The following is a 115,343-nucleotide window of genomic DNA, read 5'->3' as shown; positions in this document are numbered from 1 at the left end:
AACAGGCTTCAAGAGGTTCACCGCAGAAATCCCTCCCTCAGAGGCACCTGCATGGATTAGAGTATGAATTTCATCAAAAAAGATAGTAGACTTCTCTTGCTGGGCTTTCTTAATCATGAGCTGCATACGTTGTTCAAATTCACCACGATATTTAGTGCCAGACAGCATTTCTGCCGCCGATATGGAGATTAATGGCAGCGATCTACTACGAAAATAGTAAAGGACCAGGGCCGTTTTCCCTACACCTGGTGCTCCAACTAGGATTACATTGTTCTTGTATAAACGGTTAAGGTAAATGTCCAGAAGCCTGAGTTCACCGTCACGTCCAGTCAGCTCTCTAACTTCTGCGGTAGGAACATCACCATCAGGAACATCTATTGTCCTGATTATCCTCGCAGCGTCAGATTCTACTGACTGCAGATATTTGAGGACATCCACAGGTGCAGGGTTCGGGTGACTTTCATAGTACTTATCGAGTTTGTGGTCTAGGTATGGGGATTCATGAAGAAGTTCCACAGGAACTTGAGACCGTAGTCGTGAATCGAGCGCGCCCTCATTCATTGCTTTCATGAGTTCGAGAAAGTTGTGTGTCATGCTATCCGTGGTACTTACTGAGCAAACTGCCCGCTATGTACTGACCAGTCAGTAGTGTCAACAGCAATCTGACGTTCCACAACAGAGGGCTCTTGAAGCATGCCTAAGTACTTAATTGCTTCCGTCTCCATCATCTTTGCAGCTAAAGCGTTGTCTGTGTCAACAATGGCAGACACACGATGTGCATTGTTGATTCTGTCTATTCTGTTGTCGCTGGTACTAATACTCTGAAGAGGAACCAAATCAGAGTATGACCTCGTCTTGCCAGGCAATAGCAGGGGCCCCAGGAAGATTTTCCCGTTGGCATATGGACCACCATAGAGGATAGCGGTTTTTGTTGCTTCGCTGAATTCATCAACAATGTGCGCCAATTTGCCTAAAGGCTTGTCTGCACATACCAGGATCAGATCAAGACTCACGTTTTCAAATTCTCGGTTAAGAGTGTCTGCGCTTAGTACCTCACAGTTATGTGCAACTATTGTCGCATCTGGCGCGACTTGTTGCAGTTCTCTCAACGCTACATCGGTCTTCAACTGTCCTACATCTTTCTCACGGTACAAGACCTGCCTGCTGGTATTTGATAGTTCAATCTCATCAAAGTCAACTATGTGAATAGTGCCAATACCAATTTGAGCAAGCCCAAGTGAGAGATATGATCCAATTCCACCAACACCGATAACCAGTACCGACGATTCACTGAATCTCTCCTGTTGACGAACGGCATCCTCTATCGTGTTGCCTGGAAGCGCAGCAAAATTTAGAAGCTGACGATCATATTTCGCAAGTTGTTTAGGGGTGAGACTGGTTGAAAGGCAAGCTGGATCTGAGTACTCCTTGAGCACGTTTCGACTGACAAGCTCATCAACCAGGAAATCCACATCATCCACAGAGTAACGAGTCTTCTCTAGCTCTTTAGAGAGCTCGCCTACCGTGTGTGGCCTGCACATGATATCCAGAATTGTCAGTATCACATCACCGTTGACGCCGGGAAACTTCACATTTTCTTCTCTGGGTAAGAAGATACATACCTCACCAGCCGCATTATGATGGACATAGGCTACTTCATTAAGTACATATTGTTTTGTTGCGTTGCTCATATATATCCCTCAGCTTTCTATGTATGAACAAGGAAGGAGGTGCTATGCGAAAAGCGCAGACACCCCCCTCCTTTTTAGCTTAGGCAAAAACCGTGGCCGCGCGGGCCGCGGTATCCTCGGCCTCAGACGTGTTTTGTGCCTGAACAGTCTTGGCAGAAATCAGTGTCTTTTCCATGGTCAACTCCTTTCTTCATTGATAGGTTGCCACCCGATAGTCAGCGGTGACTTTGCTATTTTATTATAAAATTTTGCCAGATAGCAAGAAACATCTGCCCATTAATCGGGCATCTTTAGTTCTTGTGACCAGTCCGTTTATATTCTTTGACTCAACAATCTAAACTTGTCACTTACTACTGCAATACTTGTGAACAGTCCGGCTGCATGTTCCGTCTTTTACTCGTAGCAGAGTAATCTTTGGGACTCTTGATATACTGGAAGGGGCTATATTGAAGATACTACGAATTCGGGAAAAGTGGGATAAAGCCGAGCTTTCCTACTATGCAAGTCTAGCACTCCTGACTATTTCCAAGTCACAGCCCCATGCTATACTTACGGTACTTCTTTTGCGTAAAGGCCTGAACCTTGCTGACATCATGTTCGTACAGGCAATCTTCAATGTTGCGGTCTTCGTTTTTGAGCTCCCAAGCGGGGTGATATCAGATCTCTATGATCGAAAGATAATCTATGAGTGTTCTATCGTGGCTTGGATTCTGACCTGCCTTATCATTTTCTTTGGGAACGGTTTCCTCGCCATGTCAGTAGCATGGGCTTTTTACGGTATCGCTGAAGCACTATCTTCAGGAACTGTAGAGGCCTCGACGATCAACATTTTCAAAGCGAATTTAACCAATCCGGAAGAGCGGATAAAGCGCTTCAAGCGAATCTCTAGTCAATTGTCGTTAGTCGCAATGATAGTAGGCGCCTCTCTCGGGGCTGTACTTTACTTTTCTGTCGGCTTTAATATGTACTTATTCGGCATTGCCTTCGCTTGTCTGTCAGCTCTGCCGATCGCTCTCTTTTTCCCGAAAGATGAGCATTCTTCAAGGAGTGACGGATCATCCATATTGAAGCAGGTGAAAACTGGCTTAGGCGAACTAAAAGGTAATCGCACTCTGACTCTCTTGATAATGCTTACAGCGGTTGGGCAAATCTTCTTCCAAACACATTTCAATTTATGGCAGGCATACATGTTGTCAGTTGGAATAAGAGAAAAATACCTAATTGCATTTTATTTTGTTTTCCAGGTAATCGGAATACTCTCGTACTCTATCCGTATCGATTACCACTTAAAACGTGTCATTCTCTTTGCCACTCCATTTGCTGTCGCTTTGCCGCTCCTTATTTTGCTCCCTAGCACGGTAGCAGGCATATTCGCATATTGTGCAGCGACATTTGCCTTTATGTTCTTGCAGTATTTATATGATGTGCTATTTTCCTTAAGGGTATCTCAGGAGCGAATCAGTACGTTAATAACGCTCAACTCAACAATAAGCCGAATATCCGGATTCCTGGTTCTAGGGGTGAATGGTCTATTGCTTAAAATAATAGACCTTAAGCAATTAATAGTTGGAAACTTCGAGATCTCGCTACTTCTATCTATCTTGATAGTTGTGCTCTTCTTGAAAAAGTCAGACAAAGCTCTCTTGTGAAGCCGAATTCCAAGCTTCATATAGGAAAAATAGTCCGCTATTCCCTTCGATTGAGCCCTATTTGATCAGGACTACATTGCTCCTGCTGCCGCGAACAGCAGTACCATAACTGTCTTCAGAGTACAACCCAATATCATTTTTACGATTCCCTTCCAATCAAGCACATGGAAATCGATACTCGTACGATTGCTGAAAATCATGACGTTCAAAGCCTGCTTCTCTGGACCGGGATTCCGCCAGCTATGACAAAACGCCCTTTCTTAGCGGCGAAAAGGCGGGGTTATAAGGTATGGGCATAGAGCTTAGTTCGCCTCGGGCTTTGATTCGAACCAATCGGTCTCCTGGTCCTGGTGGTTCCGTTCGAGGGTCATGTATCGACCTCGTCGTATAAGTCGCCGGTCGCAGGGAAGCTTGTAGTCTTCGGCTCAGCTGGTGAGCCTGCCAGCAGCGAGGGTCGGATATGAGAAGGAACCCTGCTGTTGCAGGGCATACTGCCTCACGACATCGCCTGACTGCCGAATCGCCTCAATCGTCCGGGCGGAAGAACGGTGCCGGCTGCATCCGTCAGCGTATGCAGCCGGTTATGGTCGGCTCAGAGAATCTGACAGAATTCGATGGTCTCCCTGTTGGGTCCGTAAACGTTGAAGTAGCGGATGCCGCGATCCCAGAAGGTGGGGATGGACTGGATGCCGTCTTCCTTGATCTCCAACCCCAGATCCCTGGCATTCTGATAGGCGGCTTCGATATCCGGGGTATCCAGGGCCCAGTGATTGATGGCTCCAGTGGTCAAAGGGGCCTCTTCGCCTTCCCAGGTCTCGATGGTCAGGTGACCATAACGCATGAAGGCGCAACGGTTCTCTCCGTTGGGGAAGACTCCCACCAGCTCGAAACCGAGCTTGGCGGTATAGAAGTCAACGGTCTCATCCAGGTTATGGGCAATCATGCCTGAGTGCTGGAGGTCTGTGGTGAATGCCGACATTGGCTGCATGGATAACTCCTTTGTTGTGGCGAGCACCGTATTCTGACGTATGGCCGATACGTGCTGCTGGAACCATGGTATGCGCTGCTCGGTACGGAACCTCTGGTGCCGGTTGCCGCTGCTTTAGGGATTCCGATTCCCGGTTGCGCTTGCGCGGTCCTCAGTCCCCGAAGGCGACCACCGCCTTGATGACACCGCCGATCGATCCGGACATCAGGTCGGGCACTTGTTCGAGGCTCAATGTGTGGGTGACCAGACCTGCGATATCCAGGCGAGCGGAGGCAAGGAGGCTGATGGCGTCGTCGAATGAACACGGGTTGCTGAAGGATCCCTTGATGGTCAGCTCCTTGCGGTAGATGTCATAGGCGTTCATCGTGAATCGGGCATCAGGGCGGCCAACGCCGAACATGAGCACCTGGGCCCCATGGCGGCATGCCTTGATGGCCATGGTCTCGGCGGCGGGAACCCCGACGGCTTCGATCACCAGGTCATAGTGGTCCCGGGGCGGTGTCTGTCTCCGCTTGTCCGACCTGTAGACGGCATGAAGGTTGTTCAGCGCCTTCCCCCTGGCCAGTTTCGTCTCGCTCAATCCGACCATGTCGATCTGAAAGATGCCCTGAATCCTGAGGAGCTGGGCAAAGAGCTGTGCCATGAATCCATCCCCAACAATCAGGGCCCGCTGATTGGGCCGCAAGTCCAGGCATCGGATGCCATGCAAGGCGCAGGATAGGGGACCGATGGCAGTGGACTCCAGAAACTCCAATCGATCGGGCAGCCGGTAGACCACCTCGGCCGGGGCGGAGAAGTACTCGGCCATCCCACCTCCGCGGGTCACGCCGATGACCACCGGGTGTCGGCAGAGTTCGGGTCTGCCATTTCGGCAGTAATCACAACGATGACAGGTGATGTTAGGGTCCACGGCCACCCTGTCCCCCTCGGCCGCCTGGCCTCCGTCAGCCAGGGTGACCGACCGGGTGCCGATGGCCGCCACGGTTCCGCAGTTCTCGTGCCCCAGGATAATCGGGAGATTGGCCTCAATCGAACCCTGTGCTCCCTGGTAGATGCCGCGATCTGTGCTGGATACGCCTGTAAAGGCGGTGCGGATGAGAACCTCTCCCGCCTTGGGCCGAGGAACCGGGACCTGCCTCATGTGCAGGCCGCGTGTTCTGTCCAATACCAGTGCCCTCATGATGGTTTCCCTCCGCCGGCTGCGGTGCAGGTTTGCTCGTCGCTGTGCTTACTGCTCTTCCGGTATTTCGGCTTGGACCTTGTGCATACCTATAGGGTGAATCGTCTTCGGACTGATACCCCTCATCTGATTGAGGAGTTGGGTGCCGAAGTTCTCAACTGCCTGGTTTCATCCTAGGGTCGCCAGGATTTGGAATCCGGTGCTTTTCTGCCGGATATCGGTATTATTTTGCCTTTTCCTTGGATAGGATGGGTAGTCTCGCCCTGGCAGTGACAGGGTTGGCAAAGGTGCCGTTGAGGCTCTCCCCCTGTGTGCGATCAGTTGTGCTGAGCGCGACCGATTGGGTCAAGAGCAACAGGCCGTTTCCCCGCACATATCGGAGGTGGGTGAGCATGGGCAGTCATGTCGATGGGCGGGCGGATTTGGAGGTGGTCCTGCCTCGGAGCGGCGAGAGCATCCGCTGGGTGGAGCACGGGTACCCTTCGGCCCTGGCCCGGTGGCATCACCACATCGAAATTGAGATCCATCTGATCCGCAAGGGTAGGGGAATGATGATGGCCGGGGATGGGATGGTGCCTTTTGATTCGGGGCAGGTTTCCCTCCTGGGGAGCGATGTTCCCCATAATTGGATTTCGGAATTGGACCCGGGTGAGGTGTCCATTCCCAAACGGGATGTGGCCTGCCAGGTTCATCCCGAGCGCATCCGAGCCTTGGCGCGGATTTTCCCCGAGGCCGGGAGGATACTGACCCTGTTGAGACGGAGTGGGCAGGCCCTTGTCCTGTCAGGCGCATCCGCGCGCCGAGCGGCCACCATCCTGATTGGTATGGGGGCGCATCATGATCTTGACCGGCTGATTGACCTCCTGGCGATTTTCCGTATCTTCATCCAGGCCCCTCGCCGGGAGTGGATGACAGTGGTTACGCCGGGTTACGTGGCGGAGGCGCCCGACGGCATGACGGAACGGGTCAACCAGGTCCTGGCGTATATCACGGCACATATCGCAGACCGGATTACCTTGGAGGAGGTCGCTGCCCAGGTGGTGATGAGTCCCTCTGCGTTCTCCCGCTTCTTCAAGGAGGCGGCGGGAATCAACTTTTCCGCACTGGTCTGCCGCTTGCGGACTGCACGCGCCTCCCTCCTCCTGGTCACCACCGATCTGCCCATCGCCCGGATTCAGTCCTTGAGCGGGTTCGGTAATGCCGCCAATTTCAACCGTCGCTTCAAGATGGAGACCGGCACGACCCCGCGTGCCTACCGCCGGGCGTATCGACACTGAGGCTGTTGATTTCTCTTCGCGTACTGGAGTGGGTCAAAACGTACTGGAGTGGGTCAAATGGACGAACTACGTCCGAATGGTGGATGCTGCTTGGGAGGATGCACACGGGTGCTCTAGCATCGTGCCCATGAGGAAAATGACATCACGGCAGGCCTGGTTGCCCATGGGTGTCTTTTTCTATGTCGATGCCCGATGGCGTTAATGTCCTTCGCCTGATGGGCCAGAACCGGCTCGGTTCTTCTTCTGATTCATATATCCGCCTCGGTGTTTGAGGTCTCTTTTTCCATTGCTGACGGGTGTGGGGCCATCGGATGGTTTGGATTCATACCGTATTGGATACCCGCCTCAACCCGGGCGCACTCGCACCATGAGAGGTTCATCCCCCGTCTTTCCAATCGCAGCATCCGACCAAGGGAGTGCCGGTATGACCATCAATGCAACCATGGAATCCCACCAATTCGTCAGCGACCTTGACGCCCTGTCCATATACAGGCGCTTGCGCACCAGGTATCGGGAGGATCAGCTCTTCCTCCTGGAGTCCCTGAGCGGTCCCGATACGGACAGGAACCGTTCGGTGATTGGATTCGAGCCCATGTTGACCCTGAGTGTGACGGACCACGTTATGACCATTGATCCGCTGGGTAACGTACAGCTGGCAGGTCTGTTGGAGGTCTTCGGCCGGATTGAGCAGGGGGTGGTTCACCATCCGGTCTCCGACATCCAGGAGGTGTTCGCGGTACTGAGGGGGATTGAGTCCTCCTTCGCCATCAGCGGCGGCCATGAAGGCCCCTTCGGGATGGGATGGTTCGGCTACTTCGGGTATGACACCATTTTCATGATTGAAGACCTGGAAGAGCGCATTCCCAGGGATGCGGCCCTACCGGTCATCTCGCTGACCCTCTACCGGGGAATCATCACCCTGGACCTGAAGGCTGGCGGCCACTGCGCCACGCTGATCCATCTGAGCGGCGACCCTGGCGGGTACGACATCCGGGATGGTCGGGGAAGCAGGGAAAGCGACAGTCCGGTAGGGCAGGAAGACGCGGGTGGCATTGAGTACAGCAGGCTTGACGGGCAGCCGGATGGGAAGAGCGTTGGGCATGAGTCCGACCGGTTTGCGGAAATGCTGGGCCTGCTGCAATCTGACGCACCCCTTGCGGAAGACCTTGCCCGGACCGGTGCAGGGTCTGAGGATGCCGGATCGGACTTCCCTTACAGCGCCCATGACACGATTGACCGGGACCTCTTCTATCGGTGGTTTGCCAAGGGCAAGGAGCACATAGCCCAGGGAGATGTGTACCAGCTCCAGCTCGGGCATGAGATTCAGGTGGACTCCAGGATTCCGCCCTTCCAGGTCTACCAACGGCTGCGTCGGCAGGACCCGTCCCCCTATATGTACTATTTTGTGACTCCCCAAGGGGTGCATGTCATCGGCGCCAGCCCCGAGCTCTTCATCGGACTGACCCCTGATGGTGACATAACCCTGAGGCCCATCGCAGGAACTGTCGGCAATCCCGGAGATGATGAGGCCCGCCAGGCGGCCATCAGGCAGCTGACCGGCGACCCCAAGGAACGGGCCGAACACCTGATGCTGGTGGATTTGGGGCGCAACGACGTAGCCAGGTGCTGCACACCCGAATCCTTGGAGGTGGACCGGCTGATGACCACCGAGGTTTACTCCCACGTCATTCATATGGTCTCGGATGTGGTCGGTCGAATCCGGCCTGGCCTGGACAAGTACGACGTCTTCTCGGCCGCCTTCCCCGCCGGCACCATGACAGGAACCCCCAAGGTGCGCGCCGTGGAAATCATCGAGGAGACCGAGGTCAGTTCGCGCGGGGTATATGCCGGGGCGGTGGGCTTCCTCGGATTTGACGGCCAGGTCCTGACGGCGCTGTGCATAAGGACGGCCTCCTACCATTCGGGCAGGTACCACCTGCGCGCCTCGGCCGGAATCGTCGAGGATTCTCAGCCGGAAAGCGAATGGCAGGAAACCATGAAGAAGATGAGTTCGGCCTATCTGGCCATCACCGGAAAGGAGCTGGCCCATGAGAGTCTTGCTGGTTGATGCCTTCGACAGTTTCGTCTATGTGGTCAAGAACTACGTGGACCTGTTGGGCGCCGATACGACCATTGTCCGGGTGAACCACCTTGCCGAGGTGGATCCACTCACCTTTGATGCGGTCATCCTGGGCCCTGGACCGGGCCATCCGGAGGACTGCGGATACCTGGAGCTCCTTGACCGGGTTGCGGGACGGAAGCCGGTATTCGGCATCTGCCTGGGCATGCAGGCCATCGCAGTACATGCCGGAGCCCAGGTGGTCAGGGCCTCCAGCCGCCAGCACGGTAAGGTGAGCCGGATAAGAAACGACGGGAGGGGCTGCTTCACAGGGTTACCCGACACCTTTGAGGTGACCAGGTACCATTCCCTGGTTGCCGATGAGACCTCGGTCGGGCAGGTCGCCGATCTGGAGATCAGTGCGCGCTCGCTTCTGGACGGGTATGTGATGGGCCTGAGACGTGGTCGATCGCTCATGGAGGGTGTCCAATTCCACCCCGAGAGCATCGGCAGCCAGTATGGTCACCAGGTGATTGGCAACTTCTTCCGGGAGTACTGCGGCTCGCCTGCTGGGAACTGACCCGTTGCGGTCGGCTGTCGGTAATGGGGGCCGACCGCACCCGAAGTCCGTATCAGGACATCTCGCTACGGCCCTGTCGCCAGTATCCCATGAAGGAGACACTGCGTCGGTCCATTCCGTGGTCTCTGACCAGCATGCGCCTCAGGTCACGGACGGTGGCTGCCTCGCCGGCAATCCAGGCATACAGGTCATCGGTTTGGATGACGGTATCCGCCTCGGCGGAATCGGATGTCTCCCAGAGCAGCTCGCGGTCGATATCGATTTCCTTGAATTCCTTGGAGGATTGAGCGGCCTCGTCCGAGTCGGAATGGACCGGCAGGTCATCCAGGAGGTTGTGCATGGCCTCGGTAAGGGCATGACCGTGGCCGGACTCGTCGCGCACAGTCCAGATGACGCGAATGCCCTCGGGTGTTTGGAGGGGGAGGCGGTCCTCTTCGGTCGGGACTTCAATCACCACCACCCCGTCACCCTGCCACTGGTCGCGAACCAGGCTTTCCATTATGGCGGCGATGGCCGGGAGCGCCGTTTCATCACCCGCCAGGAGGATATGCCTGGATTGGCCCGGGTGAAAATCAAGTCCTGGAACCTGTCCTCCGACCCTTCCATCGGGGCCGATGATGACGGCTTTGTCGCCTGGCTTGGCCTGCTCCGCGAAGGTTCCGGCAGGTCCGGAAGGATCGTGGATGACGAAGTCCACATCCATTTCCCCGATCTCGGGCCTGAGAGCGCGAACCGTGTAGGTACGCATCGGGTTGCGGCGCTCCGTAGGGAGAGCTCTCCATTCCTGTAGCCAGCCAAGCGGAACTTCTGGGGCAACCTCAAAGAAGGAGGGGTCAGGCACTGATCCGTCCGGAAGGGGAAGGATGATTTTGATTCGCTCGTCGTATCCCGCATCGGCGAAGATCTTCAGATCGGGACTCTGGAAGACGATGCGGCGGAAGTGGGGCGAGAGTGTTTCCGTTCTGGCCACGGTGACGTGGAAGGGAATCAGGGATACCGGGTGGTTGGCGGGAAGTTTCATGGTCATTGCTCTTTCTGTTGGGGTGTATGGCCTGACCTTGGACTCAGGCCTGTTGTGTGGGTGTCTGGGTTGCCGAGAATCAGGACACCGGGTTTGGTGTCATAGGGCTGGATTGCTGTGTTTCGGATATCGGATGCGAATCATGGGGATGTACATTACCGGGGCCTCACGGAGTGGGCTCCGAGGCTATGGAGGGGAGCAGGTGTCATCAGTGGAGTGCCGGTGGACCCATCCTTCGCCACGGTGGACGCGATGTCGAACACCTCCGTGACCAGGTTCTCGGTCATGACCTCGTCGGGAGCGCCCAGGGCGACCCTCCTGCCATCCTTGATGGCCAGGATCCAATCCGAGTATCTGGCGGCCATGTTCAGGTCGTGGAGAACCATGACCACCGTGACGCCCTCCTGCCTGTTCAGGGTGCTCAGCAGGTCAAGCACCTCAAGCTGGTAGGCGATGTCCAGGTAAGTGGTCGGCTCGTCAAGAAGGAGTATGTCGGTCTGCTGGGCGAGGGTCAGGGCAATCCAGGCGCGCTGGCGTTGGCCTCCGGACAGGCGGTCGATTGGGCACCCCGCCATATCGGTCAGTCCGGTCAGGGCAAGGGCCCGTTCCACCGCCTTTTCGTCCTTGTCCGTCCACCGCTCGACGAAGTGGTGGTGGGGGTATCGGCCGCGAGCGACCAGGTCGGCGATGGTGATGCCGGCGGGGGCTGACGGGTTCTGCGGCAGTAACCCCAGAATCGTTGCAACCTTGCGGGTGGGCATGCTGGTGATGGGCTCTCCGTCCAGCATGACGGCCCCCGAGGCAGGTTTCAGTATCCTGGCCATGGCCTTGAGGAAGGTTGATTTTCCGCACCCGTTGGGTCCGATGATGGACCCCATCGTGTGTGGGGGTATATCCAGACTCAGGTCCTCGATGACCGTACGCCCGCCATAGGTGAGGCGAAGGTGCGAGGCGGTCAGCTTATGCGCGCTGCTCCAGGAGTCGTGTGCCGGGGGTGACGTCATGATGTTCAGAGCTCCTGTCTGCGGGTCATGAGGACCATGATCAGGATGAGGACGGGGCCGCCCACAATGCTGGTGATGATGCCGACCGGCACCTGGGTTGTGGGCAGATGTTGAGCGACGATGTCCGACCCCAGAACCAGGCAACCTCCCACCAGGCCCGACTGGATGAGGGCCGATGTTCCCCGACCAACCAGGACTGCGGCGATGGGGCCGGAGAGGAACGAAACAAAGGAGATGGGACCGGTGGTCGCCGTTGCGACAGCCAGGAGCAGCACACCCACGATAATCACCTCGAACTGGACACGGCTTACCCTGACTCCCAGTCCGGCGGCCATCTCCGGTCCCAGCTGCAGTGTGCTGACATTCCTGTCGAGTGCCAGCAGGAGCATGGCGCCGACGAGGGTTGTTGTTGCCAGTATGGGTAGATCGGACCACTGGGCATCGGCCAGGCTGCCCGTCAGCCACCGGGTTGCTGCCTGGATGTCCCATTGGTTGCTGCGAACCATGAGCCAGGAACCCAGAGCATTGAACCCTGCGGCCACTCCGATTCCGATCAGTATCAGCCGGGTCGGGTCGAACGAACCGCGCCAGGCCAGGGCCATGACCAGGAGGGCTGTCAGGAGACCGCCCATGACCGCCAGGCAGGCCAAGGGCATGCCCGACAGACCCAATACGACAATGCCGAAGATGGCGGCCGTGTTGGCTCCTGCCGTGATGCCGATGATATCCGGGCTGGCCATCATGTTGCGCAGGAGGTGTTGGAAACCAATTCCGGCCATGCCGAATGCGATGCCGGCGGCGCAGCCGATCAGTGCCCTGGGCATGCGGAGTTGGAGAATCACGAATCTGGTCCCTTCGTCTCCCTGCCCCAGAAGCGCTCCAATCAGGTCGCTCATGGAGTATGTTCGGTGTCCCAGAACCAGGTCCGACAGCGCGAGAGCAACCAGGAGTACCACAAGCAGGATGGTGACCGCCAGTGAACGAACGGTATGGGTCCGTCGTATCCGTTGCAGGTCGGTCATCGCATCGGGTCTATGCGATTTCTGAAGGGCGGGGTTATCGCCACGAACGGGAGGAGCGACCATGCCTATACCTCCGCGCTTCTTCTGCGCCCGGCCAGAATCACGAATACGGGAGCCCCAATCAGTGCCGTGACGATGCCGACCTCCACGTCGGATGGGCGGGTGATCATCCTGCCCACCACGTCGGCGCCAACCACCAGAAGGGGGCCGATGAGGATGCTCAGAGCCATGATTCGTCTGTAGTCGGGTCCTATAAGCAGTCGTGCCACATGGGGGACCACCAATCCGACGAAGCCAATCGGACCCGCCAGTGCCGTACAGGAGGCGCAGAGGAGTATCGCCGCAAGCCAGGCCAGGCTGCGGACACGCCCGACGTGCATACCCAGTCCTTCGGCCATCTGATCACCCAGGGTCAAGGCGTTGATTCCGGGTGTCAGACAGAAGGCGAGTATCAGGCCAAGAGCGAGAAGAGGCAGGACCGGCATCATGAGATCGAACCGGGCGCCGGAGATTCCGCCCACCTGCCAGAAGCGATATGAGCTGATGACATTGATGCGCGGCAGAAGGATGGCGGAGGTAAGAGATCCCAGTACTGAACTGATCACGACACCGGCCAGGGTCAGCCGTAGCGGAGATGGACCGGATGGTCCCAGGGAGCCTATGGCCCAGACGGCCAGTGCGGTCGTCGCACTGCCCAGCAGTCCGACCCAGACATACTGGGCCGGGGTCGATAGGGAGAAGAAGGCTATGGAGCAGACGATCGCCAGGGCCGCCCCCGTATTGAAACCCAGAATCGACGGGTCCGCCAGTGGATTGCGTGATATGCCCTGCATCAGGGTCCCGGCCACCCCGAGCCCGGCACCGACCAGGAGGCCGAGGACGGTGCGAGGGATTCTCAGGCGGATGGCCGAGACCGCGATGTCATCCGAGGAGGCGGACAGGGCGTGGAGGATGTCGGAAGGGCTGACGGAACGGGATCCGAAAACCAGGGACAGGGCGCAGACCATGACCAGGCAGACCGCCAGAATCAGCCCGGACAAGACCATGGGTCCGTTTCCATTGCGATGCATGGTTGCTCGCCGGGTGCCTGGGCGCGGAGTCACTCCCGACCGCATATATGCGCCACCTCTCCCTCTTTCATCCCCTCACCTGCGGCCTGATTAGACCTTGGCGGCAGCCTCGCCCAGAAGTTGGGCGTATGCGTCGGTCGTCTTCTGGATGGACAGGGCCGAGGGGTCAAGGGCATTGGCCATCTCGCTGTCATTGTCGATGACCACGACGGATCCTCGCTCAACTGCAGGAATCTTGGAGAGGAGGGGGTCCTTGCGCATCGCTTCAAGCAGGTCCGGGGTGCCGTAGGTAACGATGATGTCGACATCCTTGTACCTGTCGGCATGCTCGGAGGAGATCTCCTTGTAGAAGTTCTTGGTGCTCTTGGAGTCCTCCTTGATGGACTCCGGAGTCTCCATACCGAGGTCGTTCAGGAACTGAGGCCGGGCGTCGGAGGTGGTGTAGACGCTGAACTTAGAGAGCTTGGAAGCATCGAAATACATCACTGCCGCGGTCTTGCCCTTGATGGCCGGTTGGGTCTCTCCGGCCTTTGAGATGCGCTCCTCCAGGTCGGATATCAGCTGCTTGCCCTTTTCGGGTTCTCCGATGGCTTTGGCTGTGGACGTGATGACCTTGCGCCAGGGGTCGCCCCAGGCAACCTCTTGATAGGCGATTGTCGGCGCAATCTTGCTCAAGGTGTCATACTGCTTCTTGGTCATGCCGGAGAGCAGGCCGATGATTAGATCGGGCTTGGACGCGGCGATGGCCTCGACATCGATGCCGTCCGATTCGTCATGCAGCTTGGGCATATCCGCCTTGGCCACACGCATCTCATCTAGGGCATCCTTGGTCCAGGTCAGATACCCTCCATCCACGGTCTTGCCGAAGGAGTTCTTCTGGATGCTGACCGGCACGACCCCCAAGGCGATGAGGTTGTCGGGAGTGGCCCATCCGACGGTGGCGATGCGCTTGGGCTTGGAAGGGATCGAGGTGGTGCCGTAAACATGATCGATCTTGACGGGGAAGGAATCCTGCTGCCCGGAGGTTGTGGTCTCGCTGGACGTGGCTGTCTGCGAATTCTGCCCGCAGGCGCCTAGAAAGAGCGTGGAGCTTGCCAGTACAGTGACGATCGCGATGGCGCGTTTGAGCCTAGTCAGGGGAAGGGATGTTCGAGTATGCATGTGTTTCCTTTGATTGTGCTGTGAAACTGGCATGGCGCACCAGAGCCAGATACCAGATTTAGCATCGGCGCGACAGGAAGAAAAGAGTTGATTTCCTTAGCCGCTTGTGTTACAAAGCGCGCTTGCAAGGTAATGAAGGATTCACAGAGCCTTAAGTGGAATCCCGGACCTGGGTCTCGGCACCGGAAGTCTGTTTTTGGACTCATGGACGGCGTCATCGTGTATCTGCCCCGGAGTGCGCCAGAAGCAACCGAGCATAAAGCACTGCACGGTATTTCGGAAGACAGCCATCCGCTTTGCCGGATTTGCTTCACTCTCCTTGTAGATGTGACAGTTGAGATCTCGTTGTTTCCCCGTCATAACTTTGATGTCGCCGTCACCTCCATGTCACGCTTCTTCGAATATCTTTCTGAAGATAAGCTGCGTCATCACTTCATTGAGTTGTTTTGCTGTGCGTTCTGACTCAATCAGGGTTCCGAGTTCGATGTTTCCCTGTTGTCCGTGGTATGACAGATTCACTGATGTTATTTCATATCCGCAGAGATGATCTTGGCGTGCAGAGCGGCCATCTTGTCTTCCTTGTTGTTGTAACGTATAGTTTGAGAAAGCAACCCTTGTGTGAAGCAATTTGCCTGCTTCTGGCTGGTTCGAGATGTTGTTGAAGGGAAATTTGACAACCCCCTTTCCGGCTTTTGCCGATGATGGTGTCTGTAAGTTCTGAGAAATATGAGGACAGCGAGTATCCGGTCATTAGAATGCTGCTTTCCGCGCCCTCGATCATTGATCGAACAACAGCCATTGTCGGCTTTGCATTAATTCTGAACGACGGCGGTGCTGTCACGACAAGTGAGACTTTGTCGGTGCTTTCTATATTCAGAGCAGACTGGATTGTCTTAGCTATTTCCTCGCAATCTGTCGATGACAAACCCGGATACTGTCTGCGCAAGATGTCTGCGGCAATGTCGGTACCATTGGCAGCATCTGCCCTTATGGTATTCAGAAGTATCTCTCTTCTTACATCTCCACCTGACAGAGCTCATTCACCAACTCTCGGAAATACGAAGTCTCCTCACGTTCCGAAAGAGGAACCACAAGTCCCCGATCAAGCATGCGGTTCCCGTTCTCGCATGCAGTTTCTGAAACCATACAGCACGAATGGCAGGTGGCACCGTTAGAGTTCTTTCCGGCTGGGAGCGTGTTCATGCATTCCGGATCGTTTGTGCAGATCAAGGCTTCCTGGAATGTGTCCCGCATGAGGTCTGTCATCTGGACTGCCGTACCGAGTTCTACAAGACCTCCGAGAGAGCCCTCCTTGTCGGAGCTTCCCGTGTAGAGCAGGACGCCTGCCATATTGTCGCCGAAGTAGATTCTTTCCCTGATTGCCGAAGAGGAGTAGCCCGACGACATGGCCATTTGCTTGATGAGAAGATGGGAAAAGGTATGCATAAGGGCGTAAACGGCATTACGTTCTGCCGTTATCGTCCATCCCTTTGACTTACAGTACTCCTCATAGGAAGCAGCATATTTCCCCGAAATTTCTGCGACTTTGGGCTCATTTAGCCAATCTGCAAGCGTTTGTCTGTTGAATTCGATAAAAATTCCTTCCCCGTTTACCTCTACAGCAGGAAGCCATCGTTCGTCCCCTCCTTTTGTCAGGTAGACGACATCCGGCTGTTCATCCGCGTCAGGTTCGGGAGCATCAACACGCGTGAAGCCAAGAAGCACCTGCACCTCACGCAGTCTTGTTATGCGGATGATTCGCTTGAAGTAGCGTTTAAAGTAATCGGGCAGAGCATCTTCTTCGGTCTTGAAGTGTTTCTTGTTGGACTGATAGGACGGATCATCGTGATGCGTTATGGCTTCATACTCCATTCGCTTGATTTCCGTAAATTCCTTGATGTTTTTCATGCGTCGCTCATAGGCTGCATCAAATTCCTCGCGTGTATACCCGGAAAAGTAATTTTCATAAACACCTTGAAGGACTGATTCCTTGTCGGCTCCGTATTTTACAGCCGCCTCGATACCGCGGAGATGCTCGTCTATCAGGTTGTATAGGGGATTAATCCACGGTGGGATAGATATGGCACTTTTCGACACGGCAAAGTATGCGTTTGATGCGCCTCGTTGTGACGGGATGACCGGTTTCTCGCACTTTTCGCTCTTGCAGCGCGGCCGGAACGGGTGCATGCCGCTACACGACAGGCCTTCGAAGTTCTGAGCCTGCGTCGCTCCGCTCATGCTTCCTTTCATGCCGCATGAGCACTCTAACCGCATATCCGACAGCGTGGATGTACTTCCGGTGGAGTACATTCGCATTTTGCCTCCACAATCTGTTTCTCCGCGATGAACCCACCATTTCCAAGGAAAATCTGACATGTGCCCTTTTTCGCAGATTGTTATGAAACGGGCTGGATAAGCGCGCCATCCGCAGTCGGGGCAATTAACGCCATATTGCAGGTACGTGTCAAAATCACTGTCAATCGTCTTCCTTGCATCAAAGAGCCTCCCACATTTGGAGCAAACATGCCAGTAAGGAAAAGTAACGACGGGTATGTCATACGCAAAGGTGGTCCTCGGCATATAGAAGGCATCAACGTTCAGGTAGGATGCAAGCCGACCGTCTAGTATCTTCTTCCCTTTGACCTTCCAGTACGGGATATCAAGAATAGTCACTGAGTCTTTTACCGCGTCTACAACCGATCCCGGTCCGAAGGTTGTAATGATTTGGTTTGGTCGCAACTCGCCAAGTTTATTATTATAGTGCTCAGCCATATTAGTCCTCCTGGTAGTAGTACATATTTGCTGCGCTCTCCACATCACGCATTGATCGCAAAGTGGGTTTCTCGCTCTCGATATGAGGCTGCTCATATCCGTTCATAAGCCTGCTGTATTTTTCTGTTCCTACAACGTAATAGCGAAGAGGTCTCGTGGCCTGCACTGCCGCTGACTTTGATTTCCACCAATCAATGAACTGGCTGATCTCTTCACTTGCATCAGCTCTTGCAGATGGTTTGACAATCCCTATCCGGTCAAGGATCATTTCTTTCACAGTATTGATATGGCTCTGTGGCAGAGCGCTAATTGCCGCAGCATCCTTGTTGTTGGCCATTTCCGGGTACAGAAGTCTTATAGCTGAAATAACAAGTGCGTGTAGAACACGATCCCGTGCTCTTGCAGAGAATGGAGTGGCAGTTGTCCCCTCCACGAACCGGTATAGCTGCGCATGGTAGCCAGTGAAGTTCTCGTAATGCGAAAGGTCACGTGGACGGTAAGCGTTATACAGCGTCACTACAAGTCCAGGATGAGCACGCCCTATGCGGCTTGTCGCCTGGATGTATTCGGAGTTCTGTTTCGGCTGGCCCGTCACGACCATAAGTCCAAGCCGATCGACATCCATACCAGTTGCAATCATATTCGTTGCAAGGGCTGTGTCTATGTGGTTTTTTGCCGTATAAGGCAGCTCAAGCTGATTGAGTTTTTCCGGTATTCTCCATGACGACATTCGGGATGTTATCTCGTCGGTCTTATCCAGAAACCTGCGCTTCTTGGAATCATAGTGTTTCTGGATACGTTTAATTCTAGCGGGAATATCATCCTGCAGAAGGCGGACTGCACCTCCAAGTTCTCGGATACTGTTAAAATATCCGATCAAACTGTAGTACGGATCAATGACGTCCTTGTACTCATCTTGTAGGGAGAGTGTGTAGGCTGCCTGCAGAATGATGGCGTAAGTTCTCAGCAAGGCTGTTTTCATGGACTGCCCAGGAGCACAAATTCCGACATATTTCCGGAACGGATCTTCCTCGATCGGGATTTCGCGTATAAAGAAGCTGTCGCCAATCTCGAAGCCATTAGGAGGGAATTGCTTCGTTGCGTTCCTGGCATACAAGCTCTTCGCCTGGTTGCCCGCATTTTTGATTGTTGCCGTGGAGACTACGTACTTTGGTTTAATTCCATCATGCGTACACATGTCCTCGATAATTGTCTCATACGCACCGTAGACAGTTCCAAGAGGCCCCGTGATCAGATGAAGCTCGTCCTGGATAATCAGCTCTGGAGGGAGGAACGGTTTCACCTTCGTAATTTCTGCAGCAGGAAGGTTTGCCGTCTTCCTGTGTTTCGGATGTTCTTCCGATCCGATTGCAATATACCCGTCGCGGCTGCACTTGTGGTCAACTCTTCCGAACAGCGCATTCGTGTTTACGTCCCACGGCAGTTTTGCGAACTTGTCGACCGTTGACAAAATAATGGTGGGACACTTTGCGTATATTTCTTCATCTACCAGATATACCGGGATTGGGGTGCGTGTCCCGCTCTGTGGGTATTTATAGAATATGCAGTGCTTATCTGAGCAGTAGATTTCTACGGACTTCTTTTCCGGTACGATATAAAAATCCTTTTCTGTGAGAGACTTGCCGCAGAGCGGACACGTAAGAAGCTGCTTATAGAGCAGGTTCTCCTTGCTGCCCGGCTTTTCTTTCACTTCGGCGAACCCGTTCGGAGTCACTGCACCTCCGACCCAGAAGCCGATGCTGATCGGCTCTGATCCGTAGCGGGGTTTTTTCTGCCTGACGAGTTCAGCAGCGACAACCATCCTCGTGATACGGTCACGTTGCTGCGTCGTCAGCAGCCTAAGCGTGTAACGCAGGATGATGGTTACGCCGCCGTCATGATTGTATTTGTCGCCTTCAGAAGATCTCAGACGTCTGTTGGCGATGGTGAAGGCCATGAGTCCAAGGTAAGCCTCCGTCTTTCCGCCGCCAGTCGGGAAGTAAAGCAGGTCGACGAATTCACGCTCAGTATCTTCCGGATGCACAATGCCCTTGAGATTCATCAGAATAAAAGCGATCTGGAACGGCCTCCAGGAGAAGTCGTTCCTCGGGTTGTTCGGATCGAGAAACTCTTTGAAACTGCACTCGATGCCTTTTCCGTGTTTCTTTGCGTAGTTCTTGATGCTGTTCTGCATGAAGATTACGCTGTTCATGAAGCTGAATGCCTCAAAGGAGATATCATCGGTCGTGATGATGCGGATGCCGTCCCGAATTCTGCGCAGGGCCTCTGAGCAGTGGCCTATAACCGTATCTCCGACTTGCTCTCGGAATTCTGGATCGCTCATTCTTGAGCTGTTGGTCAGAGTTTCATTAATCCAAGCCTCGTATGAGTCGGCAAGCGCGTTCAGCTTCTGTATAGTTTCCGACTTTTTATCTTTTGCTGCCATCTGACAGGTAGAAAGCTTGGATGAGAAATGCTCAAGTGCAGCACTAACGCCGGGATGCTCATATTCTGGGATGAACGTGGATTCAACATAATCAGTCCGGCCGTTTTCGGTCTTTCCCCATACGGCAGCGCAGCCTCTGCCGCGTCCCATAATCGGCCGTTGCTCAAAGTAGAACTCCTCGGTCGTGGGAACATCCCTGCAGACATGCTCTGCGATGAACACCGTCGATTGGTTTTCTCCTCGAGCCTTGATTCCTACCTGGAAAACCAGTCCCTCGACGTCACTGGACGGATTGCTCCGCTTGTTCACAACATAGGCAGTAACGAGAGAGTATCCGGTCTTTAATGGAATGCGCGACACATGGACATGAATATTTGAATCGCGGACAAGCGTGTAGTCCTTTGTGTGCCTGAAGTCGCTGAATTTGACTTGAACGGTTTCCTTCTCCGGGGTCCTCTTGTAAACCGTGCGGCTGTGTTCCTTCCCATCCTTACCAACGCTCTTCTCGGTTGACTTTGTGTAGTCTCCCCAAGTCACATCCAGGAAGATGTAGTCGAGACTGCTTTCCACGTAGAAGCTGATACCGATGGATGACGGCAGCTCGAATTTCGTGGTAGATATCGACTCGTTATCATCATCCTTGCCGGGTGTGAAGTCCTTATTATCCCCGTAATCAATGTCGGCTTCGACTTCCTGCTCGTTCTTGTCCGGTGCATTCTCATCGCGCTGCGGCTCGAGCTTGCCGACGAGATAGGCGTAGCGCGGATTCTCGTCCAGCTTTTCCTCCGGAGAGCACGGGCCGATCAGGTCGGTTCGTATTGCTTTTATGATTTCCTGTCGCACTTTGGCATACTTGAATCTGTCAGCCATTAGTCCTCCTCCTTTATGGATGCGCTATTCGAGGGTATATTTGCAGGCATTTTCGGGATGGACTTTGTCATCGGAATAAGCCTATGCTTTTGTGTCATGTGGTATGAGTCGGTTATCGTGGTGGAAAACCTCGCCAACCATGAGCCTTCACGTGCAGCTGAAGAGCCCACGTGCTATTGACTTAAATCTATGCATAGTCGCGGTTTCCACGAAGAGAACAAGGGTTGCGCTATAGACTGTTTTCCTGGAATAGCCGCACTGATTCAGTAGCAGATTAATCCAACTGACCACATCTGGCTCTTCCTTGAGGATGATGGAGAACAATCTCCCCGTATCACTGTCGAATGCGCTTGCTGGGTAATATGAACTTCATGGTCGGTGGGAAGCTCATGCCTTATGTCGCTCTTTTTTGAGAACGGTCCGTTCATAATGAAGGGGACGGTAATCTCTTCTGGGCGTACAAGTAGGTTCTTTGTTTATGTTCTTGCCAGTTCGTTGCATCGAATTTCCCCCTGTGGCCATTCTCTTTACGGGTTTCTTCTGACCAGTGCCAGCCCTACTTTGGTGGCTTCATTATTTTATCACTAGTTACAACAATGGCATAGCAAGGATATAGTTACGGATTAGAAGAAGAACTGCCGACCTAGGTCAGTTCGAATTTTCCTTTTCTTGCGCAGCTGTTCTTCTAAAATTTCAGTACTATTTTGATCAGAAGCATAGGATTGTCAGTTTCAAGGTTTTTATTGAATTCCGCGATTTCCCGCTCCCCCTCGGTTCTGAACCGGTTGTTTCGTTCGGGGAACGACGCCTGGAACACTTCGAGCTCCTTCTCCTTCTGTGCTGTCTTTTTCCGGAGATCCATCTTTTCGTAGAAACTGCTCGAGGTGCGTTCTTCGTTATGGAGAGCTTCGACTTCTGCAAGCATTTCCTGTCGCTGCGCCTCGATCTGCTCGCTCTGGATGCGAATCCAGTTTTCGATTTTGCGTCTGTTGTATTCCCGTACAGGCTCTGTCTGTTTTTCGAGCCTGTCCAGCATCTCAGATCCGAGGTTTATGTTTATCTCCTGGAACAGCGTGCTTTCCTCGGCGGTTGGTTTGAAATAGCGGATGGCGGAATCATCAATTTTCTCCAGTTCCGGCACGAGATCGTCTTCATCAAAATCGATGTATCTTCCTTCGTGGTCGCACAGGAGCAACGCAGGGAAGAGTAAGTCTACGTTATTGTACATAGCGCCTAGGAACAGGTAGCCATGGGCGCCGACGGTTTGTTCGCCCCAATCGTCGACCTCCCAATACTGAAGGTCGTTGACCGGGTCCATTGATGGAACCTTGTCCCAGTATGTGACTTCCTGAAGATAACGGTCGATATTCTCTTTCGTTCTTTCGAGCGCCTGCTTCTTTGCCCCGCTGCTTTCCGTAATTAGGATGTCGCGTAGTTTGCGCACGTTCTTGTAGCCTTTTGCGTTCAGCTTCCTGTCAAGCTTATCGAACTCTCTCTCGAATTCATCTGGTGTGTTGCAATTCTGGTAGATGTCCAACACCATTTTTTCAAAGCTCGTGCCAGATTCCAATACTCCGAGCGCAATGTCAGAGGCGCCGAACACTCCCTCGAACAGTTCGAACTTTTTTGACAGTATTTCATAGACGCGCTTGTCCGCCTCGTTCTGTGTGTTTAGAAGGTTAATGGCGACCACGTCGTTCTGTTGTCCGTAGCGGTGACATCGTCCGATTCGTTGCTCGATCTTCATCGGATTCCAAGGCAGGTCGTAGTTGATGACCATATTACAGAACTGCAAATTCAGACCTTCTGATCCGGCGTCGGTGCTAATCAGTATCTTCGCATTCTCTTTGAAATAGTCAACGATGGCGTGCTTATATTCGACATTTCTCCCATAGTCCGTGTTCCCTGGGTTCTTCACCTGCCATGCCCGGTAGATTCCCTTTGTCATGGTGTCGTCGAAGTCGCCGTTGAACTGGAGTATGTCCTCCTCGCTATACCCGGATTTGCGAAGCTCAGCAGCAATGTAATTCTGCGTCCGCTTTGACTCCGTGAATACGACAGCCTTCTGAGCTATGCCATTATTCTTCTGATGCGAGAATCCGTTCTCAAGCGCCTGCTTCAGAGCGACGACCTTGGAATTTGTCTTTACGCGCATCGCCGCATCGATGATCGCATTGACCTCATCCAGCTCATCCTGGATGCATGTCTTCTGTGCGGCGGTGTCCGCATCTTCGATTTCTTCAAAGCCGGATTCGTCGATTTCGTCTTCGACAAAGCTCCAGAAGAGATTGAAGCCTTCCTGCGCATCAGCCGATCTCGTGCCCTCATGCAGCTTTTCGAGCCGCTTCTTCAGTACTTCGAGTGTTTCGACCAGGGCGAAGCTGGATGAAGCCATGAGTTTCCGGATAACCAGGATGACCAGGCCGCGGTTGGAAGTCGGTATGGAATACAGGTTATCCCTCTTGAGGAACTGATTTACTCGTTTATAAAGCTCGATTTCGTCCTGTGACAGTTCGAAATCCGCAGTCTTACAAATTCTCTTCGCAAAATGCATATAGTCTGCAGTGTCTTTTCGGAGAGTTCTATACAGCACCGGCGTGAGTTCACGCTTGAGGTCGTCGTAATTCTCGTCTTTCATGTACAGATGCCGAAACATCTGCTCTGAACCGAAGATTCTCGGATCGATAAAAGAGACCAGCCCGTACAGATCCATGAGTGAGTTCTGCAACGGTGTTGCAGTAAGGAGAATTTTTGGAATCCCTCCCGACAGCTCATGTAGTCTCTTTGCACGTTTCGTGCCATTCAGGTTGCGTAGATTGTGTGCCTCATCGATAATGAGGAAATCCCATTTCACGTCGGGGAACCGCTTCATCAGCTTTGACGAGTAGTCGTAAGAGGTAATCACAATCAGGAACGATTCGTCAGTAAGTTTCTTGTACCAGCCCTCCGCGTCATGTTCTACCGTAAGTCTGTCAAGAATCACGGACTTCAGATTGAATTTGTCATCAAGTTCCAACTCCCACTGCTTGCGGAGCGAAGCGGGGAGTGCTATCAACACCTTTTTCGCTCCGGATTTCCGCATGTAGCTCAGAACGAGTCCCGCCTCGATTGTCTTCCCGAGCCCGACCTCGTCGGCAAGCACTATGCCACCTGTCTTTATCGCGTCGACGGCAGTGCAGAACGCGTTGATCTGGTGAGGTTTCGGATCAAGATGGGACTCGCTTGCAAATAGAAAATGGAAAGGAGATTTCTTCAGTTCTTCGCACTTGAACCAGCGGTACTGTCTGAGGAGTCGGTTTCTGTTTTCACTGCTTTCCATCTGCGTCCTCCCCATGAAGTTGTGCAAGAATGCCATCTGCGATGCCTCTTGCCATCAGAGGAGGCACGGCATTGCCAATCTGCACGAACTGCGATGTGCGTGACCCTTCGAAGTAGTAACTGTCTGGAAACGACTGTATGCGTGCCGCTTCCCGCACAGTGATGGACCTATGCTGATTAATATCCGGGTGGATAAAGTAGTGTCCGTCCTTGGAGAGGTGCGCCAGTATCGTGTGGCAGAAGTGTTCGTCTCCCTCGACGATTTTGAAACGGTCGATGAAGGAATGCCGGTTTTTGTGCGTCTTCAATTCTTCGGGCAGATCGTTGTAGTTGAGACGCTTATGCCCGTCGCCCCACAGCGCTATAACTTTCTCGTATATCTTTATGTCCCGCTCTATGTTCGGTCGGCAGTTCTGCAGGGTCAAGACATCATCTTTCGTCCGGATGCCGGTCTCGGTCACGTATCTGCTCGGCTTTTCCTTCGAATAGGTGTTATTGCTTTCGCCAGGAAGGAGTTTTGGAAGGTCTGTGAATAGGTCGTTTACCACGGCATCCGACTTTTTCTCCACAAAGTCCGGGTACGCCAGGTCGCTGTTCTTGAGCCATCCGACGATGATAATTCTCCGTCTGCTCTGAAGCACGCCGAAGTTTTGCGCGTTCTGCTCCCGGCATTCAATTTCGTATCCCACGTTCTTGAGGCACATCTGCAGGTCCTTCCAGATGGTGCCGCCCTGGGCTGACTCGATGCCAGTTACATTCTCGAATGCGAACATACGCGGCTGGTATTTCTCGAGGAATCGTGCGTATAACTTATACAAGTAGTTGCGCGGGTCGTCTTTCATCGGAGTCTCCATATGGCTGCTCTGTGCTCTGCCGACGAATGAGTAAGCTTGGCATGGTGGACCGCCAACAATCACGTCTATCTTTCCGAAGCCGCGCATCTTCATGATATCGTCGATGGTCTTGAAGACGGACGGAAGTGTTTCGTCCGACAGCGTCTCGTTGATGACCGTCTTTGTAATGGTTGTAGGGAGCCGCTTTATAAACTCATCCCGGACGATTTTCCCGGACAGGTACTCTTTGTAAAGAGTGAGATCACCCGTGTTCTTCAGATAGTGGTATGCACTGCGGGTTTCGAGCGTCTCTGCGGCGTGCTTATTCATCTCGACATGCGCAACAGGCCTGAAGCCTGCCTGAAGGAAGCCCTCGGACAGCCCCCCGGCTCCTGCGAAGAGGTCTATGAAATTGTAGCTGCTTCGATTATCCGCCTGTGGCATACATCTTCCTCGCATTCTTTATTTCATGTAATACGGTATGGCAGGGCTGGCATGTTCAACCGGCGTTACCGATCACGTCCTCTTGGATCTCGCCTGCCTCGCAAGGTTCTTCCTCATCGGGGATGGCTTCTCCTGTGTCGTCCTGCTCAACGTCCGGAGCAGCGAGTCAGTTATGACACCCATCCTTGCTGAGTTTGGCGAGGGATGGTGGGCCAATCCCCGTGTCACTCCGTAAAATTGTGCGCTTCGAGTTCCTGTCTATCGGCAACTTCCACGGTTTTTGCAGCTCATTCTCTTTTTCATTGGTTTTCCCCCTTGTTCCATAACCCACCGTACAGCTCCGGATTGTCTCCGGAAAGTTATGGCGCCGTTTGCTTAACAGTATCCTGCGTGTCCCCTCGCGGTAAGTGTCCTGCTTGCCGAAGGAGATGAGCAGCTGCTTCTCTATTCCTGAGTATATCTTCATGACATCGTTGGTGTCTCACCGCTTATGTTCTTTGGGATCATGGAATTGTGTGCAATAGTCGTGAGCGCCGTCAAATTGAGAGGACGCGAGGCCGTAAAGCGTCTTGCTTCTGTAACTCGTTCCTGTTTCCGTATAGCTAGGCATTCCGAATGCGTGACAGCCAAGTTGCTGAATACGGCCCTAGGGTGTCACAGGCGTCTGTGCATAAAGAGTCGTTCAGCTACTTCATCTTCACGCTACGTTCCGTTCTATATCCATAAGGATGCTTGCTGCCCCGGATTCTTTTGGGCATATCGCCAGATTCAGAAGCGTCGAATACGACTTCGCTCTGCGGTTCAAGGTCGGTTCTTTCAACGGAGTAATGAGGGGAATCGCTATTAGAGCTCACCTCGGGTCCTCCCCAGAGAGCGGTCAACCGTTTTGTTTGCGGCACATGTCGTGCACTATCCCCAATGGCCCGCCTTCCCCCTTGGTTGGCGGTTTACTTTACCTTTGCCTTAATTTCTCTTATCTCTATAATATAGAAGATAGTCCAATCGACAATGGCGTATCGAAAAGACAGGATATCTGTATATGGATGAAACTCCGCTGACCCTCGATAGTGTTTCTTTTCACTATGCCTCGGGCGGTCTTGGCATTAACGATGTGTCTCTGGCCTGCGGGACCGGTTCGTGGACGGCTTTGATGGGTCCATCAGGGGCAGGCAAATCAACTTTTCTTTACTGCGCTTCCGGCCTGTTGCCGATAGAAAGTGGAGTGGTTTCAATTGCTGGCAGGAATCTGTCCGGCATGCGTGAATCCGATCTGACGCGGATGCGGCGGGACCATATCGGATTCGTGTTCCAGGACTACAACCTGGTTGATGCCTTTACCTGCTTGCAGAATGTCATGTTGACAGCACTGTTTGGTGGCCCGTCCATTAAGAAGGAGAATGCTCTTCGAGCCTTATCGCTGGTAGGGCTGGGTGATTTTGCTGACTCGTATCCCGCAGACATTTCGGGTGGGCAGCGTCAGCGTGTGGCAATTGCCCGGGCTTTGGCTTCACAGCCGGACATTATTTTTGCTGACGAACCTACTGGAGCCCTGGACAGTCGAAGCGCCTCATTGGTCCTCGACTCTTTCGAGGCCGTGGTGGAACAAGGGCGTACCGTCCTGATGGTTACGCATGACCCTAACGTGGCGGCCAGGGCCCACCGTGTCGTCTTTTTAAAAGACGGCCACGTGGATTCTATCTGCGAGGGGTACGATGCCGAGCGTCTGGCCATGCACTTGGCTGATATGGCATCCACAACGGCCGGAAGGCAAGTGCAATGAAGCGACATGGTCCCAACGGTCCGGCTCATCAAGCCTCCTCGCACCTCTCGTCGAAGAGGGTCTCACTCGCAGCGCTTGTCTGGTCTCTGGTCAAGGCTCATAGCGCCTCGTATATCGTCATGTCCGTGACAGTGTGCGTGACCTCTCTTCTGTTCTGTTCGACCTTGCAGGTTTACATGGCTGGCAGAATGCAGGACGGCATCGGGAAAATGGGATCCATGCATACCTTGCGCCGTCTCATGGCAGAAACGCCATATCGGAATGTCGTTATGATATCCACGGTGTCTGTGCTGTGCATAGGATTGATTTCCATCTTCCTCGTTCTTGCCTCAGTCTCCTTCCTGGTGCAGGACCGTAGGCGAGAGTTCGGAATGATGCGGCTTAATGGAGCCAGTCGGACAAGAATCATGGTGATGGAGCTGTGTGAATTCGCCTTGCCTTTGGCCCTTGCGAACATCGTAGGTTCCTTGCTCGGGTCTGTCCTGGCTGTTCCTATGGGAAGGGCGTTTTCGGGCCCTTCGGAGTTTCCTGGTTCGGGAGTGAGCTTTGATTTGAGGATCCGTCCGTCAGTTACTGTTCTGTCCTTTGCTTTCATGATGGTCGTCTGTCTGCTGGGAGTGTGGCTGGCAATACGAAAGTTGAATAAAGTGCCACCGCTGGGGCTGATGGCGCAAGAGTCTGTCAAGGGCGCCAAAAAGATGGGCAAGCTCCGAATTGCCATTTCCTGCCTTCTGGTTCTGCTTTCCTTGTTCGTCGGTTTCGCTCCGATCTCCTTGCCTCTTGATATGCGCTGTATGCTGCTGGTCATCTTGGTAATCTGCACTGTTTATGCAGCTTCCCCTCTTCTTGTGGCTGGTTCGGTTTCGCTGCTCGGTTTGATTCCGGAAAAGCTGGCCAGTGGGCCGGGGATTTTGGCTCGTCAGCGGGCCAGAAGGGAGACGGCCGGTTCTACGGCAGTCGCCTTGCCTGTCATGATGGTTTTGACGATTGTGATTTCTTTCCTGGCGGTCTTCCAGGCCGGTTCCATAGGAGGAAACATGTTAAACCTGCAGCCGCTTAAAGCGGATGTGATCGTAAGCTCTGACACCGAAGAAAGCTTCGACGAGCTGTCATCGACCATACGGGACCTGGGTGATGAAGTCCGTGGAGCCGATATCTATACAACCCAAACCTGGGCCGTGGAGAATCCCTCAGGAACATTCCAGGTGGCCTGGCAGAACGGTACGGATGGGCTGGTCGGAGACGGTGCGAGGAGGGCTACCGCCCCCGAGGCGGTCGAAGGAAGCCTGTCTGACCTGGGCCCCGGAAAAATTGCCGTGTCGAACCAAAACACCGATTACCGGCTGGGTGACAAGGTTACCTTGATTGATCGCAGTGATAAACGTTATCAATTGACCGTGGCTGCCATCGTCAGGCCGCCCGAGGGTACGCCCCCTCTGCCTATGGACTTCCTGTCCTCAGCTGACGGACTACCTCATGCCGGCGAGGAGGAGCAGGTCTTAGCGCTTATCTCCGCGTCCTCGCCATCGGCAATCAGTGATATAACCAAAGCAATTCGTGGTGCCGGAATCAAGGGAATGTCGGTGGAAACCCGATCTGCTTTTATAGATCGGTTCTTACAGCGTGGCGTCTCAGGTCAGCACGCGCTGTCCGTTATGATTGTCGGCGGTACAGCACTCGCAATCATCTTCCTGCTTCAGTCGATAGCCATAGCCCTCTCCGAGCGGCAGGGGCAAAATCGGAGACTCTATCAAATTGGGGTATCACGGCAGTCCATCGTTTGGTCGGCTGTCCTGGAGACAGGCGTGAACATACTTGCCGGTGCCTTAATCGCTGTGGTTGCTATATGCGTGGTTGTGGCGGCGGTAGCCTTGGCCTTTAGCGGTATAGGCCTGTCTGTTGCTTATACGCCAATTCCTCTAGGGCCGTTCTGCCTGGTCGGATTCCTGCTGCTGGTCATCGGCGTCGCCGCGACTCTCATGGTCTCATATGGCACCTTGAAGTCCGTTGGATCAAATTAGTGGAGTACAAGAGCATGCTCCGATTGCTTGACTAGCCGCACTCCTCGGAGCGGCAGCCTTGACGGTTTTGACAGAGCCTGTGTATATTGTGATATCTACTTGGTAAACAACCACGCAGCGTTTTGGTCTGGCCGTTTTTTGATTTCCTTCAATGGGCCCCTGAGGCGTTGACTACTCCGTGGCATAAGCAGGAGAGTGGCATGACTGGGTTGACCAGCGGCTCCAAGCAAGAACAATCAACTGATACCGGGATGGCTCCGACTGCAGGGCAGGACTCTGAGCTGAGGCGCACCGCGAATGACACCATTCTCAAGGATCCCTCCACGGCGGATGCCGAACAGGTGGCCCTTGCGCTGAATGTGGATCCTGACCGGGGCCTGGACGAGGCTGAGGCGGCACGTCGGTTGGAGGCGTTCGGCCCAAATGAACTGGCTGGGGCGCCTCCTGTACCCGCATGGAGGAAGTTCCTTCAGCAGTTCAAGGATCCCCTGGTCTACCTGCTGCTGGTGGCCACGGCCATTTCGCTGGTGGCCTGGATGGTGGAGCGTTCTCATCCGGCGGCCGGTGGGGGCGAGCCCCTCCCGTTTGACGCCATCGTCATCATGATCATCCTCATCCTCAACGCCGCCCTGGGATACGCCCAGGAAGCCAAGGCCGAACGGGCGGTGGATGCCCTGGCGAGCATGACGGCTCCGCGTGCCTCGGTGTTGCGCGACGGTCAGGTGGTCAGCCTGGAGACCAGCAGGATTGTGCCCGGTGATGTCGTGGTCCTATCCGAGGGAGACTCGGTCGGTGCTGACGGGAGACTGTTCCAGGCCGCGGGACTGCGCGTGGCCGAGGCATCGCTGACCGGCGAGTCACTGCCGGTGGGCAAGAGGCCCGGTCGGCTTGACCGGCCCAAGGCTTTGGGCGACAGGGCCAACATGGTCTTCAACGGCACCGCAGTGACCCAGGGCACAGGTCGCATGATTGTCACCTCCACCGGCATGGACACCCAGGTCGGAAGGATTGCCGGCATGTTGGCCGATACCCAGGAGGAGCCCACGCCCCTCCAAAAGGAGATGGCAAGGGTCTCCAAGCTCCTTGGACTGGCCGTCTGCCTGATTGCCGTCCTGGTTCTGGCCGCCCTGGCCCTGATGGAGGGCTTCCAGACGACTCAGGACCTGATTGACTCCCTGCTCATGGCCGTTTCCCTGGCCGTGGCCGCCGTACCCGAGGGGTTGACGGCCATCCTGACCGTGGTCCTTGCCCTGGGTGTGCAGCGCATGGCCAAGCACCATGCCATCGTCAAGAAGCTCAGCTCGGTTGAGACGCTCGGGTCGGCATCGGTCATCTGCTCCGACAAGACGGGGACGCTGACCCGCAATGAAATGACCGTTGAGCGGGTGGTTGTCCCCTCGGGGCAGGTCCGGCTCACCGGTACCGGGTACACCCCGGAGGGAGCCATGCAGCCGGTCGCGTCCGCAGGGGCCGACGATCAGCTGACCGATCCCATCGATTCATCCCTGGCTGCGGAGGTTGAAGAGACCCTGATGGTCGGAGCCGTCGCCAACGACGGAGACCTTCACTGGCAGGGGGGCGATGTCGAGTCGGATTCCGATGCCCAGTCCGGTTCCGACCAGGGGCACTGGCAGATAGTCGGCGACCCCACGGAGGTTTCGCTGATTGTCGCCGCCCGCAAGGTGGGAGCCGATTCCAGAGCTGATGGCTATCGTCGTCTTGCCGAGATTCCCTTTACGTCCGAACGCAAGCTCATGTCGGTTCTGGCTGCTTCGAGAACCGGTGACGAGGGGAAGACGCGTCTCTTCTGCAAGGGCGCTCCCGATGTGCTGCTTGATCGATGCGACAGGATTCTTGAAGGCGGTCAGGTCAGGACCATGACCAGTGCCGATCGGGAGGGGATACTTGCCCAGGTAAGCAACCTCTCGGCGGATGCCTACAGGACCCTGGGGCAGGCCTTCCGGCCTGTGTCCGGCCAGGAGCTGTCATCATTGGCCGAAACCGACGCAGGGGAGGGGCCGTCAGCGGCGGTCGGAACAGACCAACAGTCTCAGTATGCCGCGGCGGTCACCTTGTCCGCTGACACGGTGATTCAGGAAAGCGCCCATCTGGAGAACAACTTGATCTGGACGGGCATGGTCGGGATCATCGACCCGCCCCGCACCGAGGTCCGCCAGGCGGTGGACCAGGCCCACAAGGCCGGAGTCAGAACAATCATGATTACCGGCGACCATCCGCTCACAGCAGCCAGAATCGCAGGGGACCTGGGTATCATCCAACCCGGGCAGCCCGCCTGCACCGGCGAGCAACTGGATGCCATGGATGCTGACCAGCTGCGGGAGACCACCTCCAAGGTCTCCGTCTACGCTCGCGTGGCCCCTGAGCACAAGCTGAAGATTGTCGAGTCCCTTCAGGACCAGGGCAAGGTCGTGGCCATGACCGGCGACGGTGTCAATGACGCCCCTGCCGTCAAGGCTGCCGACATTGGCGTAGCCATGGGCATCACCGGGACCGAGGTCACCAAGGAATCGGCCAAGATGATTCTGGCGGATGATAATTTCGCCACCATCGTTCAGGCTGTACGAGAAGGCCGGGGCATATTCGACAACATCCGCAAGTTCCTGCGCTACCTCCTCAGTTCCAATATGGGTGAGGTCTTCACGGTCTTTGGCGGTGTGGTCTTCGCCGGCCTTCTGGGTATATCCCAGCCTGGTACGGCGGGTGTGACCGTGCCTCTCCTGGCCACCCAGCTGCTCTGGATCAACCTCCTGACCGACGCGGCGCCCGCACTGGCCATGGGTGTGGATCCCCAGACCGACGATCTGATGGACCGCCCGCCCCGATCCGTCAGCGACAGGGTGATCGATCGGGATATGTGGTTCGACATCGTCTATATAGGCCTGGTCATGGCTGCGGTCACCCTGATCGGCATGGACATGCACCTGAGCGGCGGCCTCTTCACCGACAGGTCTGTCCAGATGATTGGTCACGAGGCGCAGATCAGGGAGGCGCGGACCATGGGCTTCACTATCCTGGTCTTCGCCCAGCTGTTCAACGCCTTGGCCTCGCGTTCGTCCCGGAAGTCGGCCTTCCATGGGCTCTTCAGCAACCTCTGGCTCTGGGGTGCCATAGGGATCTCGATCCTGCTTCAGCTTCTGGTTATCTATGTGCCCTTCCTGGGCGAGGCCTTCGGCACCGTTCCCCTCCAGCCCCAGGCCTGGCTTGAGTGCATCGCTCTGGCCTCCCTCGTGCTGGTGGCCTCGGAGCTGCGCAAACTGGTCACCTGGGTGTTCAGGCGGATTCGAGCGTAACCCCCCCCTTCAGGAGGGGTGCCGAAGAGGTTGTGCGGGCCTGGACGCGTAGTGCTTTGGAGACCCGGATTGCGACCCGGGGATAAACCGGTGCTGAGCCGCCGAGCCTGGCTCTCGGAGTGTTTGCAGTATTATCTCCCCGGGGTCCAGGCTCGGGTGTTTTGATTGGGACTCATCGGCAATCCTCATGGAGGGGAGCGCGGTCGCTACAATACTTGTATGAGTATTGAAACGACGGGTGATGGGTCCTCTCTTGCAACAGAAGATGATGAGGCACGGGTCAGGGTGCTCAAGGCACTCGCCGATCCGACCCGCCTGCAGATTGTGCGCTACCTCAAAAGGGTGTGCAGAGGTGTGACCTGCGGGGAGATCGCGCAAATGGTGCAGATGAGTCCCTCGGCTGGCTCGTATCATTTCAGGACCCTGCGTGAGGCTGGTCTTACGGTGGACGAGCGGCGTTCGCGCGAGAAGTATGTCTCCCTTAACGAGGAGACCTTCCGCCGGTACGCCCCCGGATTCCTTGCGGCCCTGTAAGGCTGTTCTCCTGATGCGGGAATCGGTCCACCGGCTCTTCCGATTCGGTGTCCGGGTGCTTGTTGAGAGTGGTCGATGTCGTGCTACTATTTAATAGTTCATGAACTATTAAATAGTTAAAAGTCGCAGAAAGTCAACTCTCCTATGCGTAAACACAAGCCGACCAGTTCATTTTGGATTCTGGGTCTCACCTCCTTGGGCTTCTTCATGTCGATGATGGACTCGATGATTGTCACCACCGCCTCCACTGCCATTCGTCATGACTTCGGTATTTCAATCACCTCACTGCAGTGGGCGCTCAATGCCTACAATGTGACAATCGCTGCGGTCCTCCTGGTCGGTGCGGCCCTGGGGAACCGATTCGGGCACCGCACTGTGTATATGGCTGGCATGGCTGTATTCGTCCTGGGATCCCTCATGGCCGCCCTTTCAGGCTCCATTGCCGTGCTCATTGCCGCCCGTGTGGTGCAGGGTGTGGGCGCCTCCGTGCTGACGCCCATGTCGATGACCATTCTGGCCTCAGGAACACCACCTGAGCGCAGGGGCAAGGCGCTGGGCATTTACTCTGGAATCGGCGGTCTGGGCTTGATCGTCGGTCCGGCCCTGGGCGGTCTTATCGTCTCCCAGTTGACCTGGCAGTGGATTTTCTGGATTAACATCCCGATCGGTCTGGCCGGTATCTGGCTGAGCCACAAGTACCTGCCCGAAGATACGCCAGGAAACGGGCGCATCAACCTGGTGGATGCAGTGCTGGTCATTATCGCTTCCGTGGCTCTGATACTTGGGCTGTCCGACAAGAGCTGGAGCCGCTTCTCTATAGTGCTCGGCTTGGCCGGTGTTGCCTTGTGGGCTGTGCTCATGCTGCGCCAACGCGGCCAGTCGAATCCTATGATTCCCTTGAGCTTCTTCCGATCCCCCTCCTTTGATGGAGGTAACCTCGCCACCTTCCTTCTGTACGCTTCCATGTACGGGGTGGTTTTCTTCCTGCCTCAGCAGCTACAGGTGGTGGGTGGTGCGAAAGCCCTGGTCGCCGGTCTCGAGCTTCTTCCCTGGACGGGAACCCTGGTTGTCGTCGCACCCCTGGCCGGGAAGTGGGTGGACAGGTTCGGCGAACGGATGGTTGCCGCACTCGGGTTGTTCCTGCAGGGCCTGGGATATTTCTGGATTGGTCTGACGACCGGTGGCGAGTTCACCTATGCGGCCCTGGTTCTGCCCCTGATCATCTCCGGTGCCGGCTTGTCGATGGCCGGCCCCGCCTTGCAGAAGGCGGTGCTGGGAGCGGTGCCGTCTGCTGATAGCGGCAAAGCGTCCGGTATCTATAACATGTCTCGTCTTCTCGGTGGAGCGGTGGGCGTTGCTGTTTCAGTGCTTGTCTTTTATGCCAGGGGCAGCGCCTCTTCGCCGGCTGCCTTCACCTCCGGTTTCAAAGCCGCCATGTTGACTGCTGCCGTGCTCTCCTTGCTGGGATTGCCGGCCGCTGCCGCCATAGGTAGATCTGAAAGCAAGTAGATCCGCTGTTTGGTGTGGGTTATGGCTGCCAGGTGGTCGGCTATTCATTTTGTTCTGCATATCGGTTTACAATCGGTAACCATCCGCATTGGTTGTGTCCGATGATGCGATGATATTAATGAGACCCGGGAGCATCGACCAGTTGGGGATGGTCATTGATGCTCCCGGGCCTTTCCCCGGTGCTGTCGAGTCGGGTGGGCCGACTCGACAGCCTTACTCAAGCGAAGTATCTAGTTGTCTCGATTGCCTGTGATGGCGCTGCGCCGCGATGCCGCACATGGCGACGACGCCGGTAAGCAGCGTGAGCATCATGCCGGCCCCTCCTGCGTTGGGAAGGAGGGTGCCTGCGGGCAGGTACAGGTACGATAGCGACGTATCCGGCATCTGTCGTACGTTTTCCAGCGTGTAGTCGACGGTGACCGTCACCATCCCGGGCTGATGCGCAGGAGTGACCACGGTGGCACTGTGGCCGTCACTGTTGATGGTCAGGCTTGTTGCGGGGCTCCGGTCGAACCTGACTCTGGTGATCACCGGCCGCTTGTTAAACAATACCGGTACAGGAGTCGAGGTCTGCGAGAAGATACCGTCGTTGCCGAGCTGTCCAAAGATGTTGTCTCCCCATGCTTGGGCATCTCCGTCCGGGCCGATTGCCATCGTGTGTTCATAACCTGCGCTTATATGGACAGCACTGAGTATCTTGACAGGCACACAGTTTGGGCTATTCCCTGTTTTTTTGCCGTCGCCGAGCTGTCCATGCCAGTTCCATCCCCATGCCCAGGCGGTTCCAGCCGAGTCAATTGCGAACGAGTCGTTGGGGCCGGCAATCACTTGCGTCGCGTTCAGGTTTCCGTTGCCCCAAGGGGAGCAAACAAGAACGGGGATACAGGCGTTATCGATGCTGTTGTTGCCGAGCTGGCCATACTGGCCCTGCCCCCATGCCCAGGTTTTCCCATCAGTGCCGACGGCAAGTGCGTGCCAGCCTCCGGCACTGACCTGGACCGCTTTAAAGCCGCAGGATGCGTCCATGGGGCAGGTTGGATCGCGAACGCGTGTGGGGGTCGGATAAAAGACGGTGGAATTTGGACCATCGAGGCGATTGTTGCCGAGCTGGCCGAAATTGTTGTACCCCCAGGCGTACACGTAACCGTCCGTTCCGATGGCCAGGTTGAAGGACCAGTTGGTGCTGATCTGTACGGCGCGGAAACTGTTGGATGAATTCGCGGGGTCCTTGACCGGGACGGGAACAGGCTGTCGATCGGTGAATACGGTTCCGTTCCACCCTCTTGCCTGGCTGCCCCAGGTGTATACGGTCCCGTCCGTTCCCAACGCCATGGAGTTCAAAGCGCCGGCGTCTACCTGGACTGCGGTTAGGCCCTTGTATTGGTTCGTAGGGTCATTGGGGTCGCGCACCCTCGCAGGCGTGGTGGTTTGATCGCCGCAATTGGTGTTTCCTAGCTGCCCATGGCTGTTAAGCCCCCAGGCGTACACGTATCCGTCACTGCCTAGGGCCAAGGAGTGATAACCCCCAGCGCTGACTTGTACGTACGTGAAATCCGCCGGGGCTCCATCAGGTTTTTTCACCAAGACTGGAGCTCTGCGGAGGGAGGTTGTTCCGTCGCCAAGCTGCCCATGCTGGTTTGAACCCCAGGCATATGCATTCCCGTCGCTGCCTATGGCCAGAGAATACCCCCTGTGGGGTTCCTCGTTGAGGTTCGTCGCACTGCTGGTCTGGTTGAACTTGATGCCCCTATTGAGGGGTGGGGTGATGCGCACGCTCTGTCCGCCATACTGGCTGCCCCTGTCCGGGTCGATTTGCCAAGTGTCCTGACCGTCGAGTGTCCAGTGGGCGGTCAGAGTGAGGTTCGAAGTGACGGGTTTGCTGAAGTCATAGGCAATCCTGCCATTGAACCATCCGTCGAACAGGTAACCGCTGCGTACCGGATTCGTTGTGGGCCTTTGCACACGCCCATACGGACTGGGGACGTATTGGGCGCCGGGTCGGGGGCTGCCTCCGTCCGCGTCGAACGTGACTGTATATGTTGGGCTTGGTGCAGCAGCTCTGGCGAGAGGCTCTTCCACCGTGTAGGTGAAACTCTTGGAGAAGGGCTGGTTGTCTTGCTTGCCGCTGATGGTGACCGTGGCTTGCCCTGCTGGCCTCGCGGGTGCGTCTGCCTGCCAGGCATCGCCGCTGCGGGTCAGGGTCATGGGCTGGTCGTCGAATCTGGCCGCGTCCAAGGTCGGCTCTTTGGTGACGACGACTTTGACAGGCCTGTCCTGTTGCTTGGTGCTCCACGCAAGCAACTCTCCCTGCAGATTCAGGGCGACAGTCTTGCTGCCGACTGTGAGTGCCTGTATGTAGGACTGCTTCCCGCCGTCCACTTGCGTAGGTGTGCTGTTCGGCTTCCACGCCCAGATTTGGCCTTTGGTGTCCGTAATCAGCACCTGGTTGCCGCTGCTGCTGACCCGGTTTGGGCGTTTGTCATCTGGCAGACGAATCGCGGAGGGCGCAGTTTTGTCTCCTGCCAAATAGCTGGCTTGGCCAGTCGTGTCCATAAGGACGAAGCCTGTGCCGACGCTTTCGACCTGGATGATGGGAGTATCTGCGGGCTGACTGATGCGCGTGGCGTGCGCATCAGCACCGGTCATGTTCCAAGTCCAGGCTTGCCCGTTCGTGTCCACGGCCAAGGCCTGGTCGGCGGCCGTAGTGACAAGCGTCGCATGTGCCTGCTCGGGCAGGGTGACCACGGCTTGTTCGGACAGGCGCGGGCCTGCCTTCTCGGTTTTGGTCTCATCAGCTTGGAGCGTGTGGATGCGACCTTGCTGATCAACGGCCAGGAGCCATCCATGACTGATGTCCGTGCTGATGCTTGTATACAGGGTTTCCCGGGTGACGTCAGGAATCGTGGGCGAGGGCTGCTTGACGGTCCAGGTGTAAAGGTGATGATCCGATCCCAGTGCCGCCTGCCAGTGGTCACCGGTGCCTGCTTGCAGGTAGTGGAACGCGTTCCGAGACTCAGACGGGGCCGGAATGGACGTTGGAGTGGCTGCGCCGTTCCAAGTGTAAAGACCACCGTTGCTGGTCTGCCCGATTAGCTGGTCTCCGGAGGATTCCAGGTGGGAGAAGCGCGGTTCCTTGCTGGAAGGAGGGTTGATGGTCAGGCGGGCCCCTGAGGCAGGTCCATGATCGGGACTCAGCTGCCAATCCGTGTCCTGGACCCACTGGGCCGTCAGAGTCATGTCCTCGCGGACGGGAATCCGGAAGTCGAAGACCTGGTCCTTGTATGTCCATCCGTTGAATCGATGGCCTTCGCGCTGCGGGTTGCTCTCCGGCGGGCCGGCCAGGGTGCCATCCTGCACGGTCGTTTGCGTGGGCGGGGTTCCGTCCGACAGGTCGAACCGCACCACGTGCGAGGTCTGTTTGTTTGGCTTTTCCGCCGGCTCGGTTGAGGAAGGCTCCGCATCATCTGTTTCACCGATTGTTGGAGATGGCGCGCTTGTGGATGAGTCGGTCGGGGTCGCAGGAGTGGTGCTTAGCGCATTGCCTGGCGTTGTGGCAGGCGAGGGGGTGGGCGTCAGAAGAGAAGTGTCCGATTCGTCGTTGTCATTGGTGCCAGTGGACCCCTCAATGACGGAAGAGGCCTGCTGTCCCTCTGATTCTTCGGGGGTATCGGTTGCACTGGCGACAGCCATGCCCAGGCTCGACATGAGACCCAGCACGGTGACTATGAGTGTCAGCGTACGGCGCAGACTGTAGTTCAAACGCATACTTGCATACCCCTTCATTGACAACAGGTACTGACCGTTACCCTTGATTCGCGGACTGTAAGCCGGTGTCACGCATTACATCGACCCGTCGGACGGACCATCCAGTCTTCCCCAAGGTGGTCCGACACCAACAATGTCAATACCGACAATGTCCAATCAGGTTCCCAATACCTGTAACTAACCGTAGCAGTCTGTTCTATAGGATAAATTATTATCTCCTATATTGAGACCTGTGTGAGACATGTCTCAAGGCCGCCATTTTCGTCCATGATTTAAGCCTTTTTCCTTGCTAAACCGGGAAAAGTCTTTGTTGTGTTTTCTTGCCTCTACGGCAGGATCTCTTGTTGTTGGGCAACAGTTTGTTGCGCATGACGAGCGCCAGTGAAATTAAATGCGGCGATACGTAAGTCGGGCAGTGAGGCTTGTGCGGTTAGTGGCCTTATTGGATGCCCTTGTGGTCTTAAAAGTAAGTGTACTTGCATGAGAGTTGCTGAGAACAATCTCGCTCTAGATTCGAAGCTTGAGGGAGCAATCGGCAGTTTGATGTGTTGGCAAGTACTCTTCTTTGTGGCCTGCTATTGAGTGCTTGGGGAGACATCTCCCCAAGCACTCTTGAGCTTGTTGCGCATGCCATCACGCAAAGGTGTGCCACGACTTTGGATGGGACTGAGAGCGCCACGAATCTTATGGAGCGGTGACATATTTGACGTCATCAGTCGAGGCAAAGGTGATCGGTGGTGGTTTTGCGCGTCTAACAGATGTACTCCATGTACTTGGCCGCAGAGATCGGTCGGCTCTCAGAGCGCTCATATCTGCCGCTTTTTGACCGCTTATTGCCGGACACGACATCTATATATGTTCAATTGGCCGCCACAAAACTCAGATAGCTCTATACGACAAAGAGATGTAGAAAAGTGTGACTAGGTCTTGTTATCGTTTGGGTGCGCCACTTTTCTATGTGCAAAGTGGCGCCTGGTAAATAAGTGGAGCTGCGGGGAATTGAACCCCGGTCCGATGACCGTACCCTCAGTCTTCTACGTGCGTAGTCTGCTGGCCGTTATGGCTATCTGTCTGCCCCCACCTGTGTCGCAGACGACTGGTGGCGGGCATAGCCGCAGGAAAAGTCCCCGGATCGTCCTGCGGTGCAGCGGTCCGGGCAAGTCTTCTTAATGACGCTCAGCATCCCCCCGAAGGCGAAGGAGAGTGAACGGAGCAGCTGCTCACTGGTTTATCCTGGCGCGAAGCTCAGGCAGCGAGAGCGAACTCAGTGCGGTTAGATTTAGCACTTGTTGTTTGCGGGAGGACATTAACGAGCGGACCCCCGCGTTCTCGGCACGCTTCCCTGCGACGAACAGGTCACCGTCGAAACCGATCAGCCCCAATCTTCAGTTATCAAACCTTGCCGGCACTCTTCGCGACCGGCCTCGTCAGTATACAACAGATACGAACGGTTGGTATTCCGCTTCCCTTAGGTGTGAGCGCCGGAATGGACGGTCTGCCTGCTCCCCATCCCGTCCGGCAGGGCGGGGCGCAGTCGCCGCACCGTGGAGGGGGCCGACTGCCGGACAGGCTGGGCTTACTGGCCGGCTGGAGTCTGGGCCTGAACCGAGGCGTTCACCTGGTCGATGGCGGCCTGGAGTGAGGCGGCAGCTTCCAGGTATGCATCTGGCTTGTTGCCCTTGGCCTGTCCGGCCTGCTCGATGGCGGTCTGCAAACCATCGCGTACAGCGCCATCCGTTACTTTTCCATCGGTGTCGACCAGAAGACTCAACGCCTCGCCCTTACGCCTGTCTAAGGTGTCCTTGGCATTCTGGAGGCTCTTTGCGTCTCGTGAAGCGACCACGGCCTTGGCGGCCTCCGTGTACTGGCTGGAGAGCTCGTTCAACCTGGTGTCGTATCGACGGGCCGTGTCGGTTGCGTCGCGGAGTTCTGCTGTGGACATGGCGGCGTCGCATTGGACACTCTGCAGCCTGGTGCCGCTGGTCCTTTTGATGGTGTTGCCAAGTTTGCGGATGTTGCTTATCGTCTTCGGGTTCTGCACCTGAGGAGCCCGGATGGCGGCCGCCTCCTGATGCTGGTCCACTGTGGCCTGTGCGGTCCTGGAGCTGTCGTACATGGACTTGACCGATGCTACACAGCTCGCTACTGCGGAATCGTGCCGACGCGGCTCATACAGGCTCCACCCGACGATGCCGGCCACTGCCAACACAACAACGACAGCGACAGCCGTTATAGGCACCATCCACTTGGGACGGCGGCTGGTCTTCCGGCGGTCAGTGGTGGGTTCCTTGTCCATGGTTCCTCTTTCTCGGCTTCGGGCCACTCGGTTCTCCCTCCAGATTCGCACAGGTCGACGGGAAGTGAAGACCGAGGGAGCCTTGGGTGCTTCCTGCCTATCGCCCTGGGGCATCGGTACCTCGTGCTGTCCGGGCGGTGTTCCTGCCTTCTGCCGTCTCATTGCGCGTCAACCTATCAGAAGTCAGTGAACACCGGATACGAGCCTACCGCAAAATCACTAGGCATGCGGACCTGTTGCTGTCGTCCAGGACAGCAGCGAACCCTGATAGAGCTTCTGCTTACTTTTCAATTCGTCGTGATCCCTGAACCGGGACTTCTGGATAGGTCGAGTCGCTCAATTGCCTTGTGTTTTCGATAGTTCCATATTCCTTTTGATTTTTTCCGTTGCGCCCCGTTTTTCGTTCAAAACATGTGAACCTTTATGTTATGGAACGTGAGGAATCTATGAATCTCAAGAAAGCGGTGTACGAACAGCGAACCAATCAGAACAGCCCCAGTTCCCGACCCCAACAAGGGGAAGTCAGGAAGATAAGAGATATGACGAAACTGAGGGGGGGGGAGGGATGCTGATCGTCCACGTAGGATATAGAGGGCCTGGCACAGGCGGGCACGCGCCTCACTGCACAGAGGTTCCTTCGTTATGAGTGGGGTGTGCTTGTCAGGTGTCCATGGAAGAGCGACCTGTTGAAGCTCCAGGTCGTATCCGGGAGACCAGCGTAGATTACCTGGCCCTCAACTATGACCTTGTAGGAAGGTGACGGGACATGACGACGGAGATTCATGGCCGCAGGGAGATTGCGGAGGAGAGCATCCACTCCATAGAGATGGAGAACGGATCCATCACGCCGTGGATGCGGGAGCAGGTCCGAGAGTGGGTCGAGGGGCGGACCGACATTCCCACTCTGGTCAAGCGGACCAGATCTCATTACGGACTGGAGTCCTGAGATGGGCGCGCCGCACGATTCCTATCTCGTAGAGGGCGCCGACGTGCTCAGAAACAAGGTCGGGGCGACCACTTGGTCCGATCTGGAGTGCAGGGAAAACGATCTGGTGTTCCTGAGAATGAACGAGCTCATGGAGAACCCGCCGAAAATCGACGGCACTTTTAGGCAGGTCCAGGAGATGCACAAGGCCTTGTTCCAGGATGTATATGAGTGGGCGGGGGAGTTGAGGACGGTGGACATGAGTAAAGGTGGCGGGCCATTGTTCCAACCCGTCGTCACCTTCCGCACGGCCATCCGGTACTACGAGGAGGTTTTTAGGGAGGACCACCGGCTTAGGGGAATGGACAGGGACAGGTTCGTTGCCAGGCTGGCCGTCAACTTCGACAACCTGAACGTGATCCATCCGTTCCGTGAGGGCAACGGCAGGACCCAGCGGGCCTATTGGAGCATCGTTGCGCATGAAGCGGGGTGGGAGATTCCCTGGAGCCGCATATCCAAAGAGGAGAACATCCAAGCGTCGAAGAACGCCGTCCTCGGCGACCAAAGCGGTCTGTGTCGCATGTTCGACAGGGTCGTAAGACCGCGAGACTAGAAAGAGCTGAATGCGCCATGTCGGTCGGTTCCTAACGGTGAATTGCAGCATAGCGAAGAAGGGAACCTCGGCAGGCATAGACAGAAATCGAACTGTCCATCTAGCAGCTACTGGGTCTCGACTAGCTGAGTATCCAAGGCCCTCGAATGCCTCCTCCGGGGAGGTTAAGGGAGTAATCCAGGTACCATTCCAAGAGTGGGCGGGAGCAAGGCCCGTCTCCGGACCATGCGCCACCACATCAAACTTGTACACCAACTCATGGTCGTCCGTGAAAAGCCAGCGGGAGAGGAACCTTCCAAGAACCCGGCCCTGCTGGCACATCTTGATCAATCACCCAATGCCACAGCCGCCATCCGGCCTACAGCCGTGCATTGAGTTATCAGGCTCATTGATGAAGTCATTCCATTTCTGGCTACTTCCTTGTGATGTTGAAGGTGCGGGCTGCTGGACTGGCGCGGGGGCTGACCAGCCTCCGCCACCGCCCTGCCCGTAGGAGGGCCGGTAGGAAGGCGTGTATCCGCCGCCGTAGGATGGGGTCGCCTGCTGTGCCGCCTGTTCTGCGGCCTGCTGGTCCGCCTGGGCCTTGGCCTGCATGGAGGCGTTCACTTGGTCGATGGCCGCCTGGAGCGGACCGGCCGCATCCCGGTAGTCCTTGGCCTTGCCCTTGGCCAGGTCGGCCAGGATGATGGCCTTCTGTAAAGTCTCGCGGGTGGTGTTGTCCGCCACTTTGCCGTCGCTGTCGCTCAGCAGCCTGGAGGCCTCTTCCCTCTTTACGCCCAGGGCGGTGCGTGCATCGTCCAGGTCCTTCGCGTCCCTGGAGGTCAGAACTGCCTTCGCGGCCTTGTCCAGCTTGTCGTACTTGCTGTCCAGGTCTTCAGCCTTCTGCTTGGCAGCCTTCAGATCTTTCGTGGACATGGAGGCATCACACCTGACAGTCTCGGGTTTGATGCCGCCGGCGTTCTTGACGGCCCTGGCCATGGCGACCACCGTCTTGGCATCCTTGACCTGATCGGAACTGACCGCCCAGGCCTTCCTCCAGAGGGCGGCCCTGGATGCGGAAGACTCCTCAAGGGAGGCTGCGTCCATGGAACACCGCTCTTTGACCGAGTGGTGCGACATCCCCGTATAGACGAGACAAACAACAACCACTGCAACCACAAGGGAAACCAGCACAAGGAGGGGAATAATCACAGTCCCCTGCCGGGTGTGCCCCTCGGCTGCATCGTCCTTGTCCGGCGCGCGGCCCTGATCGGGTTCCTCCGCATCGGCCACGGTCTTCGTGATCCGTTCTTCCTCTTCCTTGTTCATATCCCCTCTTCCTGCGAACGTGTACGATTCCCTACGACATCAGAGGAAAGCGCGAGGCTCCGTGTTACAAGTGGATCCTTGTACATGTTCATCCTTACCTCAATGGGATTCGGTTGTGCCGGTGATTAATCTTGGCTGATAAGTCACCGGATTTCACCGGTCCCGAACGTGTACTCCCCCGGGCAACCGGGGGTTTTCTATTTCCTGCGGGCATCCGGTCCGCGCAGCATGAAGCGGCCTCTCCGGGGAGATGTCCGTCGACTTATGCATCATCCCGTCTCCCCTTCCCTGACTGCACCGACTGCGTCACTGCTCATGAACCGTGCACCTGCCGGGTCTCCCACTTCGCGCCGCGAGGGAGATCAAACACGATAAGCATAATGCGACCATCATTGATCAATGAGCAAGAAGAACGTGTTACCTGACAATGCTGGACGGCCTGGGCCTGGAGGACCCCAGCCCCGGTAAACTTCCCGTGGACAGAAGACGATTTACCGGGCTTTGAAGAGCCGTTCATGTAAACTGGGTCATCATGATGAAGGCTAGCCAATGGACCGCCATCGACAAGGGGACAATCGACCTCGTCAGACACTTTCTCCGTGAAAACAAGCCGAAAATCAACGCCCGCGACCTGGCCACGTTGCTGGACTGCTCGGAGTCGAGGCTATACAGGATATTCCACTACAGCAGCACCCCGCTGACCGTGGGTGAATTCACCTCGGTATGCACGATGTTCGGCAAGAACCCGGCCGACGAGTATTCACGGATCCTGAGCCTGGCGGAACAGGACAAACCGGCACTGCAACGAACGGATCTACTCGTTCGACGCATAGAGGATGCACTGACGGACTTCCATAGAACAGGCCAATAGACCCGACAACAACCCATCAGCCAAAGACCGGAAAAGGGGAATTCCCGATTTTATCGAATCCAAGACGAGGGAAAGCCAAACAGGAACTAACCGCCCGTAACGGGACTTCCAGAGGCCGCTGAAAGGGGTCCCCGATTCATGGGTATGATGGGCCTGAACAAGAAGAAACCTCCGCCTGCTGTAACAGAACGGAGGTCAGAAAATGAATTGAACAAGAGAGAGTGTACCCCATATGACGGATTACTACAAACCGGACTCTCCGGACGGGTTGCAATGGCAGCAGCTCGGCAGGCAGAACCGCTCATACCTGATGCAGGACTTCTGCCGCATAGGACTCCCCATCCGCAACCCCGGGCCTGACACCGCCAAGTGGGTCAGGACCAACGGCAACCTGACGTACGTCATCCACCCCCACACCATCCAGAACGAAGATGGCGGGGTCACCCACATCTGGCCCTATGGGAAGAAGGCCAGACTGCTCCTGGTATGGATAAGCACCCAGGTGGTGCGCCAGAAGGACCACAACACCGACCGCGTCATCATGCTCCCCTCCACGCTGAGGGAGCTGATGAACGACCTGGGAATGCACAGGAAACCCACGGCGGCCGACTACGACGACTTCAGCCACCAGATCAGTGCCCTCTCCGACTTCAGCATGACCATAACCAGGACGGGGACCCCGCCGGAGACAGGCTGGGTGACTGGCAAGGACGTGACCCTGGTCGAAAAATCAGATGTAGGGTGGTCCCGGTACACCCCGAAGGACGCGGCCTCCGAGGGGTCGTACATCAAGCTCACGAAGGAGACCTGGGACAGGATGTCCAGGAGCACGTCGCTGTCAACCGAGATAGTGGAACTGCTCACCATGACCGGGAAGGGCGTTGATTTCGACATCTACGCCTGGCTGTCCCAGCGCATATGCGCGCTCAACCATTCGAGCTACCACCGGACCCCGGTCATCCCCTGGACGACGTTGCAGAAGCAGATGGGTTCTAACTACGCCGAAACCAGGAACTTCGTGACCCACTTCAAGAAGGGGCTGCAACATGTGGCCGCCCTGTGGGATGCGACCCTGATTGAGGCCGGCAAAGAGGGACGGCTGAGATACAGCTTCGAAAGGGGCGGACTCTGCCTGTACAGGTCCCCTGAATTGCTCGTTGATGCCGATTATGACACCTATACAGACCACTTGGCACTGCCTCTGCCCGAACTGGTCCGGGAGAACCTCGTTGAAGCGGGGCAGGCATTTGGCATCGGCCTCATTCAGGGCCTTCTGGGCATGGGCTACGCCGTCCGGGAAGCATGGTCACCTCCATCCGGCCAAGCGCATTGTGGACACTGTTCAGATCCGCAGCGGGGCCGAACGTGCGATTATCCGCCTCCTGATGGACTCAGCTGACTTGGGTGTCCATCACCCCTCCGCCCTGGCCGTCCGAATTGCCCGCACCGCCACCGGCGAAAGCGGCGGGGACACCCGCCAACATCGAGGCCCCGCCACCGCGGCGGCAAGGCCCTTGCGCAGCATCGTCCCGGAGTCCAGCCGCCCGAGTCGACCGGCCCAGGCCCTGATCTTCCCTGACTTTTGCACATTCTCAATTCCCTTCCGATATTATGAAGGGGACGGCCTTATGGTCGTCCACAATAAAAGCCAGCGGGATAGGAGACCTGCAAGAAACCGGTCCCGCTGGCACATCTTTAATCAATCACCCAATGGCGCACACACCAGCTGAATTGCATCCATTGCCGAGTGGCACTTGAGTTTGCAGCCACTGCTCCCAATTGAAGTCATCGCTGGAGTTTCCTCCTCGTGGTACTGAGGGTGCAGGAGCGGCCGGCGCGGGGGCTGACCAGCCTCCGCCTCCACCTCGCCCGTAGGAGGGTCTCGCCTGCTGGACGGCCTGGGCCTGCTGCGCCGCCGCCTGTGCGGCTTCTTCTGCGGCCTGCTGGTCCGCCTGGGTCTTGGCCTGCATGGAGGCGTTCACCTGGTCGATGGCCGACTGGAGCGGACCGACCGCATCCCGCCAGGCCTTCGCCTTGTCGCCCTTGGTCTGCTCGGCCTGGCCGATGGCCTGTTGCAGGGTCTCGCGGGTGGTGTTGTCCGTCACCTTCCCGTCGCTGTCGCCCAGCAGCCTGGAGGCCTCTTCCCTCTTCGCGGCCAGGGCGGTGCGTGCGTCGTCCAGGTCCTTCGCGTCCCGGGAGGCCAGAACCGCCTTCGCGGCCCGGTCCAGCTTGTCGTACCTGTCGTTCAGGTCCTTCGCCTTGTCGGCGGCGGCCTCAAGGTCCTGAGTTTTCATGGACGCATCGCACCTGACCGGCTGCGGCTTGATGCCGCCGGCGTTTTTGACGGCCCTGGCCATGGCAATCACCGTCTTGACATCCTTGACCTGATCGGAGCTGATACCTGCAGCCTCCTGGTAGCGTGCCGTCCTGGCGGCGGCACCGCCGGCCGGCTTCTCCAGACGCGCCACGGCCCCGGAGCACCGCTCAACAGCTTGGGTGTGTTGACGATTGGAAACCACCCGCCAGCAGATCAGGCCAGCTGCAATAAGGACAACCACGGCGGCGGCGGTGACGACTGGGATCATCCACCTGGGCCGGGTCCTGGTCGCTCCGTCGGTGTCCTCTGCGGATTCGGACGCTGGAGGGGTCTGGGAGTCCTCCAGGCCGGATGGAGGACTGATTTCCTGGTCGCCGGAGGTTGGTTCCTTATCCATGCTTCCTCTTTCTTGGCCTGGGCTGCTCAGTCCTATCCCGGGTTCGTACATGTCGGAGAGAAACGGGTACTATGGAAAAACGTGCGGACTTAGGTACCTAGCCGTGCCGCAAGAGCAGATTTGTGCCCCCCCTCGGATTCGAACCGAGAACCCACGACTTAAAAGGACGCTGCTCTAACCATTGAGCCAGAGGGGCAACACAACAAAAATACACGGCTGGGACGATATTTTCCAATCTCGCGGTTTCTTCCGAGGTGTGGTGTCAGGTGAGATGACGGAAAGAAGAGCAACCAAGGCTTCGTTTCGCGGCGTGTAGAATGTTGGCTAATCAAGGAGCGGGTATGGCTATTCGATTGGTTCGTCTCGATGCGGCTTCGACGGGGTATGCCGACGAGGCATGGGAGTACATGCAGGCATGCAAGGCCGTAGCCGGTGATGAACTGGCTGGTCTGGGGTGTCTGGAGGACTGCACGTCGCTTGAGCAGGTCAGGCGGCACTGGTTGCCCCAGGTCGTCAATGAGGCCGAGGGGGAGAACCTGCCTCCGGGATACGTGCCGGCCTTGCAATTCCTGGCCTTGGAGCCTGATGGGACTCTGGTCGGGATGATTCAGTTGCGCCTCGATTTGAATGATTATCTGCTGGAGCTGGGAGGAAATATCGGCTATTCGGTCCGCCCGGACAGGCGGCGTCGTGGGTACGCCAATCAAATGTTGGCAGACTGCCTGGGTGTGGCCCGGCAGGAAGGGCTGGACAGGGTTCTGGTCACCTGCGACGAACATAATGAGGGCAGCCGACAGACCATCCTGTCGAATGGCGGCAGGCTGGAAGACACCCGATATACAGCAAACGGGCTTGGAATTCAGCGGTACTGGATTGACTTATAAGGTACGGGTCCGTCCGCTCATATAGGTGATCTGCACAGAGGCGGACCCGCGAGCCGCGAGCAGCTCCGATAACCGTCGAGGGTCAGTGAATCAGTCCAGGCCGAGGTCGTATGCGGCGTCCATGTCTTCACGGGAATATGTGCGGAAGGCCGTAAGGGTCTGGGTTCCGGTCACGCCTGGTACCTTGGCGATGCCACCGGGGATGACGGCGGTCAGATCGTCGAACTTGCCAGTGGAGACCACGGCCACCAGGTCGACCTCTCCAGCCACGGAATAGACATCCTTGACCCCGTCGATTTCGACAATGGCACGTGCCACTTCGTTGATTCTGTCGGACTGGACCGTAATCAGTACGATGGCGTTTGTCATGGCGGCTCCTTGCCTAGGTGTGCTCATGCCCAGTATATGGTCTGCCGGTCGGCCGCCGCGGGCATGGTCCACAGCGTGGAGCATCACGGGTCAGCTTGTGAAATAGGTTGGCATATTCAACCATTGCCACCACATCGGCATCTCCGTCTGAGAGAATGAAACCATGGTCTGGGTGATTGTGCTCATATGGGTGCTGGTAGTGGTGGCATTCATCGTCTACGTCCTGCGTCTGGCGCGCGGGGAATCAGCGAATCGCGCCTTCTCCCAGTCTTTGAATGAGCGTGTGTTCAGGGGTGCCGGGCGGCGGCGTGAGGACAGGTTGCCCCGCATCGGTGGAGGCAGGCTCTCCTTTATTCCCAACCCGGACGGAAGCGCGGAGGACTCCGAGGAGGGTGGGCCAGGTTCCATCAAGTGCCCGGTATATGTCAACTCCGCCTCGGTGGTGGAAATGAGAGCGCTTTTGTCCTCGGACTTTACGGACGAGATCGAGCTCTGGCAGACCAATGAGGGGAACTTGGTCACGCCTCTGAAACCGCATACGGACGATGGGTTCGAAGGATTCATCGTCGAAGAATCCGCACAGGCCGGTGAGCCGGTGGCGGTAACGTCGGATGCCATACCGGCGGTCAGCCCCACTGCCTGACAGGTCGTCTCAGGGAATCACCCTCTCCCTTGGCGGCATAAGATACGGGAGCGGTCTCCTTCACCCGTCGTCGAGAGAATTGCGGATGTGGTTACCCGGTATCCGGTCCGTTGCCCGGCTTCTCCGCTGAACGTGTGACGGGCTATGCGTCTTGCCTTCCCCGTGTCCGTTCGCGACCCTAATCTTGTCGGTATGACTACGTCCTACCTGTTTATAGCCATAGCACTTGTCGTCGTTCTGGCCCTGGTCGTGGCAGGGGTATGTCTCCTGTCCAAGTCCCGGCACAAGAACGGGGACGGCTCGCAGCCCGCAGGGTCCGATTCGAATCCGGCGAAGCAGCAAGAGGTCCCGGGCAGGACCGAAAAGGGTTCCGACGGGGGCACGCGGGCATCAGGAGATGCCGCAAGGGGCCAGGACGGGGAACCCTCGAAGAGCGGGGTGTCTCTGGAACCGGAGTCTTCTGCCTCGCGTATGACCAGGCTCAAGGCCAAGCTGGCGAAGAGCCCCAACCCCTTCGGGAAGGCACTTTTTGCCATCCTCACCAAGGACCATCTGAGTGAATCCGACTGGGAGGAGGTTGAAGACACCCTGCTCATGGCGGATGTCGGGGCTGAGGCCAGTGAGCAGCTGGTCGATCAGCTGCGCTCGGATGCCCGGGTCAGTGGTGAGAGGGATCCCAAGGCGGTTCGTGCTGGTCTCAGGAAGCGGTTGATCGACCTGGTAGATCCCGGCATGGACCGAACCCTGGAGGCCGATAAGCCCGAAACCGGCAAACCCTCGGTCATCATCATGGTCGGGGTCAATGGAACCGGCAAGACCACGACGGCCGGCAAACTGGCACGCCTCTTCGTTGCCGATGGCAAGACGGTGGTCATGGGGGCCGCCGACACCTTCCGCGCCGCAGCCGCCGACCAGCTGGAAACATGGGGCAGCAAGGTGGGTGTTCCGGTCGTCCGCAGCGACAAGGAGGGTGCCGACCCGGCCTCGGTTGCCTTCGAGGCTTCATCCAGGGCCAAGGAGATGGGTGCCGACGTCCTGATTGTGGACACCGCCGGCAGGCTTCAGAACAAGGCCAACCTGATGGATGAGCTGGGCAAGATCCGCCGCGTGATCGAGAAGAACCTCCCCGTGGAGGAGGTCCTCCTGGTCCTGGATGCGACCACCGGGCAGAACGGGATGATCCAGGCCAGGGTCTTTGCGGAGGCCATCGGTGTAACGGGCATTGTCCTGACCAAGCTCGACGGTTCGGCCAAGGGTGGTATCGTAATCTCCGTTCAGCGGGAGCTGGGCGTGCCGGTCAAGCTGGTTGGTCTGGGCGAGGGGCCCGATGATCTTTCCCCCTTCAATCCCGAGTCCTTCGTGGATGGGATTCTGGGCGAGGAGTGAAGCCCTGCCGGTCGGCTCTGAGCCGGGTTGAACGAAGGTTGGACAGGAATACCGGGGATTACGTTCCGGTTACGGTTTCCCGGTCCAGGTTACTGATGGGAAACGAACGGTTGACCTGGATGAAACCCTTTGGCTGTTCTATGACCTTGAAGATGAACGACGATTGGCGTCGTCCGGGTCCGCCCGCCGCGACGCGGGACTTGACGGCTCCGGGCGTGGAAAGAGAGGTGTGAGCATGGATTCGGGAAATGCTGCATGGATGTTGATGGCCGCGGCCATGGTCTTCTTGATGACCCCCGCAGTGGCCTTCTTCTATGGAGGTATGGTCCGGGCCAAGGCCGTGCTGAACATGCTGATGATGTCAACGGTGGCCATTGCCGTCACGGGCATCATCTGGACTCTCTGGGGCTGGTCGATTGCATACGCGGGCAAGGATGTGGGTGGAATCTTCGGTGACCCGGTCACCGGCTTCCTCCTCAAGGACACGGTCACGGCCAAGGATGGGATTTTCACCTCGGTCGATCTGAAAGACGCCCCCTACCCCCACACCATCGATATCGCCTTCCAGGTCGCCTTCGCCATGATCTGCGTGGCCCTGATTTCCGGCGCCCTGGCAGAGCGCATCAAGGTCAGCACCTGGATGATTTTCGTGGCCCTCTGGATCACCTTGGACTATGCCCCCATGGCTCACATGGTCTGGAACAACGGTCTCCTCTCGGCTGACGGCGCCATCTCCAATGCCATCGGTGCCCCGGCGCACGACTTCGCCGGCGGTACGGTCATTCACATCAATGCGGCAGTGGCGGCCCTGGTCATCGTCATGATCATCGGGCGGAGGATTGGCTTCAAGAAGGAGCCCATGCGTCCCCACAACGTGCCCATGGTCATGCTGGGGGCCTTCCTGCTTTGGTTCGGCTGGTTCGGATTCAACGCCGGATCCGCTTTCGCGGCCAACGGCACCGCCGGGTACTCCTGGGTCTCCACCACCATCGCCGCCTCTGCGGCCACCCTGGGATGGCTCTTCACCGAGAAGATCCGTTCCGGGCACTACACCGCCATGGGCGCGGCCTCGGGCATGATTGCCGGCCTGGTTGCCATCACTCCGGCAGCCGATGTGGTTTCCCCCCTCTGGGCCATCGTCATGGGCCTGGTGGCCGGTGTGGTCTGCTGCTTCGCCTGCGGTCTCAAGTTCCGGTTCAACTATGACGACTCCCTCGATGTGGTCGGTATCCACGGAGTGGGTGGTGTGCTCGGCACCCTCATGGTCGGACTCTTCGGCGCGGGAACCGGTCTCCTGGCCGGTGGCGACTACAAGCAGCTGCTGGTACAGTTCCTGGTGGCGCTGATTGCCGTGATTTACGCCGCAGTCGTGACCGGGGTCATCGCCTTCGCCCTTGAGAAGACCGTCGGCTGGCGCGTCAGCGACAAGGAAGAGGTTGTCGGTGTCGACCAGAGCGACCAGGGTGAGAGCGCTTACGAATTCGCCCTGTCCGCCAATTAATCATCAAAGGAGTGTAGAGACATGAAGCTGATAACGGCAATTCTCCAGCCTCAGAAGTTGGAAGAGGTCAAAGAGGCACTCTCCCAGGCGGGTGTTCATGGCATGACCGTCTCCTCCGCAAACGGCTACGGTCGTCAGGGTGGGCACAAGGAGGTCTACCGCGGCGCCACCTACACGGTTGACCTGATTCCCAAGATTCGTGTGGAAGTGCTGTCCGATGACGCCAAGGCGCAGTCCCTGGTCGATGTCATCGTCCAGACCGCAGGCACCGACACGATTGGTGACGGGAAGGTCTGGGTCCAGTCCCTGGATTCAGTCACCCGTGTCAGGACGGGTGAAACAGGTGCCGCCGCCATCTGAGGGTGGCGCTGGCTGATGGATGACCGCCGACCAGGTCCCGGTAGGGGCTCGGTCGGCGGTTTTCGTATTTTGGCTGTCTCTGCAATCGGAGCGTTGAGTGGGGCGTGCAAGGGCGCACTGCGTCCAGGCGGAGTCCGGTTGTTGCGGCAGGGAGGGGATACGCCGGAAGAGATGGGGTCAGTCGGCCACCAAGGCCCGGTCCATCCATGTGTCCGTCCGTGCACGCAGGCCGTTGAAGATGGCACGGATGCCGATGAAGAGGATGTTGATCGCCCCCCACAGCATGGCGATCCGCCAGGTGTCCTCCCAGCCCTGCGCCAGGTTGGTCAGCCCCAGCAGGCAAGCCACATAGACCAGGGCCGTCAGTGAGCAGGTGGCGGCCAGATACCGGTAGTCCTCGGCTCCGATCAGGATTCCGTCCAGGGCCCACATCCAGCCTGCTATGGGCATGAAGACCCCCTGAACGATCATGCCGACGGTTATCAGGGAGCGGATGGCGGGGGTGGGACTGAAGAGCGGGGTGGCGAAGAGTCCCAGGGCAATCATGACCAGGCCCACCAGAACACCCATGATCATGCCGGCCTTTGCCGAGAGGTCCGTCATCATCCGAGCCCGTGCCTTGTGATGGGCCCCCAGTTCGGTTGCCACCAGGGACTGCCCTGCGATGCCAACGGCATCCAGCATGTTCAGGCCGAAGTTCCACGCCGAGTTGACCCCCTGATAGGCTGCCAGGACCCGTTCGCCCAGGTGGGCGGCCGCGACCACGGTCATGACCAGGCAGACCCGCAGGGCCAGGGTGCGCAGGAAGAGGGGGAAGCCGTCGCCCATGCTGCTGGCTATCCCGCTCATCCGGGGCCGCAGGCTGGCCCCCTCTCGCCTGGCCCAGATCAGGGCCGGGATGGTAAGGAAGAGACCCATGTACCACTCGGCGATCAGGGTGGCCAGGCCGGACCCGAGGATGCCCATGTGCAGCCCGAAAACGAAGAGCACCTCCAGGATTGTGTTCAGTATCGCCCCTGATATGGCGGCGACCAGGGTGATGTTGACCTTTTGCAGGCCGCGGAAGATGCCGTTGGCTGCATAGACCAGGAGCATGGCGGGCAGGCCGAATATCAGCGCATTCAGATACTGCTGGGCGGCGTCCAGGACCTGCCCCGAAGCTCCCATGACCGAGCAGAGCGGGCGGCTGAAGATCATCAGGATGGCACAGACCACCACCCCGATGATGAAGGCCAGCCACATACCGTCGATTCCGGTTTCCATCCCCTCCCTGCGGCGGCCCGCGCCCATCAGACGAGCAACCTGGGAGGTGGTCCCGTAGGCCAGGAAGACGCAGAGGCCGACGGTGGTCAGGACCACGGTCGATCCGATGGAAAGCCCCGCAAGGGCCGAGTCGCTGACGTGACCGACGATGCCCGTATCGATCATGACGAAGAGGGGTTCGGCGATTAACTGCCCGAAAGTGGGGATGGCCAGAGAGGCTATAGCGGCATAGGTGGAACGGGCTTGGCGTTTTCGGTCGGGCTTGTTCCGCGCCTGGTCCTGATCTGATGAAGTCACGGATGCCATGCTACAACCGGGCTTCGGTCCTCTTCCCGTTGGGGCCTCATCGTGGCTGACGCAAGAGGCACTACCACTGATGAAGAGCAGGCGCAACTGCCAGCCGCCGGAGAGAACTCTATCCCCAGGTTTTCCACACAGTTATACCCATGAGGTGGATAAGTCAGATACATATCCTCTATGACACGCCTAAAATGTGGATAACTTTTATTTTATGCACAATGGGGTGTGGCCCAGCTCACTTCACACGGTCATCCCTCTCGACATGCCTGTGGATGTGGAGTAATGGTGCCGAAGATTCCTGGTGTATTTGCGGTCCGAACCGGCCCCAGGGGTTTCCTGCCTTTGTACCTGGTCCGTAAAAGCCTTGGGCTAAAACCTGCCGAACCCTCGCAAGCGGTAGGTGCCGTCCGTAGAATCGAACCTATGGTTTCTGAAAACTCCACCGACTACACTCACCCCGAGCAGCGTCCGCCGCGAGAGGATGGCGGCTCGCGTGACGTGATCTTCGATCGGGTCCCCCCGCATGACGACGATGCCGAGATGGCCGTCCTTGGCGGGATGCTGATGAGCAAGGACGCCATCGGAGAGGTCAGTCAGATGATTGACGTGGCCGACTTCTACCAGCCCAAGCATCAGACCATTTATGAGGCCATCATCACCCTCTTCTCGGCCTCGCAGCCCGTGGATGCTGTTCTGGTGGCCAACGAACTCCTCAAATCCGGTGACCTGGACAAGATAGGCGGCACCGACTACCTCCACTCCCTGGTGGCCTCGGTCCCCACGGCGGCGAACGCTACCTACTACGCCGAAATCGTCCACCAGAGGGCCATCCTTCGCAACGTCATCGCCGCCGGTACCAAGATTGCCCAGCTGGGGTACTCGGCTGAAGGGTCCCAGGCTGAAGACATCGTCAACATGGCACAGGCCGAAGTCTACGAGATGAGTTCGGGCAAGGTCCGTCAGGATTACGAGGCCATCGGGCCGGTGGTCCACGACACCCTGGAGCAGCTGGACAAGCTGCAGAACGGATATGCCGAGCGTGGTGTGCCCACCGGATTCAAGAGCATCGACGATGTGACCCAGGGCCTTCAGCCCGGGCAGATGGTCGTCGTGGCAGGCCGCCCGGCCATGGGTAAGTCCACCCTGGGTATCGACTTCGCCCGTGCCGCCGCCCTTCACAACAACCTGACCACTGTCGTCTTCTCCTTGGAGATGAGCAAGACCGAGTTGGCCCAGCGCATCATCTCGGCCGAAACCGATATTCCCCTGGTCGCCCTGCGCAGGGCCGACGACATCACCCCTGAGCGTTGGAACACCCTCAACACCTTCTGGAGCAAGTTGCAGGAGGCCCCGCTCTTCCTGGATGATTCCCCCAACATGAGCCTGATGGAGATCAGGGCCAAGTGCCGCAGGCTCAAGCAGACCAATGACCTGAAGCTGGTTGTCATCGACTACCTCCAGCTGATGACCTCGGGCAAGCGGGTGGAGTCCCGCCAGCAGGAGGTTTCCGACTTCTCGCGCGCCCTGAAGCTTCTGGCTAAGGAGCTGGAGGTTCCGGTGGTGGCCCTGAGCCAGCTCAACCGAGGCCCCGAGATGCGTAACGATAAGAAGCCCATGCTGTCCGACCTGCGTGAGTCCGGCTCCATCGAGCAGGATGCCGATGCGGTCTTCCTGGTTCACAGGCCAGACTTCTACGACAAGGAGGACCGCCCGGGCGAGGCCGATATCATCCTGGCCAAGCACCGTAACGGCCCGACCGACACCTTCCAGCTGGCCTTCCTGGGCGAAAAGTCCAAGTTCAAGGACATGCCCCAGGATTACCAGCAGGGAGGGGTCTGATCATGATTCGGCAGGTCGCGACGGGCGAGGGGAGCCAAATGGGCATGACCCCCTCCCGGCACTGGTACTCCTTCCTGGCGCTGCCCGCAGGCAAGGCGGTCCGCGTCCTTTCCCGCCTTACCCGTCACGGAGGCTCCGCCCTTCCGGGCAAGGTGGTCGAACGGATCGACCCCACCTTCCTGGCCCGGACCCTTTCCCGTCTGCCCCGCGGCGTGGTCCTGGTCTCGGGAACCAATGGGAAGACCACCACCACCCGCATGGTCGCCTCCATGCTTGAATCTCTCGGTCTGAAGGTCTTCACCAACCCGACCGGCTCCAACTTCACCCGGGGTGTGGTCTCATCCCTGGTCTCCACCCTCGGCCCGGGTGGGAAGTTGGATGCGGACATAGCCGTTCTGGAACTGGACGAGGCCTACGCGGTCCACTTCGTCAGGCAGGTCAAGCCCCGCCATGCCCTCCTCCTCAACGTCATGCGCGACCAGTTGGACAGGTTCGGTGAAATCGATACCACTGCAGGTCTCCTGGCCCAGGTGGCCGAATCCACCACCGGCACCGTGGTCCTGAATCGGGAGGATCCGCGCATCTCCGCCCTGGCAGCGCAGACCCCTGCCCGGACCCGGGTGGCCTATTTCGGTCTGACCGATGACCTGCTGACCTATTTCCCGACTGATGACGACATGCATGCCCAGACCGAGACCAGGGCATCCGGGGAGGACGCGGATGTGCCTTCCCCGAGGCCCGGTCACTCCCTTCCTGCGGATGTGGTCCTGGAAAAGGTCATGGACCATAGGGCCGTCTTCCGGGTGGACGGCAGGCGGCTGGAGACGGATGTGCGCCTGGAGGGTGTATACAACCTCTACAATGCCGCGGCGGCCCTTGCCCTTGTCCGCTCCGTCCTGGCGGATAATGAGCCGGACGATGCCCGGTTGATGGAGGCCCTTGCCCAGGTGACCCCGGCCTTCGGGCGTGGTGAGGTCATCACCTATAAGGGGGCGCCGGTGGAACTGGTCCTGGTCAAGAACCCCATGGGATTCCGACTGGCACTTTCCTCCTTCGACCCTGATGGACGGGATACGATGATTGCCATCCGCGACGACTATGCCGACGGGCGCGATATGAGCTGGCTCTGGGATGTGGATTTCGCCTCACTCAGGAAGTCCGGTGTTGCTATGGTCTCCGGGACCCGGGCCTATGACATGGCCCTCCGCCTGGCCTATGAGCAGGTACCTGTTGATGCGGTCGATACCGATCTGGAGAAGGCCCTGGCCGCCTTCCTGGATGCTCATTCCGGCCGGCCCAAGCGAATCTACTGCACCTACACCTCCATGCTGCGTCTGCGGGCCGAGCTTGGCCGTGTGACCGAGGTCAGCGATGCCGGAGTGGGGGTATGAGCATGGAAGACACCGAGGTGGCCCAGATGGGCGCGGATGAGTCCCGGTCGAGCGAATCTGCCGGAAACGGAAAGGGGACGTCGAACATGGACCATCCACCCCTGCATGTCCTCTCCCTGTACCATCGCGACATGAACATCTACGGGGATTCCGGGAACATCCTCAGCGTGACCCGGCGGGCTGAGCTCTACGGGTTCCGGCCTATGATCCGGTACTACAATCCCGGTGACCCATGGCCTGACCAGGTCGATGTGATTCTCGGCGGCGGTGGTCAGGACCACGGCCAGGAGCGAATCATCCAGGACCTCCAGAAGAAAGGTTCCCTCCTCGCCGACCTGGCCGATCGGGGCACTCCCATGCTGATGATTTGCGGGCTCTATCAGCTTTTCGGCCATTACTTCGAGACCTCGGACCATGAACGCCTGGAGGGAATCGGCATCCTGGACGTGCACACCGTGGCCAGGTCGGACCGGATGATTGGCAATCTGGTTGAGCACAGTCCCGATTTCGGCCAGGTGGTCGGGTATGAGAACCACTCGGGTCTGACCTACCTGGGGGAGGGAGCCCAGCCTTTGGGGACCGTAGACCAGGAGGGGCGCGGCAACAACGGCAAGGACCACACCGAGGGTGCCCGCCGAAACAAGGTGATTGGCACCTATATGCATGGTTCCCTCCTCCCCAAGAACCCGGCCATCACGGACTATCTGATAGGGGCGGCCGCCGATGGACGGTATGGCGAAGGCTCTCTGGACCAGATGAAGCAGGCCATGACCGAGGACGCCGGGCAGGAACTGGCCCGTCTGGATTCCCTGGCCGAGCAGGCCAGCAGGATAGCCGTATCAAGACCCAGGTGAGGCCGGTGTGGCGGTAGCCGTCTGAATCGGATTCCCCTCATCGCACATATGCATTTGCGCGATGCTAGCGTGGGTGGTGATACATCCGTTGGCAGGAGGCGATGATGGGGTCGAAGAGACATTCAGTCGGCAAGGCCGCTCTGGGTCTGGGACTCGGGACCTTGGGGGCGTGGTGCTGGGCTTTGGCACCCGGTCTGCCGGTGGTGACCGGTCGGAGGAAACCCGTCGGTCTTTCCCGGAAGCCCTATGCCCATCGGGGATTGCATGATGCCGGATCGGGTATGGAGTCCGCCGAGCTCAGTCCCGGGCAGGAGGCCTATCGGAATCGGGTCCATGCATGTCTGGCGGCGGAGGTGCAGGTCGCTGACGACAAGGTGGTGGCACCCGAGAACTCCCTGGCGGCCTTCGAAGCCGCGTGCAAGGCCGGCTACGGTATCGAGTTGGATGTGCATCTGAGTCGCGACGGTCAGGTGGTGGTCATCCATGATGGGGACCTGCGACGGGTGGCGGGCGACAATCGTGCCGTGGCGGATCTGACCTATGCGGAATTGCAACGGATTCCCCTCCGCTCCGGAGCGACGGTCCAAGGCGGGAAATCAGCTGAGACGAGCGCCGGAAGCCCTGAGGCCCAATACGTGCCGCTCCTGTCCGATGTGCTTGCCCTGGTGGACGGCCGGGTGCCTCTGGTCGTCGAAATCAAGATGGATCGGGGGCTGGACCGGGAACTCATGCGCAAGACCGACGCCCTCCTGTCTGGTTATCAGGGGGACTATGTCATTGAATCCTTCAACGTCCTTGCCCTTGCCTGGTATCGGAAGCACCGGCCGGAGGTGACCCGGGGGCAGCTGGCGGTTCCCTATCGCGGTAGGGTGGATTCTCCTGATTCGGCCCTGCGGTGGATGGCCGGTTCCCTCCTCTTCAATTGGCTGGGGCGCCCGGACTTCGTGGCTTATGAATGGCATGGCGGGCATTCCCTGCCCATGCGCATCTACCGGTTCCTCGGCGGAACACCAGTCGCCTGGACCGTTCGCTCCGAGCGGGCTCAGGAGGAGTCCCGCCCGGACTTCGATGGAATCATCTTCGAGTCTTATCTGCCCGGGAACTGAACCGGCCATAAAGTCCGGAGACCACGGCGGCCAGGGCCAAGCCCAATCGCAAAAAGGTGCCACCACCCTATGCGGGGATGGTGGCACCTTCAGTGCAATCAGGGCGGAATCTATCGCGATGGTTGAGATTCCGCCCTATTGACGCTTGGTTCAGTCGATGACGCCGTAGAGACGGTCGCCGGCATCGCCCAGGCCGGGGACGATATAGGCGTGCTCGTTGAGTTTCTGATCGACTGCGCAGACCACGACCTTCAGATTGATGCTGGGGTCAACGTCCTGCTTCAGGCGCTCCAGGCCCTCCGGAGCGGCCAGGATGTTGATGGCGGTCACATCCTTGGCGCCGCGTTCTGCCAGATAGTGGGTGGCGGCGACCAGGGTGCCGCCGGTGGCCAGCATCGGGTCCAGGAGGAAGCACTGGCGACCGGAGAGGTCCTCGGGCAGGCGGTTTGCGTAGGTGACGATGTCCAGGGTGCTCTCGTCGCGCTTCATGCCCAGGAACCCGACCTCGGCGGTCGGCAGAAGGCGGGTCATGCCGTCGAGCATGCCCAGGCCCGCGCGCAGCACGGGAACGACCATGGGGCGAGGGGAGCAGAGCTTCTTGCCCACCATGGGTGCCACGGGGGTTTCGATCTGGCGGTCTTCGATGTCGAGATTGCGGGTGGCCTCATAGGCCTCCAGCATGACCAGCTCGCTGACCAGTTCACGGAAGGTGTTCGAGGGGGTGTTCTTGTCCCGCAGTACGGTCAGCTTGTGCTCAATCAGCGGGTGTTCCAGTACATGAAGTTCCATACCTTCTAGCGTAGCTCAGTCACTGGTCCGGTCCAAGAAAAGACGGGGTATTCCATGGCGGGCGTAAGCGAGTCCCCGATGCCGAGGCCGACTGCGATACGGCCACGGTGCCTTGCGGGTTGGTCAGAGTAAAGGAAAACGCCGAACCATGAAAGCGCCTGTCGGCGCAAACGCCGCTCGCAGCGGCAAAAAACGGAGCCCGGGGCTTAAGCATGGTCCGACGCATGCACCATTGTACGGCAAGAGTCCCAGCAGTCCAGATAGGAAACGCGCTTACTTTCCGGGATTCAAACTCGGGAGCAAGCGTCGAACAAACCTGCTCCAGGAGCCCTGCCGGGGAAATCCGGTCTGGGAATCGACATGTCTGCCGGAGACGTGGGCTGCCTGAGCCAGTCGTAGGGTGGGGCGGGTACCAGGGTTGACCGATTGAGCTGCGGAGTCAACCTTTGTGCCTTACTCCAGGCGGCCCCGGCGCCAGAGGGCCGCCCCGTGCAGGAAGTCCCGGGCGGTGCCGTTCAGGGATGAGGCTGTGCGGAGAGCGGCCTCATCCTGTTCGGATTTGGTTTCTGCAGTGCCTGTGGACCTGCGGCCCGAGGCCTTGATTCCTCTGGCTATGACATCGCAGAATGCCCCCGCACGCTCCAGGGCCACGGCGAAGTCACCGGTGAAGGCGCCGGAGAGGATGGAATCGGCGGTCCTGGCTATGTCGTCGGCCTCCGGGGCCGGGTCCACGCCGGCTATGGCCGAGGCGGCCGTATCGGTCGGTTCGCCAAGGCGCCAGAGCCGGGATATCCCGTCGGCGTCACGCCGCATCCAGGAGCGGAGCATATAGAGCCGCCAGAGGATGCCGGGCAGGGAGTCCGGATCGGTGTCGCTCCAGAGCTCCGCGATCAGGTCCACCCCCTCGCGGTCGACCAGGGTCAGTACCCGCTCCACCACCTCCGGATCCTCGGTATGGTGCACCTTGTCCAGGAGGGACGCGGCCGAGACATGGCTCATCTCGCTCACCTGCTGGGGGTCCATGCCTCCGGTGAGCTGGGCTGCCAGGGAAGGGTCCAGCTGCCCAGGTCGTGAGGGCCTGGACGACCCGGTACCGGAGGCCACGAAGCCGGTACGTGAGGGGCGGATGGAGGAGGACCCGACCTGTGAGTTGCTGTCAGTAGACAATTGGAGTCACCTTCTGTACATCGATGATGGATGGATGCGCGGGGTCACCTGTCAGGCTGAGCACGATGGCGCTGCCGGTGGGCATGAAGGGGGACCCTTCAGGTAGGCGTTTCGCCATGCCCTTGCTATTGCACAACCCGCGCAGGTGCTCGAAAATTCCACCCAGAACGGGCCGGTGCATGCAGACCATCGCGGTCCTGTCGCCCAGGCTCAGAAGGTCCGCCATCTGGTCATCCATCCACTTGACGGCCTGGGTCGGATTCCTCTTGAACGCTGATTCGGTCAGACACCCCGCCGTTGTCAGGTGCATGTTCGCTTCGTCTGTATAGGGTCGGAGGGTCTGTACGCAACGTACCCAGGGGGAACTGAGCGCCAGGTCCGGTGCGAAGACTACCAATTCCCGGGCCAGGGCGTAGGAGGCGGCGGCGCCTTTCGGTGTTATCGGACGGTCGGCATCCCTGCCGGTCCATTCCTTGCGCGGCACCGCCTTGCCGTGCCGGACGATGATGAACTGCCGGGCATTGAGCGCCCCCTCGTCCACCCTGTCGATGAAGGCGGCCAGGACGGCTCGATCACTGTGATGGGTCAGGAGGCCCCTGGCGGTTTGTACGCTGACCCAGCGAATCTGATCGACTTCCTTGACACGGGGTTTATGTATGGGACCCATGAGAGTACGTTGCCTCTCGGCCCGGTCCTCCCCGGCAGGGGTCGCCATCCAGTACCGGATGTGCTTGAGGCGGCCTCCCCTGGAACTGCTGCGCCTGCCTTCGCTTTCCAGGGGGTACTCCACATCAGTCAGGTAGGGGCCCAGGCGCGCGATCTGACCGGTCTCCTCACCCACCTCGCGCAGGGCGGCATGCATGTGGGTCTCCCGGTTTTCCAGCTTGCCCTTGGGCCAGCTCCAGTCGTCGTATTTGGGCCGGTGGACCAGGCAGAGCTCCAGGTCATCCAGGGCGGCCCGGGGGCTGGTGCCTGCTGGGGGTCTGCCATCATCGCTGAACTTCATCCAACCTCGGAAGTCCTGCCGACTTCTGTAGAGGATGGCCCCGGCGGCTTCGACGGACTGGCTCATAGTATGGCCTCCTTACGGGCCGGTCCATCCGGTCCATTTGGTGCCGGCAGCCTCCGTGAAAACCTCTGGAGGTTGCCGGCCAGGCCTCCGTCCTTCAACGGCGCCGGGACCTCAGCGCGCGGGTGTGCTTGTCGATCAGATACTCCTGGCAGTCCACCAGGGGGTCGCCCTTCTCGTTGTGGGAGTGGCGCACATAGGTGCCATCCGCCTGCATGTGCCAGGAGCTGGTCGTGTCGGCCATCTGCAGGTCCACGTACTCAATCAGCTCCTGGCCCTGGTCCGGCGCAGTGATACGGACCAGGGCCTCCACGCGCCGATCCAGGTTGCGGTGCATCAGGTCCGCCGAGCCTATCCAGACCTCTGGGCCCGACAAGGGCCCCTCGCCAATCTGTGGGCCCTGTGAGTTGGCAAAGGCGAAGATGCGGCTGTGCTCCAGGAAACGCCCCAGTATGGAGTGAACCCGGATGTTCTCGCTCAGCCCCGGTACTCCGGGCTTCAAGGCGCAGATACCGCGTTCGACGATGTCGATCTTGACCCCGGCCTGGCTGGCCCTGTAGAGGGCGTCGATGGTCTTTTCGTCAACCAGGGCGTTGACCTTGATCTTGATCCAGGCCTCTTTGCCGTCCAGGGCGGCCTCCTCTTCGCGGGCGATGCGCTGCAGGAGCCCCGACCTGACGGTGCGGGGGGCCACCAGGAGGCGGTGGAAGGAGGACTTGGGGGCATACCCGGAGAGCTGGTTGAAGAGCCTGGCAAGGTCCTGACCCACCACGGGGTCGCAGGTCAGCAGACCCAGATCGGTGTACTGGCGGGCGGTCTTCGGGTTGTAGTTGCCTGTGCCCACGTGGCAGTAACGCCGCAGGCCGTCTTCCTCCTGGCGGACCACCAGGGAGAGCTTGCAGTGGGTCTTGAGTCCGACGATGCCGTAGACCACGTGGACGCCGGCACGTTCCAGCTGCCGGGCCCAGGCGATGTTGGCCTCCTCGTCGAACCTTGCCTTGATTTCAACCAGGGCCAGGACCTGTTTGCCTGCGTGGGCCGCATCCACCAGGGCGTTGATGATGGGGGAGTTGCCCGAGGTGCGGTAGAGGGTCTGCTTGATGGCCAGAACCTTGGGGTCGGCCGCCGCCTGCTCCAGGAAGGCCTGTACCGAGGTGGAGAAGGAATCGTACGGGTGGTGCAGGAGAACGTCGTGCTCGCGGATGGCGGCGAAGATGTCCTGGGCCTGGCTGGATTCCACCTCGGCGATCTGCCGGTTGGTCGTCGGGATGAAGGGCTGGAACTTCAGGTCGGTCCGGTCGATGGACTGGAGCTCGAAGAGGACGGTCCAATCAAGGGGTGCCGGCAGACGGTATACCTCGTCCGGGTTGACCCGGAGCTTGGTGGCCAGGAGCTGGGAGAGGAAGGGGGAAGTGGTGTCCGAGATCTCCAGGCGTATAGGGGGGCCGAAACGGCGCTGGAGCAGTTCCTTCTCCATTGCGTTCAGGAGGTTCTCGGCATCGTCCTCCTCCACGTCGATGTCCTCGTTACGGGTGACGCGGAAGGAACGGGCCTCCTTGATGATCATGCCGGGGAACAGCGACTCCAAGTGGGCGATGATCAGGTTCTCCATGGTGATGAAGCCATAGCGCTCGTCGCGACCCTCCTCGTCGGTCAGATCGTCGACGGGGACCAGGCGGGAGAGGTTGTCGGGAATCTTGACCCGGGCGAAATGGGTCTTGCCCGAGGTCGGGTTCTCGACCAGGACGGCCAGGTTCAGGGAGTTACCCGAGATGTAGGGGAAGGGGTGGGCCGGGTCCACTGCCAGAGGCGTCAGGACCGGGAAGACCTGGTTGCGGAAGAAGCTTGAAAGACGCTCCTGCTCCTGGCTGCTGAGCTGCTTCCAGCTGAGCAGGATGATGTGCTCCTTGGCCAGGCCGGGCAGGATGTGGTCGATGACGTAGTGGGCCTGCTCTTCCTGGAGTTTGTGGGCCTGCTCCGATATGGCGCGCAGCTGCTGGCGGGGGCTGAGACCACTGGCTGCAGTGACGGCGATACCCGTGTCCACACGACGCTTGAGTCCGGCCACGCGGACCATGAAGAACTCATCCAGGTTCGAGGCGAAGATCGCGGCGAAATTCGCGCGCTCCAGAAGGGGGACCGTCTCATCCTGAGCCAGCTCAAGCACACGCTTGTTGAACTTGAGCCAGCTGATTTCGCGGTCGAAATAGCGGTCCTCCGGCAGGGGTGCTTCCGGCTGGCCGTGCCTGACTGCGGGGCGGCGGGACTGCTTGTCGGTCTCGGCTATGTGCTCCGCAATCTGGCTCTTGAGTAGGGCCTTGGAGGGTGCGTCGAATTTCTGAACCATACTATAGAACTCTATTCCGTAGTGTGGTCCGGGGCAATCCGCTGAATGGCGATAGTTCACGACGCATGGAAAAGGGCGGCCCCCGAAAGGGCCGCCCTGCAAGGTCTGCTCCAGTGGAATCTCTGCACAACATCGTCGTTGCAACGGTTAAGTCTGCAATGCCCGTTCAACGCATTGGTCCATGTGGCCATACACTTTGTGGGCTTCCACTCTGTTGAGTTTTCCTTGTACTTGGTATTATGCCAGGTTCTTCAGGGGGTGCAAGCCTTGCCGGAGACCCTCTGAGGGATGGGAGGTTCTGTTCGGTACGGTGCGAATGAACAGTCCCACAAGGAGGGCGATGGTCGTTTCGAATTGGCCTGTGTTCACATATGTGCTGAATCGGGATTGAGTCTACAGGTTTCGTTGCAATTTCAGGCGTGTCGCGGTTTTGCGGTCTGGGAGGTCCCAATCGGGCATTGTCGCTTGTGCGGGTTGCATCCAGTCCTCTTGTTCTCCGGCCTCCTCCTGCTTTTCCTGTCTGTCGGTACACACTTGACCACATGGATCTCGCCTCCTGGTCCAGGCGCGGATGCGCATGTGTACTTGCGTGTATTGGCAGTTGGATATCGGAAATCGGGTCAGGTCTGGACCGAGTGAGGCAGGTGGTGACGTCATGGGAATCTCGAACAGGGCGGATAAGACTGGCGCCGCCAATCGTAGGCCGTCTGATGGGGGTCTGGCTGGTCGCCCTGGCGGAAGGGGCGAGGGGTTGCGTGGCCTGGTCTTCCTCTGTGCTTCGGGCGGGGTGGGGTTGACCACCTTGGTTGCCCTGGTGGCAAAGAGTCTGGCAGGGCGTTCCCATGTTTGCGCCTTGGCTGATCTGGATTTGACCGGTGGGGGAATGGATGTCCTTCTGGGAATCGAAGGTGTGCCAGGCCTACGACTTGAACAGATTCGTGCTCCACTGGGAAGGATGGACTCCCGGGCTTTGATGGAGGAACTTCCCGTCTGGGACGGTATCCCTGTCCTGAGCAATGATCCCTGGAATGGCCCTGCACCGGGCTGGTGGGATATGGATGCGGCCTTGAAAGCCATGTCGGGTTTTGCTGAGCTGCTTCTTGTTGATGCCGGACGGGGAACCGGTCTGCGGACTCTGCGTTCGATAGCGGGGTTGCCCCGGGTGCTCTTGGTTGATATGACCGTCCTGGGGCTGGCCAGAGCTCGATCTCTTCTTGCTGGTTCCAAGCCGCCGGGAGGGGTGAGCAGGGAAACCGCTGATGCGCATGAGGGTTCCGATGCTCACTGGGCTGGTCAGGTGGATATGGGCAGGGGGAGGCGAGCACCGGGCTCGACTGGAAGGGATGTGGCTGGGGGAGTCCCAGCCGGGTCAGAATCTGGCGGAGCGAATCCGATTGATGTGGATCCCTTGGTGGTCATAGGCGTCCGGCCACATGTTGGGCGGTCATCCGACCTGGTCGGGCAGGATGAGGCGGCTGATTTCCTTGGGCTCCCGCTCATCTGTGTTCTGAAATCTGAAGCTTCGCTGGCTGGTTCGGTTCAATCGGGTCTGGGTTTACGGAAGATACCGCGGTCATATCAGAAGGCTCTCAAACCTCTTATCGATGTGATTGAGGATTCCCTTCCATTCCGTTCGGGTGGCATCGGTGGTTGAGGGATGGGAGTCGAGGTTGACCTTCGGGTACCTGAACGATTTGGTGCAGGACTCGGCCGTCACGGATATCGCCGTCACCGGAGAAGGAAGGGTCTGGGCTGACAGGGGGAGGGGCATGGAGGAAGAGATGCTGGAGCCTGGGTTTGCATCGCCCGGGGCCGTCCGCGATTTTGCGGTCCAGCTCTGCTCCCAGCTGGGCAAGCGGTTGGACGATGCCCGCCCTATTGCGGATGCCTCAAATGAGGCGGGCATCCGTATCCATGCCGTGTTGGCCCCGCTGGTCCCCTCCGGGGCCTCCCTGTCCATACGACTTCCCTCACGTCGCCACCCTGGCTTGGAGGAGCTGGTCGCTTCGGGGCTCTGCCCCTATAGCTGGCTCTTCATTCTCAAAGCCCTGGTGGTGAACCGTGCCACTCTCCTGGTCACCGGGGGAACGGGGGTGGGCAAGACCACTCTCCTGCGGTCCCTCTTGGCGCTCTGCCCACCCTGCGAGCGACTGGTCACCGTTGAGGAGGTGCGTGAGCTGGGCACCATCGCAGGGCATGGCAACCAGGTCGCTCTGGCTGCGCGGGAGTCCAATGTGGAAGGGGCAGGTGCCGTTGGACTGGTCGACCTGGTCAAGGCCACCCTGAGAATGCGGCCGGACCGAATCATCCTGGGGGAGTGCAGGGGTGAGGAGGTATCCGACCTCCTGAGAGCCTTTAACTCCGGACATACGGGAGGGATGGTCACCCTCCATGCCGACAGCGTGGAGCGGGTTCCCTCGCGGCTGGCCTCTCTGGGCCTTCTGGCTGGTCTGAGACCCACTGCAATGGCTGCCCTGGCCGAAGGGGCGTTCGATGTGGTGATTCATCTGGAGCGCGACGGGGGCCAGCGCCATATTGCACAGATAGGAAGGTTGACCATGGGGAGGGAGGGGGCGTTGGTGGGTCTGCCGGTCTGTACATGGTCGGGAAAAGGCCAGCCCCGATACGGTCCAGCCTGGGGTCCATTTGCCAAACAGTGGGGAATCAGGACCGGCACCGGGGATCGAGGCGGGGGATGAACGCCGACCTGCTTTCCTTCCAATTCAGTGTCCTGATTCTGATTGCAGGGGTGCTTGTTCTGTCGAGTCGAGGTGATGCCAGGCGCCGTCTGGAATCACTGACCAGGAAGAAGGCCCTGAATGCCGAGGCTGAAGGGTCGGCGGTCCTGATTGCCTCCCTGGTTGCCCTGGTCCGTAACGGCAGTGGTCTGGTGGAGGCGTACGAGGAGTTGTCCGACCAGCGGTTTGCCACCAAGGAAGTCACCTATGACCGTGTTCACACCATGCTTCGGGAGTGGTGTTTACCCGCTGAACAAGATGAGGGCATGGAAGCTATTGCCGTTGCCCTGGTGGCTTCGTATCGATTGAGTGCCGATTCGGGGTGCCGGCCTTCGGACTGTCTGCGGGTGGTGGCCGACATGCAGAAACGTCAGGCTGCGATGAAGGATGCCCGTGACGGGGCCTTTGCCATGCCCAGGGCCACGGTGAAACTCCTCTCTGGTCTGCCGATTCTTACCGTTTTCCTAGGTGAGCTGATGGGTGCGCATCCGCTGTTCTTCCTTTTCCGGCCAGGCGCAGGATTGGGTTGTCTGGTTGTGGGGACCTGTTTTTACTGTGCCGGACTTATCTGGATGCGGGGGCTGCTCGACGGACTGGAGAAGGGGGAATCACTGTGATGAAGGCGTTGGGGATTGCCGTGCTGGTTGCTCTTGCGAGGGCGTTGTTCCGTGACCCGGTCGCGCTGCGCTCGCGGTTGGGATGTGGCGGGAGGGTCAATCCTCCGCTCACGCTGGTTCTGGAGATGGTGGCGGTAAGCCTGCGTCAGGGTGCCTCGATTCCTTTTGCTCTGGAGGGTGTGGGGCGCACCCTTGGCGGTGCCTATGCGGAGACCATGATTCGGGTGGCCCGGTTGCTGGTCGAGGGCAATGACTGGTATTTTTCCTGGGCGCAGGCCATGAGGCATCCCCGGATCGGAGAGGCGATGACGGTTCTTTCGGGTTGTTTGGAATCCTCATGGTTACATGGAACTTCGCCCCTGAACCGGATGGACACCACCATTGAACAGGTGGAACGGAAGGCCCGCAGTCGACTGGATCAGGAGACTGCCAGGCTATCCATCCGGATACTGATGCCCACCGGGCTTTGCATCCTGCCGGCCTTTGTCCTCATCGGTGTCATTCCCTGTATTGCTGCCTTTGCGGGCGGGATGTTCTGAATCGAGCGTCTCGGCTGGGATATCTTCCACCTTGCTCCCCATTGTGCGGTGCTTCGCGCGCTTTCCTCGACGGTCCGTCTTTGGGGTCTAGGCCATTCCGGTTTCTTGGATGCCTCGAAGATAGGTCACGCGTGAGCGGCAATCCACGAAGAATTTCATCGGTGCTCATTTGACCACATGTGCATTGTCGGAGATCTTGCACGGCGCAACCGAGGCAGAGTGGGAGACGTCAGACGGGGAGGTTCCTTGGAATTAGCGGAACCCGATTGATTGGGGCTTACGAAAATGAAAGGTGGCTGTAATGACAAGTATGCAATCGGTGGTTAATGGTCAGGATTCCTGTAGTGAAGGAATCGAATCCACCCAGCTTGAGGAGTGCGCTGATGCCGAAGTGACTACCATGCCCAACGGGGGTCGTGGATTCGCTGGACTGAAAGCGGTACGGGCGAGATTGTCCCAGAAAGTGTATGACTTGGTTCGCCGTCTGCATCTTATGGTTCTCGTGCTGATTCGACGAGGTGCCGTCAGGTTGAAGGTGCTGACCTCGCGGCCAGAGTCCGGAGCTGCGACGGCCGAGTATGCCGTGGTTCTGATAGCAGCGACGGCCTTTGCCGGTCTGCTCCTGGTCATACTCAAGTCCGATACCGTGCGTTCCCTCCTGTCGGCACTGGTCAAACAGGCCCTGAGCGTCTGATGGTGGGCCAGGATATGGCAAGACCGGGTGGGCGCAGCCAGCCGGAGAAAGACGGATCTGATTCGGGGACGGTAACGGCGGAGTTCGCCATAGTGCTTCCGGCTGTCATGGCTTTGGCCATACTGCTCCTGGCCCTGACCCAGACCGTTCGCACCGGCATGATCTGTCAGGAAGCCGCTAATGCCGCGGCCCGTGAAGTGGTGGTTCACCAGGGTGGGGGCGACCCGGCCGCAATTACGGCCCGGATGGCCGGGGGCTCTTCTGTTTTGTCGCGCGAACGTTCCGGTCACCAGGTCCGGGTCACCCTCTCCTGCCCCCTTGTCTCCACTCCGCTTGGGGTTCTGCCTCCCCGTATCCAGGGCAGGGCCGTAGCGATTCTCGAGGAGTGAGGCTGTGGCTGTTGAAGGGAACCGTTTCCACCGACCGGCCCCAGCTGACGTCCGGAGGGATTCGCGCCGGGTGGAATCAGAGGCTGCTGAACCAGGGCAGATGGTGTTCGACGGGCGCGAACGGTCGGACTGTTCGTCGCTTCCCGGCAGTAGAGCAGGACGGTGTCGCTGGTGCAAGGCAGGAGCTGGCTCCGTGAGGCCGTGGTGGGATGGTGCAGATAACGGGTCCGGGTCGGTCTTGGGTATCGTTCTTGTTTCCTTGGCAGCGATGGGGCTGGTGCTTGTCGCTATGGTGGGGAACCTGCTCATCTGCCGGGGCAGGGCGCAAACGGCAGCCGATGCAGCAGCCCTGTCCGCCGCGACGGCCTTGTACGAAGGCAGGGACTCACCCTGTGTCCGGGCCGCGTCCGTGGCTGCCGCCAATAAGGGGACCCTGACAACCTGTACGGTTGAAGAGGAGGATGTCCTGGTCGATGTCGGGGTTGATACCTCGGTTCTCATCGTTCCCAGGGTGGTCCAATCGTCTCGCGCCGGGCCGGTCGACTGCGGCTGAGGCGAACGGCGGCTAAAAGCGAACGTGTCTAAAGAAATGGATAGCCTTGAATCATGGCATTAGCACTCTATAGGCGGTATCGTCCTGACACATTTGACGGCATTATCGGTCAGGGCCAGGTCACGGTACCCCTGTCTCGGGCACTGGATGAGCACAAGCTCACCCATGCCTACCTCTTCTCGGGTCCCAGAGGATGCGGGAAGACCAGTAGTGCGCGAATCTTCGCCCGGTGCATCAACTGCGCCGAGGGTCCCACCAGCCACCCCTGTGGGGAGTGTGACAGCTGCAAGGACCTGGCCACAGGCGGCCCGGGGTCAATCGATGTGGTGGAGATTGATGCGGCCAGCCACAACGGGGTCGATGATGCAAGGGAACTCAGGGAGCGTGCGGGATTCGCGCCTGTGCGTGACCGGTACAAGATATTCATCCTCGATGAGGCCCATATGGTCACCCAGCAGGGATTCAACGCCCTGCTCAAGATTGTCGAAGAGCCGCCAGAGCATGTCATGTTCATCTTTGCGACCACCGAACCGGAAAAGGTCATCGGCACGATCCGGTCCAGGACCCATCATTACCCCTTCCGTCTGGTTCCCCAAGAGGTCATGGGTCCGTATCTGGAGGGAATCTGCTCCAAGGAGGACATCAAGGCCGAGCCTGGTGTGCTGAAGCTGACCATGCGGGCAGGCGGCGGTTCCGTGCGCGATACCCTCTCCGTTCTGGACCAGCTTATGGTGGGGGCCGTGGACGGTGCCATCACCTATGACTCGGCCGTGGCCCTCCTGGGCTTCACCCCCGAATCCCTGATTGGTGAGGCGGTGGATGCCCTGATCAACCATGACGGGACCGGCCTGTATGGAGTAATCCAGAAAGTGGTGGTTGGCGGATTCGAACCGCAGCGGTTTGTCGAGGATCTCCTGGCCCGTGTCCGCGACCTCCTGGTGTTGAAGTTGGCCGGTGACAAGGCCGAGAGTGTGCTGAGCGAGGACTCCGATGCCGATCAGGTCGCAGACCTGCACCGCCAGGCGGACGCCCTGGGATTGACCACCTTGACTTCGATGGCCGACTGTATCAATAAGACCCTGGCCAGCATGAACGGGACCACCTCGCCCCGAATGCGGCTGGAATTGCTTGCGGCGCGTCTCCTTGCCATAGGGTGTGAACCCATGGAGGCCCCTCAGCAGGCCCGGTCTGCCGACTCTGCGGCCACCAGGCCGGCCGTGCCTGCTCGGTCAGGTTTTATCGGATCCGGCAACCGTACCGGTCAACAGGAACGCAATAACCCTGAAGCAATGCCGGACAAGACCGCATCGCAGATACGTTCCAGCGATGGGCCGGTCCAGTCCCCAACCCAGCAGGCCCCAAGCACCAGGCAATCCCAGACTGCCGACCAGACCGGCCCGGCTCGTTCGGAATCTGGAGCGCAGTCGGATACTGCTCCACAATCCTCTCCTGCTCCGCAGGGCTCGTCCTCTGTTGCAGATGGACAGGAACCGATTCCAAGCGGAGCCGAGCTGGACAGGCGTTGGGATGCCCTGGTTGCCGCCTTGCCGGATGAGGTCCGCGATTATGTGACCAGGAGCAAGGTGCCTACCGTGTCCTTGAAGACCGGTTCCTCAGGTAGGCAAATGCTGGCCATGACTTTCGACAGGCCACTGAGCCAGCACGCCTTCGCCATGGCTGTAACCTCCCAGAGCGTGGATGGCGAGACCAAGGTTCCCAAGATCGTCATGGTCCGGGCTCGGCAGGAGTTCGGCGACAAGACCATGATTGCCCCCTCCGGGACGGCCGCCAATGGTGAGCAGGTGGAGTCGGTCGCCAAGATGACGCCACAACGCCGTGCCGAGGTGAAGAAGGAAGTCGCCTTGGCGCGCGCCAACCTGTCGACCATGAATCTGGATTCGGCCGTCATGCCTCACGCCGCCTCCGACATGAACCACACGGGACGCGACACGGCAGGCACCAAGAGTGAAACCGGTGGGAAGAAGTCCCCTGCCGGTGACCAGGCAGAATCCGGCGACGGATCGGATGACGCCCACCACCCAGGAAGACCTACCGGCCCGGAAACGGCAGTAGGCCAGGTTGTTCCGGAGGGGCGAGCCGCTCCGGACATGGAGGCGGATTCGGCCAAGCAGTCGGCTTCCGGCCCCCTGCCGGCAGCAGGATTCGGCTCAACAGACTCCTATATGCAGGATGATGAGGATGACCCTTGGGCCCATCCGACACCTGTGCGAGCGACCGGGGAATCCGGCGACCGAAAGCAGGATGAACAGCCCGAGGAACATGAGACCAAGAAAGTCGCCGTTCCTGATCTGAGTGATGATATTGATCCCTGGGCGGTTCCCGAGCAGGCAGCTCCTGCTGCTGAGTCGGGTTCGGCTCCGATTGATTCCAGCGGGAGCACCGTGCCTGCCGCTGGGGATGCGGCCGCTGGCCTATCGTCCGGCAGTGCTGAGCGGATGACCGGGGATGAGGACGGGCAACCAGCAGGTAACCCTCAGAGCGGCCTTCGGCAGCAGCCGCAGACCGTTCCTGTCGGCTTCCAGAGCGAGCGATCCGACGTGGCCATGCCGTCGAATCAGACGGTCGCTGGGCAGGATTCCGGCCCGCAGTCTGGCGGTCCCGAATCACCGGATGAGTCCGGATCGGATCTGGGTGGAACTCCCGCGCCTGCAGATGTCAGCCCTGATGAAGACGTCTACTCAATGCAGGATGCCCGGTTGGGGGCCGATATGACCCTGAACCAGGATGACCTGGCCAAGATGTTCGATGTATCCAAGGTCGAGGACTTCTCCGCCGACGATCCAGCCAATCCGCTGAATGTGCAACGCAGGCGACAGGAACGACAGGCGGGTGAATGATGGCGGGAACCTATGACGGAGCCATTCAGGATCTGATTGACTCATTTGCCAAACTCCCCGGGATAGGGCCTAAAGGGGCGCAACGGATAGCCTTCCACCTTCTGGGTGTGGACAGGCAGAGTGCCCAGGACCTGGCCGATGCCATCATTACGGTCAAGGAGAAGGTCCGCTTCTGCGAGATCTGTGGGAATGTCTGTGAAACCAGTCCCTGCCCAATCTGCCAGGATCCTCGCCGCGACCGGTCCGTCATCTGCCTGGTCGAGGAGCCCAAGGATGTGATGAGCATCGAGCGGACCGGCGAGTACCGCGGTCTGTACCACGTTCTGGGCGGGGCCATTGACCCCATGTCCAACGTGGGGCCTGGCGACCTGCGAATCCCTGAGCTGTTGCAGAGGCTCAAGTCGGGCGAGGTCAAAGAGATCATCCTGGCACTGGACCCCAATATCGAAGGCGAAGCCACAACCACCTACCTGGCCCGGCTCCTGGATCCATTGGAAATCACAGTGACCAGGCTGGCCAGTGGTCTGCCTGTAGGCAGCGATCTGGAGTATGCGGACGAAATAACCTTGGGGCGGGCCATCTCCGGTCGTCGTGCGGTCTGAAACGAGGCCGACGACCGGGCCATCCCTGCAATCTTAAGTTCACGGATGTGGTGATGAAGAGGCGATGCGGAATCGGTCGCCGAAAGCCGGAGCAATCGGCGCCGACAGGTAGTCGTTCCCTTCATTCCCGACTGAGGCTGGTGGTTTTGGGTCCACATGCTGGTGACCTGGGGGTTCAGGACCATGGACGTTCATATAATGGCCTCTCGTAACGTAAGTTCAAGTGGCTCAACCTTCGCGGATGGAATAGCAGTGGCTCTTATCGTTCAGAAATTCGGCGGATCCTCGGTAGCGGATTCGGATTCCATCAAGCGTGTGGCCAAGCGCATCATCGAGACCAAGCATGCAGGCAATGATATGGCTGTCGTGGTTTCGGCCATGGGAGACACCACCGACGATCTGATTGACCAGGCCCTGGACGTGGACTCCAATCCCCCCGCCCGGGAGATGGACATGCTGATGACAGCCGGTGAGCGTATTTCCATGAGTCTCCTGGCCATGACCATCCATGCCCAGGGTGAGAGCGCCCACTCCTTCACCGGCTCCCAGGCCGGTTTCATGACCGATGCCCGGTATGGTGCGGCCCACATCCGCAATGTCAAGCCCTATCGTGTGATGGATGCGCTGAAGCATGGCGAGGTCGGTATCGTGGCGGGGTTCCAGGGGGTCAATGCCGACGGCGACGCCACGACGCTCGGTCGCGGGGGGTCGGACACTTCGGCGGTGGCCCTTGCGGTGGCCCTTCACGCGGATGTCTGCGAGATTTACACTGATGTGGATGGGGTCTTCACGGCGGATCCCAGAATCGTTCCCACCGCCCGCCGTATTTCCAGGATTTCATACGAAGAGATGATGGAGATGGCTGCGGGTGGATCCAAGGTTCTGGCCCTGCGTTGCGTGGAATACGCCCAGAGGTTCCGCATGCCCATCCATGTGCGCAGCTCTTTCTCGCACCGGCCGGGGACGCTGATCGTGTCCCAGGATATGGATGTGTCGGATATCCCCAACCTGGCGCCGAATCAGTGTCAGGTGGCCCAGGCGCAGCTGGACAACCAGCCGGGCCGTGAAGGATGACGGAAGGATGAATATGGCAGGCGGCAAATCAATGGGTGACCTCTTCCCGGACCTGAACGGTCCCGAGGCACCCATCATCTCGGGCGTGGCCCATGACCGCAGCGAGACCCAGGTCACTCTGCGGTCGGTCCCCGACAAGACGGGCGTGGCCGCCAAGCTCTTCACCATCCTGGCCGAGGGCGGCATCAACATCGATATGATCGTTCAGGCGGGTGCCTCCACCGGCACCGTTGATATTTCCTTCACCCTGCCCAGTGCCCAGGCCGACCAGGTCCACCCCCTGCTGGATCAGGCCAGGGACGTCATCGAGTTCAAGTCGGTCGACCTCAACTCCGATGTAGGCAAGGTCACCCTGGTTGGCGTAGGCATGAAGACGCACTCAGGCATCACCGCCACCTTCTTCCGGGCGCTGAGCGACAAGCACATCAACGTGCTGATGATCTCCACCTCGGAGATTCGCATCTCGGCCCTGGTCCCGCTGGAGGACCTGGATGATGCCGTCAAGGCCGTCCATACGGCCTTCGAACTGGACGCGGATCAGGTCGAGGCGGTCGTCTACGGCGGTACAGGTCGCTGACCCGCGGATCACCGCTACAATCAAAAAACCAGGGAAAATCAAACAATCCGGATCAATCCATGCAGGGAACCGGCACACTTCCGGTCCGGCTCCATGCATCCGTTCTGCGGCGGATGGGTCGGAGAGGAGATTAGGATGACGACGATCAACGATCGGGGCATCAACGTTGCGGTGCTGGGCGCCACAGGGCAGGTCGGCATGGTTGTGCGTCGAATTCTGGCCGAGCGCGGTTTTCCCGTCAGAGACCTGAGATTCATGGCTTCGGCCCACTCCGCCGGGCAGGAAGTGGACTGGTGTGGGCATCCCATCATCGTGGAGGATGTCGAGAAGGCGGACCTGGCGGATATCGACCTGGCTATCTTCTCGGCCGGTGGCGCCACCTCGAAGGTCTGGGCTCCCCGCTTCGCCGAGGCGGGTGCCTATGTGGTCGACAACTCCTCCCAGTGGCGGATGGACCCTGAGGTGCCCCTGGTGGTTTCCGAGGTCAACCCCGAAGATCTGGATCGGATTCCTCGCGGCATCGTGGCAAACCCCAACTGCACCACCATGGCCTGTATGCCTGTGCTGAGCCCCCTGGCCAAGGCGTACGGTCTCAACCGACTGATTGTCTCCTCCTACCAGGCGGTTTCCGGTGCTGGTCGGGCGGGAGTTCTCCAGCTCAGGAACGAGGCGGCTGCGGCGGTTGAGCAGGGCGCGGACAAGCTGGCGTTCGACGGTTCGTCCATCGACTTCCCCGCCCCCACCAAGGTGGTCAGGACCATTGCGTTCGATGCGGTTCCCTTCATCGGTTCGCTGGCGGATGACGGAAGCGAGGAGACCGATGAGGAGCAGAAACTGCGCAATGAGAGCCGTAAGATACTCCACCTGCCCGGTCTCCAGGCCTCCTGCACCTGTGTTCGTGTCGGGGTCTTCACCTCGCATGGCATGAGTATCAACGCCGAATTCGACCAGGACGTGACACCTGACCAGGCCAGGGACCTCCTGGCCGCGGCTCCTGGTGTGAGCCTTTCCGATATCCCGACCCCGCTCCAGGCGGCTGGCAAGGATCCCAGCTTTGTTGGCAGAATCCGTCAGGATCAGGCCGTGCCGGGCAGGAAGGGGCTGGCCATGTTCGTCGCCAACGACAACCTGCGCAAGGGTGCCGCCCTGAACGCCGTGCAGATTGCCGAGGTCATCGTCGCCAAACACTTTGCGGACCGGGCCTGAGTCCTGGGGGTCGCCTTGAAGGGCATGGTCGGGGAGTGGGGAAGTGCGGATGCCTGACCGCTGAGCTGACGCACCCGCCCGGTCACGGTATCACTGCCGTTTTCTGCCCCCGGTTTGCCTGTCATCCAGCTCCAGGATCCCCTCCGCGGTCTCCCTGTCGGTGGCCAGGGCCGAGATTAGCCCCGCCCTGAGGCAGGCCAGGATTCCCGGCACCTTCTGGTGCCCCCAGGCCACACCGATGACCAGGGGTATGCGCTTGAGCCGGTCAAAGTCGATGGATATGGTCCGCTCGCACAGGCTGGTGCGGATGTGGTTGCCCTGGGCGTCGATATGGTGGCCGCAGATATGCCCCACCGCCTTCCGGGCTGTCACCTCCCGAACCAGGTCGGCATTCTCGTAATCGTGGAAGATATGCCCGGAGCGCCCATCCTCCACGGATCCGACGCCAACCACGGCCACGTCCGCATGGCCGCCCAGGGTCAGGGTGTCGGCAATCTGCTTTTCCTTGAGCATGGCCTTGGCGATGGTCTTGGAGGAGAGAATCATGGGTACGGGCAGGGAGGTGTAGTTGCCTCCCAGGCGTTGGGCCAGCATCCTGCAGATCTCCGGCGAATCCGTCATGGGGTTGTTGGGGGAGAGGGAGCCGATCATCTGCGCCACGTTGGTCTTGCCCCAGTTCTGGAGCGGTACCTCCCGCACCGTATAGGCCACGGCATTGCCGTTGGAGACCGTAACGAGGGAGTCGGGCCGGGTATGTTCCACCAGGAGGGACGCGGCGCTGCGTGGGACCACATCGTAGCCCGTGCATCCCGAAGGGGGCTCGGAAACCCTGGCATAGTGCAGGTTGAAACGGCCTATCAGCTCGTTTTCCAGGTTCTGCAGCCGCTCCAGGGGGTCTCTGATGGTGACGGAGACCAGGCCCTGGTCCTCGGCTTCCTTGAGCATCCGCGAGACGGAGGGCCGTGAGTACCCGACCCTTGCCGCAATCTCGGACTGAAGCATGTGGTCCTCGTAATACATGCGGGCGATTTTCAGGAGGAGCTGGACCCGGTCGCGCGCCTGTGCGGAGGTCATCAGCTGCACGTTGCTGAACATATGTACATCTTATCAAGTACTTGTGGTGCCAGCAAGGCAAAACAGAACTGGGCAGTTGATGAATAAATCAGCTATTTTTGCCCGGAAGGTCCCGGTTGTAGTAGAACTGGCAAGCATATGTACATTACCTGGGTTGCCATTGTGTTTGGTCCTTACCTATCCTGGACCCTGTACGAGGGCGCCGGTGCCATAGGGTGGCCGGATGTGGTGCCCGACAGCCGCAGAGAAGACAAACAAAGGAGTTCGAATGGCATTCGCAAGAACGATCCTCGGAGATGTGGACCCCGGGACCCTGGGTGTCGTCAACAGCCATGACCATCTGATTCGCGTCGGGGCCGGAGAGGTCTACCTGGATGGTGACCACCAGCTGGATTCCGTCGAGAAGGCCCAGACCGAGGCCGGGTACTTCGCCAAGGCTTCCCTGAACTGGAGCGACCAGGGTGGCACCGTGGTCGATATGTGCCCGATCAACTGTGGCCGCGATATCGAAAAGCTGGTCGAGGTGGCCCGCTCCGTTGACCATTTGCAGGTCATCGGTGCCACCGGCTTCCACCGTGAACACGTCTACCTGGAGACCCAGTCGCACTGGATCAACCGCTACAGTGTGGACCAGATCGCCGACCTGGTCATCGCCGACATCACTGAGGGTATCGACCGCAACGACTACACGGGTCCTCTGGTGGACCGCAGCCCCTACAAGGCCGGTGTCATCAAGATCGGCACTGCTTACGGCAAGATCACCCCCTTCGAGCACAAGTGCATGGAGGCCGCAGCCAAGGCCGCCATTGCTACCGGTGCCCCGATCAACACCCATACCACCTACGGCACCTGCGGCCTGGAGCAGGCCCAGACCCTCATCGAGCTGGGCGTCCCGGCCGATCAGATTGCCATCGGACACATCCAGCGCAATGCGGATGTCTACTACCTGGAACAGATTCTCGACCTGGGCGTCTACCTGGAGATCGACGGTACCAACCGCATCAAGTACCAGCCCGATTCCAACAGGATCATGGAACTGAAGGCCTTCAAGGACGACGGCTTCGAGGACAGGATTCTCCTGGGCACCGATTCGGGCAAGCGCTCCTACCAGAAGGTCTACGGATCGGTCAGCGGCGTTGACTACAACCCCGCCGTGGACGGCCCCCGCATGATCGCCGAGGGGTTCGATCCCGCCTACGTCGATAAGCTGCTTATTGGCAACGCCCGCACCTTCTTCACCTTCCGCAAGGAGGCCTGATCGCCATGGCGAAGGAGAACCAGCCGGGCACCGAGGGAGCCCTGGAGCGGCCGCGGTTGCAGATTGCCCTGGACACCTTCGACATGCCTTCTGCCTTGAAGCCGCTTAACGCGGCCATCAGCAAGATTGACGTCATCGAGTGCGGTACCGTCCTGATCATTGCGGAGGGACTGAAGGCCGTCCGTGAGATCAGGGCGCTCTACCCCGGGAAGACCATCCTGGCCGATGTGCGTATCGCCGAGGCCGGAGCGGTCATTTCCAGGGCCTGCTTCGAAGCCGGTGCCAACTGGGTCTCGGTCGTGGCCGGGGCCAGCATGACCACGGTGGGGCAGGTCGTCAAGGTCGCCCAGGAGTTCGGTGGTGAGGTCCAGATTGAACTCGGGGAGAAGTACGACTCCGACCAGGCCAGGCAGTGGCGTGAACTTGGTGCCACCCAGGTCATTGTTCATCGTTCCCGGGATGCCGAGGCCGCAGGAACCTTGACCTGGGGTGAAAACGACAAGGCTCGCATCCGTGAACTGCATGATATGGGATTCAAGGTCACCGTCACAGGTGGCGTCACCGCCAAGGACCTCCCCTTCTTCGAGGGTGTTCCTGTCGGTGTGGTCATCTCGGGTCGCGGCATTGTCAAGGCTGACGACCCGCTGGCGGCGGCGACCGAGTTGCGGGACACGATTGACAGGGTCTGGCCCTGACAGTCCCAGAGAATTCCGCTCGTCCGTAGTACGGATGAACGGTTCCGGCCCGGTGGTCCGGATGGATCCACCGGTGCCGGACCATACCCCCTGCCGGAGTTGCCGGGCTTCGGCGGGGCAATGACCGACCAGGCAGTAGAAGGTTGAACCGGTGGACCACCACCGCAGGTGGTCCACCTGGATCTGATCCGTTCATGACGGATCGAACAAGGAAAGACCGGAGAAGGACATGGCTGTCCTGATACGGTTCGAGTGAAACAAGCTAAGGAATACGATGGCAGAGCATACCTATGACCTTTCAACGATTGGCGAGGGTCAGATCAGACTTACGGTCAGGAGGGGCGAGCGCCTGATGAATGCGCGCTCCGTCCTGATGAACCCGGCATGTTCGGAGGCCAACGTGGCCGGTGTTCTGGCCCAGTTGCAACGCAAGACCCTCTGGACCTCGTCACTGCCCGAGGGTGATCTGGGCGAGTATGTGCTGAGCGAGTACCGCTCGGTGGGGGTGGACATGAGCACCATGGTCCGCAAGCCTGCCAGCCGTATCGCCCTCTACTTCATGGAGCCGGGCGAACCTCCGATGCCGGCCAACGTGATCTACGACCGGGAGTACACCCCATTCAGAACCACCGGGGTGAACGATTACGACTGGGACCGGATGCTTGATACCCGTCTGGTCTTTTTGACCGGCATCACCGCAGCCTTGACCGATACCACTGCCGAGGTGGTGACCTACGCCGCGGACCAGGCCGCCAAGCGGGGCATTGACATCGCCCTGGATGTGAACTTCCGCAGCAAGCTCTGGACGGGTGAACAGGCCCGGCACATCCTGGAACCCATCGCCGAGAAGGCCCGCATCCTCTTCTGCTCCATCAAGGACGCTAAGAGCGTCTTCGGGATAGAAGGAAGTGGGGAAGAGGTCTGCGAGCAGCTCTATCGGCGCTTCGGCAATGAGTACATCATCTCCACCAACCATCTGGACGGTCCCTATCTGCATACCTCCAAGGGGGTCAAGAAGTACACGACCACCACGGTTCCCGTCGTTGACCGCCCCGGTGCCGGTGACTCCTTTGTGGCCGCGACCCTGCATGGCTTCCTCTCAGATGATGTGGATTGCGGCGTGCGCTGGGGCCAGCGGGCCGCCGAATACGCTCTGACCCATATGGGCGACCTGACCCGTATCCGCGCCCATGAACTCGATATCCCCCTAGGCGATGACATCAACCGTTGAGAGCCGAAACCGACCTTCAGCATACTTACGAAAGAGAACGCACCATGAGTGACACACAAGCCCAAGCGGGTCGGGGAGGTCTGACCGCTTACGAGCAGATCGACACCCGCCCCCTGACCGGGCATCAGAAAAGCATCATCGGACTGGCCATAGCCGGGAACATATCCGAGTTCTTCGATATGTTCCTGATCGGATTCGTGGTCTCCCTCCTGACCTCGGCCTGGCATCTGACCGGTGTCTCGGCCGGTATCATCCTGGCCTGCTCCGGTCTGGGCACGGTCATCGGTTCCATTGTCTGGGGCCGTCTGGCCGATCGGTTCGGACGCAAGCACGCCTTCCAGTGGTGCGTGCTCTGCTTCGTTGTCTTCACGGCCCTGTCGGTCTTCCTGCCGGATGGAGCCTGGATTCTCCTGGCCGTTCTCCGCATCGGCGTGGGTATCGGTGTCGGGGGTCTGAACATCATCTCCATCCCCTACGTCCAGGAATTCGTGCCGTCCAAGCAGCGCGGCATGCTCTCCGGACTGGCCTCGGTCTTCATCCCCCTCGGCCTTCTGCTCGGCTCGGTGGCCCAGAGCGTGATTGGGGAGAACTGGCGGATACTGGTGGCGCTGGGTGCCATCCCGGTCCTGCTTCTTTTCTGGCTGGCCATGGTTCCTGAATCACCAAGGTTCTACCAGAGCGTCGGGCGTGATGACGATGCCCGCAAGGCCCTGGGGTGGGCCCTGGAACTGCCGACCGACCAGGTCGGTGCCCTTCCCAAGGTCGAGCAGGAGCAGAAGGCCAGCTACGGCCTGCTCTTCTCCAAGCACCTGAAGCCGTTGATCATCATCTCGGTCGGTTCCTTCTGCTTCATCCTGGGTTCCTTCGCCATCCAATCCTGGGGTCAGACCCTGATGAAGGACGCCTTCGGTTTCTCCACCAAGATGGTGGCCTACCTCTTCATGGGTGTTTCCGTGGCGGACTGCATCGGGAGGTTCGGTTCGGCCTGGCTGGCCGACGTCATCGGCCGTCGCTGGACCATGTTCTCCTTCGGCATCATCGGTGCCCTGGGTTGCTTCTATGCAGCTTTCTTCCACAACTCGGGCTGGCAGTTCTACATCGCCGTCCTGGTTATCATGACCTTCGCCGACGGTGTCTTCGGTATCCTCAACGCCTTTGGAGGCGAGCAGTTCCCCAATGATGTGCGTTCGACGGGTCTGGGTCTGGGTTACGGCATCGGAGCCACGGCAAAGATCGTCGGGCCCATCTTCATGGGCCTCCTGGTCGGCGGGGATTATGTCTCCCAGCACATCAACATCGGTGTCGTCACCACGGCCTTCACCTTCTTCGGTGTCTGCCTGGTCATCGGAGCCGTTGTCTATCTCTTCGCCCAGGAAACCAAGGGCAAGGATCTGGAAAGCCTCTGATTCGGATTTCCGCAGGGCGGGGCCGTCTTCAAGGGAAGCGGCCCTGCCCCTTGCATGTCCGGGAGGTCCGGGCGCGAGTGCCGGATTGCCGGGTGGCCTTACACTTGATGGCATGACCAAATCATCTGACGAGGCTCGGCGGCAGCTGGACAGAATCGTGGCCCTGGGCTATCCGGACGTGGCCGACATCAGCGCCGCGGCCTTCAGATCCCTGGCCCAGCCGCTTATCTCGGCCCTGGAGGGGACCGAGTTGGGTGATCGAATCCTGCTCATACCGACCCGGGAGCTGGTCAGCCCCGAGTCCCTGATATCCCGTACCAGCATCAACAGGATGGCCGGATTCACAACCATGCCGCCCCGGGATATTGCCAGCTTCATGCCACAGAACGGATTCGAACCCCCCGAGGGACCCTTCTACATCGTTCTGGAACCCCACACGGGTACCTGCTATGTCAACAGGGAACCCGATGTGGCTCGCAAACTCATCGATTCCGACGACCGCCTCCCGCTCACCCTGGAGGAGGGTCTGGCCATAGCCACCCAGCATCCGGACTGGCTGGCGGTGAAGAACGGCTTCAACCTGCTGGGGTCCCATAGCGCGGACGGGCGCGTCCCCAGCATCTGGATGAGCCAGAACGCGCCCCGACTGGGGTCGGTCTGGCCAAATTCCCGCCATACCTGGCTGGGTAACGCATACTGCCTTGGCCGTCGCGGCATCTCACTGTTCAGGTAGGCCCGGCCTTCATCCGTCTGCCCCGACATCGCCGAAGTCTGGACCTGGCGGTGGGTCAAGCACATATTTGATGCACAATGTACAGAAAATGAAAACAAGAGAGCAGCAGAAGGAGGAGTGATGGATCGGGATCATACATCCGTATTCGATCTCGCGGCACAGGCCGCAGCGTCCAATGGGGGTAACAACGATCTGTTGCTGCCTCCCCGTCGGTTCGTTGGCTCGCCCCAGAAGCCCAGCGCCATGCCTTACACCAAGTACGTGGCCTATAACAAGCAGGTTCCCTTCGATTATCCAGAGCGGACCTGGCCCGAGAAGACCCTGAAGCGGGCGCCCCGCTGGTGCTCCGTCGACCTGCGCGACGGTAACCAGGCCCTGGTGGACCCGATGGACTCCGAACGGAAGCTGCGTTTCTGGAACCTCTTGCTTTCCATGGGCTTCAAGGAGATCGAGGTGGGATTCCCCTCGGCCTCCGAGACCGATTATGACTTCATCCGCCTCCTGATAGAGCGTGAGCTGATTCCCGACGATGTGACCATCGTGGTGCTGACCCAGGCCAGGGAGCATCTGATTCGACGCACGTACGAGGCCCTGCGCGGGGCCAAGCGGGCCGTGGTCCATTTCTACAACTCGGTTTCGGTCCTCCAGCGTGAGGTGGTCTTCCGCAAGGACAAGGCCGGCATCAAGAAGCTGGCCACCGACGCTGCCGAGCTCTGCAGGTCCCTGGAGGCGGATGCCGGGGAGACCGAACTCTATTACGAGTACTCACCCGAGTCCTTCTCCGGGGCCGAGCCCGAGTTCTCCCTTGACGTCTGCAACGCGGTCATCGATGTGATCAAGCCGACACCGGAGCATCCGATGATCATCAACCTGCCCAACACGGTCGAGATGACCACTCCCAACGTCTTCGCCGACGAGGTGGAGTACATCTCGAACAACCTGCACGACCGAGATGCCGTGGTCCTCTCCCTCCACCCACACAACGACGAGGGCATGGCCGTGGCCGCCACCGAGCTGGGTCTCCTGGCCGGTGCAGACCGGGTCGAGGGGTGCCTCCTGGGCAACGGGGAGCGTACCGGCAACGTTGACATCTGCACGGTCGGACTGAACATGCTGGTCCAGGGCATCGACCCCCAGCTGGACTTCTCCGACATGCCGAATATCCGTAGAACCGTGGAGTACTGCAACCAGATCAAGATCTCCGAGCGGCACCCCTACGCCGGCAACTTCGTCTACACGGCCTTCTCCGGCTCCCACCAGGATGCCATCAAGAAGGGTCTGGACGCCCGCCAGCAGGCCGCTCTGCGTGACAACGCGAATCCGGAGGACTACCTCTGGCTGGTGCCCTATCTGCCCATGGACCCCAAGGATGTCGGTGGTAGTTATGAGGCCATCATCCGTGTGAACTCCCAGTCCGGCAAGGGGGGAATGGCCTATCTGCTCAAGGCCAACCACAACCTGGACCTGCCCAAGCGCCTGCAGGTCGAGTTCGAGCGACTGGTCCAGGCTTATGCCGACAAGACCAAGCACGAGGTCAAGGATGCGGATATCTGGCGCCTCTTCAAGGACGAGTATCTGCCCGTCGAGGAGAGCGGCAGCGTGGCCGGTGGCGAGTCCATGGCCGACAAGGACGATGAGTCCCTCAGCCAGTGGGGCCGCCTCAAACTGCTGAGTGTTTCCGTCTCCTCGGGCGAGGACGGCTCGGACACCGAGCTGGAAGCGACCGTGTTGGACAGGGGTCTGGGCTCCCAGGACGAGGAGAGCAAGCGCCGCATCAAGGGGCATGGTAACGGTCCCATCGCCGCCTTCCTGGATGCCCTGAAGTCGCAGGACCTGACCGTTTCGGTCCAGGATTACGCTGAGCACGCCATGACCGCCGGGACCGATGCCCTGGCCGCCTCCTATGTGGAGTGCAAGGTGGGTGAGCCCGCAGAAGCCCGAGTGATTTGGGGCGTCGGCATCGACTCGTCGATTTCGACCAGCTCCCTCAAGGCCATCATTTCGGCCATTAACCGGTTCGAACGAATCTGACCGGAGTGTCCGGTGACACGGAAAGGCCGTTCCCCCGATTGGTGGGAACGGCCTTTCCGTTTCGCCTCACGGGCCGTTGCGTCCGGTCCTGCGGGCTCTGCTCTTCGGGTCTTCCCCGACTACTGCCCTGTCGCCGGCGGGCTGTTGCTCTGTGTTGTCTGACCTTCCTGGCCGCCTTCGCTTCCGGTATCGGTGCTTCCGCCCTGTGCCGGGGTTTTCTCATCGTCTGAGCCGCTGCCGGTGGAACTGCTCTCATCCTTTTTGGCTTCGGGTGTCGGTGTTTGGGAGGGTACGGCCTGTTCGTAGGACCGGGGGGTGTAGTTGCTGCGTCCTCCGCCGGTTCCCCAGGTCCCGTCCGGGCCGCCGATCTTACCCTTGTCGACGGCGTTCGGGAACTTCTCGACCGGACTGTCGCCCAAGGCGCCCTTCATGTACTGGGTGAAGAGGCGGACCGGGTAGAACTGGTTCTGGTAGACCTCGGGTACCTTCAGGGCGCTTCCATCCTCGCCCTGGTTCCAGACCGCGAAGGTGGTCAGGACCGAAGGGGTGAATCCGATGAAGGAGATGGCCGTCTCGTCGTTTGCGGTTCCGGTCTTGCCTGCGATGGGCCGCCCCAGGGACCGGGCATAGGAGCCGGTGCCGTACTGGACCGTTGAGGTCATGGCCTTCTGAAGGAGTGCTATCTGATCCTGATTGAAGACCTGGTCGCCCTTGATGGCGGCTGTGTACAGTTCCTGATCCTTGGAGTCCTTGACCTGGCTCACCAGGTGGAGCTCGGGCTTCTTCCCCCCGTTGGCCAGGGTGGCGTAGCCCTGGGTGGCGTCGTAGACGGTCAGGGCATCCAGACCCAGGGTGTCGAAGGTGGTTGTGTCATCGATCTTTCCAGTGATACCTGCCGTGTGGGCCAACTGGGCGGTCTTCTGGGAGGTGACATGCTCGCCCAGGTCCATGAAGACGGTGTTGACCGAGTTGGCGAAGGCCGAGTAGAGATTGATGTATCCGTAGCTCACCTGACCTGCATTGGCCACGGACTTGCCAACGCTGGAGAAGGTCCTGGGGGAGTTGCCGTTGAAGACGGTGTTGAGGCTGACCCCTTCCTGGATGGCGCCCAGAAGGGTGTAGGCCTTCATGGTCGAGCCTACCTGGAAGGTGGCCTGATCCACGTTGTTGAGCTGTTTGACCAGGTAGTCGTCGCCCGCATAGAGGGCGATGATGGACCCGTCACGCGGGTTGACCGAGAGGCCACCGGTCTGCAGGGTCGGCGGAAGGTCCTTGTCTCCGGTGGAGGGACTGGCCACCTGGAACATCAGATCCTGCTTGTCCTTTTCGATGGTCGTGATGATCTTGTATCCGCCCGTGTCCAGGTCGTCCGCGGTGAAGGGGGCCTTCTTCCCCTCCGTCAGCTCGTTGCGGACCATTCTCAGCAGGTACCCGTTCGGGCCCTGGTAGACGTTCCTGGGGGAGTAGTCGATGGTCTGGGGCATGGAGGCCTTGGTCTTGTCGGCATGGCTGATGTAGTGGTCTTCCTCCATGATGCCCAGGACCCGATGGAATCTGGACTCCGCCTGCTTGGGGCTGACTGCGGGGTCCCAAGTGGTCGGAGCCGGGATGATGCCCGACAGCATGGCGGCTTCGGACAGGGTCAGGTCCTTGGCGTTCTTACCGAAGTAGTTCTGGGCTGCCGCCTCGATCCCATAGGCCCCGCGCCCGAAGTAGATCGTGTTCATGTAGTTGCACAGAACCTTGTCCTTGCTTTCGGTCTGTGAGATCTTCAGGGCCAGGATGGCCTCGCGCAGCTTCCCCTTGTAGGTGGTCGTTTCGCCCAGGTAGTAGCGTTCGGCATACTGCTGGGTGATGGTGGATCCACCCTGGCGGGTCCCCTTGGTCACGTTGTTGAAGAGGGCTCGACCGATGCCTTTCAGGTCGATGCCGCTGTCGTTGTAGAAGGAGCGGTTCTCGGAGGCGACGATTGAGTTGCCTACGTACTGCGGCAGGACAGCACAATCGATGATTTCCCTGTCCTGGTTGGCATAGGTGCCGATCGGGGTTGTTCCGTCAGCAAAGTAGACCGTGGTCTTCTGGGCCAGGGCCTGCTTCTCGGGCGGTACGATCTCGGTGGTCAGGTAGAGGTAGGCGAAGCATCCTATGGCGGCTACGATAAGGGTCGCCAGGATGCCCAGAATCCACTTGAGCAGGAGATGCCGCTTCTTCTTGGGCGGCTGACGGTGTCCGCCCCGGTCAGATCTCACGTCCGAGCGGTGTGAGGGGGCCTTGTTGCTCTTCTTGCCCCTGATCTTGGTGGTTTGCCCCACCTGGCGGGTCGAGGGGGCTGGATGCCTTCCCTTCGCTGCCGAGTTGACTGTATGAGTCTGTTTGGCCATGAGAACCACGCTAACCGTCCTGGTTGAAAACCGTTCGACTCAAGGCTGAACGTCCATCATTCCCGTACGTTTCCGTCGCTCGGTACCTGCTGTTGCTTCCCTGGCGGGAGCGGGCGGGTGCAGGTATGTATATATCCTGTACACATATATGCGCCTGGTTCCAGGGTTTTGGGCTGCGGTACGTCCGCGCTGCCGCGGCATGAGGCTCTGTCCGGGGCCGTTCTCGCTCCGGGAACGAATTCCTCGTCCTGTTCCTTGCAACTCGCTGGGAACAGGTATGCTTAGGTTGGAATAACTCAGTTAATCAGAGGAGTTTGTATGAGCATCCGTGTAGCTATAGCGGGCGTGGGCAACTGCGCTTCCTCGCTGGTGCAGGGAGTCGAATATTACAGGGACGCCAAGGATGATGACAAGATCCCCGGCATCATGCACGCCAATTTCGGTGGGTATCGCATCCGTGACATCGAATTCGTGACCGCCTTCGATGTGGATTCACTCAAGGTGGGCAAGGACCTGAGCGAGGCCATCTTCGCTTCCCAGAACAACACCTACAAGTTCAGCGACGTGCCCAACCTGGGTGTCGAGGTCATGCGTGGCCCCACCAACGACGGCCTGGGTGAGTACTACAGCAAGATGATCGAGGAGTCCGACGTCGAGCCCGTCGACGTGGCCCAGGTCCTGCGTGACAAGAAGGTCGACGTCCTGGTTTCCTACCTGCCCGTCGGTTCCGAGGAGGCCGACAAGGCCTATGCGGCGGCGGCCCTTGAGGCCGGCTGCGGCTTCGTCAACTGCCTGCCCGTCTTCATCGCTTCCGACCCCGAGTGGGCCCAGAAGTTCCGCGATGCCGGCGTGCCGATCGTGGGCGACGACATCAAGAGCCAGGTGGGCGCAACCATCACCCACCGTGTCATGGCCCGTCTCTTCGAGGACCGCGGTGTCCGCCTGGATCGCACCTACCAGCTGAACGTCGGCGGCAACATGGACTTCATGAACATGCTGCAGCGTTCCCGCCTGGAGTCCAAGAAGATCTCCAAGACCCGAGCCGTCACCTCGATTGTTCCCCACGAGATGGATGAGCATAACGTCCACATCGGTCCCTCGGATTACGTGGCCTGGCTGGATGACCGCAAGTTGGCCTTCGTTCGTCTGGAGGGCACGACCTTCGGCGATGTGCCGCTGAACCTGGAGTACCGCCTCGAAGTCTGGGATTCCCCCAACTCGGCCGGTATCGTCATCGACGCGGTCCGCGCCGCCAAGATCGCCCTGGACCGCCACCTGGCCGGCCCGATCCTGGCCCCCAGCTCCTACTTCATGAAGTCCCCGGCTGTGCAGCATGAGGACAACGAGGCTCGTCAGCTGGTCGAGGATTACATCGTCGGCAAGGTCGAAGGCGACGAGGATGCCCTCAACGCCGATGTCAAGACCGCCAAGGACAACGGCAAGGACGTCTGGCACGCCTGAGCCAAGGCAGGTCCGCCCTGGTTCGGTCCTATGGGGCCGGATGGGGCGGCGTGCATGAAACGCCAGTGACCTGTTTCGCTGGCATTTGTGCTTATAGGAACGGCCGGTCACCTATCGCAGGTGACCGGCCGTTCGCGTATCCCGACCGGACCAAGGGTGCCGCCTCTGGACCAGGCGTGCATCCGCTCAGTCAATCAGAGGCTTGACCTTCTTTTCCCAGGCATCCAGGGCGGAGTTGATGACCTGGTGCATGTCGTAGTAGGCATAGGTGCCCAGGCGGCCCCCGAAGACCACCCGGGGCTCCTGCTCGGAGAGACCCTTGTACTCGGAGTACAGGGCTCGGTCATCGCTCGTGTTGATGGGGTAGTAAGGCTCATCTCCCTTGCCGGCGAAGCGGCTGTATTCCTCCCAGACCACGGTGCGTTCATGGTTCTGGCGGTCATGGCGTTCGGGGTTGAAGTTCTTGAACTCGATGGCCCGGGTGTAGGGGACGTCCGGATCGGAGAAGTTCATCACCGGGCATCCGAAGTGGTCGTCTTCGTCGTAGCGCCGCTCCTTGAAATCGACGGTGCGCCACTTGAGTTCGCCCAGGCGATAGTCGAAGTACCGGTCGACCGGGCCTGTGTAGACCAGGGGGACCTGGCCTACCAGGGCATCACGGTTCCAGGGCTGGGTGGTGTCGAAGAAGTCCGTGCCCAGACTGACCTCGATGCGGGGGTCGTCGATCATCCGCTCGAACCAGGCGGTATACCCCTCCTTGGGCAGCCCCTCCCAGGTGTCCTTGAAGTAGTGGTTGTCGTAGTTGAACCGCACAGGGAGTCGCTTGATGATTGATGCGGGCAGCTGGGAGGGGTCGGTCTGCCACTGCTTGGCCGTGTAGTTCTTGATGAAGGCCTCGTAGAGGGGTCGTCCAATCAGGGAGATGCCCTGGTCATTCAGGTTCGCCGGGTCGGTTCCTGCCAACTCGCCGGCCTGCTCCCGAATCAGGTCCCGGGCCTCCTGGGGGGTGTAGCGGGCCCGGAAGAACTGGTTGATGGTTCCCAGGTTGATGGGCAGGGGGAAGACCTCCCCCTTGTGGGTGGTGTAGACCCGGTGGGTGTAGTCGGTGAATTCCGTGAAACGGTTGACATACTCCCAGACCTTCCGGTTGGAGGTGTGGAAGAGGTGGGCCCCGTACTGGTGAATCTCGGCACCGGTCTCCTTGTCCATATAGGAGTACGCATTGCCTCCGATATGATTCCGCACGTCGATGATCCGCACCCGTGCTCCGGAGTGCTCGACGGCCTGTTGGGCCACGGTCAGGCCGAAAAGGCCAGCACCGACGATAACCAAATCTGCATCCATACTGTGACTTCTTCTGTTCTTCCGGTCCTGCCGGATTCCTAACTTCCTGGCTGGGTTCATGATATCGGAGCCTTCCTGGTGCCGGGAGCCGGCCCTGATGAAACAGACTGAATTTTTACCTCCACCCGGTAGGCCGGGCGCGGCCTGGCCCTATTTCAATGAGGCGCGTCAATCGTTGTGGTCTGCTATCATGGTGACTTGCTCTCACGTGGCGTTATGTCACCCAATCCCCCCAGGGCAGGAATGCAGCAAGGGTAAGTGGCCTCTGTCGGGTACGTGGGAGTTTTCTTATACCCGGTGGTGGGGTGTTTGTTGGATATTCAGGGTGGTTCCGTGTGATTCGAATCCGCCTTGGACGGGTGCCATCCGGTGTTTGCGGATTGCCGTTTGGGTGTGAACGACATGCGCTTCTTATGCGTCGGAGCCGTGTCCAGGGCCCGGGGTTTGGATAAAGTCGGGTGATATGACCGATATGCGAAATCAGGGTCAGGCCGAGCAGGTCTGGTATCAGGACCCGAAGGACCAGCACGTTGAGGACAGTGGGGCCTTGAAGGAGATGGACCCGCTGACGGTCCGCCCGCGCATGTCGAGCCGCATGCTCTGCCTGGTCCTCGGGCTGTTGATGCTGGCCGCCTCCGCCGGTGTCTGGTGGCTGGCCGTCTACACGATGGGCGGGCAGTCCTATGACGACATGGTCATTTCGAACTTCAACGGTTTCGTCGATCAGGTCCCCCTCATCAAGGCCTACCTGGGCATCTTCACCATGCCCTATGTGGCCGCTGGAATGTGCGTTCTGATTGGTCTGATTGCCCTGGTGGTGGTTCTGGTCCGCAGGCGTTGGTGGCTCCTGGGCCAGGTGGTGGTCTACCCCCTGCTCGCCTATCTGTCAGGGAGGATTCTCAAGAAGTACCTGCCCCGCCCCCTCCTGATCAATGTCCTGTCCACCAAGGAGAACTCCGCCCCCTCGGGGCACACCATCATGGCCGTGACCGCGGTTCTGGTCCTCCTATTCGTGGTGCCGAGGGTCTGGCGGGCCCTGGTGGCTTTGATCGGTTTCGCTTTCACCCTCTCCGTCGGCTGTTCCCTGATTCTGGGCGGATGGCATCGACCGGCCGATGTGGTCATGTCCATCCTCATCGCAGGGGGGCTGGGGCTGATTACGCTGGTCTTCACCCGGTCATCCGGTATGGATCTGCCGGGAACCCGCATGTCGTCGGCATCGGTCCAGATCGTCTCCACCCTGATGATGACCCTCGGAACCCTGGGAACCCTCTATGCGGTTTTCGTCATCTGGCAGATTTCCTCCGGCTTGGAGATGAGCGCCAGGTGGACCTTCTACGGGGCCCACTGTTCCGCCGTCATCCTCATCGCCTCCCTCCTTTCGCTCCTGCTCGGTCTGTCCCTGGCCATGCGTCAGGTGACCGCCTCGCCGCTCACCCGTTTGGGCCTGGTCGGTGAACCACCTGCCCCTCCGCGCGAAATCTAAGGCCGTCGGCGTATCCGCGAGAGCATCCGTCACGTCCATCCACGCACAGTGGCGTTGATTTGCGACATGACGACCTCTGGTGAGTAAGATGGCGTGCGAAGAACACTATATAAGGAGAGGCCATGGCATCCGGCAATAAGCTTGTCATTGTTGAGTCGCCAACCAAGGCAAGGAAGATCGGTGGATATCTGGGCAAGGGATACACCGTCATGGCCTCGGTCGGTCATATTCGTGACCTGGCCCAGCCCTCTCAGGTGCCTGCCTCCCAGAAGAAGGAATACGGCAGGTTCGGGGTCGATGTGACTGACGGGTTCAAGCCCTACTACATCGTGGACGATAAGAAGAAGAAAACCGTTTCCGAGCTGAAGAAGGCCCTGAAGGGTGCCGATGAGCTGTATCTGGCAACTGATGAGGATCGCGAGGGGGAGGCCATCGCCTGGCACCTGGTGCAGACCCTCAAACCCAAGGTCCCCGTCAAACGCATGGTCTTCCACGAGATAACCCCGGAGGCCATCAAGGACTCCCTGGATCACACCCGCGATGTGGACGCCGACATGGTCGATGCCCAGGAGACCCGGCGGGTGCTGGACCGCCTCTACGGGTACGAACTCTCTCCCGTGCTCTGGCGGAAGGTGGGGCCCGGCCTGAGTGCGGGACGTGTCCAGTCCGTGGCCACCCGGCTGATTGTCGAGCGTGAGCGGGAGCGAATGGCCTTCGTCCGTGCGCCCTACTGGGATTTGGTGGCCGAGCTGGCAGCCGGATCGGCCGCTGATGCCGAGGATGACCAGCCTTCGACCTTCAAGGCTCAGATGGTCCAACTGGGTGACCGGCGCCTGGCATCTTCCAAGGACTTCACCAGCAAGGGGCAACTGACCGAGACGGCAGCCAAGGACCAGGTCCTCCAGATGGATCAGGCCCAGGCCGACCGAATCGCCGAAGCGCTCGCAGACCAGCCCTTCACCGTTGTCGGGATGGAGACGAGGCCCTACCGGCGCCGGCCCCAGCCCCCCTTCACCACCTCGACCATGCAGCAGGCTGCCGGTAACAGACTGGGGATGAGTTCCCGGGCTGCCATGAGGGCGGCCCAAGGACTCTACGAGAACGGTTACATCACCTACATGCGTACCGATTCGGTCACGCTCTCCCAGGAGGCCATCGCGGCCGCGCGAAAGAGCGTCACCAGGGTCTACGGGTCCGAATACCTCTCGGCCAAGTCCAAGCAGTATGTGACCAAGACGGCTGGCGCCCAGGAGGCCCACGAGTGCATCCGTCCCGCAGGCTCATCCTTCCGACGGCCCGAAGATCTGGCTTCCGTCCTGCCCCCTGACCAGCTCAAGCTCTACACCCTGATTTGGCGCAGGACCCTGGCTTCGCAGATGGCCGATGCCACGGGATCGACCGCTTCCGTACGCCTATCGGCCCAGGCCGGTGAGGATGGGGAGGCCATTTTCCAAGCCTCCGGTACCGTCATCGAGTTCCCTGGTTTTATGAAGGCCATGGGGTACGGGACCGAGAAACCCAAGGGCGCCGCCGGTAAGCGCGACAGGGCCGAATCGACCGATTCCGCGGCCGACAACGGGTCCCTGCCGCCGATGAAGAAGGGCGACCGGCTCAAGGCCTCATCGGTGAACCCCGATGGTCATGAGACCCAGCCCCCGGCCCGCTATACCGAAGCCTCCCTGGTCAAGACCCTTGAGGCCAAGGAGATTGGTCGGCCTTCCACCTACGCCAGCATCATCTCGACCATTATCGATCGTGGCTATGTCTACGAGCGTGGTCGCGCACTGATTCCCTCCTGGCTTGCCTTCTCGGTGGTCAGACTTCTGGAGACCAACTTCCCCCGGTATGTGGACTACCAGTTCACGGCCCAGATGGAAAACGGCCTGGACATGATTGCCCACGGCAAGGAGAAGGGGAAGGACTGGCTGACCCGCTTCTACTTCGGATCCGGAGAGGGTGCGGCGGAGAGCACCGACCAGGCCCACCAGGGACTCCAGGAGCAGGTTGCCCAGCTGGGTGACATCGATGCCCGGAAGATCAACACCATCGAAATCGGCGATGGACTGCAGGTCCGTGTGGGCCGCTACGGCCCCTACCTGGAGGATACGGCCGATTTGGATGCCGAAGGGAACCCCAAGCGTGCCTCCCTTCCTCCGACAATGGCCCCCGACGAGCTGACGCCTGCCGTTGGTCATGAGCTCATTGCTTCCAATGCGGGCGGCCCCAGGCAGCTGGGTATCGATTCGGAGACCGGTGGTCAGGTCGAGGTTCGCAAGGGTCGGTTTGGCCCCTATGTGGCCCTTGTCGATCCGGAGAGCCAGGAGGCCGAGGAGAAGAAGACGGTTGCATCCGCCAAGTCGGGCAAGGGTGGACACGCAGCCAAGTCCGAGGCCCCCAAGCCAAAGATGGCCTCACTGTTCAAGACCATGGACCCCGATACGGTGACCCTGGAAGATGCCTTGAAACTGCTCAGTCTGCCCAGGACGGTGGGCACCGTTGAGTTGGTCGATACCAAGACCGGGCAGATTGACCAGGCTACGGTCACTGCCAACAACGGCCGGTATGGCCCCTACCTGACGGCAACCAAGCCGGATGGCGGCACCGAGACCAGGTCCCTGAGCAACGAAGGCGAGATATTCACCGTCGACCAGGCCGCAGCCAAGGCCCTCTTCGACCAGCCCAAGTATGGCCGCCGTACCCGTGGAAGCGCCAAGCCGCCCCTCCGTGAGCTGGGCCAGGACCCGGAAAGCGGGAAGCCCGTCACCATAAAGGACGGGTTCTACGGGGTCTACATCACCGATGGACAGACCAATCGGACCCTTCCCAAGCAGTACACGGCCCAGTCCATAGAGCCCGAGGAGGCCTTCCGTCTCCTGGCCGAGAAGCGAGCAGCCGGTCCCAGGAAGCGTCGGACCAAATCATCCGGAACCAAGTCCAAGACCACCAGGAAGACAACGACGAGAACCGCTAAAACCTCTCGCACGAAGACGACTGCGGCCAAGAAGACCGCCAGCACGCGCAAGAAGAGCGCGACTACGGAGAAGAAGGCATGAGCGACGGATTATTCATATCCTTCGAAGGCGTTGATGGGGCCGGAAAATCGACCCAGACCCAGCGGGTCCACGCCTACCTGCAGGAGCGTGGGCTGAGGTCCCTGGTAACCCGGGAGCCGGGTGGCACGCCTGCCGGTCTGGCCATCAGGGAGCTGGTCCTGCATGGTATGGCCTCCTTCCCCTCCCTGGCGGTGACCGGGGGGACGGATGTGGTTGATTCGACCGACGATCTGGCACCCCGCACCGAGGCCCTTCTCTATGCGGCAGACCGTGCGGAGCACGTGGCCCAGGTGATCAGGCCCGCCCTGGACCGGGGTGACATTGTTCTGTGCGACCGGTACCTGGATTCCTCGGTGGCCTATCAGGCGGGGGGTCGTGAACTCTCGGCCGATGTGATCCGGCAGTTGAGTCTTTGGGCCTCGGACGGCCTCCTCCCCACCAGGACCTATCTTCTGGATGCCGATCCCAGCCAGTCCAAGCAGCGGTTGGACCATGAGCCCGACCGGTTGGAATCAGAGGGTGACGACTTCCAGCGGAACGTGAGGGAGGCCTTCCTTCGCCTGGCCGAGGAGGAGCCCGACCGGTTCGTGGTCATCGATGCCTCCCGGTCCGTGGAAGAGGTCTGGTTGCAGATTCAGCATGATTTGGATGGTCTGATTGAAGGCAGGACCCCCAATCTTCCCGCCCCGGCCGAGGGGCCCGATGATTCGTCCTACGACGAAGACGGTGTGGATGATGAGTCGGATGCCGACGAACCGGACCAGAATGACGATATCGAGGATGAGGATGCATCCGATTCCGAGGCTGGCGATGCTGGGAGGAATCAGCCCCCTTCCGCGGCTGTGACGGCACGGGGAATCTTCAGGGGCCACCTCCTCAGGAAGGCACGATGAGCGTCTGGGATGCCATCGTCGGGCAGGAGCCCACGGTGGCCCTGCTCAAGCAGATTGTCGCCTCGCAGGGACACGACCGTGACTCGGTGGCCCAGTCCTGGCTGATTTGCGGACCTCCTGGATCCGGGAGGTCGAACCTGGCGCGTGCCTTTGCGGCGGCCCTGGTCAGTCCTGATCATGGGCTTGACGATCAGCCCAGCCGTATCACCCAGCAGGTCTTGGCCGGGACCTATCCCGATGTAACGGTCCTGTCGACCAACAAGGTCACCATCGGCATTAACGAGGTTCGTGAACTCATCATGACCTCGGAGCAGATGCCGTCCACCTCGCCCTGGCGGGTCATCATCATCGAGGACGTGGATAGGATGCTGGAGCGGACCACCAATGTCCTCCTCAAGGAGATAGAGGAGCCCGCCCCCCACACCATCTGGCTTCTCTGCGCCCCCAACGCCCAGGACGTTCTGCCGACCATCCGTTCGAGGACCAGGGTCGTCAACCTGGCCATCCCTTCGAATACGGCCGTTGCCGGTTTCCTGACCGATCAGGTGGGTGTGGAACCACCCCTGGCGGCCAAGGCGGCCCGCCTGGCCCAAGGGCATATCGGCATCGCCAAGCTCTACGCCACCCGCGAGCAGGTGCTGGTGGACCGTGACGACCTGGTGGTGGGTCTGCTCAACCTCCACCGTGCCTCGGATGCCGTGGTCCTGGCCGGGAGGGTTGTCGATGCGGCCAAGGACCAGGCCACCGATACGGTCAACGAGCAGGTCAAGCGTGACGAGCAGGAGTTCAGGGCCATCAACGGACTTGCCCCGGACGAGCGCATTCCCAGGCAGCTCCTCGGTGCCTACCACGCGCTGAGCAGCAAGGACCAGGTTCGTCGGCGCGTGACCAGGTTGACCAGGGACGTACTGGATCGGAATCTGACCACCCTGGCAAGCGTCTACCGGGACGTGGGCGTTCTCCAGAACCAGGCCGAGGAGACGGCCGGACTGGTCAATCTTGAGAACCGTGCGGCCATCGCCGAACTCTCGGTGCGGCTCTCGCGTGAGGATGCCATAGAGCGACTGGAAATCATAGCCAGAACCCGTAGGCGACTGGCTGCCAACGGCTCCACCCTGCTGGACTTCGAGGCCCTGTTCTGCGGGCTCCTGGCATAGCCTTCTTTGGGAGGGCTGTCGGTCACGTCCGAATCCGTGCCCTCCTCCTGGAATCAGGCTCCCGATTGGGAGCGGCAGGCATTAGAGTAAAAACATCGTAAGTCGGCCCCGAACCGGGCGCGGTCGTCCCGCTGGTCGTTCATCGGCAGTGGATCGGTCCCTCGTCGGGATTCTGATACATCCGAAGAAAGGGAGGCACGGTTTCATGCCCTGCACCACGCTGTTGATCGGCAAGAATGCAAGCTATGACGGGTCCACCATCATCGCCCGCAATGAGGATTCGCCCAACGGGGAGTTCCGCCCGAAGCGGTTCGTCGTGGTGGAGCCGGACGAACAGCCCCGCCACTACCGCAGCGTCCTGAGCCATGTGGAGATGGACCTGCCCGACAACCCCATGCGCTATACCTCGGTACCCAATGCCGTACTGGATCAGGGTCTCTGGGCCGAGGCGGGCGTCAACTCCGCCAACGTGGCCATGTCCGCCACCGAGACCATTACCACCAACGAACGTGTTCTGGGTGCCGACCCTCTGGTGGAACTGGCACCTGCCCTGGGCAAGCCCGGTGAGGAAGGTCACCTGGCGGAGGTGCCTGGTGGCATCGGCGAGGAGGACCTGGTCACCATCGTCCTGCCTTACATTCGTTCCGCTCGGGAGGGCGTGCAGCGTCTCGGTGCCCTTCTGGAAGAGTTCGGCACCTATGAAATGAACGGCATCGCCTTCAGCGATCTGGATGAAATCTGGTGGCTGGAAACCATCGGTGGCCACCACTGGATCGCCAAGCGGGTCCCCGACGACTCCTACGTGACCATGCCCAACCAGCTCGGCATTGATGAGTTCGATCTGGACGATGCCCTGGGTGACCAGGAGAATCACATGTGCTCGGCCGACCTGCGCACGTTCATTGACGACAACCATCTGGATCTGGCCGTCGAGTCCGAGTCCCCCTTCAACCCGCGTGATGCCTTCGGTTCACACAGTGATTCGGACCATGTCTACAACACCCCCCGCGCCTGGTACATGCAGCGCTTCCTGAATCCGTACGACGAGGTCTGGGACGGGCCCGATGCCGACCATAACCCCACCAGCGACAACATCCCCTGGTGCCGTCAGCCCGAGCGGAAGATCACCATCGAAGACGTGAAGTACCTGCTGGGCTCCCACTACCAGGGAACCCCCTACGATCCTTACAGTGCGACCGGCGACGAGCACACCCGAGGTCTCTTCCGTCCCATCGGAATCAACCGGAACGACCAGCTGGCCGTCATCCAGCTGCGTCCCTACCGCCCCGAGTCCTGCCGGGCCATCCAGTGGATGTCGTACGGGTCCAACGCCTTCAATGCCCTCATTCCCCTCTATGCCAACGTCGATCGGACCCCAGAATATCTGAGCAACGCCACCAACCGGGTCTCCACCGACAGTCTCTACTGGGCCGACAGGCTGATTGCCGCCCTGAGCGACTCGGCCTTCGCTTCGACTTCGGCGGCCATCGAGCGTTATCAGCAGAGTGTGGGCGGGGCCGGTCACCGGATGATTGCCGCTGCCGATGAACAGGTCGGCCGCCTTGAGGGGGATGACCAGAGTACGGATAATCTCGAGGTTCGCCGGATTCTCGAGGCCGCCAACCAGGAGTTGTCCGACAAGGTTCGCAAGGAGACCGACGATCTCCTGGGTGAGGTCCTGTACACGGCCAGCATGTCCATGCGTAACGGCTATCACCTCTCCGACAACTGATCCGGACCGAGCCGGTCCCCCTGTCCGATACGAGAAGAGAAGCGAACAAGTCCGCCGCCGCCAATGCCACGACGACACGGCGCAAGGAGGAGGAAATCATGACCGATTTCGAGGATTACGTCAGACCGTATGGGCTGTTCAGCAAGATTGATGCCTTCGGCTATCTGAAGGATCTTCAGGAGCATCCCGACCAGCCGCGCAAAGAGGGCAAGGTCATCCTGGTCACCGCGGATACCCCCCTGAAGGCCTCGCGCGGCGAGGGCAAGACCACCACCACCATCGCTCTCATCGATGCCCTGCGGGCAAGGGGTGTGGATGCGGCCGCCGTCCTGCGTCAGCCCAGCATGGGTATCACGGCGGCAGGATCCAAGGGGGGTGCATCCGGTGGCGGAAAGGCCTCGCTGACCCATCCGGAGCTGGTGGACTGGGGTCTGTGCGGTGAGATGGCCGCCATCGAGTCCGCCCAGAATCTTCTGGTCTCCTTTGCCGAGAAGGCCGTTGACGAGGGGAGGCTCGACACGGTTCTGGTGCCCAGGGTATCCGAGGTTCCTTCCCGTTCCCTCCGCCAGATTGCAGTGGATCGCGGGAAGGGGAACCTGTCCGAACGGACCGTTCTGACCCCCACCTGCGAGCTGATGCAGATAGTGGTCCTCTCCCGGAGCATGGAGGAGATCGGGCAACGGGTCGCCGCCATGGTGGCGGGTACCCTGGACGGGAAGCCTGTCAGGTTCGGTGACTTCATCGACCTCTGGCGGATTACCGGTATCCTGACCGATGCCGTCAAACCCGCCTATACCGAAACCCTCCAGGGTTCCCCCGTCTACGTGCACTGCGGCCCCTTTGCCAACGTCTCCATCGGTATCCCCAGCCTGGTCAGCGTTCAGATGGCCTGTGCCCGGCACGACGTGGTCATCGTCGAGGCCGGATACGGGGCTGATGCCGGTGCCCAGAAGTGGCTGGATATCGCCGCCCGTGAGTATGGGGCCCAGTGGCCCGCCGCAGCAGTTGTCGTCACCCGGGCCACCACCTGGCGTGACGATCCCAAGCTCCAGTGGCGTTATCCCTTCCACGTCAACCGTCTGGAGAGCCTGGGCATCCCCACCTTCCCGATGATCAACCTGTGGGAGGGCGAGGACGGCCAGGCGGGCCAGCTCCGCCAGACGGCTTCCGATCTGGGCTTCCGTAGTCCCATTATGGGGAATCTCTTCCGCGATGGCGGCCAGGCCCTGGAGGACCAGCTGGATGGTCTTATCGAGGCTTTGGGAGCGCCTGCCCCCGCTGATGCGGATACGGTCAGCCATCATGGGATGGACGTGATGGATCAGATCTGCTGGATTGCTCGGAGCGCTTATGGTGTTCCCGGCAGCCGAGTGGTGGAGAAGGACGGGTTCGCCCAGTCCCTGGAGCAGGCCAGACAGCTCTGTACCCAGGTTGGCGTGAACCTGGAGGATATGACCATCGTGGCAGTCAAGTCCCCGGCCACCATGACCGATGACGACACGGCCCCGGAGGATCAGCGAACGGTTACTCTGAAGAAGGTTGAGCCCCATGTTGGAGCCGGTCTGCTCCAGGTCAACCTGACCACCTCGCTGACCACTCCCATGCCCAAGATTGTCTGAGGTGAGAGCGTGCCCGGCCTTCCCGTACTAGGCGGAAGGGCCGGGTAATCCTTTTGATGTCAGGTGACGCGCCGTGTTGCACGGTATGGAAAACGGTGTATAGTTACATCTTGGCTCAGCTATGTGCCACACGCCCCTATAGCTCAGTTGGCTAGAGCAGCTGACTCTTAATCAGCGTGTCCGGGGTTCGAGCCCCCGTGGGGGCACAGAGTCAAAACCCTACAGCCGCAACGGTTGTAGGGTTTTCCTTTATCCATGCTCGGCATGTCCGAAACCGGTTTTGTTGGATATTCGTTGGATAAACACCCCCTCGTAAAAAAGCCCCGCCGAAGCGGGGCCGGAAGGTCATTGCTTAACTAATGAGCACGTTTCTTACGTCGCCAGCCTGCCTGCTGCTTTCCTCCGCGGCGGTCCTCAGCCACTGGGCGATGGCGTTCGGGTTCTTGATGTAGGGCAGTTCGTGGGCGTATCCGTTGTTCTCGACTACGGAGAGCGACCCGCCCAGGAACAGGTTGTCGGTGGCGTTGATCATCTTCGCCCTCCGAAGGTCGATGTGCGTCGTCTTCCTTGAAATCAGCCCGGTCTGCTGGGTGAGGATGTACGTGCCGTCGAACGAGTACTGCGTCGTGGCGATCTGCACGGCCTTGATTACGGTGGGAATACACATCAGCATCCATCCCCAGCATGCGTTCCCGATCAGTGCCCGCCAGTCTTTCTCTATCTGCGGCATGAAACCCCCTTTGGTAGTCGTCGGTGATCTTCTACAGGGTAACAGGAGCGCCGCCTAAGTACGTATGGGCCTTAAGGGAAAGGCCCATTGAAGCAGGGTTAACGGTATCGGTGACTATGAGTAGTGGACCGCAGTTGCCCTAGTCATGCCTGGATCAGGTCGATGGTATTCACGGTAAATCGCACGGATGTTCTTAGCGTGGTGGGGGACGGATTAAGGCGCGCGGTCCGATGCATTTGGACCATTCTTGAATGGTTCCCCATATCGCGGATAATATGAGTCATATACAGGATTCCTTGTACTGGTTCACCGAAGAAATGGAAAGCAGGTATGACTATGGGGCGTCTTCAAGGCAGGAAAGAGCGTGAACCGTTTGTACTGGAACACGCCAGTATCGCCACGGGTGACGAGGCGGGCACCGTCGAGACTGACATGTCCATCCTGGTGTCGGCGGATGGGCGCATCGAGCAGGTCTGCCCCACCGAGTTGGCCTATATACCTTCGGGGTACCATCGCATCGATGCCACCGGCAAGTTCGTGGCACCCGGTCTGATCAACGCCCATGTCCATCTTTTCGCCGATGGAAAGCCCCTTTCCGGCGGTGGCAATACTTCGCCTCGTGTGATCAACGGGGTCATGAAGGCCTTGCACAGTCCCGCGGGCAGGCTTCTCATGGACGCCCGAATCAAGAAGAACGTCTCCGCCCTGCTGAACTCTGGTGTAACCACGATTCGGACCCTGGGCGATATCGGCTATGAGGGGGTCCGCCTGCGCGACAAGATCGATGCTGAAGAGGTGACAGGTCCCCGTATCCTTGCTGCCGGGCCCCTGCTGGCCATTCCGGGTGGGCACGGCGATCCCTTCATCTCCCTTTCGTGCACTTCACCCGAAGAGGCCAGGCGCAGGACCAGGGAGAACCTCGACCACGGGGTCAACGCCATCAAGGTTGCCGCAACCGGTGGTGTGACCGATGCCACCAAGGTCGGTGAGGCCGGCAGCCCTCAGATGACCCAAGATGAGATGGCCGCCGTCTGTGATGAGGCCCATGAGTTCGGCGTTCTGGTGGCCGCCCATGCCCAGAGCCCGGAGGGTGTCAAAGCCGCCCTGAAGGCCGGTGTGGATACGATTGAACACGGCAGTGCCATGGATGACGAGATTATCGGGCTTTTCTTGGATAATCCGCGCTCGCTGCGTGGCTTCTCGGGTCTGGACCCCACCCTGTGCGCGGGTCTGCCCTTGATTAAACTGCCTCAGGACCAGCTTGGGGTCAGTGATATCGTCCGCAGCAACTCCGAGTTGGTCGTTGATGGAATGGTCCAGGGGGCCAGGCAAGGCCGTGAGAATGGTATCTCGGTCGGTGTCGGCACTGATACCGGTATGACCTTCGTGCCCCAGTACGGTACCTGGCGTGAGCTGGACTACATGGTCAAGTATGCGGGCTTCACCCCCGCCCAGGCTTTCCACTCGGCCACCCAGGTCAATGCACGCAACCTTGGATTCAGCGATGTGACAGGTTCTGTTGAGGCTGGCAAGGATGCCGATTTGATCGTCCTGGCCGAGGATCCCGTCAAGAATCTGCGCACCCTGGCCAATCCCCAGCTGGTCATCGCCCGGGGCAAGCCGGTCTGGCACCCCGAGGTCAAGCACTTCGAGGACATCGACCACCTGCTCGATACCTTCTGATTCGATACCCCCGCCCGTAACATGCCTACGGGCGGAGGCCGTCGATTTGTATTCGCAGCCTGCGGCCCTTTCGATATGCCCCCGCCTTCTCCCATGACGAGGTGCCGTGGGAGCATGGCGGTATGCAGAACGGAGATTCGGGACTGAACCGGTCGGGTTCTGCCCAGGTTGTCGGGAGGCTGGCGCCTTCGCCGACCGGGCGGATGCACCTGGGCAACATCTACGCATGCCTGGCGGCCTGGTTGGGTGTCAGGTCTTCTGGGGCTTCCGGGGTGTTGCGCCTGCGAATCGAAGACATCGACGGGCCTCGTGTGGTCGAGGGCGCCGACCGGTGGATCATGGATGACCTCGATTGGTTGGGGTTGGACTGGGATGGTCCTGTGGTCTATCAATCGCGGCGCGGGGCTGACTATGACCAGGCCTTGAACGTGCTGCAAGACCAGCATTTGACGGATGGCGAGCCCCTGGTATATCCCTGCTTCTGCTCGCGGGCTGATATCCGTGCGGCCTCGGCCCCCAATGAGGGTGATGGATTCCTGGTGTATCCGGGAACCTGCCGGAATCTTCCCGTGGATGTGGTTTCGGAACGGTTGGACCGGGGCGACCGGCACAGTCTGCGTATCGCGGTTCCTGCCGACTCTATTGGTCCTGATGCCATCTGCCGGTTTGACGATCTGGTATTCGGGGCCAGGTCCTTCAACCTGCCCCGGGATGTGGGTGACGTGGTTATCAGGAGGGCGGATGGGTTGGTCTCCTACCAGCTTGCCGTCACGGTCGATGACCTGGCCATGGGGGTGAATCAGATTGTGCGGGGGCGGGACCTTTTGCGGTCAACGGCGATCCAGACCTGGATCCGGAGCCACCTGCGGATGGACGCCCAGCCCGTTCAGTATGCCCACCTGCCCCTGATAGACGGTGCGGATGGCAGGCGGATGTCCAAGCGGTTCGGCTCGCCTGATATGCAGACCCTCCGTGAACAGGGGTGGACTGCACGGCAGGTGATTGGAGTCTGTGGTTGGCTTCTTGGGCTTCTGGACCATCCCGGGCCTGCAAGTGCGCAGGAGCTGCTGGATTGCTTCACATGGAAGAGACTGGCCTGCAATCAGGAGGACCGTCGACTTGACTTCGAAGGGCCGAATCTGGCCGGGATTGGTTCGGAAGGCTCCAAACTGGCCTGATTTCCGGTGTTCACGGGTCGATGGTGGTTCCCCGGCGGACGCATATGATTCGGCCCGGTGGTAGGAACCCCTGGTTACCATGGCCTCAGTCGAAGCTTCCGAATATGAGGAGGTACTGGGGCATGGTCGCTTATATGGACCACAAGGATTTGTCTAATCGGATCATCAGCCAGGAACGGACCGTGCAGATTGCCGACGGGGTCAAGAAGGTGGCTGAGCGAATCGCCAAGGCGGAAGAAGCGGCGGGGCGGCGCGAGGGGTCGGTCGCACTCCTGGCGGCCACCAAGACCCGGGATGTGGGTGAAATCATGGCTGCCATCGATGCTGGCATCCATCTGATTGGGGAGAACCGGCCCCAGGAGGTCACGGCCAAGGCCGAGGGGCTGATTGAGTCCTGCCGCGAGAGGGGGCTGCGACTCGGCGGTGATTCGTCCGGCTCACAGACCGTGGGATTCCACCTGATAGGCCAGCTCCAGTCCAATAAGATCAACAAGGTCCTGCCCTATGTCGACACGGTCGAGTCCGTAGACGGTCTGGAGCTTGCGCGGAAGGTAGCCTCCCGTGCCCAGGCCAAGGGCTTGGTCAAGGGCATTTTCCTCGAAGTCAACGAATCGGGCGAGGAAGCCAAGTCGGGCTGTGGCCCCGACCAGGCCCTGGACCTGGCTTACGAGTTGGCAGGCATGGAGGGGATACGGCTGGATGGACTCATGACCATCGGAGCCCATGTGGATGACGAGGTGACGATTCGCCAAGGATTCAGCCACCTGCGAGGCCTACGTGACACCATTCGGTCCTCGGGTGAGCCCGGGGCCGATTCCTGCACCGCTCTTTCCATGGGCATGACGGGCGATCTGGACTATGCAGTGGCCGAAGGGTCCACAATCGTTCGCGTGGGTACCGCCATTTTCGGTCAGCGTGCTTTCATCTGAGGGGCGGACCGGACTCCTCGACGGACTCTCCCAGGGGCTAGACTGTCCCTATGAGAATCGCGCGTTTTTCCATCGGTAATACTCCTCGCTATGCCTTCGTCCAGGAGGACAAGCAGGACGGCAAGGACTATCTGGTTGAGCTGAGCGGGTACCCCCTGACCGGGCAGCAGGTGGAGCCCACGGGTAAGCGTTATGCCCTGGACGACGAGAATGTGCGCCTGCTGGCGCCGGTCATTCCGTCCAAGATATATGGTGCCGCCAAGAACTATCGGGCCCATGCCGCCTATATGGCGGAGAAGGGTCAGGCTGTGAACCCGGAGCCGCCTGAGCGCCTTATGGTCTTCATGAAACCATCCACCTCGGTTATCGGCCCTGATGATCCGATTATCAAGCCCTCCTACAGCAAGGACATGAACTACGAGCCCGAGGTGGCTGTGGTCATAGGGCGTATCGCACGCAAGGTCAGCGAGGCCGAGGCTATGGACTACGTGCTGGGATATACCTGCGTCAATGATGTGACCCTGCGCGACCTCCAGCAGGATGACCCCATGTGGACCCGCTGCAAGGGTTTCGATACCGCCTGCCCGCTGGGTCCCTGGATTGAAACCGATCTGGACTACCGGGATGCGAGGATATCCTTCAGGCTCAACGGCGAGGAGGTGCCCGAGGCCAGCGGTACCACGGCCAACCTGATTCATTCCATCCCCGAGCAGATTGCCTTCATCTCCAGCTTCGCCACCTTGCTTCCGGGTGACGTGATCATGACCGGCACCCCCAACGCATCAGGTTCCTTGCAGGGGCGGGATGAGGCCACTGTCCACGTTGATGGCATCGGTGACCTGCGCAACGTGGTCATCGACGAGTAGGGCCCGATTTTCCGAATCGGTTGTTCGGGGTTGCCGGCGGCCCTGGGTCGCAGCTGGGATGACCCTCATCCGGTGTGACGTCTTCTTTGGTGAACGGGACTCTGTCCGATTGACGGGGTCCCGTTCTCTGTATCTGACTCATTTAAAAAACCTGAGTCATATAGACTCAAGTTTTGGGAATAAGTATGTCCATCTGTGGGTTGATTAATGCAGATATGACCGAAGCATGGTCTGATCGGGCGGCTCCGACGGGTCATGCGGAAGATTGTTGGAGGACAACCATGGAACAGAACTTCACCACCATGGCCCAGGAGGCCATTGGAGATGCCATTCAGTCCGCCTCGGCGGCGGGCAACCCTCAGGTGGATGTGCTTCACCTGCTGGATTCCCTGCTCAGGCAGCAGTCCGGAGTGGTTGGTGGATTGATTCAGACGGCCGGTGGCGACAGCAAGCAGATAGGGGCCGCCGTCCGCAATGCCCTTGTGGCCCTGCCCTCGGCCAGTGGGTCGACGGCCTCTCAGCCCCAGGCCAGCCGCCAACTGAGCATGGCAATCAGCCAGGCCGAGAAGGAGATGCAGCAGATGGGGGACGAGTACGTCTCCACCGAGCACCTGCTCATCGCCATCGCGGAGGTGCCCGGTCAGGCCGCGGACATCCTGCGTCAGGCGGGTCTCACGCCTGAGGCCCTGCGCAAGGCGACGCCCGATGTGCGCGGTGGCGCCAAGGTGACCAGCCCCGATGCCGAGGGCACATACAAGGCCTTGGAGAAGTACTCGACCGACCTGACGGCCCAGGCCAAGGAGGGGAAACTGGACCCGGTGATTGGTCGGGACCAGGAGATTCGTCGCGTCATGCAGATCCTGTCGAGGCGTACCAAGAACAATCCTGTTCTGATTGGTGAACCCGGCGTGGGCAAGACCGCCGTCGTCGAGGGCCTGGCCGAGCGGATTGTGGCCGGTGATGTTCCTACCACTTTGGAAGGCAAGAGGTTGATTTCGCTCGACCTCGGCTCCATGGTGGCCGGCAGCAAGTACCGTGGCGAGTTCGAGGAGCGTCTCAAGGCGGTCCTGAACGAAATCAAGAGTGCGAACGGGCAGATCATCACCTTTATCGATGAGATTCACACCATCGTCGGAGCCGGCGCCAGCGAGGGCTCCATGGATGCCGGCAATATGCTCAAGCCCATGTTGGCCAGGGGCGAGCTCCGTCTGATTGGGGCCACTACCCTGGATGAGTACCGCGAGAACATCGAGAAGGATCCCGCCCTGGAGCGTCGCTTCCAGCAGGTCTTCGTGGGTGAACCCACCGTGGAGGATACGGTGGCCATCCTGCGTGGTCTGAAGCAGCGGTATGAGGCCCACCATAAGGTGACCATCGGTGACGATGCCCTGGTGGCGGCCGCCACCCTGTCAAACCGGTACATCTCCGGCCGCCAGCTTCCCGACAAGGCCATCGACCTGGTCGACGAGGCCGCCGCCCATCTGAGGATGGAACTGGACTCGCAGCCTGAGGAGATCGACGAGCTGCAGCGGAGGGTCACCCGCCTCGAAATGGAGGAGATGCAGCTGAAGAAGGCCGACGATCCGGCATCCCATGACCGCCTGGAAAAGCTCCAGGGTGAGCTGGCCGACTCCCGCGAAAAGCTGGTCGGGCTCAAGAGTCGCTGGGATCAGGAGAAGGCCGGGCACAACAAGGTTGGCGACCTCCGTGCACAGTTGGATGCCAAGAGGGTGGAGGCGGACAAGGCCACCCGCGAAGGCGATCTGGAGAAGGCCTCCAAGATTCTGTACGGTGAGATTCCCGGCATTCGTAAGGAGCTTGCCGAGGCGGAGAACGCCGCGGACAAGGCCAAGGCTGCTGCTGATTCAGGGGAATCTCAGCCGGACGGGGCGGACGCCGTCGGCGGTCCGGCGCAAGAGCCCATGGTTCCCGACCATGTGGATGCCGATTCGGTGGCCGAGATTGTTTCCGACTGGACCGGTATTCCCGTGGGTAGACTCATGGAGGGCGAGAACGAGAAGCTGCTGCACATGGAGGACTACCTGGGCAAGAGGGTAATCGGGCAGAAGGAAGCCATCCGTGCCGTCTCCGATGCGGTTCGCCGCTCGCGTGCCGGCATATCGGACCCCGACCGTCCGACCGGGTCCTTCATGTTCCTTGGACCGACCGGCGTGGGCAAGACCGAGCTGGCCAAGGCCCTGGCCGACTTCCTCTTCGATGACGAGAAGGCCATGGTCCGCATCGACATGTCTGAGTACATGGAGAAGGCCTCCGTTTCTCGGCTGATAGGCGCGGCCCCGGGCTACGTCGGTTATGAGGAGGGCGGTCAGCTGACTGAGGCGGTCCGTCGTCGGCCATACTCGGTGGTCCTCTTCGATGAGGTGGAAAAGGCCAACCCTGAAGTCTTCGACATTCTCCTGCAGGTCTTGGATGATGGTCGCCTGACCGACGGGCAGGGACGGACCGTGGACTTCAAGAACACGATTCTGATCATGACCTCCAACCTGGGTTCCCAGTTCCTGATCAAGGATGAGCTGGACCAGGATGCCAAGCGGAAGGCGGTCTTGGATGCGGTCCAGGCCAACTTCAAGCCCGAGTTCCTGAATCGATTGGATGAGTTGGTCATCTTCGACCCGCTCACCCGTGATGAGTTGGGTGGCATCGTGGATATCCAGGTCAGGCAGGTCTCACAGCGTCTGACCGACCGCAGAATCACCCTTGATGTATCCGACTCGGCCAGGGAGTGGCTCGCCAGCATGGGGTATGACCCTGCTTTCGGCGCCCGCCCGCTGCGCAGGCTGGTCCAGACCGAGGTAGGGGACCAGCTGGCGCGGATGCTTCTGTCCGGCAAGGTGCATGACGGCGACACCGTACTGGTTGACCAGACCGGTGGTGAGCACCTGGAGCTGACCGCCTGGCCCACCGATACCCTGGTGGATGATGATGTGAACGTCGGCAGTGTCACTGCTGACGGGGATGCGGTTCCCGGAGACGCTCGCGAGGCCGGGGACGGGAGCCAAGGTAGGAACGCCCAGGACTCCGCACCGGAAGACTGATAGGGCGAATTGAAGAGAAGGCCGGCACCCCGTAGCTGCTATCGGGGGTGCCGGCCTTTCCTATGCGGAGTCAGAGCAGGATGCCCTGCCCGGGCCTAGTGGGTGCTGGGGTTGTCGGGGTTCCACTGGCTGTCGACGATGATCTGGGGCCGACGTGCCGCCACTGTGGGCAGGTGGTCGGTGTCGATTTGGGCCAGGCCCCTCCAGCGTCGACGAAGGTGATGGAGATGGTGCAGGCGGCGGGTGTTTGCCATAGGCAGGATGGCGGCAATGGCCGCTGCCGCCGGGGCGATCATCGGATTGAGCATCCAGCCGAAGAGCGGATAAAGAACGCCTGAGGCGACAATCAGCGCCGCGATGTTGTAAACGGTCGACCAGGTCAGGTTCTCTTTGACTATTCGCTTTGTGGCTTGGCTCAGTTCGATGGCGCGGACAATGCCGTCCAGGTCTCCGTTGCGCAGAATCAGGTCGGGTTCCGTATCTGAGGTGGATTCCCGCCCGGGTCGGGTCCCAAAGGAGATGTGGACCTGGGCCCTCTTCATGGCTTCGGGCTGGTTGTGGCTGTCTGCGGCCAGGGCCACCAGCCTGTCCGGACTGGGGGTGTGGCTCGTGTCTTCGATTCCGTCGGAAGGAGCATCACCCGTATGCTTCCCCAGGTCATGAATCAACCGTTCCAGACAGTAGGCCTTACGGGTATCAGACAACTGGGTGACCAGCATATCCACTCCGGCAACCCGGGCTGCGCGCTCAATGCGTGCGCTGATGCTGTGACCTGATGCCTTGTCCGTTTCGGCCCTGGTGCCGTCCAGGACCAGGCTCATGACTTTCAGGGAGCGCAGGTGTGTGGCCGCCCGGATAAGGGATTCCTCGTATACCTGTGCCCCATCGGAGGAGTCTGACTGATCGGCCAGGGCCGAATCGTCTACGGCCACGGCCGCAACCCGACTCAGATTGCTCATGGCCCTGGGTGAGGTGAAGAGGACTCCGTTCTGTATCCCGGTATTCAGAGCCGTTCTGAACGCCAGAGGTACGGTCACGGTGGCTGCCGTCGGGCAGGCTACGGCCAGGACGCAGAAGGCGCTGGCGACGGCGTGTGCCAGGTTGGGATCGGGGCCGAAAAGGAGCCAGGCCATCAAGGTCCAGACGGTTGCAATCAGAATCCAGGCGATGGCGGTGTGTGTCTTTCGGTCGATGGTGTGCACAGCGGGAGAACGGCCGGTCAAGGCATCGGGAATGACCTGCATGAGTCTGGATACATAGGTGTCCTTGCCCGATGCCTCGACCTTGATGATCAGGTTGCCTTCGACCAGTTTGGTGGAAGCAAGCACATGGTCACCAGGCCCGTACCTGAGGGGGGCCTCCGCGCCGGTCAGCTCCTTTTCGTCGATGGTGGCGAATCCGGCCACCACCTCTCCGTCGTCTGCCAGTCGCTCGCCTTGCCTGACCAGGAGCAGGCTTTCGGTGGCTATGTCGTCCTGGGCCACCTGATGTCCTGTCAGACCGGACCAGGATTCGTCCCCGCTGTCTGTATCCAGTCCCTGGAGTTCCGTGGTATCGAGCACCCTGCCAGAGCCGGGTCGGGTCCGGGCGAGCATCTCGTATGACCGGGCCAGGGAGGAGTGGGTCCTGACCTCAAGGATTCGCGCAAGGAGGAGAAGGGTGATTACCACGCCCACTACGTCGAAGTATGGGGATCGGGATCCTTCGGGCAGGAGGGAACCGGCCACGCAGGTGGCCAGGCTGTACAGGTAGGCGATGCCGGTTGCCAAGGTGGCCAGGAGGTTGGGGGTGCATCGTCGATGCTGTATGGCGCTCCAGCCGTCCAGGATGATGCCGCGTCCACAGTGGAAAAGGACCGGGGTGATCAGGATGGCCTGAATCCAAGGGCTCGTCAGCCATGTGGGGAGGGCATCCGGCGCAAACCGTCCGAAGAGGTCCAGAATCAGGACCGGGGCGGTCAGGATGGTGCTGATTATGGCCAGGCGCACCAGGTGGTGGTATTCGTCTTCGAGGCCATCGATCCGGCGACCCATGTTGGTCCATTCGTCCCGTGCCGGCTCCTTGTCGTCATTCCTCTCCTGCCCCTGCTTGGCATCTGTGCTGCCCGAGGGCATGAGGAAGTACCGGATGATGAACCAGGTTGCAGCGCAGGCTACAACAAGACCGACTATCGCCAGAAAGATATCGATACCCACCGGTTCTCCTTCGTCGTGGTCTATTGTTTCGGACGTCGCTGTACGGATTCGGGCCTCCGATATGTCTATTTTGCCCTTTTCGCATGGAATGCGTTCCCTGTTCCGACTGTTCCTTGCCGAATAAACTAATTACCAGGCTGGTCTTCCTATGCGGACATGCTATCGGGCGGGTCCATGAGATGGGGTTTACTAGAACATATGTTCGATTCTACAGGTTCTGCAATCATCCTTGCTCTGGTTCTCCTGGCCGTGCTTGTTCTTGGAGGGGCGGTCGGCTATGCACTCGGAAAGGCCCAGGGTCGGCAGATTCCCCTGCCTGTTCGGGAGGGGGAGACGGAAGAGCTGCGCTCGCAGCTGGAACAGTCCCGGCAGGAGCTGCGTGAGTCGGAATCCGCCGCAGTGGAATACCGGACCAGGGTTGATGGTCTCAGCCAGGAGTTGGCCTATGTCAAGTCTCAACTGGCCCAGGCCCAGCAGGCCGAGCAGGTCCGCTTGGATCGGGAGAGGCTTCGGGCCCAGGCCCAGGAGGAGGAGAAGCGCCGCAGACAGGCCGAGGCTCTGCAGGAGGAGAGCAAGGTCCTTTCCGCTTTGGCTCCCGTACAGAAGAACCTGGATGCCCTGCAGCAGAAGGTCTCTCAGATAGAGGAGGGCCGCAAGCAGGAGATGGGCTCCCTGGGGCAGCAGCTCAAGATCCTGGGGGAGCAGCAAGGCAGGCTCGATAAGGAGACCAGCTCCCTGGCATCAGCCCTGCGCAACAACAAGGTTCGTGGGGCCTGGGGTGAGGCGCAGCTCAAGAACATCGTCGAATCCGCGGGGCTGCTGGAGCATGTGGACTTCGATACCCAGGTGGTGGTCACCTCGCCGGATGGCAAGACTCTGCGCCCTGACATGGTGGTTCACCTGCCCGGAGGCAAGACCATACCCATCGATGCCAAGGCCCCGTACTCGGAGTACCAGCGGGCCTGCGAGATTCCCGATACTGCATCGGATGACGACCTCCGCCGTCGCGACGATCTCCTCAAGGCCCATGCCAAGGCTTTGCGCGACCATGTCAAGACCCTGGGCGACAAGCAGTACTGGAACGCTTTCGACACGGCTCCTGACTTCGTTGTGGCCTTCATACCCAATGACTCCCTCCTTCAGGCCGCTCTGGAAGTGGATCCGACCTTGATGGATGATGCCTTCGCGCAGAAAGTGGCCCTGACCTCCCCGGTCACCCTCTGGGCCGTGCTCAAGTCGGTGGCCTATGCCTGGCAGCAGCAGAACCTGACCGATGATGCCAAGACGCTTTTCACACTGACCCATGAGCTCTATGAGCGGTTCGTCGTACTGGGCGACCGTGCCAACAAGTTGGGCAAGTCCATCACCAGTACCGTTGCCGCCTACAACAATTTCGCCGCCTCGCTGGAATCCAGGGTCCTGGTCACGGCCAGGAAGTTGCAGAACCTGGATCCGACCAAGATCATCGACCCGGTGGATATGATCAATTCCGAAAAGGCCAATCTGCGGGAATTGACCGCTCCGGAGGTTCTGCCTGACGGTCCCCAGGATGAGGCCTGACCTGCCTGGACTGCCTGCCCGTTGGCAACCGGCGTTAGTCTGGTAGGCATGAGCAAGGCAACAGACACAGAACGGACCGGCTCCTTCCGTCCCACCGGGGCCCCCGACCTGACGCTTGACCAGTCCGCCCGGAGCATGATGGAGCCGGTCGATCAACTGAGGGAACTTCTGTCACGTGAGATTGACGGGCGCCCCTTTACGGAACTCAGCGGGGTCACCTTCGACCATCAGGGTGCGGAGCTGGCCGGTCACGTCCTTCTGGATGCCCTCGAAGATGCCGGCTACTCGGTCGATGATTACGATGCAGTCGGTGCCCTGACCGCTGCCGCCGTCCCCCTGGCCGATGCCATGCTCCACGCCGCCGCCTCAAGGGGGCAGGCCCTGAACGCCTTCGTCATGGATTTCGTCTACCCGTCCATCAAAGGACCATCCATTGAGGGGAAGAGGGTCATTCTCCTGGATGCCTGGCTCAGTCAGAAGTCCTATGTGCAGACATCATCACTGGTCACCCTGCGTAAGGGGAACGAACTCAGTCTCGATTGCAGCATCATCCGGCGGCAGGGTGCCGAACCTCTGGCCATCGCCTCCCTGGTCGGAGGGCTCGGCCCTGAAGCCCCTAGTGGGTTGGGCGAGCTCGACGGCGGACTGCCCACCATCCAGGTTGTCGATACGGTCGATGATTCGAAGACCAGCCTGCCCTTCATCTGTGCCTTCAACGAGCAGCAGTTCAACCCGGGCAAGGGCCAGGAGCGATGAGGGAACCGAATCCCATCACCCAGGCGGCCAAAGAGTCGGGCGAACCTGTCTTCCGGCAAGTGGGATTGGGGCCCTGGGCCGAAGAACATCCTGATCTGCCCCGCCCGGACAATCCCGGTTCCGTCGCCTATGATCCGAGATTCGACAGCGATCTTCTGGACCAGGGCGATCGACGGAATGTGCTTGATCGCTATCGGTATTGGACTGTTGAGGCCATTCGGGATGATTTGGACCGCAGAGGTCGTCACGGGTTCGAAGTGGCTGTCGAGAACTGGACCCATGACTTCAACATCGGTTCCATGGTCCGCACAGCCAATGCCTTCGCCGCAGGTCGGGTCCACATCGTCGGCCCCCACAAGTGGAACCGCAAGGGTGCCCTGATGACCGAGCTGTACCAGCACGTGGTCCACCATCCCAGTATCGATACCATGGTCGATGACCTGCGAGACGAGGCCGGCAGGTCCGGTATCCCCATGCCCAGGCTGATCGCCATCGACAATGTGCCCGGTGCCGTTCCCATCGAGACCTACGACTTCCCGGATCGTTGCCTGATGATCTTCGGCGCCGAAGGGCCGGGTCTTTCCCAGAAGGCCCTGGACCTGGCCGATGATGTGGTCTATATTTCCCAGTTCGGTTCCGTCCGCTCCATCAATGCCGGGGCCGCTGCCGCCGTGGCCATGCATTCCTGGATTGCCCAGCGTGCAGGGGGCGGACGCCTTTCCTGAGGTTTCGGTGTGCATACGTGCCGCCCGTACCTCATTTGCATTGGCGTGGGGCCGGGCGGATGCACGACAGGTGTAGTGAGAAACTGTTATGCTCAGGACATGATAGAGGTTGAACATCTGACTAAGAGCTTTCGTGGCAAAAAGGCCATAGATGATGTCACCTTCACAGTCCCGGATGGCCGCGTCACCGGTTTCCTTGGACCAAACGGGGCTGGAAAATCCACCACCATGCGGGCCTGCCTGGCCTTGATCAAGCCTGAAAAAGGGCGTGCTCTGATAGACGGCAGGCCTTTCACCAAACTCGAGTCACCGATGACTTCGGTCGGGGCGGTGCTCAATCCCAGGTCAGCCCACAAGTCGCGCTCGGCTTATGCCCATCTGCGTTCCCTGGCCGCCTCCAACGGGATTCCTGTGGCTCGGGTCGACGAGGTCATGGAGATGGTGGGACTGACAGGCGTAAAGAACAAGAGCGCCGGCTCCTTCTCCCTGGGTATGAGTCAACGGCTCTCCATTGCGGCGGCCCTTCTGGGCGATCCCAGGAACCTTGTCCTGGACGAACCCATCAACGGTCTTGATCCCGATGGGGTCAAGTGGGTGCGCGAACTCTGCAGGTCCGCTGCCGCCCAGGGCAAGGCGGTCCTCTTGAGCTCCCATCTGATGAGTGAGGTGGCCTTGACCGCCGATGACCTGGTCATCATCGGGCAGGGCCGCATCATGGAGCGAACCACGGTCGACCGCTTCATCCAGGAGCATTCGCACGAATCCATCAGGGCGGTCACTCCTCAACCCAATGAGTTCATGGCCGCCCTGTCAACGGCAGCGGGAATCCACATCACCAGGCTGCCGTCGGACTCGGCATGTCCACCCGACGCGGCCCTCTTCCGTATAGAGGGGGCGCCTCTGGCGTCAACGGCCACCATCCTGGCCAATGACCAGGTCGTCCTGTATGAGTTCTGCCAGGAGAAGGCCTCGCTGGAGGAGGCCTACATGAAAGCCACCCACGGGCAGGTCGAATATCGGTCCCGGGTTGTTGCCGACCCCGAGGCAGATGCCCGCAACAAGTCGAGGCGAGGCAGGCGATGAGACGTGTGGCGCATAGGGCCCCCGATGGTGCCCGACACATAGTCGATATCCGCGCAGCGTCCGCCGGGAGCAGGAGGGACCTCGCCCCCTCGCGGGTCCATCTCTCCTTCCTCCGGGCCCTGCATGGCGAAATGCTCAAGCTGAATTCGCTCAAGTCGACATGGATCATGGTCGCCCTGGCCCTGCTCCTTGAGCCTTTCGGAGCCTTCGCCTCGGCCTGGAGCTACAAGTACCTGAGCACGATCAATCCAACCACGGGGAAGCCTCTGAAAACCCCCGCTCCCATAGCCATGTCGGATTACTGGCTATCCACGGGGGCGGGGCTGAGCATGGCCATCATCGTGGTCGGCATCATGGGTGTTCTCTGCATCAGTTCGGAGTTCACCGGATCCTCCATAACTGCCACCCTGACCAGCAATCCACGTCGCGGCACAGTTCTGGCTGCGAAGGCCGCCTACCTGGCCTTCCTGACATGGATAACCTCCCAGATTGGGGTCCTTTTTTCCTGGGCTGCTGTGCAGCTCACCCTTTCAGCACCCGGCAAGACCGAACTCGAGGCCTCCCAGGTATCACTGCCCTGGTTAAACCTCCTGGGTGGTCCCCTCTTCCTGGCGGTTTTCGCCGTCATGGCCCTGGGCATCGGTGCCGCGTGCCGGTCGACTGTCGGCGGTGTCATGACGGTGTTGGGGTTGATTCTGATAGCCCCCATGCTTCTCAGCATCCTTCGGGCGGTAAGTAGGTACTTTGCCTGGTTGGATACCCTGACCAGCATTCTACCGATGGATCTGCTCGGTCTCTTTTTGGGCGGGCAGACTGCACCTCCCTCTGACGTTACGGGTTTCCTTCCGCTGTGGTGGCAGGCTGGTCTGATCATGGTTGTG

The 115,343-nt window shown here is 59.4% G+C and carries 84 protein-coding genes, 2 tRNA genes, 2 other RNA genes and 2 pseudogenes (2 of these 90 only partly in view); 60 read left to right on the top strand and 30 right to left on the bottom strand.

Going from position 1 to position 115,343, the window contains the following annotated elements:
• Both BINDI_RS06755 and BINDI_RS06750 read right to left on the bottom strand, forming a co-directional pair.
• Window positions 1-594, bottom strand: the 5' portion of a protein-coding gene (locus BINDI_RS06755) for an AAA family ATPase (protein WP_033491084.1). Its footprint begins 360 nt before the window's first position; only the first 594 of its 954 coding nucleotides appear in the window; the start codon lies at window positions 592-594; its stop codon lies off the left edge, out of view.
• Between the two features lie 14 nt (window positions 595-608).
• Window positions 609-1,691, bottom strand: a complete 1,083-nt coding sequence (locus tag BINDI_RS06750) for a HesA/MoeB/ThiF family protein (protein ID WP_033491085.1) — start codon at window positions 1,689-1,691, stop codon at window positions 609-611.
• 446 nt (window positions 1,692-2,137) lie between these two features.
• Between BINDI_RS06750 and BINDI_RS06745 the strand changes: the two genes are divergently transcribed.
• Window positions 2,138-3,340 (top strand): MFS transporter, encoded by a 1,203-nt coding sequence (locus BINDI_RS06745; RefSeq protein ID WP_237742940.1) that lies wholly within the window; start codon window positions 2,138-2,140, stop codon window positions 3,338-3,340.
• A gap of 592 nt (window positions 3,341-3,932) precedes the next feature.
• Here the strand turns inward: BINDI_RS06745 and BINDI_RS06740 are convergent.
• Window positions 3,933-4,328: a VOC family protein gene (locus tag BINDI_RS06740; RefSeq protein ID WP_237742939.1), complete on the bottom strand. Its 396-nt coding sequence runs from the start codon at window positions 4,326-4,328 to the stop codon at window positions 3,933-3,935.
• Window positions 4,329-4,479: 151 nt separating this feature from the next.
• Entirely contained in the window at window positions 4,480-5,508 is a 1,029-nt protein-coding gene (locus tag BINDI_RS06735) for a zinc-dependent alcohol dehydrogenase family protein (protein ID WP_033491087.1), read from the bottom strand.
• A gap of 392 nt (window positions 5,509-5,900) precedes the next feature.
• Here BINDI_RS06735 and BINDI_RS06730 point away from each other — a divergent pair, with 392 nt between their 5' ends.
• From BINDI_RS06730 to BINDI_RS06720, 3 genes are all read left to right on the top strand, one after another.
• Entirely contained in the window at window positions 5,901-6,785 is an 885-nt protein-coding gene (locus tag BINDI_RS06730; RefSeq protein WP_033491089.1) for a helix-turn-helix domain-containing protein, read from the top strand.
• Window positions 6,786-7,209: 424 nt separating this feature from the next.
• Entirely contained in the window at window positions 7,210-8,853 is a 1,644-nt protein-coding gene (locus BINDI_RS06725) for an anthranilate synthase component I family protein (RefSeq protein WP_052108995.1), read from the top strand.
• Entirely contained in the window at window positions 8,834-9,424 is a 591-nt protein-coding gene (locus BINDI_RS06720; RefSeq protein WP_033491092.1) for an anthranilate synthase component II, read from the top strand. Before BINDI_RS06725 ends, BINDI_RS06720 begins: the two co-directional genes overlap by 20 nt.
• Before the next feature lie 52 nt (window positions 9,425-9,476).
• On the opposite strand, the gene BINDI_RS06715 is transcribed toward BINDI_RS06720, so the two are convergent.
• The 5 genes from BINDI_RS06715 to BINDI_RS06695 all read right to left on the bottom strand — a co-directional run bounded on the left by BINDI_RS06715 (window position 9,477) and on the right by BINDI_RS06695 (window position 14,702).
• Window positions 9,477-10,451, bottom strand: a complete 975-nt coding sequence (locus tag BINDI_RS06715; protein WP_033491093.1) for a siderophore-interacting protein — start codon at window positions 10,449-10,451, stop codon at window positions 9,477-9,479.
• Window positions 10,452-10,600: 149 nt separating this feature from the next.
• The gene (locus BINDI_RS06710) at window positions 10,601-11,449 is read right to left on the bottom strand and encodes an ABC transporter ATP-binding protein (RefSeq protein ID WP_033491095.1); all 849 of its coding nucleotides are present in this window, start codon (window positions 11,447-11,449) and stop codon (window positions 10,601-10,603) included.
• 5 nt (window positions 11,450-11,454) lie between these two features.
• Complete coding sequence (locus tag BINDI_RS06705) at window positions 11,455-12,534, bottom strand: FecCD family ABC transporter permease (protein ID WP_052108997.1); 1,080 nt, start codon at window positions 12,532-12,534, stop codon at window positions 11,455-11,457.
• 2 nt (window positions 12,535-12,536) lie between these two features.
• Window positions 12,537-13,517, bottom strand: coding sequence for a FecCD family ABC transporter permease (locus tag BINDI_RS06700; protein ID WP_237742938.1), 981 nt, complete (start codon window positions 13,515-13,517; stop codon window positions 12,537-12,539).
• A gap of 114 nt (window positions 13,518-13,631) precedes the next feature.
• Entirely contained in the window at window positions 13,632-14,702 is a 1,071-nt protein-coding gene (locus BINDI_RS06695) for an iron-siderophore ABC transporter substrate-binding protein (protein ID WP_033491099.1), read from the bottom strand.
• Between the two features lie 204 nt (window positions 14,703-14,906).
• Here BINDI_RS06695 and BINDI_RS07480 point away from each other — a divergent pair, with 204 nt between their 5' ends.
• Window positions 14,907-15,164, top strand: a complete 258-nt coding sequence (locus tag BINDI_RS07480) for a hypothetical protein (RefSeq protein WP_148302001.1) — start codon at window positions 14,907-14,909, stop codon at window positions 15,162-15,164.
• Window positions 15,165-15,716: 552 nt separating this feature from the next.
• Here the strand turns inward: BINDI_RS07480 and drmB are convergent.
• The 4 genes from drmB to BINDI_RS06670 form a co-directional block, all read right to left on the bottom strand.
• Window positions 15,717-17,474, bottom strand: a complete 1,758-nt coding sequence (gene drmB, locus BINDI_RS06685; protein WP_033491101.1) for a DUF1998 domain-containing protein — start codon at window positions 17,472-17,474, stop codon at window positions 15,717-15,719.
• Window position 17,475: 1 nt separating this feature from the next.
• Window positions 17,476-20,790 carry a DISARM system helicase DrmA gene (gene drmA / locus BINDI_RS06680; RefSeq protein ID WP_033491103.1) on the bottom strand — a complete coding sequence of 1,105 codons (3,315 nt, stop codon included), beginning with the start codon at window positions 20,788-20,790 and terminating at the stop codon, window positions 17,476-17,478.
• Window positions 20,791-21,475: 685 nt separating this feature from the next.
• On the bottom strand, window positions 21,476-24,145 hold the full coding sequence (gene drmD, locus BINDI_RS06675; protein ID WP_202805345.1) for a DISARM system SNF2-like helicase DrmD: 2,670 nt from the start codon (window positions 24,143-24,145) through the stop codon (window positions 21,476-21,478).
• Window positions 24,096-25,385 (bottom strand): DNA cytosine methyltransferase, encoded by a 1,290-nt coding sequence (locus tag BINDI_RS06670; protein WP_033491104.1) that lies wholly within the window; start codon window positions 25,383-25,385, stop codon window positions 24,096-24,098. The genes drmD and BINDI_RS06670 overlap by 50 nt, the downstream gene beginning before the upstream one ends.
• Before the next feature lie 1,039 nt (window positions 25,386-26,424).
• On the opposite strand from BINDI_RS06670, the gene BINDI_RS06660 reads away from it, so the two are divergent.
• The 5 genes from BINDI_RS06660 (at window position 26,425) to BINDI_RS06640 (ending at window position 34,540) form a co-directional block, all read left to right on the top strand.
• Window positions 26,425-27,165, top strand: coding sequence for an ABC transporter ATP-binding protein (locus BINDI_RS06660; protein ID WP_033491106.1), 741 nt, complete (start codon window positions 26,425-26,427; stop codon window positions 27,163-27,165).
• A gap of 119 nt (window positions 27,166-27,284) precedes the next feature.
• On the top strand, window positions 27,285-29,186 hold the full coding sequence (locus BINDI_RS06655) for an ABC transporter permease (protein WP_158332607.1): 1,902 nt from the start codon (window positions 27,285-27,287) through the stop codon (window positions 29,184-29,186).
• A gap of 200 nt (window positions 29,187-29,386) precedes the next feature.
• On the top strand, window positions 29,387-32,497 hold the full coding sequence (locus BINDI_RS06650; RefSeq protein WP_033491108.1) for a cation-translocating P-type ATPase: 3,111 nt from the start codon (window positions 29,387-29,389) through the stop codon (window positions 32,495-32,497).
• Between the two features lie 219 nt (window positions 32,498-32,716).
• Window positions 32,717-33,031 carry an ArsR/SmtB family transcription factor gene (locus BINDI_RS06645; RefSeq protein ID WP_033491109.1) on the top strand — a complete coding sequence of 105 codons (315 nt, stop codon included), beginning with the start codon at window positions 32,717-32,719 and terminating at the stop codon, window positions 33,029-33,031.
• A gap of 144 nt (window positions 33,032-33,175) precedes the next feature.
• Window positions 33,176-34,540, top strand: a complete 1,365-nt coding sequence (locus tag BINDI_RS06640; protein WP_033491111.1) for an MFS transporter — start codon at window positions 33,176-33,178, stop codon at window positions 34,538-34,540.
• Window positions 34,541-34,753: 213 nt separating this feature from the next.
• Here BINDI_RS06640 and BINDI_RS07220 read toward each other — a convergent pair whose 3' ends face one another.
• The 3 genes from BINDI_RS07220 to BINDI_RS06630 all read right to left on the bottom strand — a co-directional run bounded on the left by BINDI_RS07220 (window position 34,754) and on the right by BINDI_RS06630 (window position 40,601).
• Entirely contained in the window at window positions 34,754-38,305 is a 3,552-nt protein-coding gene (locus BINDI_RS07220; RefSeq protein ID WP_052108999.1) for an RCC1 domain-containing protein, read from the bottom strand.
• Window positions 38,306-39,286: 981 nt separating this feature from the next.
• Window positions 39,287-39,685: a transfer-messenger RNA gene (ssrA, locus tag BINDI_RS07360) on the bottom strand.
• A gap of 196 nt (window positions 39,686-39,881) precedes the next feature.
• Entirely contained in the window at window positions 39,882-40,601 is a 720-nt protein-coding gene (locus BINDI_RS06630) for a hypothetical protein (RefSeq protein ID WP_033491113.1), read from the bottom strand.
• Window positions 40,602-41,367: 766 nt separating this feature from the next.
• Here BINDI_RS06630 and BINDI_RS06625 point away from each other — a divergent pair.
• Window positions 41,368-41,547, top strand: coding sequence for an antitoxin VbhA family protein (locus BINDI_RS06625; protein WP_033491114.1), 180 nt, complete (start codon window positions 41,368-41,370; stop codon window positions 41,545-41,547).
• Window position 41,548: 1 nt separating this feature from the next.
• Window positions 41,549-42,139: a Fic/DOC family protein gene (locus BINDI_RS06620; protein WP_052109001.1), complete on the top strand. Its 591-nt coding sequence runs from the start codon at window positions 41,549-41,551 to the stop codon at window positions 42,137-42,139.
• Between the two features lie 330 nt (window positions 42,140-42,469).
• Here BINDI_RS06620 and BINDI_RS07215 read toward each other — a convergent pair whose 3' ends face one another.
• Window positions 42,470-43,447, bottom strand: a complete 978-nt coding sequence (locus BINDI_RS07215) for a hypothetical protein (RefSeq protein ID WP_051875740.1) — start codon at window positions 43,445-43,447, stop codon at window positions 42,470-42,472.
• 532 nt (window positions 43,448-43,979) lie between these two features.
• Here BINDI_RS07215 and BINDI_RS06610 point away from each other — a divergent pair.
• Both BINDI_RS06610 and BINDI_RS06605 read left to right on the top strand, forming a co-directional pair.
• On the top strand, window positions 43,980-44,318 hold the full coding sequence (locus tag BINDI_RS06610) for a hypothetical protein (protein ID WP_033491115.1): 339 nt from the start codon (window positions 43,980-43,982) through the stop codon (window positions 44,316-44,318).
• Between the two features lie 232 nt (window positions 44,319-44,550).
• Window positions 44,551-45,717: a replication protein RepA gene (locus BINDI_RS06605; protein WP_033491117.1), complete on the top strand. Its 1,167-nt coding sequence runs from the start codon at window positions 44,551-44,553 to the stop codon at window positions 45,715-45,717.
• Window positions 45,718-46,021: 304 nt separating this feature from the next.
• On the opposite strand, the gene BINDI_RS06600 is transcribed toward BINDI_RS06605, so the two are convergent.
• Both BINDI_RS06600 and BINDI_RS06595 read right to left on the bottom strand, forming a co-directional pair.
• A complete protein-coding gene (locus BINDI_RS06600; protein ID WP_051875739.1) occupies window positions 46,022-47,032 on the bottom strand; it encodes a hypothetical protein in 1,011 nt (336 codons plus the stop codon).
• Between the two features lie 123 nt (window positions 47,033-47,155).
• Window positions 47,156-47,228 (bottom strand) — tRNA-Lys (locus tag BINDI_RS06595).
• A 145-nt stretch (window positions 47,229-47,373) separates the two neighbouring features.
• Here BINDI_RS06595 and BINDI_RS06590 point away from each other — a divergent pair.
• Window positions 47,374-47,916 carry a GNAT family N-acetyltransferase gene (locus BINDI_RS06590; RefSeq protein WP_051875738.1) on the top strand — a complete coding sequence of 181 codons (543 nt, stop codon included), beginning with the start codon at window positions 47,374-47,376 and terminating at the stop codon, window positions 47,914-47,916.
• A 90-nt stretch (window positions 47,917-48,006) separates the two neighbouring features.
• Here the strand turns inward: BINDI_RS06590 and BINDI_RS06585 are convergent, their stop codons facing one another.
• Window positions 48,007-48,285 carry an Lrp/AsnC family transcriptional regulator gene (locus tag BINDI_RS06585; RefSeq protein ID WP_033491119.1) on the bottom strand — a complete coding sequence of 93 codons (279 nt, stop codon included), beginning with the start codon at window positions 48,283-48,285 and terminating at the stop codon, window positions 48,007-48,009.
• A 163-nt stretch (window positions 48,286-48,448) separates the two neighbouring features.
• Between BINDI_RS06585 and BINDI_RS06580 the strand changes: the two genes are divergently transcribed.
• The 4 genes and pseudogenes from BINDI_RS06580 to BINDI_RS06565 all read left to right on the top strand — a co-directional run bounded on the left by BINDI_RS06580 (window position 48,449) and on the right by BINDI_RS06565 (window position 52,175).
• Complete coding sequence (locus BINDI_RS06580; protein ID WP_033491121.1) at window positions 48,449-48,928, top strand: hypothetical protein; 480 nt, start codon at window positions 48,449-48,451, stop codon at window positions 48,926-48,928.
• Between the two features lie 450 nt (window positions 48,929-49,378).
• Window positions 49,379-50,314, top strand: a pseudogene (gene ftsY, locus BINDI_RS06575) (signal recognition particle-docking protein FtsY); the annotation flags it as partial.
• Between the two features lie 235 nt (window positions 50,315-50,549).
• The gene (locus BINDI_RS06570; protein WP_033491123.1) at window positions 50,550-51,815 is read left to right on the top strand and encodes an ammonium transporter; all 1,266 of its coding nucleotides are present in this window, start codon (window positions 50,550-50,552) and stop codon (window positions 51,813-51,815) included.
• Window positions 51,816-51,836: 21 nt separating this feature from the next.
• Window positions 51,837-52,175, top strand: a complete 339-nt coding sequence (locus BINDI_RS06565) for a P-II family nitrogen regulator (protein ID WP_033491125.1) — start codon at window positions 51,837-51,839, stop codon at window positions 52,173-52,175.
• Between the two features lie 177 nt (window positions 52,176-52,352).
• Here BINDI_RS06565 and BINDI_RS06560 read toward each other — a convergent pair whose 3' ends face one another.
• The gene (locus tag BINDI_RS06560; RefSeq protein WP_052109022.1) at window positions 52,353-53,735 is read right to left on the bottom strand and encodes an MATE family efflux transporter; all 1,383 of its coding nucleotides are present in this window, start codon (window positions 53,733-53,735) and stop codon (window positions 52,353-52,355) included.
• Between the two features lie 426 nt (window positions 53,736-54,161).
• Between BINDI_RS06560 and dnaB the strand changes: the two genes are divergently transcribed.
• The 4 genes from dnaB to BINDI_RS06540 all read left to right on the top strand — a co-directional run bounded on the left by dnaB (window position 54,162) and on the right by BINDI_RS06540 (window position 58,928).
• Entirely contained in the window at window positions 54,162-55,577 is a 1,416-nt protein-coding gene (dnaB, locus tag BINDI_RS06555; RefSeq protein WP_045921614.1) for a replicative DNA helicase, read from the top strand.
• 38 nt (window positions 55,578-55,615) lie between these two features.
• Window positions 55,616-56,968, top strand: coding sequence for a Mur ligase family protein (locus BINDI_RS06550; RefSeq protein ID WP_237742995.1), 1,353 nt, complete (start codon window positions 55,616-55,618; stop codon window positions 56,966-56,968).
• Window positions 56,969-57,054: 86 nt separating this feature from the next.
• Window positions 57,055-57,822 (top strand): type 1 glutamine amidotransferase, encoded by a 768-nt coding sequence (locus tag BINDI_RS06545; RefSeq protein WP_033491277.1) that lies wholly within the window; start codon window positions 57,055-57,057, stop codon window positions 57,820-57,822.
• Window positions 57,823-57,923: 101 nt separating this feature from the next.
• Window positions 57,924-58,928, top strand: coding sequence for a glycerophosphodiester phosphodiesterase family protein (locus tag BINDI_RS06540; protein WP_052109003.1), 1,005 nt, complete (start codon window positions 57,924-57,926; stop codon window positions 58,926-58,928).
• A gap of 150 nt (window positions 58,929-59,078) precedes the next feature.
• Here BINDI_RS06540 and upp read toward each other — a convergent pair whose 3' ends face one another.
• The 4 genes from upp to BINDI_RS06520 form a co-directional block, all read right to left on the bottom strand.
• Window positions 59,079-59,717 (bottom strand): uracil phosphoribosyltransferase, encoded by a 639-nt coding sequence (gene upp / locus BINDI_RS06535; protein ID WP_033491129.1) that lies wholly within the window; start codon window positions 59,715-59,717, stop codon window positions 59,079-59,081.
• 453 nt (window positions 59,718-60,170) lie between these two features.
• Window positions 60,171-60,845, bottom strand: a complete 675-nt coding sequence (locus BINDI_RS06530; protein WP_193345723.1) for a thymidine phosphorylase — start codon at window positions 60,843-60,845, stop codon at window positions 60,171-60,173.
• A gap of 28 nt (window positions 60,846-60,873) precedes the next feature.
• On the bottom strand, window positions 60,874-61,956 hold the full coding sequence (locus BINDI_RS06525) for an NUDIX hydrolase (protein WP_033491132.1): 1,083 nt from the start codon (window positions 61,954-61,956) through the stop codon (window positions 60,874-60,876).
• A 94-nt stretch (window positions 61,957-62,050) separates the two neighbouring features.
• Window positions 62,051-64,300 (bottom strand): RNA degradosome polyphosphate kinase, encoded by a 2,250-nt coding sequence (locus tag BINDI_RS06520; protein ID WP_033491134.1) that lies wholly within the window; start codon window positions 64,298-64,300, stop codon window positions 62,051-62,053.
• Window positions 64,301-64,955: 655 nt separating this feature from the next.
• Here BINDI_RS06520 and BINDI_RS07210 point away from each other — a divergent pair.
• From BINDI_RS07210 to BINDI_RS06460, 12 genes are all read left to right on the top strand, one after another.
• Window positions 64,956-65,954, top strand: a complete 999-nt coding sequence (locus BINDI_RS07210; protein ID WP_148302000.1) for a CpaE-like family protein — start codon at window positions 64,956-64,958, stop codon at window positions 65,952-65,954.
• The gene (locus BINDI_RS06510) at window positions 65,938-66,999 is read left to right on the top strand and encodes a TadA family conjugal transfer-associated ATPase (protein ID WP_237742937.1); all 1,062 of its coding nucleotides are present in this window, start codon (window positions 65,938-65,940) and stop codon (window positions 66,997-66,999) included. The genes BINDI_RS07210 and BINDI_RS06510 overlap by 17 nt, the downstream gene beginning before the upstream one ends.
• Window positions 66,996-67,655 (top strand): type II secretion system F family protein, encoded by a 660-nt coding sequence (locus BINDI_RS06505; protein ID WP_052109006.1) that lies wholly within the window; start codon window positions 66,996-66,998, stop codon window positions 67,653-67,655. Before BINDI_RS06510 ends, BINDI_RS06505 begins: the two co-directional genes overlap by 4 nt.
• Complete coding sequence (locus tag BINDI_RS06500; protein WP_052109008.1) at window positions 67,655-68,194, top strand: type II secretion system F family protein; 540 nt, start codon at window positions 67,655-67,657, stop codon at window positions 68,192-68,194. Before BINDI_RS06505 ends, BINDI_RS06500 begins: the two co-directional genes overlap by 1 nt.
• A 400-nt stretch (window positions 68,195-68,594) precedes the next feature.
• Entirely contained in the window at window positions 68,595-68,888 is a 294-nt protein-coding gene (locus tag BINDI_RS07795) for a DUF4244 domain-containing protein (RefSeq protein WP_148302025.1), read from the top strand.
• A 14-nt stretch (window positions 68,889-68,902) separates the two neighbouring features.
• A complete protein-coding gene (locus BINDI_RS06490) occupies window positions 68,903-69,277 on the top strand; it encodes a TadE/TadG family type IV pilus assembly protein (protein WP_148301999.1) in 375 nt (124 codons plus the stop codon).
• A 193-nt stretch (window positions 69,278-69,470) separates the two neighbouring features.
• Window positions 69,471-69,830 carry an Rv3654c family TadE-like protein gene (locus BINDI_RS06485; RefSeq protein ID WP_033491136.1) on the top strand — a complete coding sequence of 120 codons (360 nt, stop codon included), beginning with the start codon at window positions 69,471-69,473 and terminating at the stop codon, window positions 69,828-69,830.
• A 53-nt stretch (window positions 69,831-69,883) separates the two neighbouring features.
• Entirely contained in the window at window positions 69,884-72,688 is a 2,805-nt protein-coding gene (dnaX, locus tag BINDI_RS06480) for a DNA polymerase III subunit gamma/tau (protein ID WP_033491137.1), read from the top strand.
• Window positions 72,688-73,290, top strand: coding sequence for a recombination mediator RecR (gene recR, locus BINDI_RS06475; protein WP_033491289.1), 603 nt, complete (start codon window positions 72,688-72,690; stop codon window positions 73,288-73,290). The genes dnaX and recR overlap by 1 nt, the downstream gene beginning before the upstream one ends.
• Window positions 73,291-73,542: 252 nt before the next feature.
• Window positions 73,543-74,364, top strand: coding sequence for an aspartate kinase (locus BINDI_RS06470; RefSeq protein WP_148301997.1), 822 nt, complete (start codon window positions 73,543-73,545; stop codon window positions 74,362-74,364).
• 7 nt (window positions 74,365-74,371) lie between these two features.
• Window positions 74,372-74,941 carry an ACT domain-containing protein gene (locus tag BINDI_RS06465; protein ID WP_033491138.1) on the top strand — a complete coding sequence of 190 codons (570 nt, stop codon included), beginning with the start codon at window positions 74,372-74,374 and terminating at the stop codon, window positions 74,939-74,941.
• A gap of 135 nt (window positions 74,942-75,076) precedes the next feature.
• Window positions 75,077-76,147 carry an aspartate-semialdehyde dehydrogenase gene (locus BINDI_RS06460; protein ID WP_033491139.1) on the top strand — a complete coding sequence of 357 codons (1,071 nt, stop codon included), beginning with the start codon at window positions 75,077-75,079 and terminating at the stop codon, window positions 76,145-76,147.
• A 90-nt stretch (window positions 76,148-76,237) separates the two neighbouring features.
• On the opposite strand, the gene BINDI_RS06455 is transcribed toward BINDI_RS06460, so the two are convergent.
• Entirely contained in the window at window positions 76,238-77,242 is a 1,005-nt protein-coding gene (locus BINDI_RS06455; protein WP_033491141.1) for a sugar-binding transcriptional regulator, read from the bottom strand.
• Window positions 77,243-77,489: 247 nt separating this feature from the next.
• Here BINDI_RS06455 and BINDI_RS06450 point away from each other — a divergent pair, with 247 nt between their 5' ends.
• The 6 genes from BINDI_RS06450 to leuA all read left to right on the top strand — a co-directional run bounded on the left by BINDI_RS06450 (window position 77,490) and on the right by leuA (window position 84,575).
• The gene (locus BINDI_RS06450) at window positions 77,490-78,479 is read left to right on the top strand and encodes a phosphotriesterase family protein (protein WP_033491142.1); all 990 of its coding nucleotides are present in this window, start codon (window positions 77,490-77,492) and stop codon (window positions 78,477-78,479) included.
• Window positions 78,480-78,484: 5 nt separating this feature from the next.
• On the top strand, window positions 78,485-79,174 hold the full coding sequence (locus tag BINDI_RS06445) for a 3-dehydro-L-gulonate-6-phosphate decarboxylase (protein WP_052109011.1): 690 nt from the start codon (window positions 78,485-78,487) through the stop codon (window positions 79,172-79,174).
• A 274-nt stretch (window positions 79,175-79,448) separates the two neighbouring features.
• Window positions 79,449-80,405, top strand: a complete 957-nt coding sequence (locus BINDI_RS06440; protein ID WP_033491144.1) for a sugar kinase — start codon at window positions 79,449-79,451, stop codon at window positions 80,403-80,405.
• Window positions 80,406-80,449: 44 nt separating this feature from the next.
• The gene (locus BINDI_RS06435; protein WP_051875732.1) at window positions 80,450-81,811 is read left to right on the top strand and encodes an MFS transporter; all 1,362 of its coding nucleotides are present in this window, start codon (window positions 80,450-80,452) and stop codon (window positions 81,809-81,811) included.
• 112 nt (window positions 81,812-81,923) lie between these two features.
• Window positions 81,924-82,544 carry a DUF5701 family protein gene (locus BINDI_RS06430; RefSeq protein WP_033491146.1) on the top strand — a complete coding sequence of 207 codons (621 nt, stop codon included), beginning with the start codon at window positions 81,924-81,926 and terminating at the stop codon, window positions 82,542-82,544.
• 120 nt (window positions 82,545-82,664) lie between these two features.
• Window positions 82,665-84,575, top strand: coding sequence for a 2-isopropylmalate synthase (leuA, locus tag BINDI_RS06425; protein ID WP_033491148.1), 1,911 nt, complete (start codon window positions 82,665-82,667; stop codon window positions 84,573-84,575).
• A 119-nt stretch (window positions 84,576-84,694) separates the two neighbouring features.
• Here leuA and BINDI_RS06420 read toward each other — a convergent pair whose 3' ends face one another.
• On the bottom strand, window positions 84,695-86,956 hold the full coding sequence (locus BINDI_RS06420) for a transglycosylase domain-containing protein (RefSeq protein WP_033491294.1): 2,262 nt from the start codon (window positions 86,954-86,956) through the stop codon (window positions 84,695-84,697).
• Between the two features lie 318 nt (window positions 86,957-87,274).
• Between BINDI_RS06420 and BINDI_RS06415 the strand changes: the two genes are divergently transcribed.
• Window positions 87,275-88,417, top strand: coding sequence for an inositol-3-phosphate synthase (locus BINDI_RS06415; protein WP_033491150.1), 1,143 nt, complete (start codon window positions 87,275-87,277; stop codon window positions 88,415-88,417).
• Window positions 88,418-88,603: 186 nt separating this feature from the next.
• On the opposite strand, the gene glf is transcribed toward BINDI_RS06415, so the two are convergent.
• A complete protein-coding gene (glf, locus tag BINDI_RS06410; RefSeq protein WP_033491151.1) occupies window positions 88,604-89,761 on the bottom strand; it encodes a UDP-galactopyranose mutase in 1,158 nt (385 codons plus the stop codon).
• Window positions 89,762-89,959: 198 nt separating this feature from the next.
• Between glf and ffs the strand changes: the two genes are divergently transcribed.
• The 8 genes and pseudogenes from ffs (at window position 89,960) to BINDI_RS06375 (ending at window position 99,907) form a co-directional block, all read left to right on the top strand.
• Window positions 89,960-90,050: signal recognition particle sRNA small type (gene ffs, locus BINDI_RS07350), an RNA gene on the top strand.
• 174 nt (window positions 90,051-90,224) lie between these two features.
• On the top strand, window positions 90,225-91,247 hold the full coding sequence (locus tag BINDI_RS06405; protein WP_033491152.1) for a phosphatase PAP2 family protein: 1,023 nt from the start codon (window positions 90,225-90,227) through the stop codon (window positions 91,245-91,247).
• A gap of 122 nt (window positions 91,248-91,369) precedes the next feature.
• Complete coding sequence (gene topA, locus BINDI_RS06400; RefSeq protein WP_033491154.1) at window positions 91,370-94,300, top strand: type I DNA topoisomerase; 2,931 nt, start codon at window positions 91,370-91,372, stop codon at window positions 94,298-94,300.
• A pseudogene (gene tmk / locus BINDI_RS06395) lies at window positions 94,297-94,950 on the top strand (dTMP kinase); the annotation flags it as partial. The gene topA and the pseudogene tmk, both read left to right, overlap by 4 nt.
• A 239-nt stretch (window positions 94,951-95,189) precedes the next feature.
• Entirely contained in the window at window positions 95,190-96,350 is a 1,161-nt protein-coding gene (locus BINDI_RS06390) for a DNA polymerase III subunit delta' (RefSeq protein ID WP_033491155.1), read from the top strand.
• Between the two features lie 205 nt (window positions 96,351-96,555).
• Window positions 96,556-98,082 (top strand): C69 family dipeptidase, encoded by a 1,527-nt coding sequence (locus BINDI_RS06385; protein ID WP_033491157.1) that lies wholly within the window; start codon window positions 96,556-96,558, stop codon window positions 98,080-98,082.
• Window positions 98,083-98,180: 98 nt separating this feature from the next.
• Window positions 98,181-99,701 carry a formate--tetrahydrofolate ligase gene (locus BINDI_RS06380; protein WP_033491158.1) on the top strand — a complete coding sequence of 507 codons (1,521 nt, stop codon included), beginning with the start codon at window positions 98,181-98,183 and terminating at the stop codon, window positions 99,699-99,701.
• A gap of 132 nt (window positions 99,702-99,833) precedes the next feature.
• Window positions 99,834-99,907: transfer RNA gene (locus tag BINDI_RS06375), tRNA-Lys, on the top strand.
• 146 nt (window positions 99,908-100,053) lie between these two features.
• On the opposite strand, the gene BINDI_RS06370 is transcribed toward BINDI_RS06375, so the two are convergent.
• Complete coding sequence (locus BINDI_RS06370) at window positions 100,054-100,431, bottom strand: PH domain-containing protein (protein ID WP_033491159.1); 378 nt, start codon at window positions 100,429-100,431, stop codon at window positions 100,054-100,056.
• A gap of 336 nt (window positions 100,432-100,767) precedes the next feature.
• Between BINDI_RS06370 and BINDI_RS06365 the strand changes: the two genes are divergently transcribed.
• From BINDI_RS06365 to clpB, 5 genes are all read left to right on the top strand, one after another.
• The gene (locus tag BINDI_RS06365; protein WP_033491160.1) at window positions 100,768-102,114 is read left to right on the top strand and encodes a metal-dependent hydrolase family protein; all 1,347 of its coding nucleotides are present in this window, start codon (window positions 100,768-100,770) and stop codon (window positions 102,112-102,114) included.
• Window positions 102,115-102,236: 122 nt separating this feature from the next.
• Entirely contained in the window at window positions 102,237-103,292 is a 1,056-nt protein-coding gene (gluQRS, locus tag BINDI_RS06360) for a tRNA glutamyl-Q(34) synthetase GluQRS (protein ID WP_052109014.1), read from the top strand.
• 122 nt (window positions 103,293-103,414) lie between these two features.
• Window positions 103,415-104,221 carry a YggS family pyridoxal phosphate-dependent enzyme gene (locus tag BINDI_RS06355; RefSeq protein ID WP_033491161.1) on the top strand — a complete coding sequence of 269 codons (807 nt, stop codon included), beginning with the start codon at window positions 103,415-103,417 and terminating at the stop codon, window positions 104,219-104,221.
• Between the two features lie 50 nt (window positions 104,222-104,271).
• Window positions 104,272-105,087 (top strand): fumarylacetoacetate hydrolase family protein, encoded by an 816-nt coding sequence (locus BINDI_RS06350; protein ID WP_033491162.1) that lies wholly within the window; start codon window positions 104,272-104,274, stop codon window positions 105,085-105,087.
• Between the two features lie 281 nt (window positions 105,088-105,368).
• Entirely contained in the window at window positions 105,369-108,143 is a 2,775-nt protein-coding gene (gene clpB, locus BINDI_RS06345; protein WP_033491163.1) for an ATP-dependent chaperone ClpB, read from the top strand.
• Window positions 108,144-108,238: 95 nt separating this feature from the next.
• Here clpB and BINDI_RS06340 read toward each other — a convergent pair whose 3' ends face one another.
• Window positions 108,239-110,338, bottom strand: coding sequence for a P-type ATPase actuator domain-containing protein (locus tag BINDI_RS06340; protein WP_033491165.1), 2,100 nt, complete (start codon window positions 110,336-110,338; stop codon window positions 108,239-108,241).
• A 198-nt stretch (window positions 110,339-110,536) separates the two neighbouring features.
• On the opposite strand from BINDI_RS06340, the gene BINDI_RS06335 reads away from it, so the two are divergent.
• The 5 genes from BINDI_RS06335 to BINDI_RS06315 all read left to right on the top strand — a co-directional run.
• Window positions 110,537-111,898 carry a DNA recombination protein RmuC gene (locus BINDI_RS06335; protein ID WP_033491167.1) on the top strand — a complete coding sequence of 454 codons (1,362 nt, stop codon included), beginning with the start codon at window positions 110,537-110,539 and terminating at the stop codon, window positions 111,896-111,898.
• 48 nt (window positions 111,899-111,946) lie between these two features.
• Window positions 111,947-112,654 carry a type I phosphoribosyltransferase gene (locus tag BINDI_RS06330; RefSeq protein WP_033491169.1) on the top strand — a complete coding sequence of 236 codons (708 nt, stop codon included), beginning with the start codon at window positions 111,947-111,949 and terminating at the stop codon, window positions 112,652-112,654.
• Window positions 112,651-113,379, top strand: coding sequence for a TrmH family RNA methyltransferase (locus BINDI_RS06325; protein WP_033491171.1), 729 nt, complete (start codon window positions 112,651-112,653; stop codon window positions 113,377-113,379). Before BINDI_RS06330 ends, BINDI_RS06325 begins: the two co-directional genes overlap by 4 nt.
• A 99-nt stretch (window positions 113,380-113,478) precedes the next feature.
• Window positions 113,479-114,462: an ATP-binding cassette domain-containing protein gene (locus tag BINDI_RS06320; protein ID WP_033491173.1), complete on the top strand. Its 984-nt coding sequence runs from the start codon at window positions 113,479-113,481 to the stop codon at window positions 114,460-114,462.
• On the top strand, window positions 114,459-115,343 hold the 5' portion of the coding sequence (locus tag BINDI_RS06315) for an ABC transporter permease (RefSeq protein ID WP_033491174.1). Its footprint extends 60 nt past the window's final position; the window shows 885 of its 945 coding nt (coding positions 1-885); it begins with the start codon at window positions 114,459-114,461; the stop codon falls past the right edge of the window. The genes BINDI_RS06320 and BINDI_RS06315 overlap by 4 nt, the downstream gene beginning before the upstream one ends.

The organism is Bifidobacterium [indicum] DSM 20214 = LMG 11587 (genome assembly GCF_000706765.1).
Classification (GTDB): Bacteria; Actinomycetota; Actinomycetes; order Actinomycetales; family Bifidobacteriaceae; genus Bombiscardovia; species Bombiscardovia coryneformis.
Note: the sequence above shows the minus strand (reverse complement) of the source record. Positions and strands in the feature narration are given on the sequence as shown.

What these genes read in the sequence shown, in the direction of transcription:
- BINDI_RS06750 (WP_033491085.1), bottom strand. Translation starts at nt 1,691, where the DNA reads ATGAGCAACGCAACAAAACAATATGTACTTAATGAAGTAGCCTATGTC.
- BINDI_RS06740 (WP_237742939.1), bottom strand. Translation starts at nt 4,328, where the DNA reads ATGCAGCCAATGTCGGCATTCACCACAGACCTCCAGCACTCAGGCATG.
- BINDI_RS06735 (WP_033491087.1), bottom strand. Translation starts at nt 5,508, where the DNA reads ATGAGGGCACTGGTATTGGACAGAACACGCGGCCTGCACATGAGGCAG.
- BINDI_RS06730 (WP_033491089.1), top strand. Translation starts at nt 5,901, where the DNA reads ATGGGCAGTCATGTCGATGGGCGGGCGGATTTGGAGGTGGTCCTGCCT.
- BINDI_RS06725 (WP_052108995.1), top strand. Translation starts at nt 7,210, where the DNA reads ATGACCATCAATGCAACCATGGAATCCCACCAATTCGTCAGCGACCTT.
- BINDI_RS06720 (WP_033491092.1), top strand. Translation starts at nt 8,834, where the DNA reads ATGAGAGTCTTGCTGGTTGATGCCTTCGACAGTTTCGTCTATGTGGTC.
- BINDI_RS06715 (WP_033491093.1), bottom strand. Translation starts at nt 10,451, where the DNA reads ATGACCATGAAACTTCCCGCCAACCACCCGGTATCCCTGATTCCCTTC.
- BINDI_RS06710 (WP_033491095.1), bottom strand. Translation starts at nt 11,449, where the DNA reads ATGACGTCACCCCCGGCACACGACTCCTGGAGCAGCGCGCATAAGCTG.
- BINDI_RS06705 (WP_052108997.1), bottom strand. Translation starts at nt 12,534, where the DNA reads ATGGTCGCTCCTCCCGTTCGTGGCGATAACCCCGCCCTTCAGAAATCG.
- BINDI_RS06700 (WP_237742938.1), bottom strand. Translation starts at nt 13,517, where the DNA reads ATGGTCTTGTCCGGGCTGATTCTGGCGGTCTGCCTGGTCATGGTCTGC.
- BINDI_RS06695 (WP_033491099.1), bottom strand. Translation starts at nt 14,702, where the DNA reads ATGCATACTCGAACATCCCTTCCCCTGACTAGGCTCAAACGCGCCATC.
- BINDI_RS07480 (WP_148302001.1), top strand. Translation starts at nt 14,907, where the DNA reads ATGGACGGCGTCATCGTGTATCTGCCCCGGAGTGCGCCAGAAGCAACC.
- drmB (WP_033491101.1), bottom strand. Translation starts at nt 17,474, where the DNA reads ATGGCTGAGCACTATAATAATAAACTTGGCGAGTTGCGACCAAACCAA.
- drmA (WP_033491103.1), bottom strand. Translation starts at nt 20,790, where the DNA reads ATGGCTGACAGATTCAAGTATGCCAAAGTGCGACAGGAAATCATAAAA.
- drmD (WP_202805345.1), bottom strand. Translation starts at nt 24,145, where the DNA reads ATGGCATTCTTGCACAACTTCATGGGGAGGACGCAGATGGAAAGCAGT.
- BINDI_RS06670 (WP_033491104.1), bottom strand. Translation starts at nt 25,385, where the DNA reads ATGCCACAGGCGGATAATCGAAGCAGCTACAATTTCATAGACCTCTTC.
- BINDI_RS06660 (WP_033491106.1), top strand. Translation starts at nt 26,425, where the DNA reads ATGGATGAAACTCCGCTGACCCTCGATAGTGTTTCTTTTCACTATGCC.
- BINDI_RS06655 (WP_158332607.1), top strand. Translation starts at nt 27,285, where the DNA reads ATGTCCGTGACAGTGTGCGTGACCTCTCTTCTGTTCTGTTCGACCTTG.
- BINDI_RS06650 (WP_033491108.1), top strand. Translation starts at nt 29,387, where the DNA reads ATGACTGGGTTGACCAGCGGCTCCAAGCAAGAACAATCAACTGATACC.
- BINDI_RS06645 (WP_033491109.1), top strand. Translation starts at nt 32,717, where the DNA reads ATGAGTATTGAAACGACGGGTGATGGGTCCTCTCTTGCAACAGAAGAT.
- BINDI_RS06640 (WP_033491111.1), top strand. Translation starts at nt 33,176, where the DNA reads ATGCGTAAACACAAGCCGACCAGTTCATTTTGGATTCTGGGTCTCACC.
- BINDI_RS07220 (WP_052108999.1), bottom strand. Translation starts at nt 38,305, where the DNA reads ATGCGTTTGAACTACAGTCTGCGCCGTACGCTGACACTCATAGTCACC.
- BINDI_RS06630 (WP_033491113.1), bottom strand. Translation starts at nt 40,601, where the DNA reads ATGGACAAGGAACCCACCACTGACCGCCGGAAGACCAGCCGCCGTCCC.
- BINDI_RS06625 (WP_033491114.1), top strand. Translation starts at nt 41,368, where the DNA reads ATGACGACGGAGATTCATGGCCGCAGGGAGATTGCGGAGGAGAGCATC.
- BINDI_RS06620 (WP_052109001.1), top strand. Translation starts at nt 41,549, where the DNA reads ATGGGCGCGCCGCACGATTCCTATCTCGTAGAGGGCGCCGACGTGCTC.
- BINDI_RS07215 (WP_051875740.1), bottom strand. Translation starts at nt 43,447, where the DNA reads ATGAACAAGGAAGAGGAAGAACGGATCACGAAGACCGTGGCCGATGCG.
- BINDI_RS06610 (WP_033491115.1), top strand. Translation starts at nt 43,980, where the DNA reads ATGATGAAGGCTAGCCAATGGACCGCCATCGACAAGGGGACAATCGAC.
- BINDI_RS06605 (WP_033491117.1), top strand. Translation starts at nt 44,551, where the DNA reads ATGACGGATTACTACAAACCGGACTCTCCGGACGGGTTGCAATGGCAG.
- BINDI_RS06600 (WP_051875739.1), bottom strand. Translation starts at nt 47,032, where the DNA reads ATGGATAAGGAACCAACCTCCGGCGACCAGGAAATCAGTCCTCCATCC.
- BINDI_RS06590 (WP_051875738.1), top strand. Translation starts at nt 47,374, where the DNA reads ATGGCTATTCGATTGGTTCGTCTCGATGCGGCTTCGACGGGGTATGCC.
- BINDI_RS06585 (WP_033491119.1), bottom strand. Translation starts at nt 48,285, where the DNA reads ATGACAAACGCCATCGTACTGATTACGGTCCAGTCCGACAGAATCAAC.
- BINDI_RS06580 (WP_033491121.1), top strand. Translation starts at nt 48,449, where the DNA reads ATGGTCTGGGTGATTGTGCTCATATGGGTGCTGGTAGTGGTGGCATTC.
- BINDI_RS06570 (WP_033491123.1), top strand. Translation starts at nt 50,550, where the DNA reads ATGGATTCGGGAAATGCTGCATGGATGTTGATGGCCGCGGCCATGGTC.
- BINDI_RS06565 (WP_033491125.1), top strand. Translation starts at nt 51,837, where the DNA reads ATGAAGCTGATAACGGCAATTCTCCAGCCTCAGAAGTTGGAAGAGGTC.
- dnaB (WP_045921614.1), top strand. Translation starts at nt 54,162, where the DNA reads ATGGTTTCTGAAAACTCCACCGACTACACTCACCCCGAGCAGCGTCCG.
- BINDI_RS06550 (WP_237742995.1), top strand. Translation starts at nt 55,616, where the DNA reads ATGGGCATGACCCCCTCCCGGCACTGGTACTCCTTCCTGGCGCTGCCC.
- BINDI_RS06545 (WP_033491277.1), top strand. Translation starts at nt 57,055, where the DNA reads ATGGACCATCCACCCCTGCATGTCCTCTCCCTGTACCATCGCGACATG.
- BINDI_RS06540 (WP_052109003.1), top strand. Translation starts at nt 57,924, where the DNA reads ATGATGGGGTCGAAGAGACATTCAGTCGGCAAGGCCGCTCTGGGTCTG.
- upp (WP_033491129.1), bottom strand. Translation starts at nt 59,717, where the DNA reads ATGGAACTTCATGTACTGGAACACCCGCTGATTGAGCACAAGCTGACC.
- BINDI_RS06525 (WP_033491132.1), bottom strand. Translation starts at nt 61,956, where the DNA reads ATGAGCCAGTCCGTCGAAGCCGCCGGGGCCATCCTCTACAGAAGTCGG.
- BINDI_RS06520 (WP_033491134.1), bottom strand. Translation starts at nt 64,300, where the DNA reads ATGGTTCAGAAATTCGACGCACCCTCCAAGGCCCTACTCAAGAGCCAG.
- BINDI_RS07210 (WP_148302000.1), top strand. Translation starts at nt 64,956, where the DNA reads ATGGGAATCTCGAACAGGGCGGATAAGACTGGCGCCGCCAATCGTAGG.
- BINDI_RS06505 (WP_052109006.1), top strand. Translation starts at nt 66,996, where the DNA reads ATGAACGCCGACCTGCTTTCCTTCCAATTCAGTGTCCTGATTCTGATT.
- BINDI_RS06500 (WP_052109008.1), top strand. Translation starts at nt 67,655, where the DNA reads ATGAAGGCGTTGGGGATTGCCGTGCTGGTTGCTCTTGCGAGGGCGTTG.
- BINDI_RS07795 (WP_148302025.1), top strand. Translation starts at nt 68,595, where the DNA reads ATGCCCAACGGGGGTCGTGGATTCGCTGGACTGAAAGCGGTACGGGCG.
- BINDI_RS06490 (WP_148301999.1), top strand. Translation starts at nt 68,903, where the DNA reads ATGGCAAGACCGGGTGGGCGCAGCCAGCCGGAGAAAGACGGATCTGAT.
- dnaX (WP_033491137.1), top strand. Translation starts at nt 69,884, where the DNA reads ATGGCATTAGCACTCTATAGGCGGTATCGTCCTGACACATTTGACGGC.
- recR (WP_033491289.1), top strand. Translation starts at nt 72,688, where the DNA reads ATGGCGGGAACCTATGACGGAGCCATTCAGGATCTGATTGACTCATTT.
- BINDI_RS06465 (WP_033491138.1), top strand. Translation starts at nt 74,372, where the DNA reads ATGAATATGGCAGGCGGCAAATCAATGGGTGACCTCTTCCCGGACCTG.
- BINDI_RS06460 (WP_033491139.1), top strand. Translation starts at nt 75,077, where the DNA reads ATGACGACGATCAACGATCGGGGCATCAACGTTGCGGTGCTGGGCGCC.
- BINDI_RS06455 (WP_033491141.1), bottom strand. Translation starts at nt 77,242, where the DNA reads ATGTTCAGCAACGTGCAGCTGATGACCTCCGCACAGGCGCGCGACCGG.
- BINDI_RS06450 (WP_033491142.1), top strand. Translation starts at nt 77,490, where the DNA reads ATGGCATTCGCAAGAACGATCCTCGGAGATGTGGACCCCGGGACCCTG.
- BINDI_RS06445 (WP_052109011.1), top strand. Translation starts at nt 78,485, where the DNA reads ATGGCGAAGGAGAACCAGCCGGGCACCGAGGGAGCCCTGGAGCGGCCG.
- BINDI_RS06440 (WP_033491144.1), top strand. Translation starts at nt 79,449, where the DNA reads ATGGCAGAGCATACCTATGACCTTTCAACGATTGGCGAGGGTCAGATC.
- BINDI_RS06435 (WP_051875732.1), top strand. Translation starts at nt 80,450, where the DNA reads ATGAGTGACACACAAGCCCAAGCGGGTCGGGGAGGTCTGACCGCTTAC.
- BINDI_RS06430 (WP_033491146.1), top strand. Translation starts at nt 81,924, where the DNA reads ATGACCAAATCATCTGACGAGGCTCGGCGGCAGCTGGACAGAATCGTG.
- leuA (WP_033491148.1), top strand. Translation starts at nt 82,665, where the DNA reads ATGGATCGGGATCATACATCCGTATTCGATCTCGCGGCACAGGCCGCA.
- BINDI_RS06420 (WP_033491294.1), bottom strand. Translation starts at nt 86,956, where the DNA reads ATGGCCAAACAGACTCATACAGTCAACTCGGCAGCGAAGGGAAGGCAT.
- BINDI_RS06415 (WP_033491150.1), top strand. Translation starts at nt 87,275, where the DNA reads ATGAGCATCCGTGTAGCTATAGCGGGCGTGGGCAACTGCGCTTCCTCG.
- glf (WP_033491151.1), bottom strand. Translation starts at nt 89,761, where the DNA reads ATGGATGCAGATTTGGTTATCGTCGGTGCTGGCCTTTTCGGCCTGACC.
- BINDI_RS06405 (WP_033491152.1), top strand. Translation starts at nt 90,225, where the DNA reads ATGACCGATATGCGAAATCAGGGTCAGGCCGAGCAGGTCTGGTATCAG.
- topA (WP_033491154.1), top strand. Translation starts at nt 91,370, where the DNA reads ATGGCATCCGGCAATAAGCTTGTCATTGTTGAGTCGCCAACCAAGGCA.
- BINDI_RS06390 (WP_033491155.1), top strand. Translation starts at nt 95,190, where the DNA reads ATGAGCGTCTGGGATGCCATCGTCGGGCAGGAGCCCACGGTGGCCCTG.
- BINDI_RS06385 (WP_033491157.1), top strand. Translation starts at nt 96,556, where the DNA reads ATGCCCTGCACCACGCTGTTGATCGGCAAGAATGCAAGCTATGACGGG.
- BINDI_RS06380 (WP_033491158.1), top strand. Translation starts at nt 98,181, where the DNA reads ATGACCGATTTCGAGGATTACGTCAGACCGTATGGGCTGTTCAGCAAG.
- BINDI_RS06370 (WP_033491159.1), bottom strand. Translation starts at nt 100,431, where the DNA reads ATGCCGCAGATAGAGAAAGACTGGCGGGCACTGATCGGGAACGCATGC.
- BINDI_RS06365 (WP_033491160.1), top strand. Translation starts at nt 100,768, where the DNA reads ATGGGGCGTCTTCAAGGCAGGAAAGAGCGTGAACCGTTTGTACTGGAA.
- gluQRS (WP_052109014.1), top strand. Translation starts at nt 102,237, where the DNA reads ATGCAGAACGGAGATTCGGGACTGAACCGGTCGGGTTCTGCCCAGGTT.
- BINDI_RS06355 (WP_033491161.1), top strand. Translation starts at nt 103,415, where the DNA reads ATGGTCGCTTATATGGACCACAAGGATTTGTCTAATCGGATCATCAGC.
- BINDI_RS06350 (WP_033491162.1), top strand. Translation starts at nt 104,272, where the DNA reads ATGAGAATCGCGCGTTTTTCCATCGGTAATACTCCTCGCTATGCCTTC.
- clpB (WP_033491163.1), top strand. Translation starts at nt 105,369, where the DNA reads ATGGAACAGAACTTCACCACCATGGCCCAGGAGGCCATTGGAGATGCC.
- BINDI_RS06335 (WP_033491167.1), top strand. Translation starts at nt 110,537, where the DNA reads ATGTTCGATTCTACAGGTTCTGCAATCATCCTTGCTCTGGTTCTCCTG.
- BINDI_RS06330 (WP_033491169.1), top strand. Translation starts at nt 111,947, where the DNA reads ATGAGCAAGGCAACAGACACAGAACGGACCGGCTCCTTCCGTCCCACC.
- BINDI_RS06325 (WP_033491171.1), top strand. Translation starts at nt 112,651, where the DNA reads ATGAGGGAACCGAATCCCATCACCCAGGCGGCCAAAGAGTCGGGCGAA.
- BINDI_RS06320 (WP_033491173.1), top strand. Translation starts at nt 113,479, where the DNA reads ATGATAGAGGTTGAACATCTGACTAAGAGCTTTCGTGGCAAAAAGGCC.